The organism is Oceanobacillus sp. Castelsardo, from assembly GCF_001659985.1.
GTDB lineage: Bacteria > Bacillota > Bacilli > Bacillales > Amphibacillaceae > Oceanobacillus.
The window spans coordinates 230,686-346,028 of sequence record NZ_LYCS01000003.1; the positions used below are offsets into that span (position 1 = coordinate 230,686).

The window sequence follows — 115,343 nt, forward strand, 5'->3', positions numbered from 1 at the left end:
TCACTGATACCTGGAATTTCAACGATATTTTGCCAAATAAATGTTCGGGTAATCCACATAAATGCTGCAAAAACAAATACAACTGCAACTGCCTTTTCTTCATATGTAATTTTACCAAGGGAGTTTCTTTCTTTATTAATCTGTTCCTTTCCACCTGGTAGTTCACGAAAATTTATTTTATATACTACTTTAGTAAGAAAAAGCCATAATAGTGGAATTAAAATAACAACCATTGGTACCCCTATCATCATCCAACCAGCAAAAGATATCTCTGTATCAAACATAGTCCCTACTGTTGCTGCAAGAATACTGAGAGGTGGCGTTCCAATCAATGTCCCAAGTCCTCCGACGGTTGCTGCATAGCCGATACCAAATATAACAGATTTTTCGAATTTCGGAATATCACTTGCATATTTCCCTTTTTCTAAAGAACTGGATGCTTGATGAACGATGGCTAAGCCCATCGGAATCAGCATCATGGTAGCTGCCGTGTTCGAAACCCACATCGATAAAAAGGCCGTTGCAACCATGAATCCTAATACAATTCGTTGCGGGCTTGTACCAATTACAGAGATAATCGATAATGCCATTCGCTTATGAAGGTTCCATTTTTCCATCGCTGTTGCAATAAAAAATCCACCTAAGAATAAGAAAATAATATCATTTCCATACGATGAAACAACGGTACTTCCATCCAATGCTCCTGTCGTTGGTAGCAAAATAATAGGAATAAGCGAACTTACCGGAATTGGAATTGGCTCCGTAATCCACCAAGTAGCTACCCATAATGTCACAGCTAGAACAGATCTTGCCTCAGGACTTAACCCCTCTGGATGAAAAAACAATAACGTTAATAAGAATAATAGTGGTCCTAAAATCAATCCTACCTTTTGGGCTGGTTTATAAGCTGGTTTCTTATGATGTCCACTCTTATTTCCATTTCCAGAACTAGGTATATTTTTTTCTATTCGCTTCTTAGGGTTTTGTGAATCCTCGACATTTCTTAATTGAGAGAAAGTCAAAAAACGTTTTGTCTCCCCATGTAACTGCCAAAGCCATCCCCAAAGGGAAGCTATATTTTTTTGTACCATACTACATCCCCTTTCAATAAAAATGTTAGCGCTTGCATGTGAGTTTAAATTAAAATGAGGGAAATGTGTACCTTTTTAAATTATTCTAATAGTTTTTAAACTAAAAAAAGTAAATGGCAGAGGTTATTTTTCTTCCTCCACCATCAAAGTTTGAATCAGTTGGATTTTATCAGGTTTTAACTGATATTGATGTAACGGTCGCCCTGTTTCTTGATACCGTATCTCGACTTTCAAAATATCCTGTCCTGTCAAAAACTTTAAATACTTGCTAATCGACACACGAGAAATTCCTGTTTGATCGGATATTTCTGCGATAGTAAATAGATTACTTTCCCATTCGGAAATTTGCCTCACAATACGGGCCATCGTTGGTGCAGTCAGTCCTTTTGGTAGATTAATTGCACTTGATTCAGTATGATACTTATTTAAAAGGAAGACATCCAAATCTTCCTGTTGAACATGACGGCCATCTACCATTCTTTCAAATTTCTGTTGGTATTTCAGCAGTGCATCTTTAAATCGGTCAAAATCGTATGGCTTTATTAAATAGTCAAACGCACCGTATCGCAAAGCCCTTTGTATGGATTCATGATCATTTGCCGCTGTTATGACAATAACATCAACATTTAAACTAGCATTCCTTATCTTTGACAATAAATCAAGGCCATTACGATTAGCAATATAAATATCCAAAAGAACCAGATTCACATGGTGGTTATTTAAAAACTCCCACCCTGCCGAAATATCGTGAACGACACCAGTAGTTGTAAATCCTGTTACTTTTTCAACGTATATTTGATTGAACTTAGCAACCATCGGATCATCTTCAATAATTAATACATTTATCACACATTGTCACCCTCATATGGAATGATTAAATCAAATACCGTACCTTCGTCCTCTTCAGAGTAAATCTCAAGTGTACCGCCTAACTCATCCAAGGATTTTTTTACTAAATATAGTCCATATCCACGATTTCTCCCTTTAGTAGAAATTCCCTTTTTAAAAATAGTTTCCTTTTCAGATGGTGCTAAACCAGGTCCATTGTCTTGGATTGAAAAGTGAAAATTCCCGTCTATATAGTTAATCGTGATCTGAACATTTCGTTTAGATTGATATGCTACAGCTTCATTTGCATTATCAATCAGGTTTCCTATTATGGTTATGATCGCTTGGATTTTTTTGGTGTTTTTTAATACCGGCAATTGTCGGTACCCATTAAGTTCTACTTCAATCCCGCTTTCCCTGAATTGACTCAACTTATTATGTATATAACCAGCCAACACTGGATCTTTTACAAGACGGGAAACCTCTCCGATTTCCCTTTGAAAGCTAGTCGAAATTTGATCAATATATGTTTCTAGCTCTTTATATGATCTAGTATGAACCATTGCAGACATAACGTGTAGCCTGTTCATAAATTCATGCGTTTGCGCCCGAAGTGTATCTGCATAAGTTCTTGCCTCTGTTAATTGTTCTGCCAATAAGTCGAGCTCCGACCTTTCCCGGAATGTGGCAATGATGCCTACCATCATTTCCTGGACGTAAATTGGATTAGTATTAATAATGATATCAATATTATTCAAGCTTAACTCCTGATCATATTCAATATTTTGTTCCAACAATATTTTTGTCAAATCAGAATTAGGCAAGTAGGAATCCAATTGCTGACCGATAGGATTTCCCGTAAGTCCTGCACGATGAAATATATCCATAGCAGTATGGTTTGCAACAACAATTTCATTCTTTTCATTCATAGCGATTATACCTTCTCTGACAGAAGCAAGCATGGCATCTCTTTCTTTTAGTAGTTTTCCAATTTCCTGTGGTTCAAGCCCATGCAATGAACGACTTACCCGCCTCGACAAGAATACGGCTCCAATTGCACCGATTATTAGACCCGCTCCAGTCCCGACATAAATAATAATCTGGCTTCTAAAAACAGCTTCTTCCACGTTATCAAGTAAAATTCCAACCGCCACCACACCAACCTGCTCAGTCCCGTTGCTTATTGGAACAAACGCACGCATTGATTTCCCCAATGTTCCTTCTGCTGTCGATGTATAACGCTCACCCCGGAAGGCAGGCTCCTCATCATTACCGACAAAATATTCTCCAATTCTTTTTTCTACAGGATGTGACCGACGGATTCGATTACTATCCATAATTACGATATAATCTACATCCGTATCTTCCTGTACCGCCTTTGTATATGTTTGTATTTCTCTTGAATTGTCTAAATCCGTTAATGCATGAATAACAAGTTCAGTTTTACTAACAGCGATAGCGATATTCATCACTTTTTCTTTCTGACTTTCCCTAGCTCTATCAGCTGTTTCACTTGCAATCAGAAAACTAGTAACCGCTAAAGCAACGCATAAAACACCAATAATTAATAGTATAATCTTTGTCTGCAATCGAAACGTTTTTCTATTTCTAAGCCCCTTCATTAAATTCACCTTTGAATCTTTTTCGTATAACTTATATATAGTAGTATATCATGTATTCCACCAGTCACCGATAGGTATAAATTAATAACTTCGATTCTTATGTTATTAAAATGGCTTTGGTTGAATATGAAGAATGATATGATTTTTCCTTACCATGCGGCTGTATTTATTATAATGATTCCTTTATCTTCTTCATTGAGCCCGTTTACCGGGGTTCCCCAGGATTTGGAGTCCATAGAGCACTTCTATAAGACCATTTACCGGGATTCTCCACGATTCTGGGCTCATTAGACACTTCTATAAGACTTCTTACCTGAACTTTCACGATTTTGGGTCCATAGAACACTTCTATGAGACCTCCCACCTTTGTTCCCCTCCATTTTGGGCTCATTAAACACTTCTATGAGACCGTTTATCTGAATCCCCCCCGATTTTGGGCCCATAGAACACTTCTATAAGACCTCCCACCTTTGTTCCCCTCCATTTTGGGCTCATTAGAAGAACCACTCTGTGACCCTTCTATTAAACTTCTATTAAGAACGACAAGTCAGTTCTTGAAACTCACTATCTAAAAAACAAAAAACGCAGGGTCTTCATCAACCCTTACGTTTTTTCACAAAATCTATTTATTTCCTATTAAAATCAACCACTTCATTCTCGCCATTCAATGATAGCATCGTTTCACTTGGTTTTGTTTCAGCGATGATTTTACCATTACGTACCGAATAACGAACTTTTGCCTGCTTACGAATCGTATCATATTCGCTATTCGCATCTAGGACGATGAAGTTAGCTGGTTTACCCGCTTCTATACCATAGCTGTCTTGGATATTTAATGTCTTCGCACTATTTTTTGTAATTAGATCAATCGAATTTACTATTTGCTCATACCCCATTAATTGTGCTGCATGGATGCCCATATGAAGTACTTGTAGCATATTCCCTGTGCCAAGTGGGTACCACGGATCAAAAATATCATCATGGCCGAAGCATACATTCATTCCCGCTTCCAATAGTTCTTTTACTCTTGTTAATCCTCTTCGCTTCGGATACGTATCGAATCGTCCCTGAAGATGAATATTAACAAGTGGATTGGATACAAAGTTAATTTCGGACATTTTTAATATACGAAATAGCTTGGATGCATAGGCGCCATTGTAGGAGCCCATAGCTGTTGTATGACTTGCGGTAACACGAGAACCTAGTCCGCGTTCGTAGGCTTCTGTTGCTACTACTTCAACAAAACGAGATTGTTCATCATCAATTTCATCGCAATGAATATCCACTAATACATTGTATTTTTCTGCAAGATCAAAAGCTGTTTTCATCGACTGTACGCCATATTCACGCGTAAATTCATAATGAGGAATTCCGCCTACTACATCCGCCCCCATTTTTAGAGCTTCTTCCAATAACTCCGCTCCATTTGGAAAAGATGGGATACCTTCTTGAGGAAAGGCTACAAGTTGTAAATTAACATAATCCTTCAGTTCGTCTTTCACTTCAAGCATCGCTTCCAGTGCCGTTAACTTAGGGTCTGTCACATCAACGTGCGTACGTACATGTTGAATACCTTGTGCGATTTGCCATTTTATGGCTGTTGTTGCTCTTGTCTTAACATCCTCTTTCGTTAAAGACTGCTTTCTTTCTGACCATCTTTGAATTCCTTCAAATAACGTTCCACTAAGATTCCATTCTGGTTCCCCAGCTGTTAATGTTGTGTCTAAATGAATATGTGGCTCAATAAAAGGAGGAAGGGCCAATGATCCATTAACATCGATCACCTCTTGTTCCCCCACGTCCACTTGTGTAGAAACTTCTTCAATTTTTCTGTCTTTCACTACGATATGGTGTAGTTCATCTTTTCCTCTTAATTTCGCATTTTTTATAATCATGAATTAACCCACCTTTTCCACTTTCATTACTGTTTGTCTTTCAGCGACTAACATTGCAATCACATAGATCACCGCAGTTCCAACGATTCCGTTTATCGGAGGGATACCAGGTACTAAATTAGCTACAGCAACCCCACTAACCCAAGCAAGAATAGCGATCCAGTTGATTGATTTAAATTTCATAGTTTCATACTGTTCGTACTTTCCTTTTCTAACTAGGAAATAATCCGCTAAGATAATCGCACCTATTGATGGCAAAGTAGAACCTAATATTGTTAAGAATCCAATAAAGTTGTTGTATAGCCACATGGCAGCTATTGTACCAACTATTCCGTTAAAAATAACTAGTATATTTTTAGGGAGTTTTGTAATGTTTGAAAAACCTAATGAAGAAGCATATAACGCATTATCGTTTGTTGTCCATATATTCAGGCCTAATACAATAATTGCTGGGATAAGAAGCCCTTGTACATGCATCACTTCAGAGATATCGCCTAAACCAAATGCAAACGTGCCAATTGCTCCGAATAAGAACATGAGCGAATTACCGATAAAGAATGCGATCAACGTTGTACTTACTGCTGTACGTCCACTTTTTGCAAATCTTGTAAAGTCAGGAGTTAATGTCCCCGCACTAACGAAGGAACCGACACAAATAGTCAATGCCGCAGCAACTCCCAATGCATCAATCGGTTGATAATCCATTAATGCTTGAATTCCACCCGCTGTATTTGTTGCGCTTATAGCAGAATAGCCCCCTAGAATGGAGATTGCTGGGATTGCAATAATACTAATAATCGTTAAAGCCTTCATTCCCCAAAATGCTGTTCCTGTCATTAAAATTCCTGAAACAATAATCAACACGTACTCATTGATTCCAGTAAATAAGTGAACTGGTACAGCGAACATTGCTAAACCAACACCAAACCACCCAACTTGTGTGGCACCTAATAAAAATGATGGTAAGTAAGATCCCTTTTCTCCAAAAGCATAGCGAGCAAGTAAATGCGTGGATAGACCTGTTTTAGATGCAATAAAAGCTAAAGCTCCAGTATATAAGCCTAGGATTAAGTTTCCTGCTAGAACAATCCAAATAAACTCTTTAAACGTTAATCCTGCACCTAATTCTCCCCCAGATAACATACTAGCAGAGAAAAATGTTAAGCCCATCATCACTGCTAACATTCTCCAGAAGCCAGTTCTACTCCCTTGTGGAACAGCCTGTAATGAAAATTCCTTATCTACTTTTTGCATACCAATTCCTCCTTAAAGTGGACTGGCACCGAAGAATTGACTTTTGGAAGTAAAAAGAGGCTTCTCGCCATTTCTGACAAGAAGCCTCCATCAAAGGGCAGAGATGACATATATACGTCACCCCTACTCATTTCCGTTGTCCTTGTCAGCCTCTCTGGACTGATTTAAAGGTACCAGTATTAAATTAATTACATTATGACAAAGTATACATAAACTGTCAATGCTAAATATTGGAGTGACAACATAAACGTTAGGCTGTCTAGCTCCAGCGCAACTTGTTTATCCAAATCTACCCGATATATAGTCTTCCGTGCGTTTATCTGATGGATTGGCGAAAATTTTATTCGTGTCATCGAATTCTACAACCTCTCCATCCAAAAAGAAGGCTGTTCGATCGGAAATACGTGCTGCTTGTTGCATATTATGAGTAACCATAATAATAGAATAATCCTTTTTCAATTCTTGAGCTAACTCCTCTATTTTAAGCGTCGATTTAGGGTCAAGCGCCGAGGTTGGCTCATCCATTAAGATTACATCTGGTTGTATCGCTAATGCTCTAGCAATACATAATCGTTGCTGCTGACCACCTGATAATCCAAATGCATTTTCACTTAACCTATCTTTCAATTCATCCCAAATATAGGCTCCTCGTAAACTTGTTTCTACAATTTCATCTAGCAGTTTTTTATTACGGATGCCGTGTATTTTTGGACCATAGGCAATATTTTCATAGATAGATTTAGGAAATGGATTTGGTTTTTGAAATACCATTCCTACTTTTGTACGTAAATTTTCTACCTTCATCGTTCTATCTAAAATGTTAGTTCCCTTATAAGAAATCGTCCCCGTTGTACGTACACCTGGTACTAGTTCAACCATACGATTTAACGTTTTAATGTAGGTGGATTTTCCACAACCTGAAGGACCAATAATAGCTGTTACTTCCTTTTCATGTATTTCTAGATTAATATTTTTCAAGGCATGTGTCTGACCATACCAAAGGTTTAATTCCTTTGTGTCATAAACAATATCGTTTGTTTGTGTACTTGTTGTCATTTCTATACTTTCCTTTAGCTTTGTCTTTGGTTTCAATTGTATGCCCATTTTATTTGCAATAATGCTCATTTTCCCACTCCTTTATTAAGCCATCGTTCAGAATCTCTAAGCTATTAATATCATTAATATCTTTGCTGAAATTTATTTCGAATAAAGATTGCCACGGAATTTAGGAGAAATAATAAAGCAAGTAGAACAATAATGGTTGCGGCAGCTAAGTTTGCATATTCCGCAACTAACGATGAGTCTAAAGTCCAATAATAAATCTGCATTGGCAACGCTGTAAATGTGTCAAGCAGCCCTTCTGGAAATGGGATGAGTAACGCTGGAATTCCCAATACGGTTAGGGGGGCCGTCTCTCCAATTGCACGAGATAGGGATAAAATGGAGCCTGTCAAAATACTTGGTAAAGCAGCAGGCAATATGACTCTTCTAATCGTTTGCCATTTGGTAGCTCCCATCCCATACGATGCTTCCGATAAATGCCCCGGTACTGCTCTAAGTGCCTCCTGTGCGGATACAATTAAGATTGGTAGTACTAATAAGGATAAGGTTAAACCGCCGGCCAATACGACATTTCCAAAATCCATTAAACGAACAAAGACGGTTAAACCTAATAGCCCGTAAACAATCGATGGTACACCTGCTAGATTCGAAATATTCGTTTCGATAAATGACTTAAACTTTCCGTTCTTCGCATAAAGTTCTAAATAAATAGCTGTACCTACCCCAATGATTAAAGTGACCGGAATAACAACTAACATGACCCATACCGTTCCAAGCAGGGCCCCCATAATACCCGCTCGGTCTGGGTTTGTAGATAATCTACCTGTTAGGAAATCCATATTAAGGAAACCAAGCCCATCTATTGCTACTCTTATCATTAAAACGGCGAGGACAAATAAACCAAATAAAGTAGACAATAGAAAAATGAATTTCCAGATCCTATTATTTCTCACACGGGAGTTCATTCTATTTTTTAATTGGGTTTCGTCAAACTGCTTCATCATTAATATTCCTCCCTAAATTTACGAGAAATATATCTTGCAAGTAAATTCATCACTAGAGTAAATACGAATAAGGTGATTGCTACAGCATAAAGACTATAATATATCGTCGTACCAGCGGCAGCTTCACCGCCAGCGACTTCAACAATGTATGCAGTCATCGTCTGCATCGATTCGGTAATGTCAAAAGTAAAGTTTTTGGAACTCCCACTAGCAATCGTTACAATCATTGTTTCACCGATGGCCCGGGAAATCCCAAGAACGAATGATGCAATAATTCCAGAAAATGCAGCGGGAATGACTACCTTTATAGTCGTTTCCAATTTTGTTGCTCCCATCGCTAAGGAGCCTTCTCTCATTGCATTTGGAACAGACGTCATGGCATCCTCGGAAAGAGACGCAATCATAGGGATAATCATAACCCCCATGACTAAACCAGGACTAAGAATATTCGTAGCCCCTACCTCTGGAAAAATAGAACGAATAAGAGGTGTTACAAAGGTAAAAGCAAAAAATCCATAAACAATCGTAGGAATACCAGCTAAAATTTCTAATAACGGCTTTAATACCCTTCTAACTTTTTCAGACGCATACTCACTTAAATAAATAGCAGACATAAGGCCTATCGGACCTGCAACAAGCATTGCTATAATCGTGGAAATAAGTGTACCGTTTATAAGAGGCAATATACCAAATTCCGAATTCTGACTTAATGGTTTTAAGACAGTCCCAGTAAAGAACTCCCAGATTGGTACAGTTCTAAAAAATTGGATAGCTTGTGATAATAATGTGTATAGTATTCCTAAAGTTGTTAGGATGGTTATGGATGCAAGAAGGAATAAAATAGTAGGAATGACTTTTTCAAATAGGTTCGATACATTTTTCTTTTGTTTATTTTGAGCAATGATTTCACTAATACGAATAGCTTCATGCTTTACCTCGCTGCTTCTCTGCATTACATTGGGACTCCTTCCAAGAAACTGAGGCCGAGACAAAAGTATTTTAATCTAGTAAAATTCAAACAGGGCTGGAGCGAATAATCGCTCCGTATATTCCCTCCGCTTAGATAGCGAATTGTTCGTCTTTAAGGTTAATTACTTTAGTTATGTCCTAGCCTCATGAAGTTTTCAAGTTTACAAACGTTCATTTATTTAATAGCTTCTAGATCTTCAAGTTGAGCTTGCGCTTCTTCTTCCGGAATTGGTGCGAAACCAGTCTCTCCAGCAAAGTCATTCGTGCTTTCTAATACATAAGTTGCATAATCGAATACTTGTGCTTTTTCTTTCGCATGGTTTACATTTAAATAGGTGAATACTGGACGAGTATAGTTAGCATATGGGCCTTCTTCACCAATGGTATCTAGAGATGGAACGACAGCACCTTCACCAAAGTCAATTCCAACTGCACTTACTTTATCTTGGTTACTATCATAGTATCCAAACCCGAAGAACCCAATTGCATTAGCATCTTCAGCTACTAAAGTTACAAGGGTAGAATAATCTTGTTGAAGATTAATCGTTTCTACTAAATCTTGTTCTTCAAGAATATTTTCAAAGAAAAATTCGTACGTTCCATGGTTTTCATTTGGACCATATGTTTGAATTTCTTCTTCTGGCCATTCTGGATTGATTTCAGACCATTTTGTAACATTACCTAAGAAGATATCCTTCACCTGATCTTCTGTTAATTCAGTTGCAAAGTCATTTTCTGGGTTAACTACAATTGTTAAACCATCTAAAGCAACTTTTAATTCCATTACTTCAATGCCAAGCTCATCCGCTTTAGCTTGTTCTTCCTCTTTCATTTCTCGGGATGCATCGTTAAAGTCTGTTCCATCTTCAGCAAGGAACTTTTCAAAACCAGCACTCGTTCCAGCACGACTAACTTCAACAGATACATTAGGTTGTTCGTTAATCATATATTCTTCAGCTAATCTAGACATTAATGGGTAAACAGTACCAGATCCATCAATGACAACATTTCCTTCTAATTCATCAGTCGCTTCTTCACCGGAAGTATTTTCTTCTGATTCCGTTCCCTCTGCATTTGATTCTTCCTCTGCTGCTCCTCCGCAAGCTGCTAGAAATAGGACTAGTCCCGCAACAATAAGGAACATAAGATACTTCTTGAACTTCATTACTTTGTCCTCCCCGAATAAGTACTTTAAATTTTATTGGACGGGTTATTCCGCCTCTCAATTTCATAGTATAGTAGGTGAATGTAAAGAACGTATGATGTGAATGTAAATATTTTGTAAATTTGGGGAACTGGTTAGAGGAAATAAGATAGATTTTATGATTGTTCATAACCCATAACTTTTTCTTGTCTATTTTTTGATATACTAGTAGTTATTCTATTCGTATAGGAGTGGCTATTGTGGTTAAAGTCATGAAAATCACATTACATATCATTATCCTATGTCTACTATCGTCTTTAGGTAATTGGATACAACACACATTCCAGCTATTGATCCCAGGTAGTGTAATAGGAATGCTCATTCTCTTTGTTCTATTATTTTTTAACATAGTAAAACTCTCTTGGATTGATGAAGGCGCAAAGTTCATGGTTCGCCATTTAACTTTATTTTTTATTCCAGCAACAGTTGGAATTATCGACTATTTAGATTTATTTTTAGGAAAAGGTATACTATTATTTTTCATCGTGATTATTAGTACCATACTTGTCATGGTAAGTTCAGGATGGATTAGTCAGTGGCTAATGACGAGGAAGGAGCGAGGATGATGCAGTTATTCATTGGAATTACAGCTATCATAGGCACGATTATCATTTATTACGTAGCATTAAAAATTCATGATAAATATCATTATCCTTTTACTTTACCTATGTTAATAGCAACCATTATTATTGTTCTAATTCTACTTATCACCCCCATATCCTATGATTCATATATGATAGGTGGAGAATGGATTAATAAGTTACTTAGTCCAGCTGTTGTCGCATTGGCCTATCCGCTATACATGGAACGTAAGCTTTTGAAAAAATTAGTTGTTCCTATCCTTGTTGGAACGACTATAGGTGCATTGGTAGGAATTTCTACTGGGGTTCTTTTAGCAAAGTGGGCAGGATTCGGAGAGGAAATACTTCTTACGATTAGCTCCAAGTCTGTTACAACGCCCATTTCAATGGCCATCACAGAATCATTAGATGGGATTACTTCACTTGCAGCTGTCTTTGTTGTGATTGCCGGAGTAAGTGGGGCCGTATTACATTCGTATATTTATAAATTTACAAAGATCCATCATTATTTAGGAAAAGGAATTGGGTTGGGAAGCGCCTCGCATGGCATCGGAACAGCCGCTGCACTCGAAAACAGTCAATTAGAAGGATCTATTAGCTCTATCGCTATGTCCATCAGTGCCGTCATCGTTTCTGTTATTACTCCATGGATGATGGTGTTGTTGTTATGAGGGAAAGCTGTGCAGAAGTACAGGTAAGCAAAAAGGTGAACGGGACCCATTCGACTACTTATAAACGGATGAGTGACGCTAGAAGATAGAAATCTGGGAGAATGGGCACTCATTAGGCCGATGAGTGACGCTAGAAGATAGAAATCTAGGAGAACGGGCACTCATTAGACCGATGAGTGACACTATGTGATAGAAATCTGGGAGAACGGACACTCATTAGGCCGATGAGTGACACTATGTGATAGAAATCTGGGAGAACGGACACTCATTAGGCCGATGAGTGACACTATAAGATAGAAATCTGGGAGAACGGGCACTCATTAGGCCGATGAGTGACGCTAGAAGATAGAAGTCTAGGAGAACGGGCACTCATTAGGCCGATGAGTGACGGTATTTTAATTGTATTCAGCAACACATCGCCTTAGTTCCCTTCATTCCCTTGAAAGTGTTTAACTTAACAGAAGAACAATGTACGATGTAACGCTGACGTAGCGTTCTTGTCTCGCAGGAAGCTCAACAAGATAGACACTGCGAGACCTTTCCAAGCAAGAGAGGCCCCTATATTTGAAGTAAAAGGCTGCGGATACAAGTTTCTATAAAAAAAAATCAGTGCGATACTTATCGCACTGATCTTTTATTCCAACACTTCATTCCTATTGCTACTAGAATCATTTGTATCTTCTTTCGTCTCATCAACTTGATGCTCTTTCTTCCATATCACATCTGCCAATTCATCCTCTAACGTCGCATCCGTCATCTTCACACCGGATCTATATGCCGCTCGTGTTATTAAATGACCGGAAACAGGAGAGGTCAAAAAGACAAATACAATACCCATAATCAAGCGGACACTAAAAAATGATTCGGTCACCAAAAAGTAAATAAATACTCCAGATAAAGTAAGGGAAACTGCCAAGGTAGAGGACTTTGTGGCGGCGTGGGAGCGAGAATAAACATCTTGAAAACGAATAATACCAATTGCGCTAATTACCGCCATGATAGAACCTACCAAAATTAAGAGCGCAGCAATAAACTCAATCATCTCGTTTACGCTCAATGATAACGCCGCCCTTCTCAATAAATTTGGAGAAAGCGATTGTACTAATAAACGCCAAAACTCCTAAAATAAGGATAACTTCAAGGAAGGCCTTTGTGTTTAAAATCACGGATACAATCGCTATCGCTGTAATGAGATTAACCCCAATCATATCTAAAGCAATCACTCGATCAGGTAAACTTGGCCCAAAAACAATTCGGTACAATGCTATGACAATGGCTACACCAAATAATGTAAGGGATACCTGTAACATCGTTTCGACCATTATCTGGTCACCTCCATAATTGCCTCTTCAAATTTATCTAAAGATCTTATTAAATTTTCCTTGGATTCTTGAACATCAATTGCGTGAATATAAAACGCATCTCCTTCTGGTGTTACCTCAACTACAACAGAACCAGGAGTCGTAATTAAAAGTAGTGCTAGAAGTGGGACTTCCCATTCACCCCTTAATCTAGTCTCATATTTAAATATTCCCGGCCTTACCTTTATTTTCGGGCTAAGGATTTGCTTTAATACTTGATAGCTTGACTTTGTTAGTTCTGACAAATAAATAAAGATTAATTTTATAAAGGCAAAAAATCTACTTAAGTAAAAACGTTTCCCAAAAAAGCGATGCATTAAATATAGAATTCCAACACCGACTAAGTAGCCTGTAACAAATGTAGTAAGATAAAATTGATCCTCATCTTGGAAAAACATCCATAGGAATGCAATTGACAGATTCATAATAAACTGGGCGGGCATGGTAAATACCTCCTAATAACGTACATTAAGTGTGTGTTCAAAAAGAAGGATAAAAAGAGACGTAACTGGACCTAGTCGAAAATCCCTTGTATCGGTCTGTCATTTTTACCGTACTTTTTGAACATCCTCTTTCCATTTAAATCAATCTTGTGTTAATACCGCATCAATATAATCACTTGGGTTTAATAATGTATTTGCTGCATCACTAACATAAGGGAAAATAATTTCCGCTCCTAATCCAAGAACAATCGTAGCTATGGTTAGAATGGCACATGGAATAATCCAGCCTTTTTTCATTGGTACTTCATCTTCTGAACTGATAATCGTTTCTCCCCAAAAGCATTGAAGAAAAACACGAAGAAGCGAATATAAAACAAAGATACTTGAGATAAAAGCTAAGGCAAGTAGAATATAAGACTCTGCTTCAATTGCCCCTTGTCCTACCAGTACTTTCCCAATGAAACCACTAAGCGGTGGGATTCCAGCTAATGATAACATGACGATAAAGAACATCCATCCTAGAAGCGGATAATTTCGAATAAGTCCACTCATCTCATCAATTCTAGTCGTCCCTGTCACCGCAATCATCGTACCAGCTATTAAGAATAATAGTGCTTTTACAATCATATCGTGCATTAAATAATAGATCGAACCTTCTAATGCCTCAGGTGTCGCTACAGCCAGACCTACAAGAATAAACCCTACTGCTATTACGACATTGTAAGTGACAATTAAGCGGATATCTTTATACGCAACTGCCCCAATACTACCACCAATCAATGTTAAAGCTGCTAAAACGGTAATAAAGGTATGTGTGATAGAATGATCATGATAAAAGAATAGTGTAAACACACGAAACATTGCATAGATCCCAACCTTTGTTAACAACGCTCCAAACAATGCTGCTACTGCAGTTGGGGCAATACTATAGGAACCCGGGAGCCAGAAATAGAGCAATAATCCTGCTTTTAACGCAAAGACAGTTAAAAACACAATACTAATCACCGTCAATAAAGGCGTTTGACCTACTTCAGCTATACGCTCTGATATATGAGCCATACTTAATGTTCCGACAGAACCATAAAGGTATGCAATCGCAACAAGGAAAAACCAGGAAGACAAGACATTTATTAATACATACTTAATGGATTCTCTTAATTGTGCTTTCTCTCCGCCTAAAGCAATAAGAACATAGGATGCAAGCAACATGATTTCAAAACAAACGTATAAGTTAAACAAATCGCCCGTTAAAAACGAGCCATTCACACCTGCTACTAAAAAGTTCACAAATGAATAGAAATACATTTTTTCACGTTCTTCTCCAATGGAAGAAAACGCGTATACTAAGCAAATTGCTGCAACTAAACTTGTAATAAGAACCAGAATTAAAGAAAATGAATCCGCAACAAATGAAATACCAAATGGGGGCTTCCAACCACTGAAGTCAATACGTTGTATACCCTCTATTTGATTAAGATATAATAAATAAGCAGCAATTCCTATATTACCAACCATTACAATGAAACTAATCCATCTTTGTAACGTGATTTGGTAACGGAAGAAAACGAATAAAATACCTGCCAAAACAGGAATGACCATTGGTAAGACAACCAAATTATTCATCTTTAAAACCTCTCAATTCAAACAGATTATCTGTTCCCGTTTCACGGTACGTACGATAAGCTAACACTAACAGTATTGCTGTTACTGCAAAACTGATTACGATAGAAGTTAAAATAAGTGCTTGTGGCAGAGGATCAACGTATGATGATGCCCCATCCCTTAAAATAGGAACTTCACCGTTTTTAAGTCCCTTTCCCATCGACATAATCAATAAATGTGCCGCATGCGAAAGTACAGCTGTTCCCAATATTACTCTTAGCACACTTCTTGAAAGAATTAAATAGGTTGCTACCGATACCAAAACACCTGTTAGGATGGTGGTTAAAGTTTCCATAAATTACACATCCTCAACTATACTTAAAATAATGGTTACGACAACTCCGACAACAACTAACGCAACACCAGCTTCAAAAATGGTAACCGTCGTTAGTTCTGTTTTACCAAAAAAGGGGAGATCAAAATAAGCAAACGTTTGTGACAGAAATGGTTGGCCAAAAAGGAGCGAGCCAAAGCCTGTCATAACCGAAGTAAACGCTCCTAAAGCAGCAACCTTTTTAAAATCGAAGGGAATTGCGCTCCGTACCGTTTCAATATCAAAGGAAACAAATAGCAATACCAAAGCCGCAGCCAATACTAGACCGCCAATAAACCCTCCACCAGGACTATGATGTCCAGCTAAAAACAAATAAACAGCTAAAGTTAATATGATATATACAACAAGCTTTACAACTGCTCGTAAAATAACATTATTTGTCTTCAAGGGGATTATCCCCCTTTCTTGCTTTAAGTTTAATGAATGTATAAACCCCTAGTCCTGCGATAAGAAGAACTACTACTTCTAGCATCGTATCGAAGGCCCTAAAGTCCCCAAGAATCGCATTGACAATATTATTTGCCCCAGCGAGTTCATAGGCATTTTCATAAAAACTAGAGACAGATTCAAATAGCTTTCCGCTTTGAACAGCTAAAGCAATCGTAGTAAATAGCACACCTACTGTAACAGAAATAATAGCATTGACAACCTTGGATCGCCTTTTACTATCCTCTTTCTTCCATTCCGGTAGAAAATAATACGCAGCAAGGAATAGAACAGTCGTTACTGTTTCAATAACTGTTTGGGTTAATGCTAAATCCGGCGCACGAAATATAACAAAGAAAATGGCAATTCCATATCCTAATACACTATTTAAAAGAATGGCGGTTAAACGGGATTTCGCTAATAACATAGCAATTGCTGCAATAATCATGCCAATCGTTATTAACCACTCAAATTCACTAATAGATGAATATTGTTCCAAATCAAATAAAAACGCTTTTGTATTTAGTAACGTTCCACCGACAGCAATGATAAAAAAGATGTAAATATAAACCATGTAATCTCTTAAATGACCCGTCATATATGAATTAGTAACAAACTTAGATAGATCCTCTACTTTTTCCAAGCTATTTCCATACAGCGAATTAAAAGATAACTTCTCTGGAAGAATCCAATTGTATATCCCCTTCCAATGTCGTAGGGATATAAATAGTAATGTTCCCAATACAATAACGCCAATCGTCATCTTTAATTCCGTATTAAAGCCATGCCATGCAGAAATATGCTGTCCTAAATCTTCAGCACCTAGCTGAGGGAAAATACTATACATAGCAGGTTTGATTACATAGTCTCCCAATACATTCGGGAAGAAGAATATGACTATTACAAGGAAACCAAGCACTACTGGAGAAAACAACATTCCAAACGGGGCCTCATGTCCAGGATGCTCCAATTTCTCTTCTTTATATTCTCCAAGAAAGGTTTTGATAACGAAAATCATACAATAGACAAATGTAAGGGTGCTTGCCACCCAGGCAATGACAGGTATCAAGCTCATCCATACTTCAGATGTGAACTGTAATTCACGAACACTTAATACAGCCGTAAAGAACATTTCTTTACTAAGAAATCCATTAAAAGGTGGTAATCCAGCCATGGAGAAACTTCCTATAATAGCAATCGTAAAGGTAATTGGCATTAATGTAGCTAGCCCACCAAGTCTCCGGATATCACGTGTACCTAATTCATGGTCGATGATACCTACAACCATAAATAGGGCCCCTTTAAATGTGGAGTGATTAATTAGGTGGAAAATGGCTGCAAATGCAGCTTGTGTATAAATGACAGTATTAACGGAATACCCTTGTCTAAGAGCGACGGAGCTTATTCCAATCATACTCATAATCATCCCGAGTTGACTAATAGTGGAATAAGCCAAAAGGGCTTTAAGATCCGTTTGTCTAATCGCGTTAAACGATCCCCAAAATAACGTGACTATCCCTACTATCGTAACAACCCAAAACCAGGTTAATTCTCCACCGAAAACAGGTGTAAACCGAGCAACTAAATAAATTCCCGCCTTTACCATCGTTGCCGAATGTAAATAAGCACTGACTGGGGTTGGTGCTTCCATCGCTGTTGGTAACCAAATGTGAAACGGATACTGAGCAGATTTAGTAAACGCACCTAGTAAAATTAATAACATGGCTGGGATAAATAGGGCATGATCATGAAAACTGGAAATCGTTGTAATAATTTCGCGGACACTCATCGATCCTGTCATAACATAAAGCATAATAAAACCGACAAGCATTCCAAAACCACCACTTACCGTAATAAGTAGTGATTTTTGAGCCCCATCCCTTGAACTTTTCCGATGATACCAGAACGCAATTAATAAGAAGGAGGAAATACTTGTTAATTCCCAAAAGACATATAAAACCATGATATTGTCAGAGAATACAACACCAAGCATCGCGCCCATGAAAAGCAATAAATAAGTATAAAAATGCGATAAATTCTCTTCACTTGATAAATAGTAAATAGAATAAATGGTTACAAGAGCACCTATGCCAGTAATTAATAAAGCAAAAATTAAACTTAAGCCATCTAAATATGTGGTGAAATTTATATTATAGGAAGGGATCCATTCCAATGTATATAAATACGTCTCTCCATTTGCAATATGTGGTATAAAACTAACAAGAAAGAGAAATAATGCGGTTGGAACAAGGAAAACAAACCAACCTATGTGAATCTTCTGTATCCTTTTATAGATAATCGGTACAATTATCGCAGCTAAAAAGGGAATCATAATAGCTAAATTAACAGTGTACAAATTGGAACCTCCATTTCAAAAATGTCTGATTTCTCTTTTCGCATAAAGTATAAAACTTATTCCCAGGGCTCCAAATGCTCTCCCCAACAAGAGGATGGACATAAGTGCAACTAAAGCATTTCCCAAAGGCCAAGTGAATGCCCATTTTCTTAAAAAAATTCGTCCATAACATCTGTGGACATCATGCATATATAATTATTAACGCTCATTAACATTATGATTTCTTTAATAAAGTGATTGTAAGTAAGGGGATCTTTTTAGTATCTATCGTGGAATTAATATGTGCGTGTGTACAAATTAATAATGATAGAAATAATAAGGAATTATTTGATAAATGACGATAATCTTATTTAAACCAATAATATTAATTATAACTTATCGAGCTAAACAATGCACTTCTGTTGTTTTGTCAATTTGATATTGTTTTTATGTTACAAATCACTTATGCTATATGAAACACTTATAGATATTATTTTCTCCTAATTTTTTTTATTTAATATGGAGGGTTCACGACAACTAAATATCATGTTAAAATATTATGGTTTTAGAGGTTGAACACAGAGTTTTAGTAAGAATATAATGGATTGAAATATAAGAGGTGAATTTGCCGTCATGAAAAAAATCAAAGGTCGGATGGACGAAAGTATTCTAGTTTGTGTGTACTACGGTCCTAATGGTGAGAGGTTAATAAGACGAGGACATAAATTGGCCAACATTATGGATTGTCCATTATATGTTCTAACGGTAGATCAAAAGCCATATGATGAATTCGATGCCGATAAGTCCGGGTATATTGACAATTGGAAAGAACTGTGTGACGAATTGGATGTAGACGAATTTATTATTCGTGATAATGAAAGTCGTCCTCTAGTAAAAGCTATAAAAGAAGTTGCCCATAACTATAACATAACGCAAATTATTATTGGCCAAAGCCCTCAAAATCGTTGGGAAGAAATTACAAAGGGATCTTTTGTAAATGTTCTTTTACGCCAACTAACATTTATCGATCTTCATATTGTATCTATTGATCGTACACTTAAAAGCGAAGAAGATACCATGTTTGAAAAAGGCGTCCGTGCGTTCTTAGAACAAGACGGGGAAACTTACCGATTACGATTTACAAGGTCTAAAGACAATCTTTATGAAGGAATTTTTTATAAAGAAATTGGAACGGATTTTAATAATGGAATATTTAAGTTTGTTAATAAACAAGGGAAAACATGCCAGGTACATGTCACAGAAGATATTTGTACTGGGAAAATGAGTGAACCTCCCAATCTAAAATAAAAAAACAGTGTAGCGCCAAAAGCTACACTGTTTATTCATGTTATAACTCTTTCCTACTTAAATATTCATTTGGTGTTTCCCCACCATGTGGATTAGAATTTTTAAATTGACTCTTTCTTCCATTTCTTGTCTCTCCACTGTTGCCTCTTTCTTTAAACTGTCTATTTCCACCTGCTTTATTGCTTCCCATAAAAATTCCTCCTATTGCTTTTAGAAAGCCTGTCATTAGCCAAGCTTTTTCAGCAAATGCATTATTGTACGGATGCATGCGTCAGGGCGAGTAATCAGCCCCAGGATAAGAAAGTTTATATTTCTTATCTGCCATTTAGTTTTCGAAGTAAATAAGAATTTATACAGGAACTGATTATACGTTAGGAAAATGCAAAAAAAAACGAACACATTCGCTAAAAGGTGAGCAAATGTGTTCGTTTTTTCTAAGATACTTGTGCTGCTTTTAATTCGTTAATGCGTACCATTCTTTCTAATTTGTCCAGTTCATCAAATAATTCAATTAAGCTATTCGCAATGGGAAATACGTAGGACCACTTTGTAAACTCAGACCCTTGGAGTTCGTCAATTAAGTTATTAATCGTAACATGCATTGCGGCCTTTGTTTCCCTTTGTAAATCCGAATCTAATTTCACCTTTTCTTCATACATAAGGAATATATTTTCACTGTAACCATTTAGTTCACTTATTAATTTCTTTATCAGATAACTTCTTGTACTCGAGTCTTCTATTTCCACTAAGTTTTTTTCCAAGTGAATAATCAATGTATACTGTCTTTCCAACACTCGAATCATATGTTTATAAATAATAATACTTCTTAAAAATTCCATTTTATTTTTTATAAATAAACGACTTCGTTCATCAGAGATAATCTCATAATAATCCTTCGCCTTTGAAATTAACTTCTCAATTTCACGGTCTTCTTCTTTTTGTTTTGGGATACTTAGTGTTTTATTTGGAATGACTCGTAATAGAAAATGTATCTTTTCACTAGTCTTTTTCACAAGGCTATATAAGTTCTTCTTGTGATCTGGAGGAAAAATAAAAGCATTCACTAAGAAAGCTGCAATAACACCGATTGCAATCAGTGATATTCGTTCAACAATATAGATAAAATTGATACTATCATTACTTGCGAGCATCATCGCCATGATGGTCAATGCAGTTAAACTTACTGTTTTATTTAATCCAAGCTTGATATTAACTGCTATAGATATAATGACAACAGCCCCAACGGATAGTGGATGAGTGCCAAGTAAAAAAGTTCCCAGCAATGAGAAAATGACAGCAACACCATTCCCAACCAGCACTTCCTTAATATACGCAACGGAGCGCATGATGGATTGTTGCATCGCTAGTACCGCTGCAATCGCCGCAATAATATCAAATTTTAAATTTAACATCCCAGTAACCAATAATGTTAGTGTCACAGCAAGCCCTGTTTTAAGCATCCTTGGACCAATATTAAATTCCATATTACGTCTTACACCTCTAATTTAATGATATTGTCATCTGCCATTTATATGTTTAAACTTCGAATCTTATTATATGCAATAACTAGAGGTCTGTCACTTGCTATTCGTTACCATTTTTTAAACCTTACTAACAGACAAAAAAATAGCTGGGGGTAATATCCCTCCAGCATTTTGTAAGACATGGGTACTATATATGTACCCTTTTCCATTACTTTTAAACACTTTTTCTGCCTTTAATTTCCCAGATGGTATATACATTCCTGTTTTATCCACTTGAACATCATCCTTCTTGAGGAATTTAGCATATTTCCCCTTTTAACTTGTGCTATTCTCCCATTTTGTACTCCGATTGCGATTATAGAAGTGAAAGATAATAGATAGGAGGAAGACAAGTGAAAAGAATATTTTTAGATCCAGGGCATGGCGGCTCAGATCCCGGTGCAGTAGGACATGGTCTGAAAGAAAAAGATGTTGTATTAGATATTGCGCTTCAAATTCGTTCCATATTGGAAAAAGGCTATGAAAATGTAAAAATTAAAATGAGTAGAACAACCGATAGTTCAAAAAGTTTACGCCAGCGAACAAATGAAGCAAATGCATGGGGTGCGCATTACTACATTTCTATCCACTGTAATGCTTTTAACGGGAAAGCAAATGGGTATGAGGATTTTATTTATAGTGGATTAAATGATGCTAGCCAAAGTGCCAAATATAGAAACTTCATGCATCGTGAAATAGCCAATGGAATCGCCTTAAATAATCGGGGAAAGAAAAAGGCAAACTTCCACGTCTTACGGGAAACAAGGATGCCAGCCTTTTTATCCGAAAACGGCTTTATTGACAATCATTCAGATGCAACACTTATGAAACAAGCTACATGGAGGAAGAAAATAGCCCAAGGTCATGCAAACGGAATTGCAAAGGCACTTCAACTAAAGAAAAAGACAAACGTTAACCAAAAGGGGGACTCTTTGTACAAAGTAATTGCTGGGTCCTTTCAATCAAAGAAAAAGGCAATTGACCGAGTATCTTTTCTAAAAGAACTTGGTATCGATGCATTTATAGAAACAATTACCTTATCTGGAGTGAAGTGGTATAGGGTTCAATCTGGTGCATTCTCTAACCGAAAAAACGCTGAAGATCAACTGAAAAGAATAGAAAAAAAAGGGATCGATGCTTTTATCCTTCATTAAACGGTTCCTTTCGTATAGAAAAAGGCCAGCTTTTACACATCAAAGTTGGCCTTTTTCTATTATCTTATACTCGCTATACCTCGAATAACTTCTGTCGTTTTCTCAGGGTTCTCCGCTACTAATAAATGGGTACAGTTCTCAAAAGGAATAATTTTTGCATTTGGAACCCCTGAAGCTAAAAATTTTGCAGTTTCCTTACTATATAATGTACTGTTTTCTCCGTAGACAATTTGGGTTAGCACAGTCATTTGAGGAAGAACATCCCGATAATCATTTACTCCCATCGCTATATAAAGAAGACTTGGTTTAGGTGGATTTTTAACTCCGCCTGAACCTTAGTCGCCCTTATTTTGAAGCTTGGCGGCACTTATCTCCCGCCTGTAAGGGGTGGGAGTTTTAGTAACGCCGCGTAGTTAAAATATATGATACTCTCTCTTCCAGAATAACTAGTCAACTTTTCTTATTGGGCAGTATAGCCCCCATCAAGTACAACAGCTTGGCCAGTTACACCTTTGGCTTTGTCACTAGCTAAGAATAGAGCATAATCTGCAACTTCTTGTACATCGATTAACCTTTTTTGCGGAACAAGAGGATATAGCACTTCCTCTTTCACCTTTTCAACAGGTACGTTACGAGTTTTTGCTAAATCTTCAAATTGTCCACGAACTAACGGTGTATCGATATATCCTGGACAAATGGCATTTACCGTAATCCCATTCTCAGCCGTTTCCAATGCCGCAACTTTTGTTAGTCCTATTAATCCATGCTTTGCACTATTATATGCAGCTTTACCAGCAAATCCAATTAACCCATTAATAGATGCCATATTTAAAATACGGCCAAATCCTTGCTTTTTCATAATAGGAAAGGCATGTTTCATAGCTATAAATGGAGCGATTTGCATGACCTTAATCATAAATTCAAATTTTTCTGTTGGGAATTCTTCAATTGGGGCAACATGCTGAAGCCCAGCATTATTAATTAAAATATCCAGTCTTCCATACCTTTCAACTGTTTGATGAATAGCGTTTTCTATATCTTCCTCTTTTGTCACATCTACCTTTACACCAATGCAATCAAAACCCTCATTTTGTAAATCCTTCGTTACCTCTTTCAGCTTTTCATCATTAATATCGGTTAAAACAACCTTTGCCCCATTTTTTAGAAATTCTACACCAACTTGGTACCCGATACCACTCGCTGCCCCAGTGATAAAAACTACTTTATTGTTAACCAATTTTCATTCCTCCCAAAGTCATGTACGTACGTTAGTTTTCCATTTCTACGATGCTGCTAATACCCATGCCACCGCCAACACAAAGGGTTGCTAAGCCATAGCGGCTATCTCTTCTTTTCATTTCATAAAGTAACGTAACTAGTATTCTTGCTCCACTTGCACCAATTGGGTGACCCAACGCAATAGCACCGCCATTTACATTAAGCTTTTCTTTAGGAATGTCTAAATCCCTTCCTACAGCTAATGATTGTGCTGCAAAGGCTTCATTTGCTTCAATTAAGTCGATATCGCTCAACGAAATCCCTGCCTTCTGAAGGGCTTTTTTCGTTGCCGGTACGGGACCAATACCCATCATTTTGGGGTCAACTCCGGCAGATGCATTACCACGTAACACAGCTAAAGGTTTTACTCCCAATTCTTCAGCTTTTTCCCGGCTCATTAATACGAATGCAGCTGCACCATCATTTATTCCAGATGCACTCCCAGCTGTAACCGTTCCGTCTTTTTTAAATGCAGGTCTTAATTTTGACAACTTCTCAGCCGTTACCCCTTCACGCGGGAATTCATCTTGAGCAAATGTGATCGGCTCGCCTTTTCGTCTAGGAATCACAACAGGTACTATTTCCTCTTCAAACTTACCATTCTTAATTGCTGCTTCCGTTTTTTGTTGACTCCAAGCGGCAAATTCATCCTGTTCTTCTCGTGTTAAACTATATTTTTCAGCGATATTTTCTGCTGTTACACCCATATGGTATTCATTAATCGCACATTGTAAACCATCGTTGATCATACTATCAACAACTTTGCCGTCCCCCATTCGGAAGCCTTCTCTTCCTTTAGGTAAAAGATATGGAGCTAAACTCATATTTTCCATACCACCAGCAACCACAATCTCTGCATCCCCTAGTTGAATCGATTGAGCAGCTAGGTGAACCGATTTCAGCCCCGAACCACATAGTTTATTAATGGTAGTTGCTGGTACTTCTTCAGGTATCCCTGCTTTTAGTGCGGATTGACGTGCTGGACCTTGCCCTAATCCTGCTTGAAGGACATTTCCCATGATGACTTCATCTACTTGATTTCCCTTAAGTCCCGCGCGAAGTAGTGCTTCTTTTATTACAATCGCACCTAATTCGGTTGCTGGCGTGTTGCTTAACGTCCCCATAAAACTCCCAATCGCTGTACGTACCGCGCTAACTATAACAACTTCTCTCATTTTTAATCCTCCAGTTTTCTTTTCCTCTATTCTAAAATAATAAAACAATTCTTTGTGAATAAAATATAATAATAGATATACTTATTATTTTACCTAAATACAAAATAGAATCCCAGCTTCTATGCTACATAATTTTTGGTTAATGATGGATATGGATTACATCGAAGGGAGTAATATGGCTTAAAAGTCTTCATAACGCGGTAAAAATGATACAATAAACGTAAGAACATTTAGGAGGATGTTGATGTGAAGTTAACAAAAAGGGAATGGTTGACCGTCCCAAACATTTTATCTTGCATCAGGATCTTGCTTATTCCTGTCTTTATCTATATCTACTTAAATGCAACGGAAACAAATGATTATTATATTGCAGCATTTATTATCTTTTTATCCGGATTAACCGATTTGTTAGACGGCTTTATAGCAAGGACATTCAATCAAATAACAGAGCTCGGAAAAACATTGGATCCTATTGCTGACAAACTTACCCAAGCTGCTATTGTCATTTGCCTTGTATTTCGTTACCCATATATGTGGATTTTAGTGTTGTTAGTCGTTCTCAAAGAGTTATTTATGGGTATCAATGGTCTTATTTTATTAAAAAGAGGAAAAAAGCTAGATGGTTCAAAATGGTTTGGAAAAGTATCAACCACGGTATTTTATATTGCTATGGGGCTTTTTATTGCCTTCCCAGAATTAGATCTACAAGTGGCAGCTATTTTAGCAATAACAACTGGGATTTTTCTTACTATTTCATTTGTTATGTACGCGCTTGAGTTTATTAATTTATACAGAGCGTAAATCGGGGAAAGCAGTTGTTGTGACCTGAAAGATGTCTGTTTTAAGGTGATTTTAGTTAAGATGGCTGAGACAAAAGTATTTTAACCACATGAAATCCGAAATTTGTTATTAAAATCAAAGGGATACACTCCAATCAAAGATGTAATTTAATCAAATTTTATCATTAATTCAATAGTCCTGTAAGTTAGTTTAAAGGTACTTCACAATATTTTTCAAAGGTACTTCACAATATTTTTCAAAGGTTAAATTTAACTAGTATCATTATAACAAAAACTCGTCTAAAATTAGACGAGTTTTTTGTCTGTCCATTAATTCCGTTGTCGTTTTAGGAGCACTCCAAAAGGAACCTTTTATTGTTATGCAATCTGCTTTTTTATCCATTCATACTACATCTGTATGTTTTATTTTGCTGTGGAAAAAATAATAATAATTACCTGAAGAATAGGATGGTTATGAAATGGATAAGAAAAGGGCAATAGAAATCATGAAATCCAATGAAATAATCCCTGTTAACTATAATGGTAGGTCTGTTGTTATGAATCAATATGATGAAGATCGTAACCTCGTTAAAGTATTTCCTCTTGATAACTTAAATAGTGAATTTAGTGTAGAGTTGAACGAATTGAACGAGTTCTTCAAATAAATGTCAAGGTGATTAAGATACAATTAATCTCATTCTTTCATATGAGTGACCTTGCTGTTGCGGTTAATTCTTATATCGGCGCTCAAACGTCTTATGAGTGCTGATTCTACCGCATTTTAATCTTGCGCCTAGTCTCATCACCTATATGAGTGACGGTATAAGGCGGAAATCTCTTGGTTCAGGCACTCATCACCTGTATGAGTGACGGTATGAGATGGAATTCTCTTGGTTCGGGCACTCATCACCTGTATGAGTGACGGAATGAAGATGAAATCTCTCGGTTCGGGCACTCATCACCTGTATGAGTGACAGTAGGAAGAGGAAATCTCTTGGTTCAGGCACTCATCATGCATATCAATCACCCTTCCTCTTATATTTCTTAAAAAGAATACAGAAGGAAGATTATAACAACAAAAAATAGAGTGCTAAAATCAGTGATTTAGCACTCTATTTAAATTAGCCTCTAACTGTTTGAAGAGCTTTACTCCAAGCGATTACTTGGTTAAACATTTCAGTTGCGTTTGCTTCATGGTAATCAGCTGGCTTGAACACGCTGAAGTTTTCAAAGTCAGCTAATAGTGAGAATGTTACTGCAGTACGAACGTCTGCTACTTGAAGTTCACCTAGGATTAGACGTAGGTTCTCATGAGCACGTGTTCCACCTAAACTTCCGTATCCAACGAAACCTGCAGCTTTGTTGTTTACTTCTGGGTTTAAGTAATCTAATGCGTTCTTCAACGCTCCACCAATTGCATGGTTGTATTCAGGAGCAATAATGATATATCCGTCAAAAGAAGCAATTTTTTCTGACCATGCTTTAATTGTTTGTTCAGCTTCAGCTTGCTGAGCTTCTGGAACCTCAGCACCTAAAAATGGAAGTTTGTAATCAGCAAGATCCACTAATTCGTATTCTACATCAGCATCGTTGCGTTTGTTAGCAAAATCAAGTGTCCAGTTTGCAACTGCTTCTCCATTACGTCCTTGGCGTACACTACCTAAAATGATTCCTATTTTTAACATAAACTTATATTCCTCCTGTATTTAAACTGTATACTTAATTACTTTTAATTAAACATACCTTAATTGATTATAATATACCATCATTTTTAACTTATTGCAAGATATTTAATTCCTTTTTATTATATGGTTACGAAAAGTAACAAATGATTTATTTAATCTACTTTTCTTACACTTGAATAGTTGTTGGTCTATTTTATATAAATCTGTAGCCTTTACCTATTCAGCTACTTTAAATATACATACGTTATAAGTATGGAAAGGAGGGTATTATATGGCTTACAGAAGAAGAAGAGCGAATAGAAAACACAATAACAATAACAATAACGTAAATGAAATTAACATTCGTGCTGATAGAGTTGTCGTGAGGGCAAATAAGGTTATTGTAGAAAATGATAATAACAATGATTGTGGTTGCGGACGTGAAGGTGGAGACTTCGACCGTAACAAACACCAACATGATGACGTAGGCGGAGACTTCGACCGTAACAAACACCAGCATGATGACGTAGGCGGAGACTTCGACCGTAACAAGCACCACCACGATGATGTAGGCGGAGACTTCAACCGTAAGAGAAATCAACATAATGATGTAGCTGGAGATTCCGACCGTAGAGATCCATGGTCAAAATTTCTCTTTTAAGAATTAAAATAAGATTCCCAATGGATTTTCCTATAGAAGAAAATGGATGATAGCAATTCGAATATTTCCTTTCCTCCTACAAAAAATATAAAACAAATGGGGGGTTCTTTCATCCTCCAAATATATTTCTACTGATCACTTACGCATTACAATATTAAGGAGGACATCATGGATAGTAAAACAGCACATGATATTTTGGAATCCATTGAGATGATTAATGTAAACTACCATGGCATTCCTGTATATATTCAAGCAGTAAATGAACAGGAAGGAACCGCAACTATTTTTCCTCTTGATGATATGAACCATGTACAAACAGTCGATTTAAGCGGCTTAAATCACGTAAATTTAATACAGTGAAACTTAACAAGCACCCATTAAATAAGATTAATGAGTGCTTGTTATTATTATATTCTATTCACATGATGCACTTTATCCTTTTCAATATAGACTCGTGGTACCCGTTTCCCAATTAAACAAACAATTTCATAATGGATGGTTTGTAACTGTTCAGCAACTTCATCCAATGGAATGAAACCTTCACTTGGTTCACCAAAAATAGTGACGATATCTTCCTTGCTAACATGAGGAATCTCCGTTATATCTATCATCGATTGGTCCATACAAATTCTTCCAACGATTGGGGCTCTTTTTCCCTTAACCGTCACATTGCCTTTATTCGATAGTGCCCTTGTAAACCCATCTGCATAACCGACTGGAATTGTAGCAATTTTCGAAAGCCTTTGTGGTGAAAATGTACAGCCATAACTAATCGGTTCGCCGGTATCCACATTTTTAATGAGAACCGGTTTCGTCTTAAAGCTCATAACTTGTATCAGTTTAATTTTTTCCTTTAAATGTTCACTCGGATATAACCCGTATAAACTTATACCAACCCGCACCATGTCCAGATGCATATTCGGATAAGCAATAGTTGCTGCACTATTGCAGCAATGTTTGATCGGTATGTGAATACCATTTTCCCCCAGGTAATTAATTACGGACATAAAATGATTAAATTGTTTATCTGTATATGTGGAATCTATATTATCCGCGTCAGCAAAGTGTGTAAAAATACCCTCTATTTGTACATGATCTGATTTTAGTAATGAAGCAAATTCCAATGCTTCTTCTTTTTTCCTAATTCCAATTCGATTCATACCGCTATCTATTTTAATATGAACTTTAGCAAGTTTTTTTAGTTGTTCAGCTGTTTTCACTATTTCTTCTGCCATTTCTTTCGTAAAAACAGTTAACGTTATATTTGAATTTATAGCATCTTTTATGGCCGCTTCTGTACTTATTCCTGTATAACCTAATACTAAGATAGGAGCGTTGATCTGGGCTTTTCGGATTTGGATTGCTTCATCTAAAAGGGCAACAGCTAAATAATCTGCCCCTTCCTTCAATGCTGCTTGTGCCACTTCCACTGCCCCATGACCATAGCCGTCCGCTTTTACTACAGCCATTAATTTTGTTTTTTGGCTTATATAATCCTTAAATGCCTTTACATTACTCTTTAAAGCATCTAATGATATTTCTACCCATGTATCTCGATAACTTCCTGCTGCCATGATTAACTTCCTCCAATTTTAAGCAAACTAATCGTAAATGATTTTATTCAGTGATATATTATAATTATTTCATTTTATAACAAATAAGCAAAGTAGCAAGATGTTTTATTTTGGAGGACGTCATGAAGAAGATTTTGAAATTAGCTAGTGCTTTTATTGGAATTATTGTTGGAGCAGGTTTTGCCTCCGGTCAGGAAATTCTGCAGTATTATACAAGCTTCGGCCTATTAGGTATTATTGGTGGAATTATAGCTACTGCTTTATTTACCTTTCTCGGAATGTTACTTATGTTAATTGGTAGTAAGACGAAAACGACCTCACATAAGGATGCGATTTATACCATCAGTGGTCCCTATCTCGGTGTAGTAATTGATATTATTCTGATACTTACTTTATTTGGTGTTGGAGTTGTGATGGTTGCTGGAGCTGGTTCAAACTTAAGCCAACAGTTTGGATTACCTTACTTTGTTGGGACAACTTTAATGGGGATTTTAATTCTGATTACTGGTATGTTAAATATTAACAAAGTTGTTTCCGTAATCGGGAGTATTACTCCATTCTTAATTTTATTCATTATCATTATTTGTATTTATTCCTTGGTTACATTAGATACATCCTTTACTAATCTAGATCCAATAGCAAGGGAAGTTTATACGCCACTACCTAACTGGTTTATTTCTACCATCAATTATGTATCCTTTAATATTGCGGTAGGTGCCTCGATGACATTAGTTATGGGGGGAGCGGAAAAAAATGTTAAGACAGCTACACTCGGTGGTCTTATCGGAGGATTAGGGCTTGGAATATTAATCATTTTAAGTAATTTAGCTATTTTCTCTAAAATTGATTCTGTAGCTGCAGACGATATGCCTATGCTTTCCATCGTGAATAGCATATCCCCTATACTTGGTAGTATGATGTCTATTATCCTTTTTGGGATGATATTTAATACTGCCATTAGTATGTTTTTCTCGTTTACCGCACGTTTTGCAGAAATTGGTACAAGGAAATTTAAAGTACTTCTTATCATTTTCCTCATTTTAGGATATATTTTAAGTTTTATTGGATTTACGGATTTAGTAAGCAAATTCTATCCATTCATTGGTTACTTAGGTCTAGTATTGATTGGTACATTGATTGTTGCATTTTTTCGGATCCAGTCTAAAAATAGAAGCCATGAATAAAAGACTGCCTCAAAGGACCTTTTCTTTGGGGCAGCTATTTAATGGAAAACGTTATTTATGTGATTTTTCCTTTTTCTGTGTCATAAAATTGGAATGAAGGGAACCCTTGGAGACTGCATTGACAACATACGTAGAGACTTTTTCCATTTTCTCTGCTAAATAATTTGTTCTTTCATACAAGATAGACCTGAAATGATCAAGTTGCCTTGTAATTTTCTCTGTTAGCGCCTCTTGATTATCTAGTCTTTTTTCTATATGTTCTCGATTCTTTTCATTCGTTATCACCGTATCATTCATTTGCTTTTGTAAATCCATCTGTTGTTCTATTTTTCCCTTCAACTCCATGTTTACTTTGTTGAATTCTTCTATTTTATGATTGAATCCTTGTTGCGTTGTGACAATATGTTTTAACTTATTCTGCATCTCCTGTTCCGATAATTTTCCTTCTCCTACTGTTATGTTTAATTTCTCATGTTCTGCCTCTAATGCTTTTAACTTCTCTATTACTTCCCGTTCCAAGACTTCATGCTGTTCGTTAACAATTTTTAAATCTTGAAGCTGTTTTCCCAATTCAGTCCATTTACTCGACTGCTCATCGTTTTGCCGTTCATATAATACTTTCAAGCTAGTAAAAGACTTGCTTAGTAATTCATTTACTTTTTTCTGTTCTTCTATCATTTCTACTGTATGATTTTTTATAAAGATTTTTTGATTTGGTTCCATAGGGTTTGAATTTGTTTGGTAAATATTACTTCGGTAGTTTGGGTTAATATATAATCCCATTCGTCTTCACCCCTTCTCCCTCTGTTGCTGTAATATTCTATGCGTTTATCCATGAACTGGAACAACAAAAGGGTGGAAGTATAGTTGATTATACTTCCACCCTTTAAGAATGAGGATAACTTGCAATATGCTTTTTACATGCTTGAACAAAATCTTCCGGCGATGACTTTACGTTGTAGGAATACACTCCACGAGATGTATGTAGATAGAGAAGGCCCCCATCCCCAATGAAGCGATAGGAGATATCCAGAACATCCTTTATTGGAAATTCGCGATGTTCCGTCACAATTCGATTATCATAGAGGTATATAGTGCGTCGATGTTCAATCCGTATCAGCTCAACACTTTTTATTTGCCTCTCAACCTTTACATAAGGTTGTTTAGCTATTACTTTCAATATGATCCCTCCAAACGGGTTTAACTAGTGAACATTACGCACTTTCGTAGTAGTTTTACCCTTCTGCAAATTGAACGTTATTCATTCGCCACTTCAACCATTGGTATTCTCTCGTTTTCCGTGGTAAAAATTGACGAATATCATCTTCATGATACCCTACTTGAAGTCGCTTTTCATCCATTATTATCGGACTTCGAAGTAACCTTGGATATTGGTGAATTAATTCAAGTAACTCTTGTAGCGGAATTGCATCCATATCTAGATTTAAGTCTTTATAAACTTTTGAACGAGTAGAAATAATCTCGTCTGTTCCATCTACTGTCATTCGTAAGATTCCTTGAAGCTCATTTACAGTTAATGGGTTCTTTAAAATATTCCTTTCTACAAATGAAATGTCCTGATCTTTAAACCATTGTCTCGCTTTCCTCGTCGATGAACAAGATGCACCAAATATTTTCACTGTCATGTATCATACCTCGTTTTCCAATATTTTTTATTATAGTGTTCAAAAAGGAGGATAAAGACTCCTTTTATAGTGTTCGTTGAATATGTTAGTTTTTATATAGTCCATTCTTTAATAAGTTCATTTCAATTGTAAAATGTTCAATTGCTTCATCATCAGATAACTCTTTTGAAAATTTCTCCACAAAATTTCGAAATACAACTGCTATGACAATCTGTAACATATGATAAATTTCCGTATCGTTTTCAGTATTTAAACGGTCTTTATTTATCATTTCAATTACTTCATTGAAAAATCCAGTGTCACGTTTCCCCTTAAAAGTAGCTGTAAAAGCATCCTCAATCTTATGTGTGACATTGAGCAGAGCATTTTTTAGGAAATCAAATTCTTTATCATCTGGGAGTTCAACTAAAAACTCATAATAAAATTCCGTCACAGCGTTTATAATATCGCCATCATGTCTCTCCAGCATTTGGAAAAATTTAACTCTATTATTATCTGTCTCCTCTTTAAGTAGATAAAAGTAAATATCCTCTTTGTCTTCAAAATATTGATAAAAGCTTCCTCGAGGAATACCGGCGGATTTTACTATATTAGCAATAGATGCTTCATGCAAAGGAACCCTTGCAAACTCTTCTTCTGCGGCATTAATTAAATTTTGCCTTTTTTTCTCGGGTAAATTAAAAAACGTTTGTTTCGGCAATGATCTTCCTCCAAATTCCCCATATGACGATGTGTCACTTTGTCTATAATTTTATTTTAAGTGACACATTGTCATTTGTCAACAATTGGATGTGACAACTTGTCATCAAATTCATATTACCCGGTAACTATAACGTATCATGTAATTGTGGCAGAATAGCGGAATAAAATATTAAAATATCCTCATAAATCTATACCCTATCTATTCAAAAGTATGTCCTTTTCTCTTAAAAAATATACCTTTGCTAGATTAATAGATAAATACGTAATGGCAGTAAGGTAGGGCGTATAAGAAGAAAAGCCCCTACTAAAAAAAGTAGAGGCTTGGCATTTATTTAACCATCACTTTACAAATGTCATTTGTAAAGTCTACTGGGTCTTGAATAGGTAGCCCTTCAATGAGAAGTGCTTGATTATATAATAGATTCGTGTATAGATTTAATTTGTCCTTATCGTGATCATACGCTTCTTTCAAGGATTCAAAAACATCATGATTGACGTTTATCTCTAACACTTTATCTGCCTGTATTTGTTGATTATCAGGCATAGCATTGATCACCTTTTCCATTTCGATGGAAATTTCTCCTTGAGCTGTTAAGCAAACAGGATGAGATTTTAGGCGATTGGACGCTTTCACTTCTTTTACCTTATCTGCTAAAATTTCCTTCATTGCGTTGAATAATTCTTTGTTTTCCTCTTCTAACTCTTTTGTTTCTTTATTATCTTCTTCAATTCCCAAATCACCGCTTGAGACAGAACGGAATTCTTTTTCATCATAATTCATGATCATTTTAATCGCGAACTCATCTATCTCATCTGTGAAGTATAAAATTTCATAGCCTTTTTCAGCTAGTCTTTCAGTTTGTGGAAGCTTTTCAATTCGCTCATTTGAATCACCTGTAGCATAATAAATATATTTTTGCTCTTCAGGCATTCTAGATACATATTCTTTTAATGTAACTAATTTCTTCTCTTTGGATGAGTAGAACAGTAATAAATCCTGTAATTCATCTTTATTCATGCCATAGTCACTATAAACGCCGAACTTCAACTGTTGACCAAAGGATGCAAAGAATTTCTCATATTGTTCACGGTCATCTCTTAGGATGCTCAATAATTGGTTCTTAATCTTCTTGTTAATATTTTTTGCAATAATTTTTAGTTGACGATCATGTTGAAGCATTTCTCTAGAAATATTTAAGGAAAGGTCTTCTGAGTCAACCATCCCTTTTACAAAACTAAAGTAATCAGGCAATAGGTCTGCACATTTTTCCATAATTAGTACACCATTTGAATACAACTCAAGGCCTTTTTCATATTCTTTGGAATAGTAGTTAAATGGCGCACTTTCCGGAATATATAGAATCGCGTGATAACGAACGGTTCCATCGATGTTCAGATGAATATGCTTTAATGGCTTATCAAAACCATAGTGCTTTTCTGCATAGAAGTTCTCGTAATCCTCATCGGTAAGTTCGCTTTTATTTTTCTTCCAGATTGGGACCATAGAATTAATCGTTTGTTCCTCTATCACATCTTCATACTCATCTTCGGTACCTTCTTTAAGTTTACTTTCCGTTACATCCATTTTAATTGGATAGCGAATAAAATCTGAGTATTTCTTTACGATTTGTTTAATCCGATATTCTTCTAAGTACTCATCATAATTTTCATCTTCTGTATTTTCTTTAATAGATAGGATTATTTCCGTACCGACATCTTTTCTGTCTGTAGCCTCAATAGTGTAGCCATCTGCTCCTTCAGATTCCCAAATGTATGCTTGGTCACTATCTAATGCCCTACTAATGACAGAAACTTTGTCAGCTACCATAAACGCAGCATAAAAGCCAACGCCAAATTGACCGATGATGTCATACCCATCTTTTAATTCATTTTCACTTTTAAAATTAAAAGAACCACTTCGAGCAATGGTTCCCAAATTCGACTCCAGCTCTTCCTTCGTCATTCCAATACCAGTATCTATTATTTTTAACGTACGATCGTCTTTGTTCGCGTCAATTTTTATAAAGTAATCACTTTGATTAAACGTGATATTTTCATCCGTTAGTGCGCGATAATAAATTTTATCAATCGCATCACTTGCATTGGATATAAGTTCTCTTAAAAATACCTCACGTTTAGAGTATATGGAATTAATCACCATATCCAATAATTTTTTGGACTCTGCCTTAAACTCTTGTTTTGCCATGGTTACATCTCCTTCATCATCTATTAGCACTCACTTACCTTGAGTGATAATCCCTATAAAGATGTAATAACACATTCATTATTTCATGTCAACGGAATTAATTGTTATAATAGAAATATCGAATGGTAATGGAGGGAATCATTTGCTTAGTAATTGGATTCAACAGGCAAAGAATATGGTTGTATTTACAGGAGCTGGTATGTCAACAGAAAGTGGCCTTCCAGATTTCCGCTCCTCTAATAACGGGCTTTGGCGCAAGAAAGACCCGAATAAAATCGCAAGCACTGAAGCCCTGAACAATAATGTGGATGAGTTCATTGAATTTTACAGAGAACGCGTATTAAAAGTAAAGGAATTCGGGCCACATAAGGGACATGATATTCTCGCAGATTGGGAGAAAAAGGGAAAGATCCAATCCATTATTACGCAAAATGTGGATGGTTTTCATCAACAGGCAGGCAGTAAACGTGTTGCTGAACTCCATGGGTCTTTACAAAAATTACGTTGCCAGTCCTGTGGGAAAGAATACGATAGTGAAGAATATATAAACAAAGAATATCACTGTAGCTGTGGTGGAATCTTACGCCCTAACATTGTACTTTTTGGTGAAATGTTACCACAAGATGCTTTCCAATTTGCTCAAGAAGAGGCTGTAAAGTCTGACTTATTTATCGTTTTAGGATCATCATTAAGCGTCACACCAGCCAATCAATTTCCTCTTATTGCAAAGGAACATGGGGCAAAACTAGTCATCGTTAACCAAGAAAAAACAGAAATGGACCGTTATGCAGATCAAGTGATACCAAATAAAAAAATTGGAGAATTACTTCGTGAGTTGGATATGGAGTTATTTTCTTAAAATGAAAAGGGCTATCCTCTAAATCTGAGGAATAGCCCTTGTTTATTATTGTACATCGCCTTCCCATGCCAACATACCGCCAGCCATGTTAGTCACATCAAACCCTTGTTCTTTAAGAAATTCCGTTGCTCGTCCGCTACGTCCACCAGATCTACAAATCATATAATAATGTTTATCCTTGTCTAGTTCGTCCGCCCGCTCTGGGATTTCACTTAGGCGAATATGTATAGCCCCAGGTATGATTCCTTGTGCTACTTCATCATCTTCACGAACATCTATTAAATTCAGGTTTTCACCCTTTTCCAATTTTTCCTGTAACTCTTTAGCAGATATTTCTTTCATTATAATCACTCCAATCTTATTTCATTCTATTTTAACCTATCTACTGTTTAAATTAAAATTAGCGAACCGCACATTCGCTCTAATGCTTAATCAATTGGCTAAGCTGCACAACATCTTGTGGTAATGCACCATATAGTTTTAGAAACCTTCCTTCTATTTATTTACTCTAACAAAAGAGAATGAAGCAAGTTTTTTTACTTAAGGTCTCCTTTAACTGTTCCAATTTATTTTAAAGATAAAGTAATCTGTATCAATAAAAAACACTCTCTAGAGTAGTCCAGAGAGTTGTTATACTTAATCAACTATTTATAAATATCTCCACGGTTTCCAACTGCTTGAATAAAGACCATATGCTCTTGGTGGTCAATATTAAAAATCACACGGAAACTTCCAATTCTTAACCTATACAAACCCTCATGTCCTTTAAGTCTTTTAATATCTCCTTCTGGTGGTATTGATAAAAATCCTTTTAACCCAGTTGCAATTCTTTCTTGAGAGGTTTTATCTAACTTAGCGATGAACTTAACTGCGGATTTATGGTAAATCAACTTGTAGTCCGAATTCACGCTTTGCATCCTCCCCTGAAATATATCCTTCTTCGCTTTCTAACTGCTTAATTTCTTCGTTGGTCAACGGCTCATTATCGCTTTCTAATTCATCAATCTTTTGCCACAAATTGGGCTTTTGTTTCTTTGAGCGTTCAATTAAAAACTCCATAAAGTCAAAGGCTGCTTTCTTATCCTCATTGCTTAAAGATTCCACCATTCTATATAAATCTTCCTTACGAATAGCCATTTCTTCCACCACCTTTGTCTCAAGCATACTTATATATATATTATAAACCATTTTCAATTAAAATTTAATAGTAAGACGTTTAGATAGGTTTTATTAACTAACCCGATCAAAGGTCCGTAATCCTGTGATGCAAAAGTTCCCGTTAGCTCAGGTAACTTATATGTAGTAACATTCCAATGCTTAGAATTTGTTCTTCACTTACCTATCATCCCCATTTTTTGTAATTCCTTCGCTACGAACATATTAAAAAAACCGTGACCTACCAATACTACATTTTTATGCTCTCTTGCGTATCCCACCAATATTTCGGCTGCCTTCTTAGCTCTAATCCTTGCATCACTTATAGACTCACAATCACTTGAATACCCCATAAACCACAAGCATCTTAATATTACAGTCCAAATACTCGGATTTAATTTTAATACTCCTAATTTCGGTAAGGAACTAGGTAATTCGGTTTCTCTAAACAGGGGGTCTGAAGTAAATTTTAAATTAGTATTTAACAACATTGCTGATTCAATCGACCTCTTCAAAAACGCCAACATTGTCATATTCTAAAACCCAATTATTAAACTCCTTACAGTTCATTTTATCGTTGTTAGTAAGCTCAGTTCGTCACTATACCTTCACTATTATCAAAAATGGCCCTGTTCTTGCACACATTGGATTGACGTACCATTTTATTGAATTAGTTAAAAACTGTTTTCTCACGTTCTAAAGACCATATGTATTAAAAATTTCAGGAAACGAAATGATTAACAACCATCCTATAATTACAGTTGCAAAAAAACAAATCCAGCTTATTATTTTTACCTTTTTATCAATTTCAGCTTTTTTCTCTAATTTTACTAATGTAATTTATTATTAACATGAAACAAACCCAGGGAATAACTCCTATATAGTTGAATCCTAAAAGAATAGATTTATCTACTGAAAACAAAACTACAACTAATAGAATCACTGCAATTGACATTTTATTTATTATGGTTTGAATAGAAATCCACTCCCAACATTTTTTCTTTAGCATTTCTTCCCATAACTTAATATAAGTTTGTTTCGGATATAAAATCATATTGCGGAATAGCATCCGATTCTGTGTTGCATTACAATAAATAAGCCGACTTTCTTATGAAAGAAATCGACTAGTATTGGTACTTTTATCAACCTGTTATCAATTTGTTTATGCTTCAATCTAGTCCGATTGCTGAACAAAGAGCAATCAGGAATCTTCCACAAAACTGCCCGTTACTTTAAGTACATCGTTTTTCAGAAAAGGTTGTTGATCCTCATAATCTCTCATTGTCAATAAATCGTAGCATTCCTTTTCCAACAGATATAACATCTTCCTGATTAAAAATAATACAAGCTGTTCCTCCAACATACTTTTCACATTCAAACTCACCAAGAACTGTCACATACCCCTTTTCAAAAAAATAAATGAGTTCCCCGTCATGTTCTTCAACAGCACTCAAGTCGTTATGCAAATATGCTTTAACCGGTTTATCGTATAGTCTCATGTAGATTATTGCACTCCCTTTACAATTAACAAAACATTAAAAGTAAATTGGTAAGAAAACTAAGAGTTTAATATATAAATCATTTTTTCATTTTGATCAACTTCAAAATAACTCTGTATGTTCCAACTCTTAGTCTTAATTATCCTTTTCTACCCTTTAACAGTTTTATATCACCTATAGGTGGTTGTATAGTCAGTCCTTTTAAAGCTGTACTTATTCTCAACTGTACAGATTTCTCTTGTTTTTTTAGAAATTTAATTGACTCACGACTTAGTGTCAGTAGGTATATTAAGCTCACTTATAACTTCCTCGCAAGAGACAAACTCAGAGTTACTCTTTAGTTGTTGTTCTTCCTCATCACTCAAAGGGGTTTCATCTGGTTCTAATTCCATAATTTCATCCCAGTTTGGACGGGTATGACTGATAGTTAAATATTTTAAATAATCATATGCTGGTTTTTTAGCAGATTGTGGTAGCCTTTTTACCATTTCAACTAATTCTTCATTACTTATAGCCATTATTCAACCTCCTTTATTTGATTTATCAACTAGTTTCATCTATTTATTACTGTATCATATACTCCTTAATTGTAGCATTAGTTTGTATAAGTTTATTTCCTCACAAACAGGTCATTAAAAGGCGAACCAATCCCTCTTAAAATTTATGTCTGTTATTTATTATCTTTAAGAAAAATACAAACCTTGGTTATTTAACTATCTACGTCCCTTCTACACCACTTCGAAACAATTCATAATAGAAACCTTTCCCGGCCATCAAGAAATTTAATGTTAAGTTATAATGTTCAGTGTCTTCATACGAAATCTCCTGAATTAAAGAATCATTTTGACAAAAACTAATTAAAATGGATTCTTTCTTCATTCATCAAGACGTTTATTTAAAGGTTGGCTATTTTTGTATTCTGTTCCTATACTAAAGTTCCCGTTAGCTTAATAATGAACCCAAAATAAATGGTGCAATAATTAGTATTATAGAAATGGAAATGAATAGAATGGAAACATTTTTCGGCAACTTCTTTCTACCCTTCCCCTTATACCAACCAGAGAATTGCAATTTGTTTCTGTATAACACAAAAAGTAAAACTAATATTGATAATGCACTGAGCCACGAATAAGTTTCAGTTACTCCGTTGATTGTATAAATGTTACCTATAATTGCCCAAGCTAAGCCCCCAAGTAGTACAAAAATAATTATTATGCGTAGTAGTTCTAATACAGTCCTCATTTCTAATCTCCCACCTCTTTTATAAAAGAACCTATTAGCTTAATAAGGATGTTTTATAACTAAAATAAGAATATTACTATTTGCTAAAACCTCTATTTAATTTTTGAATACCTACGTGTACTATTAAACCCAACATACTCCATATGTTTAATACAGCACTAACTATCAATAAAAATACTTCTATAAACTGTGGCAAAGAAGTAGTTAAAGCAATCGTTAACGTACTGCAACCAACCACTAAAATAATCAATAGAAACGGTAAATTTTTGACCATTTAATTCTCTCCTCATTCATTCCATTTAATTATTTCTATTTTATTCTTAAACAAATACCAACTAGTCTTCATACTGAAACAACTCTTCAACAGAAACCTTTAAAACTTTCGCAATGTCGAGGGCTAATTTTAAAGAAGGATTATATTTTCCATTCTCAATGTTTCCAATCGTTTCCCGTCTAACTCCTACTGCTTTGCAGATGAAGAGATTTGCCCCTAAATGTTAGTTCCATGTCTGCAAGCAATAAATCATTATCTATCTTCAGTTTTTTCACTATCTCCTGACACCTACCCATTTTTTCTCAATGATATTGGGCTTCTTACGACTTGTGTGAAGAACATATAATTCTCTATTAGGATCTTCCCGATGAATTTCTTGATACGCCCTCATCGCCTCTGGAGAATTGGAAAACTTTTTCAAAGGGGCAGTCTCTTCTAAGATACGCTCACTTTGCCCATTTGTATGCGCTTGAGTTGCTTCTATCAAAACCCACTGTTTAGGAAATGCTTGGCGTACATCTTCCCAGTTCATTTAAATAACCTCCAGAATATTTAGTTATATTATATCATGATATCCTACCATATTGTGATTGCACTCAATAAACAACTTAATACAATAACTATCGCTCCATACTTTTCTCTCCACTTTGCTAATTTTGAGGAACTATCATTACTCAAATTATCTTCTCCCCTTTTCTTACGCTAAGGCACCAGTTACTTTAAGTGTAACATTTCACATAACCTAATTTTATCTTACATGGCAAAATAAAAATCCCCTTTACCAGAGGACTTAGTTTATGGATATATTTAATTGTTGCAAGTCGATTGTTAGACCTACTTCCTTCATGAAATCATATCCAAGAATACCGTCAATCTCTAGACCATAATCCATTGACCCTAATTCAACATGGAAGTTTTGAACTTCTATTTCATCGTTAATAGAGATTTGATCTATATCTTTAGTATATACAAACTCAAGCCCACCGACTCCTTGAATTGTTTGAGTTACATCATTTGGTTCTGGTTTCACCTTTATTTCTTCGAGTTTATTAACATTAAAGATTGTTCCAGCAGATCCGGTATCAATTAAAACATTCTCTAATTTTAAGCTGCGACCTTGAAAAGTTACTATAACCTCTATAAATGGTAATTCCGACAATTCCTTTATCTTAATCATATTTTTCTAAGTCCTGTCCATTTTTTCTCATATATATTGAGATCCTCTCTAGATGTATGAAAGAAGTATAGTTCCCGATTAGGCTTTTGCTTGTGTAATTCATTATGGCGACGGAATGCGTCCATTGAATCATCAAAAGAATCTATTACAGCTATGTCGTCTACTATGCGATAATTACTATCTGAGTGAGCTTCAATTGCTTCAAATACAACCCACTTATCAGAATATGCTTTTCGAACTTCTTCCCATAACATACATACTCCCCCTTTGTGAAATAGAAATGTCTTATTATCATTTTATCAAAAATTTTATTAATTTTCCTCAAGTTTCATTATTAAAGATATGCCCCTATTTGTTTAAGAAGAGTGTTCTTTTAATTCCTCATAATGCTTTGTAGGGTTATCGATATTGTTTTCAATGAAATATTTTGCTTGGTGTTTAAACATATCAACGTAAGGGTCTTTGTCCATAGATAAATCTCCTAATTCATCAACACTTCCCTCAATTTGAAAAGTATCGTATTTTACATCTACAACCACAGTCATATATGTTTGCCCTTTATATGAGACCGTACCAATCACTTGTTTGCGTTCTAAATCTACAAGTGGAAACTTGTGTCTGAATCCCGTCGGCTTAAAGATTGTGTACCCAACATTAGATTTAACTGAGTATTTCTTTATTAGGTACGAACCAACAAGTGTTAAAAAAAGCACTAAAAATAAGTAAACTTTATTCCTCAATCATTTCACCTTCACTAATCAATTTTTTCTTTCTGATTATTATTTCATATTGTTGATTATTGTGCTAATCCTGTTTCAATAGCAAATAGGAGCTATCATTTTGACAACTCCTTTTTCAGCTATTGCACCAGTTACTTTAATAACTATAACGGTTTCCAATTAGGGTCTTTCACATCATTCTTATTTGGTTTCCTTACAAACTCAATACACCTTTCTTCACAAGCACCAAATAACATATAGTTTTTCTGTGCTTGTCTTAAAGAAGGGATATTCGCACCACCACCATAATCTGGGTCATCATATTGAACTCCATCATCTTCCCAAAAGCAGATGCTACATACGTCATATGTTCCAGGTGGTTCTTCATCTAAGGTTTTATAGCCACAACATGGACAAGTAAATTTCATCTAAATTACACCTCGTAATAACATTTTGCTTCTTTCACTATCCTGCCCTTTAGTTTAAGATCATTCCTTCACATACTTATAAAAACTTTTTAACATAAAATCTCAATACACATCGAAAAACCAGAAATGATAATTTGATATATATAAAATAAGGGCTGCAAAACGTTACGCGATTTGCAAACCCTTATTTTGTTTATTATTTAATGTTTTCTCGCCTATCACTGTACCCATACAAGGATCCGGTTATTATGCCATCCATTTGGGCGGGATGTTTTTATCCCAATACAAATCTCCTATTTCATGATGTTCATTAAACCCATCTTTACTTAAGTGGTAATGGAAATTAAAAAAGTAACCTTCTAATGGCCGATTATCCCTTCGAACATCGAATCTAGCAACATCTTGTCCTTTTCTATGATCATAGACATGAAAGATTTTTTCGCCGTAACCTTTGGATGGGGATTCTGTTATTTCATAATGAATATAATCATCTCCCGCGTCCTCTACTAAAGTTGCGAGAACGGACTCCATTGCTGGTAGTATTTGGTCTGTAAATTCATCTTCTACTTTATTGACCATTCTTGGGCCAAATTTAGCCATCGTTTGGTCTTTCGCTTGATTGATCATATCGTTTATAAAATATTCTTTATCATGTATTTTTTGATTACTTTGTATATCTATAGGTTCTTCTTGTTGAATGGAAACTGCTACGTTAGTGGAGTTTTCACTTAGGTTTTCCTTTGGGAGACTATCTTTCGGTTCATCTGCTTGAACTTCTAGTAATGCTGTTGGTGTGTACATTCCTAAGGTTGCAATCGTTGTCAGAACTACTAGTATTTTTTTAAACATTACCTTCACTATGTTTCACCTTCTCCAAAACCATTATATTAATTATTTTAACATGTGGAGGAATATTTGTATGTTTCAAAAATGTTAATAATAATATAAATTCAGCTCCATCATAAAAAAGTAGAAACGAATGGTGGGAAGACACCACCTCATTTCTACTTTTCCTATTATTCGTCGAACTTCTTAAATATAATTGTTGCATTATGCCCACCGAAACCTAGTGAATTAGATAGGACTACATCGAGATCCTTTTCTTTTGCAACGTTTGGTACATAGTCTAAATCCAGTCCTTCATCGGGGGTTTCGTAGTTAATCGTTGGTGGCATGATAGAGTCGCGAATGGCTAGAATAGAGAATATAGCCTCTACTCCTCCCGCTCCTCCTAATAGATGTCCTGTCATTGACTTCGTTGAGCTGACAGATAAATCGTAGGCATGCTCGCCAAATAATTGTTTGATTGCGATTGTTTCATATAAATCATTATAAGTAGTGGAAGTCCCATGAGCATTGATATAATCCACTTGATTAGGCGAGATTCCAGCATCTTTTATCGCTTCTTCCATCGCCCGCTTAGCACCTTCACCTTCAGGGGCTGGTGAGGTAATGTGGTAAGCATCCCCTGTTGCACCATATCCAACTAACTCAGCATAAATGTTTGCTCCACGAGATAAAGCATGTTCCAATTCCTCTAGCACGACAATTCCACATCCCTCAGCAATAACAAATCCATCTCTATTTTTGTCAAATGGACGACTAGCTGTGTTGGGATCAGGATTTTTACTAAGGGCAGTCATATTGGAAAAACCAGCAACCGTCATGTCCGTAATCGATGCTTCTGATCCCCCAGAAACCATGACATCTGCTTGGCCGTTTTGAATAACACGGAAGGCATCACCAATCGAGTTTGTCCCGGAGGCGCATGCCGTTACGGAACAGTTCACCATACCTTTTGTACCGAGCTCGATAGAAACTCTTCCAGCAGCCATATCCGGTATGAACATAGGGATAGTGAATGGACTTACTCGTCGCTGGCCTTTTTCCATGAACTTTTTGAAATTATCCTCAAATTCACCTAAACCACCTATCCCAGAGCCAATCCATACCCCAATTCTTTCCGGGCTAATGTCTTTCCCAACTATCATCCCAGCATCTTTCATCGCCATTTTACTTGAAGCAACAGCAAACTGACTAAAACGCCCCATTCTTCTTGCTTCTCTTTTATCCATATAGTCACTGGGGTTAAAATCCTTCACTTCTCCAGCAATCTTAACATCCACTTTCTCCTTATCTAATAAGGTAGATTCCGCGATTCCTGATTTGCCTGCCTTTATATTATCCCAAGTTGTAAAAGCATCATTTCCAAGTGGAGTCACCGCTCCAATTCCTGTAATTACGACTCTTTTCTTCACAAGGTTCTCTCCCATTTCCATTTAATCTTATTCTTATTTATATTATATCGACTGAACATTGAATTTAAAATCTTTAAGTTCGGATACTATAAACTGCCAAATGTTGCTAAAATAGGAATAAGAATAAAAACGAGGTGATATATATGGCAACATTTGATGATTTCCAAAAGTTAGATTTGCGAATTGGCACAATTGTTGAAGCTGAACCTTTCCCAGAGGCACGTAAGCCGGCTATTAAGTTAAAGATTGATTTTGGCGAAGAAATTGGTTTAAAAAACTCATCGGCACAAATAACCAAACGATATGAGGCAGAAAACTTAATCGGAAGACAGGTCGTTGGTGTAGTAAACTTTCCCCCGATGCGAATTGCAGGATTCAAATCCGAAGTTTTAGTTTTGGGTGGCGTTCCAGATGAAGGAGATGTTATACTTTTAAAACCGGACGAAACAGTTAAAAACGGAACACCAATTGCTTAAATGATGGAACACCTCTTACAGCAAAGGGGTGTTCCTTTTACCTTTACCATTTCAATCAGTTTAAAAAGGAAGGCCCTGATACATAATAAAATAAAGTAAAACTCATTCAATAGGGGGCTAATTGTAAAGCATACCGCAATGAGTAAGAGGAGATAGGATTTATGAAATATTTTATTGTTATCATTAGTTCATTTATTATTAGTTTTGCGTTTAACTTTTTTTTAGTTCCTCATGAAATATTAAGTAGTGGAATTAGCGGGGTTGCTATTTTAATTGGATTAATTACTCCGTTTGATATTGGATTATTAAACTTTCTACTAAACTTACCTATCCTAATTCTTGGTTATTACAAACTTGGCAAGGAAATTACTCTTAATACGCTTCTATGTGTTATTTCACTTTCCATCTTTTTGTATGTATTACCCGTTCACGCTTTAGCAGAGAACACCTTACTATCCGCTATTTTCGGTGGAGTCCTTGGTGGGGCTGGTGTAGGCCTCATTTTAAAATACTCTGGTACATCCGGTGGTTTAGATATTATTGCTATTATTATATCCAGAACTAGTAACGTAAGTGTTGGACTGTTATTAACCGCAATGAATGGCGTTATTGTTTTATTCTCTGGATTTATCTTCGGTTGGGATCTTGCGTTATATACATTAATCTCTATCTTTATAACAGGTAAAATAATTGACGCCGTTCACACGAATCATATTAAACTTACGATGCAAATTGTTACGACAAACGGGGAACAAATACGACAGGAACTATTACAATCCATTTATCGTGGGATTACAATCTCAGATGGTTATGGTGGATATACATTAGAAAAAAAACAAATCTTAATGATGATTGTTACCCGCTATGAAACCATCAAGGTAAAGGAAATTGTAAGGAAACACGATGCAAAGGCATTTATTAATATTTTCGAAACTGTAGAAGTAGACGGGGAATTTGCTAAAAACTAAAAATTAGATACGAAAAGTTAAAATCGATTAAGAAACAAAAAACAAAAGCACTCTTATAACGCAATGAAATAGGAAATATTCGGGTATTGGGCGCATTGAAGCACCCGATATAAACAGGATATACTTGAAAATCAACCAATATAAACAAATAGAAACACTTAGAAAACTTGGCATTCGCCAGGCTTTTGGGCGAGTGCCTTAGTTGCACTTATGCAGACAGGAAGGATTTTATACTTTCCTACCTGCCAAAAATAGTTCCGGCTAGCTAATAGCTAACCGGAACTATTTTTACTCTTGGCTAGTGTTCTGTCCTATACGATGATTATATAACGCGAACCGTAACCATACCGTCAATTTTTTCAACAGCTTCTAACAGGCTAGGAATAATATCTCCATTAACTTCTTCATCGATATCAATCATCGTATAGGCATAATCTCCACGGCTTCTGTTAACCATGTCAGCAATATTTAAGTCATGTTCAGAAATAACAGAAGTAATTCGGCCAACCATATTTTTCACGTTATGGTGGAATGCCGCAACACGACGTCTACCTGTATAAGGAAGCGTTGCGTTCGGGAAGTTAACAGAGTTCACAATATTACCTGTTTCTAAAAAGTCCTTCACTTGATGTGCTGCCATTACGGCACAGTTTTCTTCAGACTCACCAGTTGAAGCACCAAGGTGTGGGATAGAAATAACATTATTCATTTTCAGTACTGTTTCATTAGGAAAGTCCGTAATATATTTTCCTACTTTTCCGCTTTCTAGAGCAACTGCCATGTCTACCTCATTAACCAATTCTCCACGAGAGAAGTTTAAAATATGAACGCCATCCTTCATAATCTTAAATGTTTCTTTATTGAACATTCCTTTTGTATCATCGGTTAAAGGTACGTGAACGGTAATATAATCAGCATTCGCATATACTTCCTCTAAAGACATTGCACGTTGGACGTTGCGAGATAAATTCCATGCTGTATTAACAGAAATAAATGGGTCATATCCAATTACATCCATACCTAAATGTAGAACATCATTAGCTACAAGGGAACCAACAGAACCTAATCCAATAACCCCTAATGTTTTCCCTTTAATTTCATTACCAACAAATTGTTTCTTACCTGCTTCTACTAGTTTAGGTATCTGCTCACCTTCATTTTCTATCGTTTGTGCCCAAGCGATACCTTCAAATAGATTACGGGAAGATGCCATTAAAGAAGTAATAACAAGTTCTTTTACAGCATTCGCATTCGCACCTGGTGTGTTAAATACAACAATTCCTTTATCCGTACATGTATCGATTGGAATATTATTAACCCCAGCACCTGCACGTGCGATAGCTTTTAAATTATGATCAAATTCCATATCATGCATATTAAAACTACGAACTAAAATTGCATCTGGACTTTCGACATCATTGTTAACCGTATACTTTTCTTGTTCAAATTCTTTTAGACCTATTTCGGCAATTTGATTTAATGTTTTAATCGTTTTTTCTTTACTCATAGTTACAGTAGCCATTTATATTCCCGCCCTTTATTGATGTTTTTGTTCAAATTCTTTCATAAATTCTACTAACGCTTGAACCCCTTCAACCGGCATTGCATTATAAATACTAGCTCTCATGCCACCAACAGAACGATGACCTTTTAACGTTTCTAATCCTGCTTCTTTCGCTTCTTTCACGAATAAAGCATCTAATTCCTTTGAAGGTGTAACAAAAGGAATGTTCATAATAGATCTTGAACCTTTTTCAACAGGAGAAGTAAACAGGTTAGACTCTTCAATACAACGGTATAAAATGTCCGCTTTTTCACGGTTCATCTTTTCCATTTCTTTTAACCCGCCAAGTTCTTTGATCCACTCAAAAACTAATTTTGCCATGTAGATAGCAAAAGTTGGAGGTGTGTTGTACATAGAACCACTTTCACTATGTGTCGCAAAGTTTAACATGGTTGGACAGTTATCTTCCGCTTTGCCAATTAAGTCTTCACGGATAATGACAACCGTTAACCCTGCTGGACCGATATTCTTTTGTGCCCCAGCATAGATTAAACCAAATTTCGTAACGTCGATTTCTTCAGATAGGATATTAGAAGACATATCAGCTACTAACGGAACGCTTCCTGTATCCGGAATTTCGTGGAAGGCCGTACCTTCTATTGTATTGTTTGTAGTAATGTGAACGTAAGCTGCCTCAGGATCCACAATTTCTTTGTTTATAGCTGGTATATAGGTGAAATTTTTATCATCTGAAGAAGCAATGACACGGATGTCTCCAAATTTCTCCGCTTCTTTTATAGCCTTTTTCGACCATGAACCAGTATGAACGAAATCTGCCTTTTTGTTTTCACCAAATAAATTCATAGGAATAGCCGCAAACTGTTGAGACGCTCCTCCTTGTAGGAAAAGTACTTTATAGTTATCAGGAATCCCCATTAACTCTCTTAAAAGTTGTTCTGCTTCCGTGATAATATCCGTAAACCAACCTGAACGATGGCTTAACTCCATTACAGACATTCCAGAATTATTGTAATTGACTAGTTCTTTTTGAGCCTTTTCTAATACTTGTAATGGAAGCATAGAAGGACCTGCTGAGAAATTGTAGACTCTATTCATCGTTACCTTCACACCTTTATGTTTGATATAAATCTATTAAATGATATTTAATATTCAATTTGAATAATTTAGGTTTAAAATAAAACACTCTCTTATTTTACAATATTCTGTGCATTCTTTGTAGGCCAAATTTCCCTTCCTTGGAATTTCCCATTAAAAACATAAAGAGGCAAGGGTCTATCGTGAACGATTGATTCCCTTACCTCTGCCCAGGCGAACGGCTTATAAACTATGTGCTCCCTCGCGGTGATCCGCGTTCGCCAGTTACACATAGCTCTGTAAATTTAATTTCATCTTACCAAAACTTCTAATCTCATTCAACCCTTTTTTACTGGTAATGTAGGGACTCTTTGTACTTGTTATAGATTCATATGAAAAATCGGAAGAGCAAAAACAGTATGGTTTCAATACAGATTCTGGCTTTTCCTGTCTGTTTTTCTTATCAACTTTATGAGATTGATACAGGAAATTCCGAGCATATGTGATATATACCGAATATAAGCGATTATTATTATGTCTTAAGTAGTTCAATGTGACTTTTTTCAAAATTCACGTTATATACGCGATTTCTTGGCAATAAATCACGTTTGTTGATTCACAATGTTATTGTTACAATTAGTTGTAGCGCTGATTTTTTAAAAAGCAATGAAAAGCAGTCATTAAATTTTAATCTTATTACTATGTGAATAAATGAACAAGGGGGTTGTTTTATAATGGAAGCTTTTGATAAAAGTGAAAATGAAATCAGCACTAATAATGAAAAACAGTCAGGTGATGACTATTCATTAGGCCGCGTACCACGTAATGAAAGAAATATGGGGTGGCTTAGCATTACAAATATAACTTTCGGAATTGCTACCGCCATTTTTTATTTTCAAATGGGAAGCGTCATGGCCCTACAGTTTGGGGCAATTAATGCCATTATATCCGCCGTATATGCTATTATTGTCGCCGGAATTCTAGGGACATTCATCGCATATCTATCCGCAAAATCTGGAATGAATGTAAATTTACTATCTAGAGGTGGCGGTTTTGGATATATCGGTGCTTCTTTAACTTCATTTATTTATGCCACTAATTTCATCATGTATTGTGCACTCGAAGGAATGATCCTAGTCGCTGCAGTACACGAATTCTTACCCATCATTCCGCAGTGGGTGTTAATTGTTGTTTTTGGGACCATCGTTATTCCACTAAATTGGTTCGGAATTAAACAACTAGATAAACTTCAAAAGTGGTCACTACCTTTATTCTTCATATTCCTAATAGCAGCAATTATTATGGCCTTTCTGACACCATCGGTTTATGAAGGTAGCTTCTGGACTTACATGCCTGAAGGGGTTCAAGTCGGGGGTACAGCGTTATTATTATGTATCGGAATGCAACATGGAATTATGGGCTTAACACCACTACTCGCCTCAGACTATACACGATTTTTGAAGCCAAAGGACACGAAAATCGGAATCTTTGCCATTGGATTTATCCCGCAGATATTCTGTTTTGGTGTTATGGGTGGGTTAGGAATCTGGTTCGGTGTTAGATTAGGTGAAGCAAATCCTGGTGTTTATATCGTACTTCTACTCGGCTTCTGGGGAGCTTTATTCACCATGCTAACCCAAATTCGAATTAACATTACGAATATTTATAGTGGATCTCTATCTCTATCTTCTTTCTTTGAGAACATCTTTAAATTCACACCAGGCAGACGATTCTGGGTAGTTATTACAGGTATCTCCGCAATTGTTCTTATGCTTGGAGGTATCACAGACCACCTCGAATTAGCAATGACATTCCAAGGTGTTTTCCTATTGACTTGGGCAACCATTCTAGTGACCGATGCCATTATTGTTAAAAAAGTTATGAAAATCGGCCCAGGTTATTATGAAGCAAGACAGGAAAATCTGTATAGGTGGAATCCTGTTGGTGTGGTTTCCTTAATTATTGCGAGTGGTATAGGAACCATTGCTGCGCTAGGATTTATGGGGGAGTTCTTACAAAGTACTGCTGCATTCTTCGCATCTATACTAGCTGCTATCCTAACCGTTATTTTAGCAAAATATACAAATGGAAAATACTATGTTAAGAAAGAAGCAACTGACATTGAAAAAGAGGATTATATTCGTTAACGTTAACGTGCCCATTGATTGATGGAACCTCCAAAAGGTATTTTTGGAGGTTTTTTTGGCATTCGGGGGATAGAAACCTTGCTATTCGACACCGCACTTGCATTTCCTTCGCTTTCGGGAGCATAGAAACCTTCTATTCAACATCACGATTGGATTTCTCTTGCTTTCGGGAGCATAGGGCCTTGCTATTCGACACCGCACTTGCATTTCCTTCGCTTTCGGGAGCATAGAAACCTTCTATTCGACACCGCACTTGCATTTCCTTTGCTTTCAGGAGCATAGAAACCTTCTATTCGACACCGCACTTGCATTTCCTTCACTTTCGGGAGCATAGAAACCCTCTATTAGACCTCGAACTTGCATTTCCCTCGCTTTCGGGAGCATAGGGCCTTGCTATTCGACACCGCACTTGCATTTCCTTCGCTTTCGGGAGCATAGAAACCTTCTATTCGACACCGCACTTGCATTTCCTTTGCTTTCGGGAGCATAGAAACCTTCTATTCGACACCGCACTTGCATTTCCTTCGCTTTCAGGAGCATAGAACCTTGTTATTCGTTCTGATTCTCACTTTATTTATAAAAGACAACAAAAAATTTCAAATAATTAAATAAATATGTTACTATCATGCTAATAAACTAAAGGATGTGTATAAAAAAATGGAATATAAGTCCCGAAGTAAACCTAAGGAATTAATAGTCCTAGAGTATCTTAACAAAAGAATGAATTTATCTAATAATGATAAACAGCACTATTTCAATCTAAAAAGAGGATATGAGGGAGAGTTATTATTTGATTCATTTACCAAAAAACTACATTGTGATTGTTTGATATTAAATGACCTGCTACTAAAAGCGAATAATACTACCTTTCAAATTGACTCACTAATTATCACTCAAGAAAAAATCCTCCTTTATGAGATCAAAAACTTCACAGGCGACCACTACTATGAATTAGATAAACTCTATAAAATGCCTAAATTCGAACTAATTAATCCTTTGTACCAATTAGGAAGAACGGAATCTCTACTTCGTCAGTTACTACTTAGCCATGGGTTTGTAAATCCGATTGAAGCAGCAGTTGTTTTTATTAATCCAGAATTCACTTTATATCAGGCGCCTCTTCATAAGCCAATCATTTATGCTTCTCAATTACCTCGCTATTTTAGTAATTTAAACAGATTGCCTTCAAGATTAGCTGGAAAACATAGGATGTTAGCGGACAAACTGTTATCCCTTCATAGCCATGAATCTCCCTATAGCCAACTACCACCGTATTATTTCAATCAACTTCGTAAAGGAATCACCTGTTTAAGATGTGAATCATTTTCTGTTCATACAACCGGTAAAAAATACACTTGTAAAAAGTGTGAGCACGAAAATAACCTAAGTGAAGCAGTAATACGTAATATTAATGAATATACGCTTCTCTTTCCTTCCAAAAAACTAACGACAACAAACATTTATGAATGGAGCAATTTTATCTGTTCAAAGAAAGTTATACAAAGCATTCTTAGCAAAAACTATACAAAAGTTGGTGAATGGCGATGGACTTATTATAAGTAAAAAGAGCAGAAGCCCTGTATAGACCACTACTCTCTTACTTTTCTCTCCAACTCTGTTGCAACAAACTGCATATCCTCAAGAAATAATGGATATAAATTTGGCCTTCGTCGAACAGCGAGTGGATGATAGGCTGCTGTTGTTTGGTATCCTTCAACTTCATGCCAGTTTCCTCTTAACCCTTTTACATCCAACTCCAGATTACGGAAAAATGATTGTACTGCTACATTTCCTAAACATAGAATTAGGGATGGCTCTTGAATTTGAATTTGATTTTCTAAGTGATGAATGCAAATTGCCCTTGTTCTATCCTTCTCGTATGCACGAATCGGTTTTCTTTTCAGAATATAAGTAACATAGATCTCTTCTTTCGTTAATCCTGTTTCGAAAACAGCTTTTTGCAAGGTCTGTCTTGTTCCACATACAAAGGGACTTCCTTCACGGCTTTCTCTTGCTCCTGGATTATCTAATATAATCATAATAGGAGCCTTTGGATTTCCTTCACCCCAAATCATGCGTGAACCTTGCTCATACAACCCGCACTCTTTGCAATTCCTTTGTACTTCTGGAGTTCGGTCTTCTGGCCAAATCTCTGGGCAGAATGGTGACATATAACTCACTCCTTGTAAGTAATAAAAAAAACTATCCCAAAAATGTTTTTTCTTCCAAAGGCACTACTTTCCCCTTTTCATCTTTATAAACAACATGCTCCTCACTAAATTTTACCGGCGAGTCTAAGCCGGCAGCTGCGGCTATTCGAAACAGCCCTTTTCTCATCGAAATAACATAGTTTGCAGTTCGATGTTTCTTTTCATCAATTACAAGAGCCTTTTGTAAATCAGGGTCTGTTGTTGCAACACCTACTGGACAAGCATTAGATTGGCACCTTAGTGCTTGAATGCAACCGACTGTTATCATAAATCCTCTTGCAATATTAACTAAATCCGCTCCCATGGCAAGGGCAACAGCGATACGATCTGGAGAAATGAGTTTACCAGAGGCGATGATTTTCACCTTATCCCTTACACCATATTCCATTAATGCCTTGTGGACTAATGGTAATGCCGATTTAATAGGCAAACCAACACCGTCTGCTAATTCCTGGTAAGACGCACCTGTTCCGCCCTCGCCGCCATCAATCGTAATAAAGTCTGGGCCTTGTCCAGTTTCTTTTATTTGTTTTGCTAACTCCTCAGCTTCATGGAAACTACCAATAACAACCTTCATTCCGATAGGCTTTCCTGTCGCCTTTCGTACATTTTCCATGAAGGAAAATAAAGAGGATAAATCACTAAACTCTTTAAATCGATTTGGGCTATCAATCGACTTATAGGGTTCGACCATACGAATACTTGCTATTTCTTCCGTTACCTTTTCAGCATCAATATGGCCGCCCCGCGTTTTCGCCCCTTGTCCCAGTTTTAATTCAAATGCCTTAACTTGAGGGATTTTCGCCTTATCCTTCAATGCCTCCCAACTAAAGTTTCCTTCAGGGTCTCTTACACCGAAAAGGCCTGGGCCAATTTGCATTATAATATCGACATCACCTTTTAGATGATATTCTGAAATCCCACCTTCTCCTGTATTCATCCAACTCCCTTTTGCCATGCCTATCCCTTCAGAAAGTGCTGTAATGGCTCTTTTTCCTAATGAACCATAGCTCATTGCTGACATTCCAATTTGCCCTTTCACAACAAAAGGCTGCTCGCAATTCGTACCAATTACGATTGCATCTTCCTCTTTTAATAAATATGCAGGTGACTCATGGCTTTCTAGCTTTTCTTTTCTATGCATGAATAAAGGTTCATGAATTAGTAAGTATCTATTTGTTTTCACCTTTATACTGGTGTCCATATTAATTTCCTCTGTTAGTTTAGGAAACATCGAATTTCGAATATAGTAACCTGGCTTGTCAAAGTCTCTTAAAGACCCAAAGCCAACAACATCACGTTTGTATTTTGCTTTCTTCACAATATGCTGATACTCTACTCGGTTAAACGGCTTTCCTTCAAAGTCACTATTAAATAAATACTGTCTTAATTCAGGACCAATCTGCTCAAGAAAATACCTTGCACGTCCTAATACTGGATAATTTCGTAAAACTGGATGTTGTTTTTGATTCCGATCTACCAAAAATAAATATAACAATATAATAATCAAAGACGCCAAAAGGAAAGAAGTAAAGATGAATGCAATAATGGTCATCATATCTGCTATGTTCAAGTAAAATTCCTCCTTAACTAATAGCTAGTGTCCCCTATCATTTCATTTTTACAATTCCCTTTTATACTTAATTGTAGACTGCTAATTTTCCCACATGACAAAAAATCCACCTTGTTTTACAAGATGGATTTTATTCATATCTTCTAAAAATATTCCTAACCATACTAATAATTAAGCAAATAGAGCTTGTCTAAACTATATCCAATTTAGCCCTTCTTATCCAACAATCATAAGATAGATGAAGAATAGAACCATTATCACTAAACCAAAAGGTGCTCCGAACCTCGCCCATTCTTTACTTGTAATTCCTAATTTATTAGCCGAAATTATATTAGGGATATTTCCAGGTATTAGCATTCCACCACTAATAATAAGCCCTAATAATAAAAATCGAATCGTTCCCGTATCCATCGCAGGGCTAATTTCTGCAGCTGCTAGTGTAGCATTATCAAGAATAGCAGAGATCATATTGATCCAATACAATACTCCTGGCTGTAGATGAAGCAAGTACATATTTACAAGTGGTTCAAAACCAGCCCCAAGAAGGGTTAACCCCATAACAAATAGATAAATTTTAATGGAGCGAATGATAATCTCTGAATAACTCTCTGCCTCATTACTTCCATCTAAAGTACGGTCGCTTTTACTTGGCTTTAATGTAACAAATGCAATGATTCCAATGGCAACAACAGCAAAAATAACCTCAAAACCAATTAATTTAAATAAATAGAAAAACTCTTCATTTAATTTATTTGTAGCAATGGTTGATAACGGTTCACCAATTGGAGTTAATACCGCACCTAAACCAATAGAAAAACAAGCTAAAATAACGGCACGAATTTCTGTCTTCCTATCTAGCTTTAATGTACTTACAATAGAAACTAACACGATTGCAGCAATTATTGCCGTAATCACACTAGATAACAATCCTAAAATAATAATGATTAACGCCAAAAATAGTCGGATATTCATTTTCTGACTAATATTTAATATGGATTTTTCAATAGGACCCTTCATCCATTTAAATAGTAAACCAGCAATAAGAACAGCTAATGTAATGAATATTGGGTCCTCCATGGCCTCAAACCATAATTCCTTGTTAAGCACGCCACTTACAATTGCCGCTAGCAAACCCATAACAAATAAGAAAGGTTCTAAATTCTCCTCAACAGGTTTTACTAGAAATGGTAATAATAAAACTAATAATAATATGATTACCAGACCAATGACCATACTATATTCCCCCAATTTTAATGATATAAATTTTGCTAAAAACGGAACATCATTGGCAAAATCTAATTTGTGAAAAATTTCACATTAAGTGTTGATTAGGATATTTCTATGCTACTATTTTACCATAATTTTTTGGAAGTTTACTTTCCACTTTTAAAACTAGACAAAATTTTTCGCCAATACAGTGTTTCACCTAACAAATGAACGCACAGAAATTTATGAAACAATTACGCTCCCAACGCAGTAATCTATACAACTAGTTGGAACAAGCGGGAATGAATAGGAAAATCATAAATTATATTTTTCTATTTGTCGTAAATTATACATTATATCAAGCAGATAAAAACAAGCTGCTTCTCAAATCTATCAGGACTTTCATCGACAATTTCCATGGTTTTCCTTACTATTTTAAACTTACGACAAACTTCTCCAATTTATTTAAAGCATAAGATATTCCCTAGGAAATATCTTAACAATTAAGCTCGAATATTGTAAAAAGATGTCACTTTTACATGTCTATTTTACGTTTTATTGATGTTGTATGTAATGTTAGATTTTTATTTTCTTTCGTTAATAAAATGCTTGTTATCAAATAAATAACACTTAAACTAAACGGCAATATAGTATATACAAAATCCATAAAAATAAATCCAACAACCATTGCCATTAAAACTACTGCAATGGATTGAAATATATATCCCTTACTTTTATAAAGAACGCTAAATGGAAGAAAATGAGCACCAGTTAAGATAGCAATAAAAAATGGCAACCACTCTATTTTTTCTATATAAATCATAATTAAAATTGGAGCGAAAAGAATCTGCATCCCTCCAATAACGCCAGCAAAACCCGATAATTCATTACCTCTCGCAATAAAGTCAATCTTAAGTAGATTTGATACTAAAATACCTAATGGAAAAATCATTCCAATCCCTATTAAATAAATTAAGCCCAACAAGTTAATATGCATATCGAAAAAACCTAAAATCCCCATTAGAAACCAATAAATGGCCCCTACATAAAGCATTGCTACCCCTTTTTTTGTACGTTGCATTAAATCATTTTGTACTTCTCTCATATTCATAAAAAGTCCCCCAAATTATTATAACTTTGTCTTTAATAGTCTAACATAAGATTGCTAGGAATTATCATAATAATTAGTATTTAACTTCCCCCCTTTTCGATAAGTTCGACAAATTTGGCTGCTGCTGGTGAAAGTGAAACACTTTTTAAGTAGCATACCCCAATACTTCGCTTCGGTATTTCTTCTTTTAATTGCACTTCATATACTAAACCTCTATTTAAATAATCCAACGAAAACTCCCGGGTTACACAAGCTAGTCCTAGATTAATTTTTGCAAAGTCTAATAACAAATCATGAGACCCTAATTCAAATTCAGGTGACAATTTAAACCCTTTTGACAAAAGATAATCCTCCACATATTTCCTAGAATTAGAGCTAGGCTCAAGGAATATTAAAGGGAGCTTCTTTAAATCATCTAAATCTAAAGGTTTGGAAAGGATGCTCTTATACTTCTCGCCACAAACAAACGTATCATGAATATCAATATAAGGAATGACTTCAAACGATTGATCATCCACTGGGAGATTACAAACCGCAATATCTACTTCTCCAGACTTTAAAAACGATAATATTTCAAAGGTTGTTCCGTTTAGTATTTTAAATTTCACTTTAGGATAATTATTATGAAAGGTCTCTAAATAGGACAATAAAAAATGTCTGGAAATGGTATCGCCAACACCTATTTTCAATTCCCCTGCCCTTAAATTTTTTAGCTCTAAGATTTTCCGCTCACCTGTATCGATTAAATTAAGGGAGGAATGGACATACTCAAATAAAAGGCTCCCTTCATCGGTTAAAGAAACCCCTTTTGAAGTTCTATTAAATAAGCGTGTTCCTAATTCTCTTTCTAATTGCATGATAGACTGGCTTACAGCTGGTTGAGTAGCATATAGCCTTTTTGCTGCTTTGGAGAAGCTTTTTTCTTTTCCTACCGTCCAAAATACTTTATATAAATCTAATTTACTTACCATATAATTCCCCCTTATACCTACTATTACATATATTAATTTTACTTATACACATTAAAATTGTATAGTAGAAATAGACGTTATTAACTTAATTATTAAGGAGCGAGTCGTGTGGAAAGAGTAGTTGGAACTGTTGTTAGAGGTTTACGTTGCCCTATCATTAATGAAGGGGATCAAATAGAAGAGATTGTGGTAGAGAGTGTATTAAAAGCTTCTGAGGTAGAAGGTTTTTCTATTCAAGATAAAGATATCGTAACAATAACAGAATCCATTGTTGCCCGTTCTCAAGGTAACTACGCAACGATTGACCATATCGCTAAAGACGTGAAATCAAAATTTGGTGATGATACCATTGGGGTTATTTTCCCGATTTTAAGTCGTAACCGTTTTGCTACTAACCTTAGAGGAATTGCAAAAGGTGCGAAGAAAATCGTTATTATGTTGAGTTATCCATCTGATGAAGTGGGTAACCATTTAGTCGATATTGATCAACTTGATGAAAAGGGAGTAAATCCTTGGACAGATGTTTTAACAGAAAATCAATTCCGCGAGCTTTTTGGAGAAAACAAACACACTTTTACTGGTGTTGATTATATTGATTATTACAAATCCATTGTTGAAGAATATGGAATCGAATGTGAAGTCATTTTCTCTAATAATCCGAAATCTATATTGGAATATACGAAAAGCGTATTAGCATGTGACATTCATTCTAGATTAAGAACGAAAAGAATCCTGAAAGACAATGGTGCAGAAAAGATATATAGTCTTGATAATATTTTATCAGAGTCTGTCGATGGTAGTGGTTATAATGAGGAATATGGTTTACTTGGGTCTAATAAAGCGACGGAAGACCGTGTAAAACTTTTCCCACGTGATTGCCAACCGGTCGTTGATAAAATTCAACAACTCCTTCAAGAAAAAACGGGCAAAACGGTAGAAGTGATGGTTTACGGAGATGGAGCATTTAAAGATCCTGTCGGTAAAATATGGGAGTTGGCTGACCCGGTAGTTTCGCCAGCTTATACATCTGGACTTAACGGAACACCGAATGAAGTGAAACTAAAATATCTTGCTGACAATAACTTCTCTGACCTTAAAGGAGAAGAATTACAAAAGGCTATTTCTGAGTTTATTAATAATAAAGAGGAAGACCTTGTCGGTGCCATGGAATCACAAGGAACAACACCAAGAAAACTAACTGACCTAATCGGTTCCCTATCTGATTTAACTTCAGGAAGTGGAGATAAAGGCACACCTATTGTCTTTATCCAAGGATATTTTGATAATTATACGAAGTAAATATGGAAAGGGCTGTTAATTCTTCCAACAGTCCTTTCCACTATTCATTTCCTTCCCACCATATACTTCTTCAATTTCTTCATTTCTTACACTCAAGTCTTCATCCAATCCCCAATTATTTGACTACTATTAAAGACTAGTCTTCTATATCAAAAGAAAATACTGTCTGTTTTTCATAAGGTTCCCCTGGCTCTAAAATCACACTTGGAAAATCCTCCTCATGCAACGATGCAGGAGAACTTTGTGTTTCAAAACATACTCCTAAATATCTCTCCGATAGACCTTCTGCTAAACGAAGCCCTTCCGGTAGAGTCGTAGAAGTATACATGACAACTCCCGGTTGATTGGTTCGTACTGATAATATACGACCTGAATCAATATCTTTCATAACAATGTTGTTTTCTAATGCATTGTCAAAAAGAAAATAATGATCATATCCTTCATTTGCTATACTATTTTGTTTCGTATGCTCATTAAACCCTTCACCTAACCTACGACCATTCCTGAAATCAAATGATGTTCCTTCTACATTCACAAGTTTCCCAGTTGGAATAAGCGCTTCATCCAACTCTACAAACTTCCTACTATCTAAAACAACATGTTGTTGATGAACCGTATTTTTTAAATTTCCACTTAAATTAAAATAAGAATGGTTAGTCAAAGTTAGTGGTGTAGTTTTGTCGCTTTTTGCATAGTAATCAATAATGAATTGATTATAATTGGTTAACGTATAAGTAACCTCAATATCTACATTACCGGGAAATCCACCTTCTCCATCCATACTTCTGTAAATTAAATGAACCCCAATCTTATCTTCCGTTTGAAACGAAGTTGTTTCCCATAAAACATGATTGAAGCCAACTAAACCACCATGAAGGCAATTTTCCCCATCATTCGATTCCACTGAATAAGTATTCCCATTCAAATGAAAGGTGGCTCCCTTAATTCTCCCAGCAACTCTACCAATTAAAGCCCCAAGATAGAAAGGATTGGTTTTATAATCCTCTAAGTTTTCATAACCAAGGACAACATTTTCGATATTTCCTTTGTTATCAGGTACTAAAATCTTAGTTATGATTCCACCATAATCGAGAAATTCTGCTGTCACACCATTATCATTGGTTAATGTGAATTGTTTCCATGTCTCTCCACTCTCTACTTGTATTTTTTTAGTATCAATTTTCACTATAAAATCCCCCCAATTCATTCGCTACAAACAAGAGTTTGAATTATAAGTATTAGAAAAGCAGGATGCCATTATGATGCTCCTGCCTTTTATAAGACTTATATAGATTCTATTTTTCCATGATATACTTTGTTCGATCTTCTCCAACACGACCTTCATGTATTTCTTCTCTAATTTGCGGCATGAATTTTTCATAATTTAGTAGTAGTACTACAATAAACATAAGAACAATCATTACTAGTGGGAAGTAGATAAACATCGATTTAATCGCAAAGATAGCGCTATCAGGTTGAATAGCTGAATTGGCAACATATCCACCTAATTGTAGCGCCCAACCTACTAAAGCCGCTGTTAGACCTTGTCCAATTTTCATACCAGCACTAGTTAAGCTAAATACAGATCCTTGAACAGGAACACCTGACTCCCAATAAACGATATCTCCAACATCTGCTACAATCGCACTAAGCCCAGCTTGTAATAGAACTAGACCTAACGCATTAATAACTGTTGCAACAACCAATCCTGTTAAGTTTTCCGAAAAGAATATCATCATACCAGTTCCTAGTACAGAAACTAACAATCCAATATTTACACTCTTTCTTAAACCGTAAAGTCCGACAATCTGGGGTGCAAAGAACAGTCCAATGATTAGCGGCAATAAGGATGCTGTACTTAAAATCCCCATCACATTGGGATTATCAAAAATGTATGTTGCATAATAAATTCTTGCACCTGTTTCGGTTTGCCTTAAATACCAAAGAAGGTATAAAACAATGGCCAAATTAAAATATTTATTCGAAAATAACACTTTCATAATTGGAACAAAGGAAGTTTTTTGTTCTTTGTTTTTCTTTTCTGCTACGTTTCGTTCTTTTACAAACCATCCAGTAATCATTAATGGTACAGCACATAATAACCCGTATAGAGCAGCTGTCCATGTCCAACCTTGCTGTCCACCACCAAATGCATCTACTAACACAGTTGTAAATGTTGTAATAGATAGTACGGCAACATTAGCAAAGATAAAACGTATACTTCCTAGAGAAACACGGTCTTTTTCGTCCGTTGTCATAAAGGAAGTAAGGGAAGAATACGCTACATTGTTAGCAGTATAAAATATTACTGAAATGAGAAAGTATACAATAAATACATAAACAATCTTACCAGTCTGACCAAACATTCCTGGTACATTAAATAGCATGAACGTTAAAACACCCAAAATAGGAGCAGTCATGAACACCCATGGTTTTGCTTTCCCCCATCTTGTATTCGTATTATCAATGATGGTCCCCATAAATATATCACTAAAACCATCAAAAATACGAGCAAGTAAAATGATCGTACCAATAATACCTGCACTAATACCTACCGTGTCCGTCATATAAATAGTAATGAAGGAAGCGATAAAAGTCCAACTATAATTTGCTCCAAAATCCCCTAAACCGAATGTAAGCTTTTCAGTCATTTTTAATTTGGGAGCTTTACCTGGCCTTGTTGAATGCGGTTGATCTTGTTCCATTTCTTGAAAATCTTGTTTGGCGTTTTCCAAACCAAGCCCTCCTTACTTTTTAATCGCTTTCACAGTTAGGTGAAACGCTTACTATATATAGCCTTATTGTAGACCAGACAACCTAAGTTGCCTGATCTATCAGATCTGTTACATCCTAAAATTACCTAGCCGCAAATGTCGTTAATAGATATTGATTAATTATTGCTTTAATGCTTTCCAATTTACCAGATTCATTCTTAATTTCAGTTAAGCCTAACGCATATTCTTCTAACTTATGAAGGTCTGCTTTTCCTTCTACGATATCAAGACCGATTCCTTCTTTATAAGACTTGTAACGATCTTCTAACACATTCTCAAGTACTTTATCATCAATTAAACGTTGAGCTACTTTTAATCCTACTGCAAAGCTGTCCATTCCTGCAATATGGGCATGGAATAAATCTTCCGGTGTAAATGAACCACGGCGAACTTTTGCATCAAAGTTCAATCCTCCACGACCAAGTCCACCATTTTTCAGGATTTCATACATAGCTAATACAGTTGTATGAAGGTCTGTTGGGAATTCATCTGTATCCCATCCTAGTAATGGATGACCTTGGTTAGCATCCACAGATCCTAGCATGTTGTGAATACGTGCATAGTGTAATTCATGTTCAAACGTATGACCAGCAAGTGTTGCATGGTTTGCTTCGATGTTAAATTTGAGTACATCTTCAAGGCCATAGTGTTGTAAGAAAGCATAACCACTTGCTACATCAAAGTCATATTGATGAGAGGTTGGCTCTTTTGGTTTTGGCTCGATTAGGAATTGTGCGTCAAATCCAATTTCTTTTGCATAGTCATTTGCCATATGGAAGAAACGACCAAGGTTGTCCATTTCTAGTTTCATATCTGTATTTAGTAGTGTTTCATAACCTTCACGGCCACCCCAGAATACATAGTTTTCAGCACCTAATTCTTTTCCTACTTCTAATCCTTTTTTCACTTTAGCAGCTGCATAAGCAAAAACATCTGCATTACTTGATGAACCCGCACCATGAACAAAACGTGGATGGCTGAAATTATTAACAGTATTCCACAGTAATTTGGTCTTACTGTCTTTCATGTATTCTTTGATCATCGCAACAATCGTATCTAAATTCTTGTTGGATTCTGCCAATGTATCCCCTTCAGGTGCGATGTCCACATCATGAAATGCAAAGAAAGGAGCATTTATTTTTTCAAAGAACTCGAATGCTGCTTCGACACGTGCTTTGGCACAATCCATGCCTTGGTATTTATCCCAAGGGCGGATAGCGGTACCTGCACCAAATGGATCAGATAAATCTTCTGTAAATGTATGCCAGTATGCTACACCGAATCGAAGAATTTCTTCCATCGTTTTACCGCCGACTTTTTCTTCCGGATTATAAAATTTAAATGCCAATGGATTGTTTGATTTTGGTCCTTCATACTTGATATTGCTGATATTATTAAAATAAGTCATATTTATTCCTCCAAATAAGTCATGTAACTGTTTACAAATACATTATAACAACCCTATGTTAGTTTGTCCATCGAATGAACAAAGTTTTTATAAATTATTTTTTTAATTAAATAGAAAGGAAATAGAAAGGGTTCACTAAAAGTGAACCCTTTCATGTATTCCATCTATTATTTTAAATTAATCTGAACAGTATCTACTGTATAGTTGCCTACTTCTACACTAAGCTGGTATGTTCCCTTTTCCAGTGATTTCGTATTCCAATTGAACATATACTTACCCTTACCTAAAGAACGGAACAGGTTACCTTGATTTGCTTTTCCACTGGAAACGGCTTCTTCTTTAGGGCCTAATTTTCCATCAGCAGAAACCTCTGTTATATAAAGTTTCGCTTCTTCACCTGATACATCATTACCTTGCTCATCCACTAACTCCATTTTAACTGGAACTGTTCTTCCCTGTTTCATACTATTTAATTTACCTGACTTGATTGGTGAAAAGAAGGTACTAGATAAATCTCTTGGATCTACTAAGTCCATCATTGCATAATAAGCAGGTTTTACATTGTATTCGGAATCAAATACAAATGGTGCATCCTTACCCTTACCATCATCACTATGTTCTTGTGCACGATCATCTAACCAAGTGTGATTATCAGCAATTCCCCAAAATGTTACGTTGCTGATTTTATCATCCAATTCTTCATATAAATCAAATAGGTCCCTATATCGATCTGCTAGCTCTTCTAAAATACTATTCGGAATTTCATCTTCTGTATTATATTCACCGCTTGGTGGCCAACCATAAATACTAACATCCAATTCCGTAATCTGTACATCTAGCCCTAGATCCGCAAACATTTCAATGGATTCTCTAGTTTCCTCAATGGATGGCCAGCCCAGTTGAATATGTGATTGGAAGCCAACGCCATCAATTGGAACCCCTTCATCCACTAGTTCTTTTACTAGATCATAAAAGTCATCTCTTTTTACATCATCTACTTCGTTATTATAATCATTAATATAAAGCATTGCATCTTCACCGGCATATTCTCTTGCTGTCTCAAAAGCTACTTTAATAAAGTCTTTGCCAGTTATTTCATACCATGGAGATTCACGAAGTCCACCACCATCGTCAATAACTTCATTAACAACATCCCAAGCATCCACATCGTCTTTATAGCGTTCTACAATTGTTTTAATATGTGTCCTTTCTCGCTCTAATAGAAGCTGTTTATTCTTTTCACGTTTTTCTGGGTCTTGTTCATCCACCATTGGTTTTCCTTCTTCATCTAGAAAGAACCAATCCGGTACTTGACTATGCCAAACAAGGGTATGATAACGAAAATACATATCGTTCTCTTTAGCGAACTGAACAATTTTGTCGGCATCCTCCCAATAAAACTCTCCTTCTTTTGGTTGGATGTACATAGGCTTCATTGCATTCTCTGCCACAATACTATTATAATGGTGCTTCAGAACTTCAGCTGATTCACCCTCCAATTGATCAGGTTCAACCGCTGCACCAATTTTAAAAGAATCTTCATACCTTTGATCCATTGGAGCTACTTCAGTCGCATGGATTGCATCTGATTCTTCGGCAGAAACACTATTTACTCCCAATGGCAGCATTAATGTTAAAGCCATACCTGTAATCATCGGTTTCTTTAAAATTTTTAACATAATATATCTCCTTCTCCATTAATACTTTGTTCGTTTAATGATTGAACTAAGATGATTAAAAACTCGGATTCATATCACCTCATTTGTTAGTTTTTAGAATAGTTTAGATCTCACCCCTTTTTAAAACTAGTATTAATATCGTAAACTCTAAGATGAAAGCCCTATCATTTTTATTATACAGTAATAAACTTAGTATATCCATTAGTCGAATGAAGTTTCTGAAAATTAGTCCTCCATCCTAGTTAGATGCTTCCTTATCAACTAAAGATGGATTGCTTTCAATAATTCACTTACTGTTACCAACTCATAACCTTGTGATTTAAGTTCAGGAACTAGCACACTTACTGCTTCTATCGTTTGTGAACGATAGCCATATCCATCATGGAATATAAGGATGCTTCCATCTTTCACATGATTTCTTGATTTTGATAAAATAAAGTCAACTCCAGGCTGTTCCCAATCTAGGGCATCTGTATTCAGCGCACCAATCATTTGGTAACTCCTCTCCCTCAGCATTGAAATAGTTTTTTCATCATATGCAAGAAAAGGAGGGCGAAAGACAAGAGGCTTTGTTCCAGTAAATTTCTGGATTAAATTCTCATTACGTTTCACTTCATTCAAACACTCGAGTGGGCTTAATTCAGTTAAATTAACATGTGAATACGTATGATTTCCAATTTCATGTCCTTGTCTAACAACCTCCCTAGCGATATCGGGATAGTTATCTATTTGTTCACCAATCATAAAAAATGTTGCTTTTCCTTCCACTTTTGCAAAAATATCCAAAATCTTTGGTGTAAAAATAGGATTTGGTCCATCATCAAAGGTAATGGCTATCCTCTTTTGTGTATTCGGTACTTCATTAATCACTTTATTCAATCACTTCGCCCCCTTCATGATTCCTATCATTGTAAAAGGCAGGTTATCCCTGCCTTTTACACAACGACCATATCTTATTAATAAACACCACGAATATAATCTTTTACATTGTCATGATAGAAGGTTTTTAGTTGTTCCATTTCTTCTTGAGTATAATCTTTCACTTCAAGCGCACCCAAGTTATCTTCTACCTGTTTTACATTGCGGAAGCCGGGGATCACACTTGTTACTGCATCATGTTCTAAAATCCATTTCAACGCAGCTTTCGTCATATTTTCTCTTCCTTTTGCAATCCATTCTAGCTGTTTACTTAGCTCAACACCTTTTTTAAATTCAAGCCCGGCAAAAGTTTCTCCTACATTAAACGCTTCCCCATCTTGATTAAATCGACGATGGTCGTCTTCTTCAAATGTCGTATCCTTGCTAAATTTTCCTGTAAGTAATCCACTAGCTAATGGAACTCTTGCAAGAATTCCTATCCCATTTTTTACAGCTTGTGGGAACAATTCCTCCATTGGTTTTTGCCGGAATATATTAAAGATTACTTGTAAGGAACTCGCATTCGTATTCTCAATGCAATATAGCCCCTCGTCTACTGTTTCCACACTCACACCATAATAACGAATTTTTCCTTCTGCTTTTAATTTTTCAAGAACATCAAATACACTACCATCTTGTAAGATTTCTAATGGTGGACAATGAATTTGATACAAATCAATTGTTTCGCGGTTTAAACGCTTCAAGCTACTTTCACAATATGCCCTCACTCGTTCTTCTGAATAATTATTGGGATCATGAATATCACCAGCACGGCAAAACTTCGAGGCAATATGTATCTCTGATTCCTTTCCTTTTGTCGCTTTTGCCAGTAATTCTTCCGCATGTCCATCCCCATAAACATCTGCTGTATCAAAGAAGTTCACGCCTAAATCCATTGCACGCTGCAATCCTTTTAATGCCTCTGTATCATTTACCCTTCCCCATGAACCACCAACTGCCCAAGTTCCGAAGCTTAGCTCGCTAATTTTTAGATCTGTATTTCCAAGTTGTTTATAATTCAATTTTATCCTCCTATTCTTTACCATGACTTTTTAATGTTACTTTTGTCTACATAGATTTTCTATATCCTCACCCATTGTCTCGCCTCAGCTGACTTTTCAACAGCCAATAATATCTTTTAATTTTTTAAACCGTCTTCAAAATTTGGTGCTGGTTGGTAATCTTCAGCAATCCCATTTAAAAACTCATATAATAGATGAATAAATGTATGTTCATAACCAATAATATGTCCAGCTGGCCAATAAGCACCTGTATATGGATGAATTTCCTCCGTACAATTAATTAGACGAAACCCTTGTAATCCTGGTTCATCATCACCAAAATAAACCTCAAGATTATTCATATTTTCCATATCCCAACGAACGGAACCTTTTTCTCCATTAATTTCAAATTTATTTTTATTTCGGTTACCACCAGCGAATCGGGTTGCTTCAAAAGTCCCCATGGCTCCATTTTCAAATCTAGCTAAAAATGCTACCGCATCATCAACAGTTACTTCCCCCAATGAACTAGTATCATCAGATGTAGCACTAAGCCCACCAGACATTTCACCAATCGGTCTTTTTTTAACGAAAGTTTCCATCATGGAAACCACCTCTTTGAACTCACCAACTAAATAACGAGCTAAATCAATACTATGTGCACCAATATCACCTAGCGCTCCAGATCCAGAGACTTCCTTCTTTAAGCGCCAGACAAGTGGGAATTGTGGATCCATAATAAAATCTTGTAAATAATCGGCCCGAAAGTGATAGATCCTCCCTAATCTTCCTTCCTCAATCAGTTTTTTAGTAAACTGAACTGCAGGGGCAAAACGATAGTTATGACATATCATGTGGGTTACATTATTTTGTTGAACAGCGTCATACATTCGTTGTGCTTCTTCCAATGTTAGTGCTAGTGGTTTCTCCGTAATGATGTGTTTTCCCGCCTCAACAGCTGCGATTGCAATTTCAGCATGGGTATGATTTGGTGTCACAATATCTATAACGTCAATATCCTCACGTTCAATTAGACGACGCCAATCTATTTCATAAGATTCCCATCCCATTTTATCAGCCGCTTCCTTCACAGCCACTTCATTTCTACCAGAGATAGCTTTCAGTACTGGTTTTACTTTCATATCAAAATAAAACGGTAAATCACGATATGCATGGCTGTGCGCTTTCCCCATAAATTGGTAACCAACCATACCGATTCGAATTTCGTTTTGATTTATACCCAATACATTTCACCGACCCTTTCTATAATATTGTTAAAATTAGCTAAGTGGAATTGGGGTGGGTTGCTCACATGTACTAATTGGTTTATAATGTTTGTTTGTATCTGAGGCATCCTGGAAACCGTGCATGACATCTAATACATGAAAAGCAAGATACCCGTTTGCCCTTGGCTTTCTTCCTTCTATAATGGCTTGAGCCATGTCAGCAACACCAATACCTCTACTATTGTCTGTAAATCCATGTGTTAAAGGAATTTCAGACCAATCGGATTGATTGTGTCGTCTAACAAACACTGGTCCACCAAATGTATTTGGATCAGGCACAACTAAGCTTCCCTTTGTACCATATATCTCTATGTTTGGTAAATGGTGATGCCATGTATCAAAACTTGTAATAATAGATGCAATTGCTCCACTTTCAAAATCTAGTACACCATTGATTTGAGTTGGCGTATTTACTTGAATTTTCCCCCCATACTTTGGTTTGCTTGTTATGGTTCTTTCGGGGAAAGTTACTTTAGTTGATCCAGTTACTCGTTTTATAGGGCCCATTAACGAAATTAGTGCAGTAAGATAGTAAGGACCCATATCAAACATTGGTCCACCACCCTCTTGATAATAAAAGCTAGGGTTTGGATGCCAGTTTTCATGCCCACGATTCATCATGAATGCGGTTGCAGAAATAGGATCACCAATCCAACCATCATCAATTAACTTTCTACAAGTTTGAATACCACCTCCTAAAAACGTGTCAGGGGCACTTCCAACAAGTAGTCCCTTTGCTTTTGCAGTTTCTAATATTATCTTTCCCTCTTCACGGGTAACAGCTAACGGTTTTTCTCCGTAGACATGCTTCCCTGCTTCAAGCGTAGCTAAATCAATCTTAGCATGGGCTCGAGGTGTAGTAAGATTAATAACAAGATCAATTTCTTTGTCTGCTAACAACTCTTCTGTCGTATAGACTTTGTTAATTTCAAACACTTCTCCCCTTTGTTTTGCTAGATTACTATCCAAATCTGCACATGCTATAATATCAAAGGAATCAAACATCTTAGCATTTTTAAAGTAAACTTCACTTATATTACCGCAGCCTACTATACCCACTTTTACTTTTTCCATCAAATCATCCCATTCTATCTTGCTTCATTATTTAATATGACTTTCTATCTGCTTGCCCAAACGAATCCTTTCCGCACTAACTTGATAACTTCTGGCATTCTAACAATCTCTGCAATATGTCCTAATGAACAATAATAGACCTTTCCTTTTCCCCATTTTTTTGTCCAGACTACCGGCATATCTACCTCACCATTCACTTGATGTGGACCCTCCGCAATTGGAAATCTAGTTGTGGCATGCACCTTAACTGCAGGGTCTACATGCATATAATATTGTTCCGAAACAACAGTAAAATCTTCCATTCCTTCTGTGAGAGGGTGATCAGGGTCTAAAATATGCACTTGATAAGTCATACCATCATTACCTGGATGGGCAACCCACTGACCCCCAACCATAAATTGATATTCTGTTTCCATACGAAAAGAGTCTCCCATTCCCCCATGTAGTCCAGCTAAACCAGTACCCTTTGCTACAGCATCCATAAGTGCCTGTAATTGTTCTTTCATAATGGTACCTTGTGTCCAATTAGGAACTATTAGATCATAATTGCTTAAATCATCTTCTTCTAGCGTTATTAAAGTATCTGTGATTTTCACTTCGAAATTTTCCTTCCTTAAGATATCTGCTAATATTTTAGCTACATCTTTGGGTTCATGTCCTTCCCATCCCCCTTGGAAAATCAATGCCTTTTTCATAATAAAATATCTCCTTCATTATAGATTTCTTAAAAGTAAATCATATGAAAAAATAGGCTATCCCTATTTTTATGTTACTTACATTCTGAGATAGCCTTTTCTACTATTGCTTCCGATATTCCATTAATCTCTGGTTCAGTTCACTGGTTTCACTATAAACTGTTTTATAAATAGCAAATAATTCCTTATACTTTTCCACATTTTCTGGAATGGGTTGATATAATTTATCTTCTTTCAAAAATTCATCGGCACAATCTTTCAACGAATCAAACCATCCACAACCATATGCAGCTAGCATAGCTGCGCCCATTCCTGGTCCTTGCTCACTTTGCATTTTCACGATGTTAGCATTGAAAATATCTGCTTGCATTTGTAGCCAAGATTCATTTTTTGCTCCTCCACCGATAGAAATTACCGTATTAATGTTTTTACCATTCTCCCTGAAAATTTCTACTGATTCATTTAATGAAAAAGTGATCCCTTCTAACACCGCACGTGCAAAATGCTTTCTTTCATGAGAAGCATCCATTCCAATAAAGCTTCCACGAATATTAGCATCTACATGAGGAGTTCTTTCCCCAACAATATATGGTGTGAAGAGTAATCCATTTGATCCTACTGGAACAGTATCTACATCCGCTAGTAATTCATCGAAACTTATTTCCTTTGCAAATGTATCTTTAAACCAAGAAAGACTATATCCTGCAGCCAATGTTACTCCCATCGTATAAAATACATCAGATGCAGCATGATTAAAGTAGTGTACTTTTCCTCCAAAGTCCTTACCACCTTCTTCTTCATAAGATAAAACTACACCTGAAGTTCCAGTACTAGCTAATGTCTTTCCTTCTTCTAATATTCCAGATCCTATCGCACCACATGCGTTATCTGCACCACCGGCAAAAACACGTGTTGCCATACTTAAACCTGTTGACTCTGCAATCTCTGCAGTAATGGTTCCTACCTCATCATGAGAGTCAATAAGCGGTGGGCAAATTTCCGGATTGATGTCTAAAATATCACAGATTTCCTTACTCCACTCTTTCTCAGCTACATCCAATAATAATGTTCCAGCAGCGTCTGAGTATTCCATATGCAACTGACCCGTTAATCGATAACGTACATAATCCTTTGGTAGCACAAAGAACTGTGTTTTACGGAAGATTTCCGGTTCATTATTTTTTACCCAAAGAATTTTCGGTAAAGTAAATCCTTCTAAAGCAATATTTTTCGTAATATGAAGCAAGCGTTCTCTACCAACACGTTCATATATTTCTTCACATTCTTTTGTAGTACGTGTATCATTCCAAAGAATTGCATTGCGAAGTACTCCCTTGTTTTCATCAAGTAGAACCAATCCGTGCATTTGACCAGAAAAGCTCAATCCTTCAATATCTTCAGGATTTCCATCAAATGATGTTAATAGTTCAGAAATACCAACAATGGTCTGTTCCACCCAATCATTTGGATTCTGTTCACTATAACCTATTTTTTCTTGAAATAATGGATAAGGTTTAGAAATCTCGTTCGTTACTTCTCCATGTTGATTCACTAATAAAATCTTTACAGCACTTGTTCCTAAGTCTACTCCGATGACATATTTCATGTTAGTCACTCCTCAAGTTTTAAAGTGAAACACATACAGCAGGATTTCTACTGTATGTGAATTGTTTTATTAAAAATACCGATTATTCGCCAGCAAATGTTGTTAATAGATATTGATTAATCGTAGCTTTGATGCGTTCTAATTTACCAGATTCGTTTTTAATTTCAGTTAAGCCTAGGGCATGTTCTTCAAGTTTGTGGAAATCCGTGTTTCCTTCTACTATGTCAAGACCAACGCCTTCTTTGTAACTCGCATAACGATCTTCTATTACGTTCTCTAGTACTCTATCTTCTATTAAACGTTGGGCCACTTTTAATCCTACTGCGAAACTGTCCATTCCTGCGATGTGCGCATGGAATAAATCTTCTGGAGTAAAGGATCCACGGCGAACCTTCGCATCAAAATTCAAGCCACCACGTCCTAGTCCACCATTTTTCAAGATTTCATACATGGCTAGTGTTGTTGCATATAAATCAGTTGGGAATTCATCTGTATCCCATCCTAGTAATGGATGTCCTTGATTCGCATCTACTGAGCCTAACATATTATGAATACGTGCATAGTGTAATTCATGTTCAAATGTATGACCAGCTAGTGTCGCATGGTTTGCTTCAATATTAAATTTGAAGACATCTTCTAGGCCATAATTTTGTAGAAATGCGTAGCCACTCGCTACATCAAAATCATATTGATGCGATGTTGGTTCTTTTGGTTTTGGTTCGATTAGGAATTGCGCATCAAACCCAATTTCCTTCGCGTAATCATTTGCCATATGGAAGAGGCGGCCAAGATTATCCATTTCTAATTTCATATCCGTGTTTAATAAGGTTTCGTATCCTTCACGTCCACCCCAGAATACATAATTTTCTGCACCTAGTTCTTTCCCAACTTCTAAACCTTTTTTCACTTTCGCAGCTGCATAAGCGAAAACATCGGCATTACTGGATGAACCTGCCCCATGCACGAAACGTGGATGACTGAAATTATTTACTGTATTCCAAAGTAGTTTGGTTTTACTGTCTTGCATATAATCTTTCATCATAGCAACGATAACATCTAGATTTTCATTCGATTCTTTTAAACTATCCCCTTCTGGTGCGATGTCCACGTCATGGAAGCAGAAATACGGTACATTTAGTTTTTCAAAAAATTCAAATGCTGCTTCCACACGAGCTTTAGCTCGATCCATACCTTGATATTTATCCCATGGGCGGATGGCAGTACCTGTACCAAATGGATCTGATAAATCCTCTGTAAAGGTATGCCAGTATGCAACACCAAAACGAAGGATCTCTTCCATCGACTTTTCGCCTACTTTTTCTTCTGGATTATAAAATTTAAATGCAAATGGATTGGTTGATTTTGGTCCTTCATATTGAATTTTATTGATATAATTAAAGTAAGTCATTTTACATTACCTCCGATTCATTAATTATCTTACTACAAAGTTCATTCATTGAACAAACAAAGTTGTGTATACGTATTCAATTAAAGTATAATTGACATACTTATTAAATATTACTATTAGATAGACTTAGCATTATTACATGGAACTACATTAGGAGGAACTATTATGAATAGCACATACTCAGCGATTTATACCATATTAGAATGGATTACGAAATTTGCGTTTGTGAATCTATTATGGATTCTTTTCACCTTGGCTGGTGGGGTTATCTTTGGTTTTTACCCGTCTACCGTAGCCATGTTTGCCATTGTCAGAGATTGGCTGCGTGGCAATCCCGACTCCCCTGTATTCAATACATTCTGGAAATACTTTAAAAGGGACTTCACCAAGAGCAACATACTCGGAATATTGTTAGATTTAATTATTATATTAATTGGGTTAGATTTATTCTATATTAAATCTAACAATAATGATCTATTATCATATACCTACATTCCTTTATTTGCATTTATGCTTATTTTCTTATTATTTATCTTTTATTTGTTTCCAGCCTTTGTGCACTTTCAACTTAAGGTTCCAAAGTTAATAAAAAATTCCTTTTTAATTATGTTAATTAGTCCGCTCTACACCTTTTTAATGGTCATTTGCTTCGTTTCTATTTACTTTATCATGAGAGCAATTCCAGCCCTATTCTTCATTTTTGGGGGTATAACCTTTGCCTTTATTACAACATGGCTTTGTTTATATGCCTTTGATAGAATACAAGCAAAGCAAAAAAATTAGGAAGTAATCTGCACCTCATTACTTAAATGGTGAGGTGTTTTATTAACCTTTCACTGCACTCGCTGTAATACCTTCCATAATCTTATCACTAAAGAATAGGAAAGCAATGATGATAGGAAGTACACTGATAACTAAAGTTGCCCCGATGGCTCCCCAGTCAGTCATATACTGTCCGATAAAGTTTTGAATCCCCACTGTTAACGTTTTATATTTATCGGAGCTTATAAATGTATTAACAAATACGAACTCATTCCAGTTGTATATCATGTTAATGATAACTGTTGTAGACATAATTGGTGCCGATATTGGCAAAATAATTCGGAAAAACAGTCGATGAATCGAACTTCCGTCAATAATTGCAGCTTCTTCAATCTCACGTGGAATCGTAGTATAGAACCCAAGTAAGATCATGACAGTAATTGGTAAGTTATACGTAACATAGGTAATGACAATGGATAAAGGATTATCAATTAAATTTGCATTTAAAAACATGTTATATAATGGAATCAACGCAGAATGAATCGGAATCATGAGTCCAACCATAATTAACCCTAGCACTAAACCACTCAATTTCCATTTCATTCTAGTGATTGCGAATGTTGCCATACTTGCAACCAAAATCGTTAGGACTGTTGCAACAACGGTTATCCATATACTATTCCAGAAATATGTCCCAATACCTCCATCAAACACCTTTAGGTAATTCTCCCATTTTGGATCAGTAGGAAAGGCGAATGGATTACCCGCAAAGATTTCCTGATTTGTTTTTAAAGAGAACATGAATAACCATAAGATCGGAAATATTTGAAATAAAGCAACAAGACTCAAACAAACATAAAGTAAGATATATCCTATTCGACGCATAATCTAAACCACCTTTAATATTGAATTTCATCTTTGCTAGCAGTCAGTTTCTGAATAATCACTGTAACGATTAAAGTTATGATCAGTAATAAGAACCCTATTGCACTACCATAGCCAAAATTATAACTGGAGAATGCCAATTTATACATATAGGATGCCATTACTTCACTTGCACCATTTGGTCCGCCACTTGTCATAACATAAATTAGGTCAAAGTACTTCAAAGATCCAACTATAGATAAGACAATGGTCACTTTAAATACATTCATAATTAGAGGGACTTTAATTTTTAATGCGATTTGCAGTGGTGTTGCTCCATCAATTTTAGCTGCTTCAATTAATGATTCTGGAATATTCTTTAGTGCAGCATAGTAGATTAAGATATAAAATCCAGCATATTGCCAAATAATCGGAATAAAGATAGCATAAAGTACAATGCTTGGATCAGCTAACCATGCTGGAGGATTATCAATGCCAAACCACATTAAAATGCTATTCAGCATACCATTTGAAGGATTATAAATTTTAATCCATAGTTGCGCAATAGCAACAGAAGATAAAAGCATAGGTATCAAATATATTTTTCTCAAAAGGTTTGCGCCTTTAATTTTAGAAGCTAATATTAATGCAACTGCTAAATACCCTATTAAACTAATTGCAGAAAACAATGCTAACAAAAAGGAATGTAATGTACTTTCCCAAAACTTTGAATCCTGTAATGCAGCAATATAATTATTTAAACCAATAAATTCCATCGCTCCTATTCCATCCCAGTCCATTAATCCGAAATATCCGGATAGAATTAATGGAATAACAATAAGTACTACAATTAAAAGGAGGGCAGGAAAAGTATATAGAAAGATTATCCATTTATTGGACATTACTTTATTCATATCACACAACCCCATAACTTTATTAAGATTGGAAAAGGACTATCCATTATTTAATAAGGATACGTCCTTTTCTATTTCAATTAATTAAATGAATTACAAATCTAATCTATGAGTTTTATTACTCTGCTGCAAGTGCATCTTCTTGCGTCTTCGCAAATTCTTCTGGTGTTATTTCGCCACCAAATAGTGCTTGAATCATATCTAAGTGTACTTGGGCTACATCAGCACTCATTTGAACGTCAGCATATAAAGTAATATTCGTTGCTGAATTTAAATCATTCAAAACATCTACATACATTTGTGGAAGATCTAGAGAATCGACATTAACTTTTGTAGCAGGAATAATTCCTACATCTGTTACTGCTCTTTCTCCCCATTGTTGTACAAAGTAAGAAGTAAATGCTTTTGCTTCTTCTTTGACATCGGAATTTTCAGAAACAAATAATCCTACTCCAGGGCCACCTACATAGCTATTTGTATCTCCCATTCCATCCACAGATGGGAATTTGAAATAACCTACCGAGTCTCTAAATTCTTGTGGAATATCTTCGTTTGTTGTAAAGTTTGGAAGATCCCAAGTTGCGATTAAGTACATTGCTGCTTGTTCTCCCATAAACATACTTTTTGCTTCCTCATCAGCAAGACCATTAAATCCTTGGACAAAAGAATCTTCATTTACTAATTTTTGAACTTCATCAGCTGCTTGAACTAATGCCGGGTCCTCAAAAGATCCTTCACGCTCAATTGCTTTTGTCAATACATCTTCGTCTCCGCCAAGTCTATTAGCTAAATACATATACCACATGGAACCTGTCCATGCATCTCTATTACCAAGTGCAATTGGATTCACACCGTTTTCATTTAATGTAGTGACTATTTCTTTTAATTCATCTAATGTTTGTGGTTCTTCTAAACCATACTCATCAAATATTTTTTTGTTATAAAAAATGGTAGAAATATTTAGCTCTAATGGTAGCCCATAAGTTGTATCATCAACAGAAAATGCTTCTGTTGTTCCTGATACAAAGCTATCCGATAAATCGCTTTCAACTATGTCATCAAGTGGTGCATACATATTACCTTTTACATATGGTTCCATATATCCAGCTGCCCATGTCATACCAACGTCAGGTAATTCATCAGATGTAGAAAGAACTTTTATTTTATCTTTGTATTGCTCATTACTTAGGACTTCTAAGTCTATCTTAATATCCGGATTCTCTTTCTCGAAATCTGCTATGATTTCATTTACGACTTTATGGTGCTGAGCAGAACTACCTTCTGGCCATAAATGCATGAATTTCACAGTTTTAGCACCTGAAGCAGACTCACTTTCTTTATCTTCGTCGTCTCCACCACAAGCAGCTAGTATTACTACAGAAACTAGAAACACCACCATAATTGTAATCGCTTTCTTTAATTTCATAATAAACCCCCTCCAAGTTATTATTTTTCGCTTATGTTATATAAGCTTGTTTTTATAATAGCAAAATGAACATCGTTTGTCTAGTGGATGAACAAAGTTTGTTTTTATGTTATGATAGTGTCATGCTATACTATTTAAAAACTGGAGAAAGAGTTGAAAGTCAATGAAGCAGAAAAAAACGTGGAATCAACATGTTGTAAAAAAAGAAAACAAAGCATTAGTTCTAGAGAAAATAATAGAGAACTCCCCTATCTCAAGAGCAGATATAGCTAGCTCCACTGGCTTAAATAAAGGAACGGTCTCTTCTCTAGTAAATGAGTTACTAGAGGAACAATTAATATACGAATCAGGACCCGGTAAATCTAGTGGTGGTAGAAGACCAGTAATGTTACTTTTTAATCAAGTAGCTGGTTATTCCATTGGGATTGATTTAGGTGTTAATTATATTTTAGGCGTACTAACTGACTTAAAAGGTAATATATGTTCAGAGAAGAAAGTATCATTTAACAACTTAACGTATGAAGAAATACTTGATAAATTATTTAAAATCATTGACAGCCTTATCTCTTCTACCACATCTAGCCCATATGGAATTGTAGGAATTGGGATTGGTGTTCCTGGAGTTGTAGATAGTTACAAGAAAATCTTACTTGCTCCCAACCTAAATTGGAGAAATGTAGATTTAAAAGCAGTACTAGTAGAGAAGTATAATATCCCTGTCATAATAGAAAATGAAGCAAATGCTGGAGCGTATGGTGAGAAAAAATTTGGAGTTGGAAAAAACCATAATAATATTGTCTATGTAAGTGTTGGTATTGGGATTGGTGTTGGCCTTATTTTAAACGGAAACCTGTATAGTGGAAATAATGGCTTTTCTGGAGAATTGGGCCATATGACGATTGAAGTGAATGGAACAAAATGCAGCTGTGGAAATCAAGGTTGCTGGGAGTTATATGCTTCGGAAAAATCTTTATTACTAGATGCAAAACGGTCTGACTTACAAAATACAGAAGATTTCAGCCTAGAAACAATTATTGATCGTGCTAATTCTGGAGAATCTGACTCTATACACTTATTTGAAAAAACCGGAAAATATTTAGGTGTAGGTATTAACAATATAATTAATATATTTAACCCTGAACAGGTTATTATTGGTAATCGTATGGCAGAGGCCGAAAAATGGATAAGGAAACCATTAATTGATTGGATTAAAAATCAAACGTTATGGTTTAGCCAGAAAGATCTTAAAGTAGACTTTTCCAACCTATTAACTCACTCAACCGCATTAGGAGTTGCAGCCTTTTCTGCTGAGGACTTTTTATATCATAATATATACAATGATGACATTTCAGTAATTTAAATTGCTTCATAAATAGCATGATAGTATAGCATTGTAGTCTCTGGTCTATTTAAACCTAATAGACCTTCTATTTTTCACATTAAGTAAGGGTTTTCTTTAATACTAAAAAATTGACCGAGGTGAAGGTACATGTCAACAATACAAAATCCAATCTTAACAGGGTTTAACCCAGATCCTAGCATTTGTCGTGCAGGTGAAGATTATTATATTGCGGTATCCACATTTGAATGGTTCCCAGGAGTAGGAATCTACCATTCTAAAGATTTAAAAAACTGGCGTTTAGTTTCTAGACCATTAAACCGTTTAAGTCAATTAAATATGATGGGAAACCCAGATTCTGGTGGTATTTGGGCTCCAGCGCTTTCCTATAGTGATGGTAAGTTCTGGCTCATTTATACAGATGTTAAAGTAACGGAAGGACAGTGGAAAGATAGCCATAATTACCTTGTTACTTGCGATACAATTGATGGTGAATGGTCCGAACCAATTCACATAAATAGCTCTGGGTTTGACCCTTCTCTATTCCACAATGATGATGGAAGAAAATATTTCCTAAATATGCTTTGGGATCATCGCATCGGCAATCATAATTTTTATGGTATTGTACTGCAAGAATATGATGCAGAAAAGCAAAAGCTTGTTGGTAAAAAAGAAGTTATTTTCAAAGGTACTGACATAAAATTAACGGAAGCACCGCATCTGTACAAATTGAATGGCTATTATTACCTGTTAACAGCAGAAGGTGGCACCAAGTATGATCACCAAGCAACCATTGCACGTTCCAAAGACCTTTTAGGGCCATACGAAGTACATCCTGATAACCCATTAATCTCATCTTTTGCACATCCAAGAAATCCATTGCAAAAAGCAGGGCATGCGTCTATTGTACAAACACACACAGACGAATGGTTCTTGGTTCATTTAACAGGCCGTCCATTACCAAAAGAAGGACAACCTTTACTAGACCCACGCGGATTTTGCCCACTTGGCCGCGAAACTGCGATTCAACGGTTAGAGTGGAAAAATGCTTGGCCTTATATCGTTGGTGGAAACCAGCCTTCCCTAGAAATAGAAGGTCCAACTATTGACGAAGTAAAATGGGAACCCGATTACAATGAAAAAGATGATTTTGATTCGGATAAACTAAATTTAAATTTCCAAACCTTACGAATTCCTTTAGGAGAGAACATTGTTTCATTAAAAGATAATCCAGGCCACTTACGACTATATGGTAGGGAATCTTTAACTTCTAAATTTACACAAGCTCATGTAGCAAGACGTTGGCAGCACTTCAACTTCACAGCAGAAACAAAAGTAGCATTCAAACCAGAATCCTTCCAGCAAGCTGCTGGGATCGTCAATTACTATAATACAGAAAACTGGACTGCCCTTCAGATTACTTGGAATGAAGAAAAGGGAAGAGTACTTGATCTAACAACATGTGATAACTTTACCTTTAATCAACCTCTTCAAGGTAATGAAATTGTGATACCTAAGGACGTGGAATATGTTTACCTTCGCGTCGATGTGAAAACGAACATTTATCAATATTCGTATTCCTTTGACGGTGACAATTGGGAAAGGATCCCTGTAGAATTCTACTCCTACAAACTATCTGATGATTATATCCGTGGCGGTGGATTCTTCACCGGCGCATTTGTTGGGATGCAGTGTCAAGATACTTCTGGTGAAGGAAAGGCTGCAGACTTTGATTATTTTGTTTACAAGCCTGAAGAAAAATAGGTTAAAAATACCCTAAGCATATCGGTATGCTTAGGGATTTTTAATTAAAATAGATTTAAAACAAAACAGAATAGTCCACCTAAAATAGCTGAAATTGGGAGGGTAATAACCCAAGTAATGACCATCCGCTTCGCTACTCCCCAGTTAACTCCTTTAACACGATGCGATGATCCCACACCTAGAATTGCTGAGGAAATAACATGGGTAGTACTTACAGGTAAATGAATTAAAGTTGCCCCAAAGATTACAGCAGCACCCGTCAAATCAGCCGCTACCCCATTCACTGGGCGTATTTTCATAATCTTTCCACCAACCGTTTTAATAATTCTCCAACCACCAACTGACGTTCCGAGCGCCATTGCTGTAGCACAAGATAATTGAACCCAGAAAGGTACATCTGTCGTATCGTGTAAACCGCCGACAATCAATGCCATCGTAATAATCCCCATTGACTTTTGAGCATCATTTGTCCCATGGGCATAGGATTGAACAGCTGCAGTTAATATTTGTACTCTACGGAAGCGTTTGTTTGTCTTGGCAAGATTAGCATTTTTGAAAAGAACTTTAATAATGGCGTATAGTAAGTAACCGACAACAAATGCAATAATCGGTGAAAGAAGAAGTCCTTCTAAAATGGATAAAAAACCACCGAAATGAACAGCTTGAAGGCCGGCTGCAACAATGACAGCACCAGTTATTGCTCCAATAATCGCATGGGATGAACTACTCGGAATTCCAAAATACCAAGTGATTAAATTCCAAGCAATTGCAGCAAATAAAGCCCCCAGGATAACAGTTAGGCCATTTTCCAATTCAAATGGATCGGCAATTCCACTTGTAATCGTCTGTGCAACACCTGTAAATGTTAACGCACCAACAAAGTTCATGATTGCGGCAAGTATAATTGCCTTTCTTGGCGATAAGGCCCTTGTTGATACAGATGTTGCAATGGCGTTAGCAGTATCATGAAAACCATTGATGAAATCAAAGACTAATGCAAATATGACAATTAATATGATAACTAATTCCATTGGTTATCCCTCATCACGCGTTTTTCATCATAATACTTTGAAGTGTACTTGCAACATCCTGACAACAATCAGAAATATCCTCCAACGTATCATATATTTCTTTATATTGAATGACCTTAATTGGGTCCTTTTCATTTTGGAAAAGGTCCTTCAACGAGTCATGATACAAGCCGTCACATTTACTCTCATAATCCTTAATCTGAATCGCATGGCTTTCCAAATCCTTCAATCGTCCATTTGCTAATAATTCTAAGGAGGTTACTATTTCCTTCGAACACTTATGAATATAATCTGTGAATCGATTCATAAATTCATTAGAGGATAGGATCTGGAAAATTTCCATATAAGCGGTAAATTCCTCCATCCCATCAACAATATCATCCAAATTCATTGTTAATTGGAGAATATCTTCCCTCTCAATAGGTGTAATAAATGTGTCATTTAAATCCTTGATGATGGTATGTACCTTATCATCTGCAATGGATTCGTATTCTTTAATTTTTTCTGCAAACTCCTTCAGTGTTTCAGCGTCTTTTACCTTGTACTCCACAAAGTACTCTACTGTTTTGTCTAGATGTGTAGCAAAGTCTACTAAGTAAAGTAGAAATTTATCAGGTTCTCTTTTGAACATGCTGTATCCTCCAATGTCTACATCCCTAATTCATGTTTATTTATCTTCCCCAATCAATTGGGTATTATGAATAAAAAGGAATTGTAAAATATATCTGAATGAAATTACCTAACAATATTACCATTACCATATAAAAAAATAAAAGGAAGAAGACTCCTGTTTATTACAGAAATCATCTTCCTTTTACTTTGTAACCATTATATAGGGTCCATACTCTGGAAAATTCAATCCCTTATTCGTTTTCATTCCAAGGAATAACTTTTTCAACGGTTTGGTTATCGTTGTATTTATTCGTTTTGACTAAATCACCTACAAGTTTTTGACCTTTACTACCGTAGGCTTCTTCTATTTCATTCCATTGCCAAAGTGGATCGAATTCGATAACAAAGTCCTTATCTTCAAGGTATTCATACTCCATTTTCAACTCAAAAGAACCATCAGGCTTAATTTGCGCTGTATCTCTATTGCTTCCAAATGACCCTTTAATTTCGGCTCCCTCAAGTAAATTACTTCTACCTTGCAAATAATAAAATTCCTTGTCTTCGGTAATTTCATCTACCTCAATCCATACACGTGGGTCACCATAGTCCTCAGGAAGTTCATTCCACTCTGGTACTGCAAAGGTTAAATCCGATTTATTACTCGGATCATAATGAACACTTACTTCAGCTTTTTTCAGAATATCGCCAAAGACTTCATGTTTATATATAATGGGCCCTTCTAATTTCTGGCCTTTATCGCCATAGTGTCTAAGTACTGGGTCATCTTGAACATTATCAAAGTCAAAGCGTACAACAATTTCAGCTTCCCCATATTGATGATGCTCTAGCTCCATCGTAAAACTTCCATCATCTTGAACCAATTCTGTCGTATCCGCAAATACTTCATCTTCGGAAACATACAATTCTCCTACAAGTCTTGACCCTGGTATGAGGTTACTTTGCCCTTCAATAACAAATTTACCGTCCTGTTCTATTACTTTTCCACCCAATTCAATTACAAAATCCCCTAAATCTTGGGATTTCCCCTTCTTATCGTTCTTTTCTTCAGCAGATACCTCTTTACTATCCTTATTATCCGCATTACTACTCGATTTATTTTCACTTGTGCCACATGCACCTAACACTAATAAACAAAGGAATAAACTAATGATTCCATACCATTTCTTATTCAAATCGGATCCCCCCCTATTATCTTAAATTTATAATAATTTCTACTCTTCGATTTTTTGCTTGTCCTTTTTCATTTTCATTTGACGAAATTGGCTTCGTCTCTCCATGACCAACCGTTGTCATGTTTGCTTCCGATAACTCGCCTTGATCCATTAAGTACGCTTTAACTTCCTCTGCCCGCTTTTCAGATAACTCTTGGTTATATTTGCTATCCCCTACATTATCCGTGTGGCCACTTATCTCAATTTCTATGTCCTTATCAAAGGTTTGCAATGTTTTTCCTATTTCTGCTAACAGGTTTTTAGACTCTTCCTTTAACTCAAACTCATCAAAATCGAATAATAGATGATCTGGTACAAGCATCGTTACCTCAGGACCATCAATCTTTAATTCCACATTATCTGGAACACTTATTTCGGTAGATTCTAGTTTTTCTTCTATGACAATAGATTGATTATCATTGTACTTATTCTTCTCTACTAAATTTCCTACTAGTTTTTGGCCTTTAGCTCCATATGTTTCTTCTATAATATTCCACTGACTCCAATGAGCAGGGTCAAATTCAATGACAAAACTAGCATCTTCTTTATATTCATATTCAAACATCATATCAAAGGAACCATCTGGTTTAACACTTGCTTCAGCATTGCTCCCAGCATATTTCCCTCTTAACTTACTTCCTTCTAATAAGTTACTTTTTCCGTGTAAATAAAAATACGCTTCATCATTATTGATTTCAAGCACTTCCATCCAGACTCTTGGATCACCCATATCCTCTGGAGTCGGATGCCAGTCTGGCTCTTTGAACTGTCTTACTGCTAGTTCTTCACCTGGTACAAATGTAGTCTCTACTTTTGCCATTTGATAAATATTTTGTGGCGAACCTCCACCAACTTCTCCTTCGTGTTTATAAATATAAGGACCTGTTAGCTCCTGCCCACGGTCACCGTAATGCCTTATAATCGCATCATCTTGATGACCATCAAAATGGAATTTCACTTCTACTTTTGTTTCTTTCTTAAGATCATGGTGAGGGATTTCCAAATAAAAGCTTCCATCTTCTTGTACTAACTCGGTTGAATCCGCAAAATATTCTTCTTCACCCACAGAAACTTCACCAATTACTCTGGCACCAGGGATTAGATTACTTTTCCCATGAATTTGGATGGCATCTTCTGTTTCTACCATTTCCCCACCTAAAACAATATGATAATCCCCTATCGATTGATCTATATCATTTTCGTTATCCTCTGTTTCATTCTCGGATTCTTTATCCATTTCCTTTTCAGGTTCTTTTGTCACTTTTTCTAAATTCTCATCTACTTCTTCCTTCTCTTTTTCAGGAAGTTCTTCTGTAGCATTTGTTTCTTCAGCTTCCACACTTTCCTTTTCTACTTCTTTTGACTCACGATCCCCACTAGTTTCCGTACCTTCAGAATTACAGCCAGTTAGGAATATGATTAACATAGTCAAAAAAAGGGTGATAAACACTTTGCCTTTCATCACCAATCCCCATCCCCTTTTTTCAAACGATAGTAAATTTTAATTAGAACTATTGATTCAGTTAGGTCGTTTTTATCCTAACAAAAATACCGAATCTTCAAAAGGGCATTTAATCATGAGGATATTTAATTATAAATAGGAACAAGCCTACTTATATTGGTAAATTATACCTAAATTATTCCGTTCCATTTTTCTATTTGTTTCGCATAATTGTATATAAATAACAATAGAATTTCCTAATAAGACAAAGTAAAATAAGAATTAGGGAATTATTTACACAAAGGAGTGAGTCTATATTGATTATCGTTACGACTGAAAATATAGCAAACCATAAAGTTACAGAAGTAATAGGGCCGGTATTTGGTTTGACTGTAAGAGCAAGAGGACTTGGAAAGGATATTGTTGCTTCTTTTAAAGGACTTGTAGGCGGAGAAATAAATCAATATACCGAAATGCTTGAAGATGCAAGAAAGCAGGCCATTGACCGAATGGTAAAAAATGCCCAAGCCATGGGGGCAGATGCGATTATTATGATGCGCTTCGACTCAGGAGAAGTTGGTCAAAACATGAGTGAAATCATCGCATATGGAACAGCTGTCAAGGTGGAAAGGGTATAACCGATGGCGTGGATTTTTGGTTTTTACGGTATTCAGCTCATTATATTGATTGTCCTCGTTATTGGATCGTGGTTTATATGGGATCGGCGTTTCAAATCAAAGCACGGACAAAAGGTACCAAAAGGATTTATTCAAACGAATGAGGTGTCCATTGATCCGACCACCCATAAGCGGTTAGTTGTTTATTTTAACCCTGAAACAGGTGAACGCTTTTATAAAGAAGAAGAGAACAAGCATTAAAAGAGCCAGGGGGACAGGTCCATCGTCTCAAAATCACTAATGCCGACCGGGACGAGGTACCTGTCCCTATGGCTCTTTTTCAATGTTCGTTATGTTGATGTTCCGTGTCATCCTTGGGTAGTTCAGTTGGTACTTGTGATTCTGTCCCAGGTTCTACAAGTAGAAATTGACCCATCATTCCTTCATCTTCATGTTTTAATAAATGGCAATGATACATAAGAGGGTAATTAAGGTCAGTATGGTTACCGAACTCTACAGCAAGTCTAACCTTTGCTCCAGCAGGGACAAACACGGTATCCTTTCTTCCTCTTTCGTAATCATTTGGCTCTTTATCATTTATGTCTAGTACTCGAAACGCAGCATCATGGATATGGAAATTATGTTCCGGCCCGAAATTGTGAATTTCCCATATTTCCTTAGCACCAGCGGGAACCACTTCATCTATTCGATACATATCCATCAATTTGTCATTAATCTCGTTCTCCATCGTCAATTTAAATTGACGCACCTTCGCATCTTCCGGTACCTCTATTGGTGGTACGCTAGAAAGCTGCTCACTTATTGGAGATGATTCTGTTAATTCAGAAGCTGCAACCACTTTTAACAAGTCGAATTCACCACTTTGAATACCAGCTCCACCGCTATAACTACGAAGAACTGTCTCCTCGCCCGGCTCAAATTCAACGACAATTTCTGCGCGTTCTCCCGGACTTAGCATGAAACGATCTAATGTAACAGGTTCATTTAGAAGGCCGGCATCATTTGCTACAAGTTGGAATGACCGACCATCTGTAAAGCCGAAATTATAGGCTCTCGCATTGGAACCATTAAGCAATCGAAAACGAACTTGACTAGCTGTGACTTCAAGAAAAGGGTCGTATGTTCCATTTACAAGAATTTCATCACCAAGGGTACCATAGGGTGTATCATCATCCTCTGAAAACTGCCCATCACTTGTAAACAATTTATCCTGTACGATGAGTGGGATGTCATCTACACCATAATTAGAAGGTAGTTTCTCGGAATCCTCATCATCGATAATAAACATACCTGCAAGTCCGCGATACACATGCTGTGCTGTTTTACCATGCAGGTGAGGATGGTACCAAGTCGTAGCAGACGGCTGGTCAATGGTCCAATGAGGTGACCATGTCTCTCCATCTTCAATCATCTGATGCGGACCACCATCCATCGCTGGAGGTAACATCATTCCATGCCAATGCAACGTGGATGTTTCTCCCAACTGATTAGCTACATCAAAGGAAACTTTATCACCACGTGAAACTCGAATTGTAGGGCCAAGATAAGAACCATTGATTCCCCAAGTATCTGTCTCCTTCCCTGGTAAAAACTCTGTCGTTCCTGGTTTCATCGCTAAGGTAAAATGTTTCGTACCGTCCGATTCAATGGTAGGCTCTAAAAGCTCTGGTATTTTTAACGCTTGTTCAAACTCTAGCTTACCTACATTTGTTACAGTTTCTTCGCTACTACATCCAGCCACTCCGAAAATAAGTAATAAACCGAGTAAGAATATTAATCTATGATATGATTTCAATGTTTTGCTTAACTTCCTTTCTATTCCATTAACAAAGTTACTAAAACTATTATACTATTATAGTAACACTTATTACTTTGACGGAAAATAACTAAAGGTCACTGCCATTAAAGTGAAGTGAGTTTCGTTTAAAGGTATATCTTAGTACTTGACATCTTGAATGGCATACGAATTGATATTAACATAGTACTCAGATAATATTATTGAACTTTTGCATAAAAAAAGACGTTCATTTTGAGATCGCCTCATTGTATTATTGAACCAAATAGTTCACTAAATTATTATGGTCCCGTGAATGCTTGTAAAAGGTAAGCAAAAGCCAAAACAAATCCATTGCCTAATATACCAATAATTAAAAAGATAAGGCGTTTAGATAGTAACCAAGAAAATATAGCAAATAAAACACCCAGAATGGATAAAATCACAAAAATAGTAATAATAAAATAAACGTCGGCACCAGGTCCTCTTTCGATATAGAAAAATATGATACTTATTATCACTGTTAATGTAGATGTAACACCTAAAATGCTTCCTGTTTTTCTCTTATTCAAAAAAATACCCCCTCTTAATTCAATAACCACCTTTTTAAAATCCTTCCACCATTTACTATTAAACCAATAAGTAACCAAATAAAAACACTTAAAATAGGCATTAATTGAAGAATATATGTTCCAAATAAACCATTCCCATAAAAGATAACCAGACAGCACAGGGTATCACTAAACTTTTTATTGAATGTAACCAATTAAATTCATTGTTATTTTTTCGTAGTATTCTATCGGTAATAATAAACAAAATTGCTGCAACCAAACTATAATAGAGTAATATAAGACCAAAAAAGAAGTGTAAAATACCCGATATAATTACTTCAGTTTTTTCATTATTAGCTTTTCCCGATATAAATTCCCCTATTTTATCACTAATAATGGAAGTCAGTACACCATAGATTAAAATTACTGGAAAGCTGTACATTAAATAAACTGGTGTTGCTATTATAAATGCGAATAAATAATCTGTTACTGAACTTATATCTTCTCCAAACGGATTTGGAACAATTAAACCCAGTAATATTGCAAATAATGACCCAGAAACTGATGCTGAAATAACTTTTCTTGATATAACCGTATTCACTTAAAACCACATCCTTTACTCCTTCTTAAAGTAACGAACCAGTTAATTCAAAAAAATGATTGAATTGAGATAAATATAGCAATAGCTATATACAGATATCCAAATCCTTTTTTTCCCTTATTGAATTCATCTAATCCCATCACTAATATAAGTAACCCCAAGAAAAAAATCATAAGGGGTTGTAATACAAAATTATCAGCTAACAATCCATAACCTGCCAACAATAGAATTATTACACTTAAAATGATTCGTATAATTTTTAATCCCTTTATTTCTTTATTTTGTTTATATTCTTCTCTTCGTTGTCCTTTACTTGATAAAAGAGAAATAACTACAATAATTACTATGAAAAAAACTAGTTGGAAAATTATATCTTCTATGTTTATTCTATCAATTGCTGTTAACAAATAAATAATAAATTCCTCCCTCGTCCTCTTAATGTACCAAAGAATCCAATACCTTTCTTCTAGTAAACTGTCGGTTAACTAATATTTTGTTTCCATACTAACATAGTATTAAAATAATATTATTGTTATTTTTAAAAGAAAAAGCCGACCGCCTTCAGACCGCCCTGTTGTACTATTGCACCAGTTAGTATGAAGTTTCTATGTCATTTGAAGATATTTTCGAATTACACCCAATAACAGAACCCTTTTCAATAATAGGCAGTGAACTATTCTCCCAATGACAGCGCTTGCAAAATAAAAGAAAAAGGAGTATGCTAGATTCATAGGCTAATTTGTCGAAAGTTCGATAAACCTGGCACTAAACATAACAATTTTAACTACATGGGGGAATATATAAATGATCTATGCAAATCCAAACACTGAAGGTGCTTTAGTAAACTTCAAAGAGCAATATGAAAACTTTATTGGTGGAGAGTGGGTTGCACCAGTAAAAGGGCAATACTTGGATGTAATTTCTCCAGTAACAGGTAAAGTTTTCACCAAAGTACCTCGTTCTTCTGCAGAAGATGTTGATTTAGCACTTGATGCAGCACATGCAGCTAAAGATGCTTGGGGGAAATCAACTGTAGCTTACCGCGCGCAAATTTTAAATAAAATTGCTGATCGTATTGAAGAAAACCTGGAATTGATTGCTGTTGCAGAAACTTGGGACAATGGTAAAGCAGTACGTGAAACATTAAATGCAGATATTCCTTTATTAGTTGATCACTTCCGTTATTTTGCAGGTGCTATTCGTGCACAAGAAGGAGGAATTAGTGAAATTGATGGTGATACAGTAGCTTATCACTTCAATGAGCCACTGGGCGTAGTTGGTCAAATTATTCCTTGGAACTTCCCACTTCTTATGGCTGCATGGAAAATCGCACCAGCTTTAGCAGCAGGGAACTGTATCGTTCTAAAACCTGCTGAACAGACACCTGCTTCTATCAGTGTATTTTTGGAAATTATCCAAGATATTTTACCAAAAGGTGTATTAAACATCGTTCAGGGTACAGGTTTGGAAGTAGGTAAGCCACTTGCAACGAACACACGTATCGCCAAAATTGCGTTTACTGGTTCAACAGCAGTGGGTCGCTCTATTATGCAATATGCTACAGAAAACATCATTCCAGTTACATTAGAGCTTGGTGGTAAATCACCTAATATCTTCTTCCCAGACGTTATGGATAAGGATGATGAATTTTTAGATAAAGCAATTGAAGGTTTCGTATTATTCGCACTTAACTCAGGCGAAGTTTGTACTTGTCCTTCACGTGCGTTAGTTCATGAATCCATTTATGATAAATTCATGGAAAAAGTGATGGAACGCATTAAGGCAATTAAAATAGGTAATCCATTAGACACAGAAGTAATGATGGGGGCACAAGCTTCTCAACAACAATTAGATAAGATCCTTTCTTATATCGAAATCGGCAAAGATGAAGGCGCAGAATTATTAATTGGAGGTTACCAAAACAAATTAGAAGGTGACCTAGAGGAAGGTTACTATGTTGCTCCTACAGTATTCAAAGGTGATAACAAAATGCGTATCTTCCAAGAAGAAATCTTTGGTCCAGTATTATCTGTAACAACTTTCAAAGATTTCGATGAAGCAATTGAAATTGCTAACGATACGTTATACGGCTTAGGTGCTGGTGTATGGTCTCGTAGTGGAGAAACTGCTTACCGTGCAGGTCGTGCCATCGAAGCGGGTCGTGTATGGACTAACACATACCACCAATATCCGGCTCACGCGGCATTCGGCGGTTACAAACAATCCGGTGTTGGTCGTGAAAACCATCAAATGATGCTTAGCCACTATCAACAAACTAAGTGTATTTTAGTTGGCTATAATAAAGGATCTATGGGATTCTTCTAAAATGAAGAAGGTCATAGCAACAGAAGCAGCTCAAGGCTTAATCAAACAATTGCAGGAACAGCACGGAAAACTTATATTTATTCATTCAGAAGGTTGTTGTGATGGAACTTCACCAATCTGTATGACAGAAGAAGACTTCTATCTTGGTAGCCGAGATGAACAAATTGGGGAAATTTTGGACGTGCCGTATTATATGCACACTTCCAATCAATCATATTGGCAGCATATGCAAATTGTCATTGATGTTGTAAATACACTTGGAAATTCCTTTTCATTAGAAAGCCAACATGATAAATCCTTTATTATTCGTTCTAGGAAATTGGATGGTTAACTATAATAGTACAATCCCCCTAATCGCTTCAATGGAGATTAGGGGGATTTCTTTAGTTACAGGCGTTTATCTTAAGCTGATAATTTTATATCCTTTTCTCTTTTTCTCTTAAATGAATATAGAGTAAATAATACAATAAACCATACAGGTGTTAGTAATAAGGCCGGGCGAGTTTCCTTGGCAAATAGCATAATGATAAGTACCATAGCAAACAATGTTAGTACTGCATAATTAACAAAAGGAGTTAACGGTGCTTTAAATGTTGATTTTGCTTGTAATTCAGGGCGCTCTTTCTTGTATCTTATATGACAAATTAAAATGATACCCCAAACCCAAATAAAACAAATAGCACTAATGGTTGTCACGATTCCAAATGCTTGTTCCGGAATTAGCTTACTCAAAAGAGCACCTACAGATACGACAATCGTCGAAATCCATAACGCATTACTTGGTACATGATTTTTATTTAATTTCGCCATTTTGCTAGGTGCCTGTCCATTACTACTTAAACTAAAAAGAATTCGGCTCGTTGAAAACATTCCACTATTACAAGCTGAGGCAGCAGAAGTTAATACAACAAAGTTAATAATCCCAGCTGCAAGCGGAATCCCAATTAAACTAAACGTTTTAACAAAAGGACTTTCTGATGCATTAAGCTCCGTCCACGGGTTAATTGATAAAAGAATAATAAGTGCACCAACGTAGAAAAAGAGTATTCGAAAAGGAATTTTATTAATTGCTGACGGAATATTTTTTTCCGGATTAGCTGTTTCCGCTGCCGATACACCGACTAGTTCCACACCAACATAGGCAAAGACAACCATTTGGAATGAAAGTAAGAAACCCGAAACTCCATTCGGAAATAGTCCCCCATGCTCCCACAGATTATTAACGGTAACTATTCCAGCATCTGTCTTGGAGCCCATCACCAGCATGAACACGCCAATGCCAATCAATGCAAGAATCGTAACAACCTTGATTAAGGCAAACCAAAACTCTAATTCTCCAAAAAGCTTCACAGTTAGTAGGTTCAGTCCTAATAAAATGAGCAAACATATAACAGCAGGTACCCATTGTGGAATATCAAACCAATACCTTACGTATACACCAACCGCAATAATATCTGCCATAGCCGTCATAATCCAACAAAACCAATACGTCCAACCAGTTACGAACGCTACCCGAGGTCCTAGATAGTCCTGGGCAATATCTGTAAGGGATTGATACCCTGCCTTAGACAATAGAAGTTCTCCAAGCGCCCTCATCACAAAAAAGAGCGCAATTCCTACGATTAAATAAGCAAATACAATGGAAGGCCCCGCAAGTTGGATGGCTTTACCCGACCCTAAAAACAATCCTGTACCAATCGTGCCACCAATCGCAATTAATTGTACATGCCGACTTGCTAAATCCTTCTTTAATCCTTGTTGTGCCAATATTATCTCCTCCTAAAGTTTTGCTTAGCCAGTAACAAGGAGCAGAAAAAAAGAGATTGGATGTCCTCCAATCTCTTAGTCATAAGAATAGCAAATATCATTTGTTACGCCAATGATGATTAGCTTAACAAATACATATTCATTACTCTTCTGTCCTTTTGCCTGAGATTGTGAACCCTTCGGCGCCGCTGAATCCAGCGGTCTCTCCAGAAGCTGCTCCCGCTATAGTGTGACCCATAGCATTCATAGCTTGCTTAATATTAAATTATCTTAAATAATAGTTGCGCTTATGCGTTAGAGGAAAGTTTATACTTTCTTCACTACCTAAAAATTGTTTCTGAATAATAGTAAATTATAAAACTGCTAAAAACATTTGTCAACAATAAAATTCTACTCAAATTCCCTAGTCGAGAAGTGCATTTACCTATGAGTTGCGGATTGACGATTATTTCTCCTCATACCGCAACTCATACACCCTATGGGTTGCGGTAGGGCGTTTTTTCTTCGCATTCCGCTACTCATACACCTTATGAGTTGCGGTAGGGCGTTTTTTTCTTCGCATTCAGCTACTCATACACCTTATGAATTGCGGAAGGGTGTTTTTTTCTTCGCACTCCGCCACTCATACACCTTATGAGTTGCGGTAGCACGTTTTTTCTACACATTCCGCAACTCATACACCTTATGAATTGCGGAAGGGTGTTTTTTTCTTCGCACTCCGCTACTCATACACCTTATGAGTTGCGGTAGCACGTTTTTTTCTACACATTCCGCAACTCATCCACCTTATGAATTGCGGAAGGGCGTTTTTTTCTTCGCACTCAAGCACTCAACCGACTTATGACTGGCGAAGAAAAACAAATCTAAATTTGTATTTCTTCGGAATGCTTTATGCTATAATCCTTTGCAAAATCTTTAAACAAATGTACGACTGGGCTTACATATCTGTTCTTTATGGATGCCATATAAATGACACGTTCATACGGTGGGTTTATAATCGATAACACCTTTACATCGAAATGCTTCAGCATCCAAATATTTGGCATCAAAGCGATTCCGTAATCCATTGAAACCAAGCCAACAGCTGCACTATCTTCCTCGACTTCATAAGCAATTTTAGGATAGATACGCGCCTCTTTAAATAAAAGATCAACGATACCACGAAGACCACTTTTTTTGTTAAAAGATACAAAAGGATATGGTTCCGTTTCTTTTAGGTCAATACTTGTGTAATCTGCTAAAGGATGGTTAGAAGGGACAACAAGGACCAATTCTTGTTTAAACAATGGTATAAAATCAACTTCTTGTTCTTGTTCAACATACGAACAAAATGCCAGATCATATTTATCTGATTTAAGGCCTTCGATTAAACTCTGAGTGGTTCCCTGGCTGAATGAAAATGAAATATCTTGATGTTTTTCGTGACGGAGGAAGTTCTTGACCATGATAGGTACAAATTTTGAACCGAGGGTATAGATAAAGGACAAATCAATTTTCCCTTTATTTGGACTTATCAAGTCATCCAGTGTTCGTTTCCCCTCCTCAAGCGTCTTTAGGGACTGATCGACATATTCCAAAAATATATATCCATACTTTGTTAGACGAATGTTCCGACCATTCCGTTCAAAAAGATAGACCCCAAGCTCCTTCTCTAATTCTGAAATGGCGTAGGTTAAGCTTGGTTGAGCTATCGACAACTGTTCTGCAGCCAATGTATAATGCTTCACCTCCGCCAATAGACGAAAATACTCAAGGTGTTTTAAGTTCATAGATCTCCACTCCTCCCTCTCATAGAATTTTTCTATAAAAATCATAGAATTTATTAGATTTATTTATTATTATATAACTGTTATAATAATTATCAAAAGTTTAAATAGTTGGAATTTTGTTAAGGGAGGGAAACAATTGAGTAGTAACGAGTTAAGAGAAATGAAAACGCAACCAGAGATAGCGGAGAAACAAACAAGTATAACAGAAGTAAAAGGAAATACTAATCATAAGAAAAGGAATAAGGTTCGATGGTTTATACTCTTTTTAATTTGCCTTGTCACGGCTATTAATTATATTGATCGTGCAATCATATCACTTGCTGCTCCAGCGATACAAGGCGACTTACGTATAGATCCTGCTATGATGGGAATTATTTTTTCCGCATTTGGTTGGAGTTACACGTTTGCCATGCTTTTTAGTGGGTATTTTTTAGATAAGTTTGGACCGAGAAAAGTATATACCGTATCCGTCATCATATGGTCTGCTTGTACATTTTTAATTGGGACAGCAAAGAATGTAACTTCATTAATTATTTATCGTTTAGGTCTTGGTGCAGGTGAATCACCCTCCATCCCTACAAATGCATGGTGTGTGGCCGAGTGGTTTCCTAAGAAAGAACGAGCAACTGCTGTAGGTGTTTATACTGGTACACAATATATTGGATTAGCCTTTTTAACCCCTGTCCTTACATGGATTATCGTCACTTTTGGTTGGCAAACTCTTTTCTATGGAGCAGGGATTATCGGGTTTATCATTGCAATTGCATGGCATACATTTTATCGTAATCCGAAAGAACATAAGACCGTTACACAAGAGGAGTTAGACTATATTGCTGCCGGCGGAGGAATGCTTGGTTCTGAGGAAAAACAGCCATTTTCCTGGAGAAGAATTGGTCAACTTTTGAAGCATCGTCAAATTTGGGGAATGTTTATCGGTCAATTTTCCATTATGACAACATTATTTTTCTTTATGACCTGGTTTCCGACCTATCTTATTGAGGAAAAAGGGCTGTCCATGTTAAACACTGGTCTCTATGCTGCCATTCCATACATGGTCGCTATTGTAGGAACTCTGATTGGAGGAAGATGTTCCGATTGGATGGTCTCACGTGGATATTCAACAGGCCTTGCACGGAAACTACCTATTATCGCTGGTTTATTACTATCTTGCGCTGTCATCGGCGGAAACTTTACCAATTCCCCTAATTTAGTGATTACCTTTATGTCCATTGCATTCTTAGGCCAAGGAATAGCGTCAACCGTTACAGGTGCACTATTGTCTGATATCGCTCCAAGAGGGATGGTAGGGATAACAGGTTCTTCCCTATATTTTGTTGCCAATATCGGTGGAACGCTGTCACCATTAATTATCGGGTTTATCGTTAGTGCTACAGGTTCTTTTACACCAGCATTGGCCTTTGTTTCTGTTGTTGCACTAATTGGTACTTTGTCTTATATCTTTGTAATAGGAAAAGTAAAACGGATTGAACTCCCAGAAAGTTAGATTGATCTATAGGCAGATTTCGGGTTGCTTTTTGGATATTTTCGAATGGACTCCTATCATTTTAAAATGGATCGTTTATGATAACAAATTAAAAAAAGGTGGGATTTTTTATGAAACTAAGTTTATGTACAACAGGATTTAAAGAGTGGGATATTGAGGAAATTGTTAAATGGTTAAGCTCTACACAAACGTATGTACAGGGTCTTGAATTATGGAGTAAGCATATTGAACGATTTCAAGAAAAACACGGCCCGCTAGATAAGTTGGCGTCCTTACTCGCATCACATGGGTTTCAGATCCCTTCTATTAGTGCCTATACTACTTTTTCTAAACTATGGAATCGAGAACAACACCTTAAAGAAATGGAACAGGCAAAGAATTTATTAGATATCGCTCGTCAGTTAAACTGCCCAAGAATTCGAACCTTTGCTGGACATATTGCATCAAGAAACGCATCTCCTGAACAATGGTCTGAAACCGTTACGGAATTTAAGAGGTTTGCCCAAGTTGCAGACCTTTACGACGTGGATGTAGCTATTGAAATTCACTATGATTCCTTTGCTGATACAGCCGAATCCATCAAAAAACTAATAGAGGATATTAATCATCCGCGGATTAAGTTGATCTACGACGCCGCTAACTTATACGTAGATCAAGAGGATCCAATTAAGGTTCTTGATTCCGTCTATTCTCATATTAGTCACGTACATTTGAAAAATTATAAATACAATTTAAAGGAGCGTTATAAAAATAAACCAGCTGCTATTTTTGATGGCGATGTTGATAATCATGCCATCCTTGGGGAATTAAGAAAAAGAAATTATGAAGGGTTTGTTTCACTAGAATACTTTGGTCAAGAAGGGTTTCCTTCCTTGCGTACTTCTTTAAATCAATGGAATCAGACGATGGCCGTTATTTAATGTATGTATGATTATTTCTAATGTCAGTCCCCCACTTCTCTATTACTTTAGTCAGTGAGGGGATGACATAATTATGAACTAAAACAATAATAAATGGCTTATGACATATTTGCGTTTGGAGCTCAAGCACTAGTCAAATGACATTTAAGAAAATAACGCATTGTAAAATAACTAACATTGCTTCAAAGGACTAACAAGAACCATCTCGGTGATGACCTTCATGTCCGGGATAGCCGCCATGTCCGGGGTAACCTCCATGTCCGGGATAACCGCCATGTCCGGGGTAACCTCCATGTCCGGGATAGCCTACATATCCTAGATAACCACCAAAAAATTGTCTTTCCACTATATATCTCCTCCTTGAAATTGCCTCAAAAGTAGTCTATGCGACCATTTTCAAAGAGGAATAGTTATTCGCCTATTTCAATAAAATTCTATTTTGCCAAATTGATTTTTTTATTAACGACATAAATAATGAATCCACCGATAGTCATCGATAATAGTTCACCAAGCCCAACCGTTAAATACGTTACCCAAAACGGTAAATCAAAAACAATATGCAATGTCCAGCAACAGTAAACATGGATAATGCAAAAACAATCGCCGTAGTAGCCAGTTTTGCTTTTAAGTTTTTCATATTTTTTGTTAAGGCTCTTGAAAGAATCAGAACAAGAAAGGTTGCAATCCCACCGACTGGGACATCGAGAAACCACATCGGTGACATGAAGTTAACGATGACTACCCCTAATGTAATCGCTACGATATAGCGCTTATGAAAGAGTGCAAGGTAGTTAAACATTTCCGATAGTCTTAGCTGGATTGCTCCAAAGCTAATAACGGATAAGATGAGGGTTACTGCAACATACAGTGCAGCAACGAGACCTATTTTGGTTAGGTCACGAGTTGAGGTAAGTGACGTTTCCTGATACGCCTGAGTATTCATTTCCATTTCTCCTTTGTAAAATAGCTTATTGCTATTTTAGTAATAACTATGGCCAAAGGATGAGAGCATATTCGCCCTGGCTAAGTGCCATAGTGCAAGCAAAAAAGCTTACTAGAGTAGTATAACAGAGGATAGAGGAAATGAATAGGCCTATTTCATTGTCCACCCTCCATCAATAGGAATAACCGCTCCATGTATATAATCCGCTGCTTCGCTTGCAATAAACAGCGTGAGGTTTGCAACTTCCTCCGGCTTGGCCCATCTTCCCGCAGGAGTTTCCTCTGCTACCCATTTGGCCATCTCCCCATCTCCTTGAAAATCTGCTTGATTCATCGGAGTTTCAATCGCCCCGGGAGCTAATGCATTCGCACGGATTCCTTCTCGACAGTAATCATAATCAAGCTGTTTTGTGTAACCAATAATGGCATGCTTGGAGGCTGTATACGCCGCTCCGCCGCCCCCTGCGACAAAACCTGCAATCGAAGCTATGTTTATGATGACACCCTTTTTTTGTTTTAGCATATGGACTAAGGCCGCATTCGTCACGTGATACATCCCTTTTACATTCGTATCCATCACACGATCCCATAATGCCTCGTCTGTTTCCAACGTCTTTGCGTAGCCATCCAAAATCCCCGCTGTATTTAGAAGGATATCCACTCGTCCATATTGCTCCATTGCTTTCTGAACAGCCGCTTCGACGTCACGTTTCTCACGTACACTCCCAAGGATATAGTCAAATTGGTCGCCAAATGTATGTTTTAATTCGATTAATTGTCCTTCCTTTATGTCCATTGCAAACACAGTTGCACCTTGCTTCAAAAAGGCTTCAGCCTGTGCGTATCCTATTCCAGAATCGGCACCTGTTACAAACACAACTTTTTCGTTGAACTCATTAAAATTCACTTTTTTCACCACCAATTAGAAAAACCCATGTCAAACATGGGCAATCTCTTCTTATTCAACAACTTTCCAATCATCTGCTAGTAAATCACAAACCGTTGGGGTAAACATCGTGTAGCCTTCCCCTTCCACATTAATCAAAAAATATGGATTCAGCCTCTCGCCATCTATTGTAGTCTCACCAACTAATTTCACATACAATTCTGCACCCGGCCAGCCTTCTCGAATAATCTTCTCTCCAGCCTTCAAACGAGGTAAAATCTCTTCAAATGTCACGATAAATCATCCCTTTATCTATTGATATGAAAAAGTATAAGCCAATCATGAAGGAATTACAATCTTAAGCCAGAGGGACAATCCAACGTCCCAATTCTGTTTCTTAGCGAGGTTACAATCTCTATAGTTTTCATTTATTGGGACGGGGTACCTGTCCCTCCGGTTTTTTGTCCCTCCGGTTTTAAATTGTAATAACTTGTTCATCTTCCATTCATATAAAAATTATATTCTAGGGTTGTCAATAAGAGATTGGAGGAATGAATGATGAACCTTGCGTGGAAAGAAATTAAGAAAAGTAAGGTAAGATTTTTAATATTAGGTTCTATTGTTTTTCTTGTTAGTTTACTAACTTTTATTATTTCAGGTTTAGCAAATGGATTATCTCAGGATAATGCTGCATTAATTAAAGATTTACCAAACGGACAATTTTACATGGATGCAGATGCGGATGAAACGTATAATCTGTCGAGAATAGATAATAGTACGATGGAAAAGTTACTAAATAATGAAAAGGATGCTACGGCACTATCCATTCAAATGGGCTTTTTAAATGATGAGAGTGACAAACAACAAAGTGTTGCATTTGTTACCTCAACTGATTCTAAATTGTTCCCTCATGTGAAAAGCGGAGAGGTAATATTAGATCGCTCCATGGAAGATAAAGGTATCAAAGTTGGAGATACGTTAACAAATAATCAGTTTAGCGGAGAGTTTATCGTAAAGGGTTTTGTTGACCAGACGAAATTCAGCCACGCACCGGTCGCTTTTATTAATATAAAAAATTACAAAGAGATTTATAGAGTAAATGAAATGCAATTAGTCTTCCTTCTGGGAGGGGATTCTTCCCAAGAATTTGCCGGACTACAATCATTTTCCAAACAGGATTTTCTTAATACGATCCCAAGTTATAGTGCAGAACAGATGTCTTTAAATATGATTGTTTGGTTTTTAGTTGTCATTAGTGGTCTGTTATTTGCAATCTTTTTCTATATGATGAATGTCCAAAAAATTGGATTATACGGTATTTTAAAAGCAATTGGGTTAAAAACTAGTAGGTTATTCAGAATCATGTGGGCACAAATGATTTTTATTACAGTACCCGCGCTTGCTTTATCTATTGTCCTTTGTCAGGTCTTTAATAGGATAGCACCAGAAGGAATGCCATTTAGTTTAACGATGGAAACAACAGCAACCTTATCTCTCGTGTTTCTAATTATCGGATTCATTGGAGCTACACTTTCAGGTATTCAAATTAAGAAAGTAGAACCATTACAAGCAATACAACAAGGGGAGATGTAATGATGTCCATATTTACAATTGATAAAGTTAAAAAGACGTTTACTAATGGAGAGGTAAAAGAGGAAGTACTAAAAGGTATTAATCTTTCTTTAGCGGAAGGTGAGATAACAGCATTAGTTGGTGCATCAGGTTCTGGTAAAAGCACACTACTCACCATAGCAGCGGGACTTCAGCCTGCATCTGATGGCCAGGTATTGTTTGAGGGGAAAAATATAAACGCTATGAACCAAGAACAAATCCGCCAAATACGGGCAAGTGAATTTGGCTTTGTCTTTCAATTTGCACATCTTGTTCCTTTTCTAACAGTCGAAGAACAACTCATGCTCATGCTAGATGTTTCTGATTCAACATTAAAGAAAACAGAACAAAAAAGGGAAGTTAATCGTGTTCTACAATTAGTTGGCATGGACCATCGAAAAAATGCTTATCCCCCTTCCTTGTCGGGTGGGGAGAAACAAAGGGTTGCCATTGCTCGTGCCATCATTCACCAACCTAAAGTTCTTTTCGCCGATGAACCGACAGCAAGTCTAGATTCCAAAAGGTCTAAAGATGTGATGGCATTAATACGGGAATTAACGAAAACCCTAAACATTACTACCCTTATCGTCACGCATGATGAAGAAATGCTTTCCTATGCGGATCATATTATTAAAATGAGTGATGGTCTCATTTTACAGAATGAAAACCCTGAACTTGTAGGAAGAGCTTAACATCACTTTAAATATTTAAAATACAGCCTTGCCATATTGCGCTAGGCTGCTTTTTTCTATACAGTTTTAGTAATGAAGGTATTTAGTTAAATTTTTAATTATTATAGGAGCTAACATGATGACAAATATTCTAGTTGTTGATGATGATATTCATATCTTAAAGCTTGTATCTATCCACTTATCGGAGCAAGGTTATAACGTATTCCAAGCGAAAGACGGTGTTGAAGCTTTAGAAGTACTTCATAAGACAGCATGCCATTTAGCGGTTGTTGATGTGATGATGCCTTTTATGAACGGTTTTGAGTTAACAAAAGAAATTCGTAATCAATATAATATTCCAGTCATCCTTTTAACAGCCAAAGATCAGATTGAGGACAAGGAACAAGGATTCCAAGCTGGTACAGACGATTATCTAGTGAAACCATTTGAGCCAAAAGAATTAAGCTTTCGTATTAAAGCTCTATTGCGGCGCTATGATAATCAACCAGATGAATCTGTTGTACGTATAGGAAATACAACGATAAACAAGAAAAGCTATGAAGTTCAAATCGGGGACCGGACCATCCTTTTACCTTTAAAAGAGTTTGAGCTTTTGTATTTTCTTATGTCCAAACCGATGCAGGTTTTTTCCAGAGATCATTTAATTGAACAAATCTGGGGCTTCGATTATGAAGGGGATGAACGTACAGTAGATGTTCATATCAAAAGATTAAGAGAGCGATTCTCAAAATTGACGGTCGACTTCCAAATTAAAACCGTGCGTGGGGTTGGATATTCATTGGAGGCAAAGCGACCATGAAAACCCTTTACGTGAAATTTGTTGTCATTACGATTGGAATCATGATATTAAGCAGTATTCTTGCTTTCTTAATATCCAATACGTATTATCAACAAAAATTAAAACCCTATAACGATGAAAAAATAACAGACTTTGCCCAATCCATCACTGCATATACAGCCGAGAACCCTACTATCGATTTGAAGGAATACTTAGAAAACATCTCTTCCATTGGATATCAAATTTATCTGATTGATGATTCTGGAGAGGAAGCCTTTTATGGCGCACCATTTAGAGACAATAGTCTTCCTATTGCAACAAAGGAACGTGTACTAGACGGAGACATTTATCATGGTATTCTTCATTTTCCACAAGAGACATTTGTAACAGGCTTTTTTGCTAATGAATTAAAGAATACCATTGGCGTTCCATTAACCTATAACGGAAAAAATTATGCTCTTTTCCTTAGACCGGATATTAAACTTCTTTTTAATGAGATGCATTATTTATTTGGGTGGTTACTTGTGTTTACGATTATTCTGAGTATTGTCATGGTTGCTTTTAGTACCAAATATTTAGTAAAGCCCATTTCCAAATTAACAACAGCTACAAAATCACTCTCTAGTGGCGATTTCAATGTGGAACTCGATATTACTCGTCACGATGAGTTAGGAGAACTTTCTCATAGTTTTTTACGAATGGCAAAACAATTAGAACAAATGGACGACGTTAGGAAAGAGTTCATCTCAAACATTTCCCATGACATTCAGTCTCCATTATCCAATATAAAAGGGTATACAAGCCTATTGGAAAACGAATCGATCAGTATAGAAGAAAGGGGGCATTACGTTTCCATTATTAACGATGAAATTGGCAGGCTATCAAGCTTAACCAAACAATTATTACTTCTGGCCTCACTAGATCGTAGTGATGATTTGATGAAAAAAAGACCCTTCAACGTTGGACAACAAATGAAAGAATTGATACGAAATTATCAATGGCAAGTAAGCGAAAAAGATATTATGCTGAGCTATTCTTTGCCAGATATCGAAATCATTGGTGATCCATCTTTACTCCATACGGTTTGGGATAATTTATTAACAAATGCCATTAAATACAATAAACCAAACGGAAGTATTGAAATAACGCTGGAGGAAAAAGGGGAATCGATCTTAGCAACCTTTAGTGATACAGGAATCGGATTAAATGATGCAGAAATGGAAAGGATTTTTGACCGCTTTTACCGGGCAGATACCGCACGTACACGGACTATCGAGGGGACTGGCCTTGGTTTATCCATCGTTTGGACCATTATCCAATTGCATGATGGTCATATTCATGTGAATAGTAAAGTAAAAGAAGGAACTACATTTATTGTTGAGTTACCTGTTCATTCGTAATACCTTGATAGTGAGTGTTCAAAAAGGAGGATGAAAATGACCGAGCAGTTCGAGGCGGCATAGCTTTGAGCAGCGGAAAAGCAAGCCAACGAAGAAATGCGAAGTGTCATTTTCACCGGACTTTTTGAACAACCTCTGATAGGTCATTCTTTCTCGATTGAATTCCCAATCGGAAAGGAGTGACTCTTTTTTTGTTTTTTATTCATCTTCCGTTCATATTCATCGAGTAAATTATAGAGGAACACGGGAAAAGAACTAAATTATGAAAAGTCGAGGGGGATTTTATGACGAATAAACATAGTAAAATACTGTTACGATTTGCAGGTATTTTCGGTTTAATAGGAGCACTGTTAGGGGCACATATGGCTGGTGCGGGGTCGTATGCATTCCGTCCCATTCATGCACATAGCCTAGTCGTTGGTTGGTTAACCCTTTTTGCATGGGCGGTTTATTATAAAGTTTTCCAAACAAGAGAGACTGTATTGACAAAAATACACGTTTGGAGTGCCATTATAGGTTCTGTAGGCTTAACCGTAGGCATGTGGTTATATATGGTTAAACCATTTAATCTTCCAGAAGGATTAACACTAACCTTTTATATTGGCGGAGGAGTTGCATTACTGATAAGCTTCATTGCCTTTTTCCTCATCACACTCTTTTACAGAGAGCCATAGGGACAGGTCCATCGTCCCACCCACTATTGGGACGATGGACCTGTCCCCCCGGCTCTCTTGTTTTATGTTATGATAATGTAGTTGGGCACCAAGGGAGGTCTAATAAATGAAATTAAATAAAGGTATTTTATTTGTATTATTAGGTGCTGGATGTTTTGGCTTTACACCGATATTCGCTAAATTGGGGTTTAGCTACGGTTACTCACTTGGAGAAATTACTATCGTTCAAATGATTATTTCCTCATTCTTATTATGGTCTTTTACTCTATTAAAACGCTCTAGTTTCAAAGGGCTTAATAAGAAGAACATTCTTCAAATTATGATTACTGGTTGTTTTGTCGGATTAACCAGTATTTTTTATTATGGCTCGATGCAATATCTACCGGCTTCTTTAGCCATCGTTCTCATGTTCCAATTCGTTTGGATAGGGATTATTCTAGAATGGATTTTCACTAAAATAAAACCATCACCTACAACATTATTGTCCATCATCTTAATTTTAATAGGGGTCTTTTTCGCTTCCAATATTGCAAATGGAGACATACAAGGATTGCCTGTTAAAGGATTTGTATTCGGTATTTTATCAGCATTCACTTATGCGGGTTTTATCTTTTTCAGTGGAAAGATCGCTGTCCATGTCGATGCCTGGACGCGGAGCTCCTTTATGGTCACAGGGTCAACCATCTTAGTACTTATTCTATTCATGCGTGACATCCCAACTGTACTACCATTAGAGAAAAACTTATTGACAACTGCCGTTGGGGTTTCGTTATTTGGAGCAGTCCTTCCACCATTATTTTACGCAGTAGGCGCACCTCTCGTTTCAGGAGGAATCGCCAATATATTAACATCTATCGAATTACCTATTGCCATCCTATCAGCGAGTCTCATTTTGTCAGAAACTGTAACACCGCTTCAGTGGTTGGGAACGGCTATTATACTAGCAGCTATCGCATTAAATGAACTTGGCACGAATTATTTTAAGTCTAAAAGAATGGTTAGGGATGAAGAAGAAATGAAACGGGCGTAAAATGGGATAGTTTAACCAAGGTTCGCCTTCCAACTTCTCTGAACCGAAACAAGACATTAACCTCTGGGTACCAATGTTTATTGGGACGAGGTACCTGTCCCTCTGGCTCTTTTTGTCGTATAATGGGGCTATCAACAGGAGATTGGAGAATTGGAATTGTATAAATTAATCGCAATTGATATGGACGGGACTCTTTTAAATGACCGTCATGAAGTACCAGAAGATGTAAAAAGCACATTAGCCGAGGCAAAAAGACAGGGGATAAAAATTGTCCTATGCTCTGGACGCCCAATTGGTGGCTTGCGTGGCTACATTAAAGCACTAAACCTAGATGAAGAGGGTGATTATGCCATCGCTTATAATGGTGCACTCGTACAAGACTCTCACACAGAAGGGGTTGTAGCTGAATTATCGCTTAGTCATGATGATTTGGTGAAGCTTCATGACCTTAGTGTTGAATTGAAATCGCCAATGCACTTCTTTGATGCAAAAGGAGTATATTCACCGAACGCCGATATTAGTGAATATACCGTGTTGGAAGCATATTTATGTCAAATCCCATTAGCTTATCGCCAAGTAAGCGACATACCAACCAATATATCGATACCCAAAATCATGTTCATTGATAATCCAGACAACTTAAATCGAACCATTCAAGCACTTCCAGAGAACCTAAAAGAACAGTATACGATTGTTCAAAGTTCCCCGTATTTCCTTGAATTTGTTCATCCTAGCGCAAGCAAAGGAAACGCAGTGAAAAAGCTAGCAAAACAGCTCGACATTAAACAAGAAGAAATCATGAGCTTTGGGGATAACGGAAATGATTTATCCATGATCGAGTATGCTGGGTGTGGCGTAGCAATGGGGAATGCTATCCCTGAAGTCAAAGCAGCCGCCGATTTCCAAACCCGAAGCAATAATGAAAGCGGAGTGGCGTATGCAATTAAAAAGCTTGTTTTGGATACTTTATAAGCCACGGGGACAGGTTCATCGTCCCACCCACCTCTCTTATAAAAAATTGGGATACTGGATTAGTTTCCAGTATCCCCATCAAATCTACTTATCCTACTTTCACATCTGATTCCTCATAGTTTCCAGCTGTTTTATGCTTAACAAGTTGCCTCACAAACCAAGCAAGTACAGCCAACCAAACTACCATTCCTAGAACGAGAGAAATACCATAGTCTAGATTAAAGCCTTCTGGTGCGTAAAAGAAATACGTACTTACCACTGCAGTCATGAATAACGCTGGGATGCTACAGATCCAATGGAACTTGTTATTTTTCATAAGGTACATCGCCCCTGTCCATAGCATTACTGCAGCAACTACCTGATTTGTCCCGCCAACATAGCGCCATAGGAAACTATAATCAATCGTAGTCAGATATAGCGTGGCGCCTGCTACCGGTACCATAAGTAAAGTCAATTTTCCTTTTCCATTAAAGTCTTTCTTTGTCAATTGTGTTAATAATTCTGCAAGCATCATTCTGGAAGACCGTAATGCCGTATCACCAGTCGTAATCGGAAGAACGACAATCCCCAATATCGCTATCATACCGCCAAATGCTCCTAGTGTCGTTAGACTGATTTCATTAACGACCCCGGCAGGACCGCCCGCTTCCAGTGCTGCATTCAATGCACCTGTACTACCGAAAAAGGTCATCCCTTCCGCTGCCCAAATCATAGCAATGATTCCTTCACCAATCATCGCTCCATAGAACACCTTTCTACCTTCACTTTCTTTTTTCAATGTTCGGGCCAAGATAGGACTTTGTGTACTATGAAATCCAGAGATAGCTCCACAAGATATGGTTACCATTAATAATGGCCAGATTGGTAGCTCTCCAGGGTGTAAGTTACTTAACGTTAGATTTGGGATTGGATTGTCAAAAAAGAACATCCCAATTCCGATTGATACAGCCATAAAGATTAATATTGCTCCAAATATAGGATATACTCTACCAATTACTTTATTAATTGGTAGGATTGCCGCAAGTAATAGATAAACAAATATAATAACAAGCCACGTCGTAAAGTTAAGTGGTGTGATTTGAGTTAGTAACTGAGCAGGTGCTGCAGTAAATGCTGCTGCCACTAAAACCATTAAAATGATTGAAACAATCGTCGTAACGAATTTCATGGCCCCACCCAAATATTTTCCAACAATGGTCGGAAATTGTGCTCCATTATGTCTAAGCGATACCATACCTGAAAAGTAATCATGTACTGCTCCAGCAAAAATACTACCAACTACAATCCATATAAATGCAACTGGGCCATAAAGCGCGCCCATGATTGCGCCAAAGATTGGGCCGGTTCCAGCGATATTTAGAAGCTGAATTAAACTCGCTTTCCACCAACTCATTGGCATGTAATCAAGACCATCGTTGCTCGTATAGGCAGGCGTTGGATTCTGATCATTAATGCCAAAAATTCGCTCAACCACCTTCCCGTAAACGATATATCCAACAATTAACAACAAGATGGATGCTAAAAAAGTAACCATCGCTGAAACCCCCTTTTTTCTAAAAATTTAAATATAATAATATACCGAATAGAAAGAAAAATCAATGACTTTTTTGACATTTCCTGTAATTTTTTTCACTATTTAAAATAGGCTGCCTTTAGGTGCTTTTCCACCCCCTTTGTAAATCAGCCGAAGTAAAAAGCCCTACAAGGTGATGAGTCACCTTGTAGGGCTTAACTTTAAACTTAGTTTTCTTCTATTTCTTTACGGTTTTTCTTAAATAACTTCGATAATAATTCATAAACGATAGGAACAATAATCAACGTTAATATGGTTGAACTTGTTAAACCACCGATTACAGTTATCGCAAGGCCTTTTGAAATCAAACCGCCACCACCGGCTCCAAACGCTAATGGGATTAATGCACCAATAGTCGCAATAGCTGTCATTAAAATTGGACGTAGGCGCGTTGTCCCTGCTTCAAGAATCGCTTCACGCAGGGTCATGCCGGCATGTTCCATACGAATAATCCGGTCTACAAGCACGATAGCATTCGTAACCACGATACCGATTAACATTAATAGACCCATCATGACAGAAACTGAGATCGTTTCTTTGGCTATTAGCAGCCCTACAAGTGATCCAATCACCGTAAACGGTAATGAGAATAGGATTGCAAATGGCGCGAGGCCTTCACCGAACGTTACAACCAGGATAAAGTAAACAATCAGAATTGCCGCTAACATTGCCACACCAAGCTGTGTAAATGTTTCCGTCATATCAGCAGCAACACCACCAACACCAACGGATACACCTTTAGGCAACTCTAATTCCTCAATTGCACGATCTACTTCAGAAGTCGCTTTTGAAATATCATCTTCTATAATCGTACCTGAAACCGTCGCGTAGTATTCTCCTCCACTACGAGCAAGTGTATTTAACGTTGTACCTTCTTCCACGGATACAAGTTCAGAAAGTTGCATTGTTTTACCAAGTGCTGTCGGTACTTCCGTCGCTAATAGTTCATCAATTGATTTAGGTTGATCAGCTTCTTCCTGTTGGACAATGACATCTAGTGTGTCTCCGTCTTTTTCAACAGTTGTGATCACTTCTTGCGTTGTAGTTGGGCTTAGCATCATAACGATTTGTCCCGTTGTTAACCCATACTGTAGTAACTCTTCTTGCGATACATTAAATGTGTACTCTACATACGCATCCTCTGTACTTGATGAAACATCTTCTAAACCATCATTTTCCTTCATCACGTCTTCTACCATTATCACAGATTCATTTAGCTTATTTAAATCTTCACTGTAGAAGGTATACTCGAGTTCATTGGTAGACATAGCCATACTAGAGAAGTCTTGGCTTTTCCATTCACCGGATTGATCAATGTTTGTCACATATTCTAAAACTTCGTCACGTGCTTCTGGGAAATCTTCCATATCTGGATCAAAGATGAGGAACATTAATGCACCGTTTCCTCCTCCGCCCATCATCGATGCCATTGGGTCGCCACTATCAGTTACAGATAATTGAACGATGTCAATGTCTTCACGTTTTAGCAGTTCTTCTTCTACCACTTCAATGTTATCTAATGTCTCATCCATTAGTTCGCCTGTTTCCGGGGTGTACGTGAGATACATCATTTTTTCTTCTTCACTACCCATGAAACTAAAACCAATTAATGGTGTTAAAGCCAAACTACCCACTAATAATATAATAGCTGCTAGTGAAGTAATAATCTTGTGGTTAAGCGTCCAGTTAAGGATACCTTTATACCAATTCGCTAATTTACCAGCCTCTTTATGGTTGCTTTCTGTTTTTTCACTATAAAGCTTCTTCTTAAATAAGAAATGAGAGAGTGCCGGAACAATGGTAATCGCAACAATTAACGACGCTACAAGTGCAAATGTCATTGTTAATGCAAATGGCATGAATAATTCCCCTACCATACCACCAACAAAGATAAGTGGTGCGAATACCGCAACTGTTACGAGTGTTGATGACAGGATTGGTTTGAACATTTGTAGGGTCGCTTCACGTATGAGCGCACGACCTGTCAATTCTTCACCTTTCAGATGCATTCGTCGGTAAATATTTTCTACTACAACGATGGAGTCATCAATAACACGTCCGATTGCAACTGTAATAGCACCTAGAGTCATAATATTTAATGTTATATCCAACCAGTTTAATAGTAATAAAGCCATCAAAATAGAAACCGGAATAGATACAATGGATATGATGGTAGATTTGAAATCACGTAAGAATAAGAGAATGATTAGGATGGCGATTAATCCACCGAATAACGCCTTTTCGACCATTGTAAATACTGATTCTTCAATCGGTTCTCCCTGGTCAAGCGAAATATCAATGACAAGACCATCAATTCTTTCTTGTTCTTCTTTCACTAACTCTTTTACATCATTAACAACGTCAACCGTGTTTGCTTGTTGACCTTTGACAATTTGAATTGCAATGGCGTCTTCCCCATTTGTTCGTGAAACCGATTGGACTTTTCCGACCTCTTTAATCGTAGCGATATCACTAAGCTTCACAAATGGTGATGGATTAGTTTCTGAAGGGGTTACTGGAATAAGCATTTCCTTTAACTCATCAGTTGTCATGAACTTGCCGTCCACCGCTACAGCTTGTTCCCCTTCCTCAAATTCATATAACCCTAGGGAAACAGCTAAATCACTTGCCTGAATGATTTGCTTGACGTCATCTTCAGTTAAATCATATTCAGCCATTTTTGCTTCGTTATACGTAAGCTCGACTTCTTCAATATGTTGACCTGTAATAGTCGCCGATCCAACACCATCGATTTTCTCGATTTTTGGAAGGAGAACGTCCTCCACTGTCGATGTTAATTCAACAATATCTTCTTCCTCACTACTTACACTTAATGCAACAACTGGCATCATACTCATGCTAATTGCAGTAATGGTTGGCTCCTCAGCGTCTTCTGGCAAGGATACCGAATCCAGCGCCGCTTCCAATTCACGCTTGGCCTCGTCCATATCTATCCCATAGTCATACTCAACTTGAATATTAGCCATGTTAGAATAAGAATTAGAATAGACAGACTTTACATTATCTAAATCTTCTACGGCCTTTTCTAATGGTATCGAAACATCTTCCATTACCTGTTCAGGAGTTGCACCAGGATATACATCCATTACCATTAAAAACGGAACCGATACATCTGGTATTGTCTCCATTTTCATACGTGTTCCTGAATAAATACCAGAGACCGTAATAATTATGGTAAGCAGCCAGACTGCTAATTTATTTTTTATAACAAAGTTTACTAAACCCTTCACAATTTCACCTACCTAAATTGACTTATAAAACCTAATTATTTATACTAATGACTAACCGGTCATTTGTCAACAATAAAAGCGGGTGAAGATAAAATGAGTAAAAAACAATTAATTATGGATAGCGCTTTAGATCTTTTTGCTAAGCAAGGTTTTGAAGCTACTTCCGTTCAACAAATAACAGATTATTGCGGCATTTCTAAAGGTGCTTTTTATTTGTCATTCAAGTCAAAAGACGAACTGATTATCGCTTTAATCGATCACTTTATGGAGGCGTTCATTTCTGACATTGACTACATAGTCAAAACAACGAATAACGAGGAACTTTTGTATTCCTTTTATTACACAAACTTACAATCCTTCCATAAACATTCAGATTTCGGCAAAATTTTTATTAAAGAGCAAACACATTCTTTGAATCAAGACCTTCTTGGAAGGATACGATATTACAACGCACTAATGGATTCTACGATTTTATTAATGGTTGAGCGATTATATGGGGAAGAGATCACACACATAAAGTATGATCTTATGTATTGTATTAAAAGCTTTGTAACGATGTATTCCGAGTTGTTTTTATTTAATAATGTTGTTTCATTGGATTTAGATTTAGACCTACTAGCTCATTCACTCGTTGAAAAAACAAATCTACTAGCAAAACATACAAGCATCCCTTTTCTTACAAAAGAGATTATCCAAGTTGTTAGTCAAACGACGGATGATAAAGTAAAACGGGAACAGCTCCTAGAATTGCTGGAGCAAAATATAAAGGAAATGGACGAACCTATTATAAAAGAATCATTAATACTTCTAAAACAACAGCTGCTTAACCCGAATTTAAGCCCAGCTATTGTAGCAGGATTACTTGAAAACATTCAAAAAAATCCACATTGTAAATGGGTCTCTTATCTGCTTCGCCATTATTTTCAAATATAAATGGTCTTTAAATCCTGAATAAAGGGAGAGGGAAGAGCGGGGCCATTATTAAAGGATTCCGGCGAGACTAGTACGTCAATAAATGCGGAAAATATAGTGGCTCGTTCGTTTTCTTATTGAAATTGGGCGGTGAGGAGAGTTTTATGCGACCGGATTGGCACGGCACCTCGTGATTTGGGAGTATAGAGGGATTCTATACGACTAGAATGGTGCGGCACCTCGTGATTTGGGGGCGTAGGGGGATTCTTTTCGCAAAAACAAAAACACAATAAAAATAGGAATACGTTCGGGGTTCCTCTTCATTTTCAAACGTTTCCCATTTTCACTTAAATCCTTTAAATAAAATTTTAGTACAATTTCTATGTTAAGTAGCTGCAACTGAGGTAGTGGCTGCTTGGTCAGCCTTCACACAATCAATGGCAATCACGAGTGCCATAATGGTGACTTCCATCTCCTCGTTTAAAATTTGGACCTTATAGCTATCTCCCCAAGTGAACCACTCCTTGCTCACTTTCCCAACGACTTCACCATGTCGTAATACTTGAAAATCCATGTCCCACCAATTACCATGTACCTCAACGCCTGCCGCATCAATCGTGTAGCGTGCTTTAAAGAAAGAAAACTCCTTCTTAATTGTCAACACCTCTCGCCCATTCACCTCAACCAAAAACTTCGGTAAAAAACTAAACGCCTTTTTGGCAATGAGTGCAACCTCTTCTGTTGCTGTATTCAAAATGGAGAAGGTCTTTGGGATTTTCAAAAAACTCCCTTCAACGTAATAAACATCTTCTTCCTCTTGATCCTTGACCGTAAATTTCTCGCTTAAACTGAATACCTTCTGTTTAATATAAAGATGCTTCATATAAACCCTCCTATGTCCTTCCTTTATATAACGGATACTTTGCTTTTTATTCCCTCACGAAACCAATTTCACTTGGACCTTCAACTAATCCAATTATACCATTTAAACAGTTAAATGAAGTGGAACGTTCATTCATACTATTGATGAATTTCTTTTCTTTCAAAACAAAAATTGAAACCCCTTAAACTTTTAGAAGTTCAAAGGGGTTTGTAATTTATTCATTGTTTTTCATAATTTAAAATAAAGGTAGCGATGAGAATGCAAAACGGAACTAACATCTAAAGTGTGCTTTATCACCTTTCCATGCGGTAATTCCCAAATCCAATAGGTCAGTCTCTCACCGCTTCAACGCCTTGTTCAGTGAAAGAAGTAACCTTTTATCCCGACTATACAACTTGGTTTTACCCTTTCATTTTATACTAGCGCTAAATGTACTCTTCATTCCTTGATGACTCTACTTACTTCCAATAATTATTTGCAGCAGCCACCGTTTGAAAATGTATCGCGATGACTTGCGATGTCATAATTAGACTATCCGCATTCTTGGCATACTTTGGGCGTAACTTTTTCCTGATATCTGCTGAAGGTTGTGTATACGCTACACCCTTCCTTGCCAACTCAATCGCTAATTCAAACCCCTTTTGTGGTGTTTCCGTCTTCAAACTTGCAAGCCAATCGTTCATAAGATTTCCCCCTTTATACAATCTTATAAGAGATAGATTAGAAAAATTCATAAAGAAGACTTGTTCAGGTGGAGTTTTAACTCCACCTGAAACTTAGTCGCTCTTATTTCGAAGCTTGGCGGCACTTATCTCCCGCTGTAGAGGCGGGAGTTTTAGTAACGCCGCGCAGGTAAAAAGCCAGGGGGGACAGTCCACCAAATCTCTAAGCACTAATTTTTATTGGGACGAGGTACCTGTCCCTCTGGCTCTTCACTATAATGTAGTGTAATCGGCTTGTTTTTTTCCATTGTTGCTTCATAAATCGTGATATTTCCTACTGTTGATTCAGAGGCATCAGAATGAACTTCAAAGTTTTCATTTAGCGATATCGTCCAAACGGCTTCGTTATTTTTCTTTAAAACGACAGCAAGTGTACCAAATTGTTGAATATCACTCCATTCAAATAATTCCGTTTTACCATCTTTAGTGACAGAAATACCTTCCGTGTCGCTTACTACATGAATGTTTTCACCTTGCCAGCGACCATGTATCTCAGCTCCAACATAATAATAAGACCTGCCACTACCTCGGTCACCATAAGTGCCAATAAATTGTTGAACGGTATTGTCTTTTGCTTCGTATGTAACGGCAGCAATATCATTCGCTAACCACTTCACTTGAAATTCTCCTTTTGTCTCAAAAGGCAACCTTTCCTTTGCGCGAGCCAGAATGCCGTAGTAGTCCCGATAATACATGGCCTCTCCACTCTCTACATGTTCTTTAATTGACAAAACATGCTTCCAATCAGGGGATATACTTGTAATGTTTTTGACCGCTTGATTACTGGTAACAAGCATGAATAGATGAACCCCAATAAAAATAACTACTAAACTTGCACCAATTACTTTCATCTTTTTCGTAAGTTTTATTTGAAACACAATCGCTAAGGTTAGAAGGAAAATACATAAAATATTGATGATGTAAAATAACCGATTATCAATGTACTCCACTTGATACTTTTCAGATATGAATAAATACCCCATCTGAAAAGAGAATAAGCCAAAAGAAATAACAAATAAAATCCAACCAATTATATTCAAATGATTCCTATTCTTTTTCATTCGGTTTCACCTCCATCTGAAATTCCCATGTTTGTCCATTATCGATCGAAATAAACTTCCCCTTTACTTCTCCACCTTTATAATCACCATTCGGACCTTGATTTACCAATATGGACAAATGGTCTTGCTCTTTTACAGGAGTTTCAGCCTGTACAAAAATCAGATTATACTCAGCTGGAATATTTATTGTTGCCTCGTTCCAAGTATGACCACCATCCTGTGTCACATAAAGATCCGGTTCCTCTGGATTAATCGTTCCAAAGGATAAAAATCCTGTTGATTCATCGACAAAGCCACCATCAGAAATTAATCTTGTTACTCCAGAGTTAGTTGTTTCCTGCCAACTTGCTCCACCATTATGTGTTAAAAAAACATGTGAAGATTCCTGTGACATCGTTCGACCACCGGAAATAATGATATATCCAAAATTTTCATTTAGAAATTCTACTTTTCGAAAACGCATGACAGAGAAGGGTTCTGTAACTAATATTTCCTCCCATGTCTTACCTTGATCCGTTGAATAGAGCAACAAAATCCTTTGATTATCCCAGCTCTCTCCCTCAGAATATAAGAATGCAGCTCGGTTTTCTGTAAGGATATAGCTATTTTCAATCAGTTCTTGCTTGTTCCCATTGTATTCACCACTAAACAATTGATCTATCTCAACTGGAACCGTAGTCCAATCCTTTCCCTTATTAAACGTGATGTTCAACTCATCATTTTGTAATGTATAGGTAACTTTCTCATCTGGATTGGTTGCTTGAAACTCCTCTTGGGACTGAGATTGTTCAGCTATATTTGGTGATTCTTGATTATCACGAAATGCATCCGGCTGTGATAATGGCGAATATGGCATTTCCTTTTGATCTTGATAATGGAATATGGAAGTAATCATTAAAACAAGCATGATAAGGCTTGATACACTTAATAACAAGTTTTTCACTAGAAATCCCCCTTCTTTTTAAAGCTATGGCTCCTTTATTAAACTATCCTCAACTTATCATGGGGATAGTTTTTCATTAAAAACTTTATAAGTCAACCTTAAATTTAATTGTAGTCAATTAGTATGTGAAGTGTTGCACTTAAACTAACTGGTGCTTATACCT

At 36.5% G+C, this 115,343-nt stretch carries 118 protein-coding genes and 2 riboswitches (1 of these 120 running past the window's edge); of the genes, 32 read left to right on the forward strand and 86 right to left on the reverse strand.

Features of this window, described 5'->3' with window-relative positions; all coding sequences use genetic code 11:
• The 9 genes from A9178_RS07775 to A9178_RS07820 all read right to left on the reverse strand — a co-directional run.
• Positions 1–1,091 carry the 5' portion of an SLC13 family permease gene (locus A9178_RS07775; protein WP_068674050.1) on the reverse strand. It extends 577 nt beyond the left edge of the window, so the window shows 1,091 of its 1,668 coding nt (coding positions 1–1,091); it begins with the start codon at positions 1,089–1,091; its stop codon lies off the left edge, out of view.
• A 123-nt stretch (positions 1,092–1,214) separates the two neighbouring features.
• Complete coding sequence (locus A9178_RS07780; protein WP_068674052.1) at positions 1,215–1,940, reverse strand: response regulator; 726 nt, start codon at positions 1,938–1,940, stop codon at positions 1,215–1,217.
• Positions 1,937–3,541, reverse strand: a complete 1,605-nt coding sequence (gene dcuS, locus A9178_RS07785) for a DcuS/MalK family sensor histidine kinase (RefSeq protein ID WP_068674054.1) — start codon at positions 3,539–3,541, stop codon at positions 1,937–1,939. The genes A9178_RS07780 and dcuS overlap by 4 nt, the downstream gene beginning before the upstream one ends.
• 626 nt (positions 3,542–4,167) lie before the next feature.
• Positions 4,168–5,436 carry a cytosine deaminase gene (gene codA, locus A9178_RS07795; RefSeq protein WP_068674059.1) on the reverse strand — a complete coding sequence of 423 codons (1,269 nt, stop codon included), beginning with the start codon at positions 5,434–5,436 and terminating at the stop codon, positions 4,168–4,170.
• A 3-nt stretch (positions 5,437–5,439) separates the two neighbouring features.
• Positions 5,440–6,690, reverse strand: a complete 1,251-nt coding sequence (gene codB, locus A9178_RS07800) for a cytosine permease (RefSeq protein ID WP_068674061.1) — start codon at positions 6,688–6,690, stop codon at positions 5,440–5,442.
• A gap of 279 nt (positions 6,691–6,969) precedes the next feature.
• The gene (gene pstB, locus A9178_RS07805) at positions 6,970–7,746 is read right to left on the reverse strand and encodes a phosphate ABC transporter ATP-binding protein PstB (RefSeq protein ID WP_068674273.1); all 777 of its coding nucleotides are present in this window, start codon (positions 7,744–7,746) and stop codon (positions 6,970–6,972) included.
• 122 nt (positions 7,747–7,868) lie between these two features.
• A complete protein-coding gene (gene pstA, locus A9178_RS07810) occupies positions 7,869–8,753 on the reverse strand; it encodes a phosphate ABC transporter permease PstA (RefSeq protein ID WP_068674275.1) in 885 nt (294 codons plus the stop codon).
• A gap of 2 nt (positions 8,754–8,755) precedes the next feature.
• Entirely contained in the window at positions 8,756–9,709 is a 954-nt protein-coding gene (pstC, locus tag A9178_RS07815; protein WP_068674063.1) for a phosphate ABC transporter permease subunit PstC, read from the reverse strand.
• A gap of 191 nt (positions 9,710–9,900) precedes the next feature.
• On the reverse strand, positions 9,901–10,890 hold the full coding sequence (locus A9178_RS07820) for a PstS family phosphate ABC transporter substrate-binding protein (protein WP_068674065.1): 990 nt from the start codon (positions 10,888–10,890) through the stop codon (positions 9,901–9,903).
• 239 nt (positions 10,891–11,129) lie between these two features.
• Here A9178_RS07820 and A9178_RS07825 point away from each other — a divergent pair, with 239 nt between their 5' ends.
• Both A9178_RS07825 and A9178_RS07830 read left to right on the forward strand, forming a co-directional pair.
• On the forward strand, positions 11,130–11,495 hold the full coding sequence (locus A9178_RS07825) for a CidA/LrgA family protein (protein WP_231889805.1): 366 nt from the start codon (positions 11,130–11,132) through the stop codon (positions 11,493–11,495).
• Entirely contained in the window at positions 11,495–12,181 is a 687-nt protein-coding gene (locus A9178_RS07830) for an LrgB family protein (protein ID WP_369801962.1), read from the forward strand. Before A9178_RS07825 ends, A9178_RS07830 begins: the two co-directional genes overlap by 1 nt.
• A 634-nt stretch (positions 12,182–12,815) precedes the next feature.
• Here the strand turns inward: A9178_RS07830 and A9178_RS07835 are convergent.
• The 7 genes from A9178_RS07835 to A9178_RS07865 form a co-directional block, all read right to left on the reverse strand.
• Entirely contained in the window at positions 12,816–13,238 is a 423-nt protein-coding gene (locus A9178_RS07835) for a Na+/H+ antiporter subunit G (protein WP_068674069.1), read from the reverse strand.
• A complete protein-coding gene (locus A9178_RS07840) occupies positions 13,216–13,503 on the reverse strand; it encodes a Na(+)/H(+) antiporter subunit F1 (RefSeq protein WP_068674071.1) in 288 nt (95 codons plus the stop codon). Before A9178_RS07840 ends, A9178_RS07835 begins: the two co-directional genes overlap by 23 nt.
• The gene (locus A9178_RS07845; protein ID WP_068674073.1) at positions 13,503–13,985 is read right to left on the reverse strand and encodes a Na+/H+ antiporter subunit E; all 483 of its coding nucleotides are present in this window, start codon (positions 13,983–13,985) and stop codon (positions 13,503–13,505) included. Before A9178_RS07845 ends, A9178_RS07840 begins: the two co-directional genes overlap by 1 nt.
• A gap of 141 nt (positions 13,986–14,126) precedes the next feature.
• Positions 14,127–15,608, reverse strand: coding sequence for a Na+/H+ antiporter subunit D (locus tag A9178_RS07850; RefSeq protein WP_068674075.1), 1,482 nt, complete (start codon positions 15,606–15,608; stop codon positions 14,127–14,129).
• Complete coding sequence (locus A9178_RS07855; protein WP_068674077.1) at positions 15,601–15,942, reverse strand: Na(+)/H(+) antiporter subunit C; 342 nt, start codon at positions 15,940–15,942, stop codon at positions 15,601–15,603. Before A9178_RS07855 ends, A9178_RS07850 begins: the two co-directional genes overlap by 8 nt.
• 3 nt (positions 15,943–15,945) lie before the next feature.
• The gene (locus A9178_RS07860; protein WP_068674079.1) at positions 15,946–16,368 is read right to left on the reverse strand and encodes a Na(+)/H(+) antiporter subunit B; all 423 of its coding nucleotides are present in this window, start codon (positions 16,366–16,368) and stop codon (positions 15,946–15,948) included.
• On the reverse strand, positions 16,355–18,763 hold the full coding sequence (locus A9178_RS07865; protein ID WP_068674081.1) for a Na+/H+ antiporter subunit A: 2,409 nt from the start codon (positions 18,761–18,763) through the stop codon (positions 16,355–16,357). Before A9178_RS07865 ends, A9178_RS07860 begins: the two co-directional genes overlap by 14 nt.
• A 612-nt stretch (positions 18,764–19,375) precedes the next feature.
• On the opposite strand from A9178_RS07865, the gene A9178_RS07870 reads away from it, so the two are divergent.
• Positions 19,376–20,050 carry an adenine nucleotide alpha hydrolase family protein gene (locus A9178_RS07870; protein ID WP_068674083.1) on the forward strand — a complete coding sequence of 225 codons (675 nt, stop codon included), beginning with the start codon at positions 19,376–19,378 and terminating at the stop codon, positions 20,048–20,050.
• A 40-nt stretch (positions 20,051–20,090) separates the two neighbouring features.
• Here A9178_RS07870 and A9178_RS19135 read toward each other — a convergent pair whose 3' ends face one another.
• The 3 genes from A9178_RS19135 to A9178_RS18925 all read right to left on the reverse strand — a co-directional run bounded on the left by A9178_RS19135 (position 20,091) and on the right by A9178_RS18925 (position 21,807).
• Positions 20,091–20,240, reverse strand: coding sequence for a hypothetical protein (locus A9178_RS19135; RefSeq protein WP_197482163.1), 150 nt, complete (start codon positions 20,238–20,240; stop codon positions 20,091–20,093).
• A gap of 244 nt (positions 20,241–20,484) precedes the next feature.
• Entirely contained in the window at positions 20,485–21,534 is a 1,050-nt protein-coding gene (locus A9178_RS07875) for an FUSC family protein (protein ID WP_068674085.1), read from the reverse strand.
• Between the two features lie 117 nt (positions 21,535–21,651).
• Positions 21,652–21,807 (reverse strand): hypothetical protein, encoded by a 156-nt coding sequence (locus A9178_RS18925; protein ID WP_156520727.1) that lies wholly within the window; start codon positions 21,805–21,807, stop codon positions 21,652–21,654.
• A gap of 119 nt (positions 21,808–21,926) precedes the next feature.
• Between A9178_RS18925 and A9178_RS07880 the strand changes: the two genes are divergently transcribed.
• Positions 21,927–22,727 carry an N-acetylmuramoyl-L-alanine amidase gene (locus A9178_RS07880; protein ID WP_068674086.1) on the forward strand — a complete coding sequence of 267 codons (801 nt, stop codon included), beginning with the start codon at positions 21,927–21,929 and terminating at the stop codon, positions 22,725–22,727.
• 59 nt (positions 22,728–22,786) lie between these two features.
• On the opposite strand, the gene A9178_RS07885 is transcribed toward A9178_RS07880, so the two are convergent.
• From A9178_RS07885 to A9178_RS07895, 3 genes are all read right to left on the reverse strand, one after another.
• The gene (locus tag A9178_RS07885; protein ID WP_068674088.1) at positions 22,787–22,975 is read right to left on the reverse strand and encodes an alpha/beta fold hydrolase; all 189 of its coding nucleotides are present in this window, start codon (positions 22,973–22,975) and stop codon (positions 22,787–22,789) included.
• Between the two features lie 212 nt (positions 22,976–23,187).
• On the reverse strand, positions 23,188–23,964 hold the full coding sequence (locus A9178_RS07890) for a 3-hydroxybutyrate dehydrogenase (protein WP_068674090.1): 777 nt from the start codon (positions 23,962–23,964) through the stop codon (positions 23,188–23,190).
• A 31-nt stretch (positions 23,965–23,995) separates the two neighbouring features.
• On the reverse strand, positions 23,996–25,180 hold the full coding sequence (locus tag A9178_RS07895; RefSeq protein ID WP_068674092.1) for an acetyl-CoA C-acetyltransferase: 1,185 nt from the start codon (positions 25,178–25,180) through the stop codon (positions 23,996–23,998).
• 246 nt (positions 25,181–25,426) lie between these two features.
• On the opposite strand from A9178_RS07895, the gene A9178_RS07900 reads away from it, so the two are divergent.
• Positions 25,427–25,981 carry a CDP-alcohol phosphatidyltransferase family protein gene (locus A9178_RS07900; RefSeq protein WP_068674094.1) on the forward strand — a complete coding sequence of 185 codons (555 nt, stop codon included), beginning with the start codon at positions 25,427–25,429 and terminating at the stop codon, positions 25,979–25,981.
• Between the two features lie 457 nt (positions 25,982–26,438).
• Positions 26,439–26,624: an H-type small acid-soluble spore protein gene (locus tag A9178_RS07905; RefSeq protein WP_068674096.1), complete on the forward strand. Its 186-nt coding sequence runs from the start codon at positions 26,439–26,441 to the stop codon at positions 26,622–26,624.
• Between the two features lie 456 nt (positions 26,625–27,080).
• Here A9178_RS07905 and A9178_RS07910 read toward each other — a convergent pair whose 3' ends face one another.
• Complete coding sequence (locus A9178_RS07910) at positions 27,081–27,644, reverse strand: NADPH-dependent FMN reductase (protein WP_068674098.1); 564 nt, start codon at positions 27,642–27,644, stop codon at positions 27,081–27,083.
• A gap of 271 nt (positions 27,645–27,915) precedes the next feature.
• Here A9178_RS07910 and A9178_RS07915 point away from each other — a divergent pair, with 271 nt between their 5' ends.
• Positions 27,916–28,284: a hypothetical protein gene (locus tag A9178_RS07915; protein WP_068674100.1), complete on the forward strand. Its 369-nt coding sequence runs from the start codon at positions 27,916–27,918 to the stop codon at positions 28,282–28,284.
• A gap of 168 nt (positions 28,285–28,452) precedes the next feature.
• Positions 28,453–28,644: an H-type small acid-soluble spore protein gene (locus A9178_RS07920; protein WP_068674102.1), complete on the forward strand. Its 192-nt coding sequence runs from the start codon at positions 28,453–28,455 to the stop codon at positions 28,642–28,644.
• A 47-nt stretch (positions 28,645–28,691) separates the two neighbouring features.
• Here the strand turns inward: A9178_RS07920 and alr are convergent, their stop codons facing one another.
• The gene (alr, locus tag A9178_RS07925) at positions 28,692–29,858 is read right to left on the reverse strand and encodes an alanine racemase (RefSeq protein ID WP_068674104.1); all 1,167 of its coding nucleotides are present in this window, start codon (positions 29,856–29,858) and stop codon (positions 28,692–28,694) included.
• 122 nt (positions 29,859–29,980) lie between these two features.
• Between alr and A9178_RS07930 the strand changes: the two genes are divergently transcribed.
• Positions 29,981–31,042 (forward strand): YkvI family membrane protein, encoded by a 1,062-nt coding sequence (locus A9178_RS07930; RefSeq protein WP_068674106.1) that lies wholly within the window; start codon positions 29,981–29,983, stop codon positions 31,040–31,042.
• A 51-nt stretch (positions 31,043–31,093) separates the two neighbouring features.
• Here A9178_RS07930 and A9178_RS07935 read toward each other — a convergent pair whose 3' ends face one another.
• The 5 genes from A9178_RS07935 to htpG form a co-directional block, all read right to left on the reverse strand.
• Positions 31,094–31,825, reverse strand: a complete 732-nt coding sequence (locus A9178_RS07935) for a hypothetical protein (RefSeq protein ID WP_068674108.1) — start codon at positions 31,823–31,825, stop codon at positions 31,094–31,096.
• A gap of 103 nt (positions 31,826–31,928) precedes the next feature.
• Positions 31,929–32,222 carry a hypothetical protein gene (locus tag A9178_RS07940; RefSeq protein WP_068674110.1) on the reverse strand — a complete coding sequence of 98 codons (294 nt, stop codon included), beginning with the start codon at positions 32,220–32,222 and terminating at the stop codon, positions 31,929–31,931.
• A 55-nt stretch (positions 32,223–32,277) separates the two neighbouring features.
• Positions 32,278–32,688, reverse strand: coding sequence for a Spx/MgsR family RNA polymerase-binding regulatory protein (locus A9178_RS07945; protein WP_068674113.1), 411 nt, complete (start codon positions 32,686–32,688; stop codon positions 32,278–32,280).
• Between the two features lie 85 nt (positions 32,689–32,773).
• The gene (locus A9178_RS07950; RefSeq protein WP_068674115.1) at positions 32,774–33,388 is read right to left on the reverse strand and encodes a TetR/AcrR family transcriptional regulator; all 615 of its coding nucleotides are present in this window, start codon (positions 33,386–33,388) and stop codon (positions 32,774–32,776) included.
• Between the two features lie 330 nt (positions 33,389–33,718).
• On the reverse strand, positions 33,719–35,596 hold the full coding sequence (gene htpG / locus A9178_RS07955) for a molecular chaperone HtpG (protein ID WP_068674117.1): 1,878 nt from the start codon (positions 35,594–35,596) through the stop codon (positions 33,719–33,721).
• A 142-nt stretch (positions 35,597–35,738) separates the two neighbouring features.
• On the opposite strand from htpG, the gene A9178_RS07960 reads away from it, so the two are divergent.
• Positions 35,739–36,455, forward strand: a complete 717-nt coding sequence (locus A9178_RS07960; RefSeq protein ID WP_068674119.1) for an NAD-dependent protein deacylase — start codon at positions 35,739–35,741, stop codon at positions 36,453–36,455.
• Between the two features lie 45 nt (positions 36,456–36,500).
• On the opposite strand, the gene A9178_RS07965 is transcribed toward A9178_RS07960, so the two are convergent.
• The 16 genes from A9178_RS07965 to fabF all read right to left on the reverse strand — a co-directional run bounded on the left by A9178_RS07965 (position 36,501) and on the right by fabF (position 45,222).
• A complete protein-coding gene (locus A9178_RS07965; RefSeq protein WP_068674120.1) occupies positions 36,501–36,797 on the reverse strand; it encodes a rhodanese-like domain-containing protein in 297 nt (98 codons plus the stop codon).
• 302 nt (positions 36,798–37,099) lie between these two features.
• Positions 37,100–37,363, reverse strand: coding sequence for a type II toxin-antitoxin system RelE family toxin (locus A9178_RS07970; RefSeq protein WP_068674122.1), 264 nt, complete (start codon positions 37,361–37,363; stop codon positions 37,100–37,102).
• Positions 37,332–37,592 carry an XRE family transcriptional regulator gene (locus A9178_RS07975; RefSeq protein ID WP_068674124.1) on the reverse strand — a complete coding sequence of 87 codons (261 nt, stop codon included), beginning with the start codon at positions 37,590–37,592 and terminating at the stop codon, positions 37,332–37,334. The genes A9178_RS07970 and A9178_RS07975 overlap by 32 nt, the downstream gene beginning before the upstream one ends.
• A 194-nt stretch (positions 37,593–37,786) precedes the next feature.
• The gene (locus A9178_RS07980) at positions 37,787–38,143 is read right to left on the reverse strand and encodes a histidine phosphatase family protein (RefSeq protein ID WP_231889806.1); all 357 of its coding nucleotides are present in this window, start codon (positions 38,141–38,143) and stop codon (positions 37,787–37,789) included.
• A 735-nt stretch (positions 38,144–38,878) separates the two neighbouring features.
• Positions 38,879–39,109, reverse strand: coding sequence for a hypothetical protein (locus A9178_RS07990; RefSeq protein WP_068674128.1), 231 nt, complete (start codon positions 39,107–39,109; stop codon positions 38,879–38,881).
• Positions 39,110–39,372: 263 nt separating this feature from the next.
• The gene (locus A9178_RS07995; RefSeq protein WP_068674130.1) at positions 39,373–39,627 is read right to left on the reverse strand and encodes an XRE family transcriptional regulator; all 255 of its coding nucleotides are present in this window, start codon (positions 39,625–39,627) and stop codon (positions 39,373–39,375) included.
• A gap of 424 nt (positions 39,628–40,051) precedes the next feature.
• Positions 40,052–40,351 carry a hypothetical protein gene (locus A9178_RS08000; RefSeq protein WP_068674133.1) on the reverse strand — a complete coding sequence of 100 codons (300 nt, stop codon included), beginning with the start codon at positions 40,349–40,351 and terminating at the stop codon, positions 40,052–40,054.
• Positions 40,352–40,427: 76 nt separating this feature from the next.
• Entirely contained in the window at positions 40,428–40,625 is a 198-nt protein-coding gene (locus tag A9178_RS08005; RefSeq protein WP_068674135.1) for a hypothetical protein, read from the reverse strand.
• 61 nt (positions 40,626–40,686) lie between these two features.
• Positions 40,687–40,827, reverse strand: coding sequence for a helix-turn-helix transcriptional regulator (locus A9178_RS18610; protein ID WP_082918140.1), 141 nt, complete (start codon positions 40,825–40,827; stop codon positions 40,687–40,689).
• 72 nt (positions 40,828–40,899) lie between these two features.
• Positions 40,900–41,157, reverse strand: coding sequence for a hypothetical protein (locus A9178_RS08010; protein WP_068674138.1), 258 nt, complete (start codon positions 41,155–41,157; stop codon positions 40,900–40,902).
• A gap of 258 nt (positions 41,158–41,415) precedes the next feature.
• The gene (locus A9178_RS08015; RefSeq protein ID WP_068674140.1) at positions 41,416–41,802 is read right to left on the reverse strand and encodes a retropepsin-like aspartic protease; all 387 of its coding nucleotides are present in this window, start codon (positions 41,800–41,802) and stop codon (positions 41,416–41,418) included.
• On the reverse strand, positions 41,799–42,056 hold the full coding sequence (locus A9178_RS08020; RefSeq protein WP_068674142.1) for a hypothetical protein: 258 nt from the start codon (positions 42,054–42,056) through the stop codon (positions 41,799–41,801). The genes A9178_RS08015 and A9178_RS08020 overlap by 4 nt, the downstream gene beginning before the upstream one ends.
• A gap of 102 nt (positions 42,057–42,158) precedes the next feature.
• Complete coding sequence (locus A9178_RS08025; protein WP_231889807.1) at positions 42,159–42,542, reverse strand: hypothetical protein; 384 nt, start codon at positions 42,540–42,542, stop codon at positions 42,159–42,161.
• Positions 42,543–42,685: 143 nt separating this feature from the next.
• Complete coding sequence (locus A9178_RS08030; RefSeq protein ID WP_068674144.1) at positions 42,686–42,949, reverse strand: CPCC family cysteine-rich protein; 264 nt, start codon at positions 42,947–42,949, stop codon at positions 42,686–42,688.
• 246 nt (positions 42,950–43,195) lie between these two features.
• Positions 43,196–43,798 (reverse strand): YpjP family protein, encoded by a 603-nt coding sequence (locus A9178_RS08035; protein ID WP_231889812.1) that lies wholly within the window; start codon positions 43,796–43,798, stop codon positions 43,196–43,198.
• 167 nt (positions 43,799–43,965) lie between these two features.
• The gene (gene fabF, locus A9178_RS08045; RefSeq protein ID WP_068674281.1) at positions 43,966–45,222 is read right to left on the reverse strand and encodes a beta-ketoacyl-ACP synthase II; all 1,257 of its coding nucleotides are present in this window, start codon (positions 45,220–45,222) and stop codon (positions 43,966–43,968) included.
• A 128-nt stretch (positions 45,223–45,350) separates the two neighbouring features.
• Between fabF and csaA the strand changes: the two genes are divergently transcribed.
• Positions 45,351–45,683, forward strand: coding sequence for a chaperone CsaA (gene csaA / locus A9178_RS08050; RefSeq protein ID WP_068674150.1), 333 nt, complete (start codon positions 45,351–45,353; stop codon positions 45,681–45,683).
• 161 nt (positions 45,684–45,844) lie between these two features.
• Entirely contained in the window at positions 45,845–46,651 is an 807-nt protein-coding gene (locus A9178_RS08055) for a YitT family protein (RefSeq protein ID WP_068674152.1), read from the forward strand.
• A 322-nt stretch (positions 46,652–46,973) separates the two neighbouring features.
• Here A9178_RS08055 and A9178_RS08060 read toward each other — a convergent pair whose 3' ends face one another.
• Positions 46,974–48,173 (reverse strand): phosphoglycerate dehydrogenase, encoded by a 1,200-nt coding sequence (locus A9178_RS08060; protein ID WP_068674154.1) that lies wholly within the window; start codon positions 48,171–48,173, stop codon positions 46,974–46,976.
• A 15-nt stretch (positions 48,174–48,188) separates the two neighbouring features.
• Positions 48,189–49,271, reverse strand: coding sequence for a 3-phosphoserine/phosphohydroxythreonine transaminase (gene serC, locus A9178_RS08065; protein WP_068674156.1), 1,083 nt, complete (start codon positions 49,269–49,271; stop codon positions 48,189–48,191).
• A gap of 200 nt (positions 49,272–49,471) precedes the next feature.
• Positions 49,472–49,549: riboswitch (ZMP/ZTP riboswitch) on the reverse strand.
• Between the two features lie 435 nt (positions 49,550–49,984).
• On the opposite strand from serC, the gene A9178_RS08070 reads away from it, so the two are divergent.
• Together A9178_RS08070 and A9178_RS08075 are read left to right on the forward strand one after the other, a co-directional pair.
• Positions 49,985–51,397: a purine-cytosine permease family protein gene (locus tag A9178_RS08070; protein WP_082918133.1), complete on the forward strand. Its 1,413-nt coding sequence runs from the start codon at positions 49,985–49,987 to the stop codon at positions 51,395–51,397.
• Positions 51,398–52,054: 657 nt separating this feature from the next.
• Complete coding sequence (locus tag A9178_RS08075; protein WP_068674158.1) at positions 52,055–52,960, forward strand: nuclease-related domain-containing protein; 906 nt, start codon at positions 52,055–52,057, stop codon at positions 52,958–52,960.
• Positions 52,961–52,986: 26 nt separating this feature from the next.
• On the opposite strand, the gene A9178_RS08080 is transcribed toward A9178_RS08075, so the two are convergent.
• From A9178_RS08080 to A9178_RS08100, 5 genes are all read right to left on the reverse strand, one after another.
• The gene (locus A9178_RS08080; protein ID WP_068674160.1) at positions 52,987–53,568 is read right to left on the reverse strand and encodes a uracil-DNA glycosylase; all 582 of its coding nucleotides are present in this window, start codon (positions 53,566–53,568) and stop codon (positions 52,987–52,989) included.
• 31 nt (positions 53,569–53,599) lie between these two features.
• Positions 53,600–55,180 carry an FMN-binding glutamate synthase family protein gene (locus tag A9178_RS08085; RefSeq protein ID WP_068674162.1) on the reverse strand — a complete coding sequence of 527 codons (1,581 nt, stop codon included), beginning with the start codon at positions 55,178–55,180 and terminating at the stop codon, positions 53,600–53,602.
• 216 nt (positions 55,181–55,396) lie between these two features.
• Positions 55,397–56,413, reverse strand: coding sequence for a DUF1646 family protein (locus A9178_RS08090; RefSeq protein WP_068674164.1), 1,017 nt, complete (start codon positions 56,411–56,413; stop codon positions 55,397–55,399).
• A gap of 508 nt (positions 56,414–56,921) precedes the next feature.
• Positions 56,922–57,497, reverse strand: coding sequence for a DUF7010 family protein (locus tag A9178_RS08095; protein WP_068674166.1), 576 nt, complete (start codon positions 57,495–57,497; stop codon positions 56,922–56,924).
• Between the two features lie 80 nt (positions 57,498–57,577).
• Positions 57,578–58,468, reverse strand: coding sequence for a LysR family transcriptional regulator (locus A9178_RS08100; RefSeq protein WP_068674168.1), 891 nt, complete (start codon positions 58,466–58,468; stop codon positions 57,578–57,580).
• Positions 58,469–58,576: 108 nt separating this feature from the next.
• Here A9178_RS08100 and A9178_RS08105 point away from each other — a divergent pair, with 108 nt between their 5' ends.
• Positions 58,577–59,767, forward strand: coding sequence for a coenzyme F420-0:L-glutamate ligase (locus tag A9178_RS08105; RefSeq protein ID WP_068674169.1), 1,191 nt, complete (start codon positions 58,577–58,579; stop codon positions 59,765–59,767).
• 136 nt (positions 59,768–59,903) lie between these two features.
• Here the strand turns inward: A9178_RS08105 and A9178_RS08110 are convergent, their stop codons facing one another.
• The 11 genes from A9178_RS08110 to xylA (A9178_RS08160) all read right to left on the reverse strand — a co-directional run bounded on the left by A9178_RS08110 (position 59,904) and on the right by xylA (A9178_RS08160) (position 73,616).
• Positions 59,904–60,953 (reverse strand): aldose epimerase family protein, encoded by a 1,050-nt coding sequence (locus A9178_RS08110; RefSeq protein WP_068674171.1) that lies wholly within the window; start codon positions 60,951–60,953, stop codon positions 59,904–59,906.
• A 109-nt stretch (positions 60,954–61,062) separates the two neighbouring features.
• Entirely contained in the window at positions 61,063–62,502 is a 1,440-nt protein-coding gene (locus A9178_RS08115) for an MFS transporter (protein ID WP_231889808.1), read from the reverse strand.
• Between the two features lie 121 nt (positions 62,503–62,623).
• Entirely contained in the window at positions 62,624–63,949 is a 1,326-nt protein-coding gene (xylA, locus tag A9178_RS08120; RefSeq protein ID WP_068674174.1) for a xylose isomerase, read from the reverse strand.
• Between the two features lie 167 nt (positions 63,950–64,116).
• Positions 64,117–65,628: an endo-1,4-beta-xylanase gene (locus A9178_RS08125; protein WP_082918135.1), complete on the reverse strand. Its 1,512-nt coding sequence runs from the start codon at positions 65,626–65,628 to the stop codon at positions 64,117–64,119.
• A 261-nt stretch (positions 65,629–65,889) separates the two neighbouring features.
• Positions 65,890–66,498 carry a polysaccharide deacetylase family protein gene (locus A9178_RS08130; RefSeq protein ID WP_156520731.1) on the reverse strand — a complete coding sequence of 203 codons (609 nt, stop codon included), beginning with the start codon at positions 66,496–66,498 and terminating at the stop codon, positions 65,890–65,892.
• 86 nt (positions 66,499–66,584) lie between these two features.
• Positions 66,585–67,568, reverse strand: a complete 984-nt coding sequence (locus A9178_RS08135; RefSeq protein ID WP_068674177.1) for an aldo/keto reductase — start codon at positions 67,566–67,568, stop codon at positions 66,585–66,587.
• Positions 67,569–67,684: 116 nt separating this feature from the next.
• Positions 67,685–68,785, reverse strand: a complete 1,101-nt coding sequence (locus A9178_RS08140; RefSeq protein WP_082918141.1) for a Gfo/Idh/MocA family protein — start codon at positions 68,783–68,785, stop codon at positions 67,685–67,687.
• 42 nt (positions 68,786–68,827) lie between these two features.
• The gene (locus A9178_RS08145; protein ID WP_197482164.1) at positions 68,828–69,907 is read right to left on the reverse strand and encodes a Gfo/Idh/MocA family protein; all 1,080 of its coding nucleotides are present in this window, start codon (positions 69,905–69,907) and stop codon (positions 68,828–68,830) included.
• 44 nt (positions 69,908–69,951) lie between these two features.
• On the reverse strand, positions 69,952–70,602 hold the full coding sequence (locus A9178_RS08150) for a ThuA domain-containing protein (RefSeq protein ID WP_068674181.1): 651 nt from the start codon (positions 70,600–70,602) through the stop codon (positions 69,952–69,954).
• A 103-nt stretch (positions 70,603–70,705) separates the two neighbouring features.
• Positions 70,706–72,208, reverse strand: a complete 1,503-nt coding sequence (xylB, locus tag A9178_RS08155; protein WP_068674183.1) for a xylulokinase — start codon at positions 72,206–72,208, stop codon at positions 70,706–70,708.
• Between the two features lie 82 nt (positions 72,209–72,290).
• On the reverse strand, positions 72,291–73,616 hold the full coding sequence (gene xylA, locus A9178_RS08160; RefSeq protein ID WP_068674185.1) for a xylose isomerase: 1,326 nt from the start codon (positions 73,614–73,616) through the stop codon (positions 72,291–72,293).
• Between the two features lie 165 nt (positions 73,617–73,781).
• Here xylA (A9178_RS08160) and A9178_RS08165 point away from each other — a divergent pair, with 165 nt between their 5' ends.
• Positions 73,782–74,399 carry a YesL family protein gene (locus A9178_RS08165; RefSeq protein WP_068674187.1) on the forward strand — a complete coding sequence of 206 codons (618 nt, stop codon included), beginning with the start codon at positions 73,782–73,784 and terminating at the stop codon, positions 74,397–74,399.
• A 42-nt stretch (positions 74,400–74,441) separates the two neighbouring features.
• On the opposite strand, the gene A9178_RS08170 is transcribed toward A9178_RS08165, so the two are convergent.
• From A9178_RS08170 to A9178_RS08180, 3 genes are all read right to left on the reverse strand, one after another.
• Entirely contained in the window at positions 74,442–75,263 is an 822-nt protein-coding gene (locus A9178_RS08170; protein ID WP_068674189.1) for a carbohydrate ABC transporter permease, read from the reverse strand.
• Between the two features lie 14 nt (positions 75,264–75,277).
• The gene (locus tag A9178_RS08175) at positions 75,278–76,156 is read right to left on the reverse strand and encodes a carbohydrate ABC transporter permease (protein WP_068674191.1); all 879 of its coding nucleotides are present in this window, start codon (positions 76,154–76,156) and stop codon (positions 75,278–75,280) included.
• 118 nt (positions 76,157–76,274) lie between these two features.
• Positions 76,275–77,582, reverse strand: coding sequence for an extracellular solute-binding protein (locus A9178_RS08180; RefSeq protein ID WP_068674192.1), 1,308 nt, complete (start codon positions 77,580–77,582; stop codon positions 76,275–76,277).
• Between the two features lie 163 nt (positions 77,583–77,745).
• On the opposite strand from A9178_RS08180, the gene A9178_RS08185 reads away from it, so the two are divergent.
• Both A9178_RS08185 and A9178_RS08190 read left to right on the forward strand, forming a co-directional pair.
• A complete protein-coding gene (locus A9178_RS08185; RefSeq protein ID WP_068674194.1) occupies positions 77,746–78,942 on the forward strand; it encodes an ROK family transcriptional regulator in 1,197 nt (398 codons plus the stop codon).
• A gap of 129 nt (positions 78,943–79,071) precedes the next feature.
• Positions 79,072–80,685, forward strand: a complete 1,614-nt coding sequence (locus A9178_RS08190) for a glycoside hydrolase family 43 protein (protein WP_068674197.1) — start codon at positions 79,072–79,074, stop codon at positions 80,683–80,685.
• A gap of 44 nt (positions 80,686–80,729) precedes the next feature.
• On the opposite strand, the gene A9178_RS08195 is transcribed toward A9178_RS08190, so the two are convergent.
• The 4 genes from A9178_RS08195 to A9178_RS08210 form a co-directional block, all read right to left on the reverse strand.
• Positions 80,730–81,716 carry an inorganic phosphate transporter gene (locus A9178_RS08195; RefSeq protein ID WP_068674199.1) on the reverse strand — a complete coding sequence of 329 codons (987 nt, stop codon included), beginning with the start codon at positions 81,714–81,716 and terminating at the stop codon, positions 80,730–80,732.
• Between the two features lie 13 nt (positions 81,717–81,729).
• The gene (locus A9178_RS08200; protein WP_068674200.1) at positions 81,730–82,347 is read right to left on the reverse strand and encodes a DUF47 domain-containing protein; all 618 of its coding nucleotides are present in this window, start codon (positions 82,345–82,347) and stop codon (positions 81,730–81,732) included.
• Positions 82,348–82,579: 232 nt separating this feature from the next.
• Positions 82,580–83,521, reverse strand: a complete 942-nt coding sequence (locus A9178_RS08205) for a hypothetical protein (RefSeq protein WP_068674202.1) — start codon at positions 83,519–83,521, stop codon at positions 82,580–82,582.
• A gap of 16 nt (positions 83,522–83,537) precedes the next feature.
• Positions 83,538–85,022, reverse strand: a complete 1,485-nt coding sequence (locus A9178_RS08210) for an OmpA family protein (RefSeq protein WP_231889814.1) — start codon at positions 85,020–85,022, stop codon at positions 83,538–83,540.
• A 296-nt stretch (positions 85,023–85,318) separates the two neighbouring features.
• On the opposite strand from A9178_RS08210, the gene A9178_RS08215 reads away from it, so the two are divergent.
• Positions 85,319–85,639 carry a YbjQ family protein gene (locus tag A9178_RS08215; RefSeq protein WP_068674206.1) on the forward strand — a complete coding sequence of 107 codons (321 nt, stop codon included), beginning with the start codon at positions 85,319–85,321 and terminating at the stop codon, positions 85,637–85,639.
• A 3-nt stretch (positions 85,640–85,642) separates the two neighbouring features.
• Positions 85,643–85,879: a hypothetical protein gene (locus A9178_RS08220; protein WP_068674208.1), complete on the forward strand. Its 237-nt coding sequence runs from the start codon at positions 85,643–85,645 to the stop codon at positions 85,877–85,879.
• Positions 85,880–85,958: 79 nt separating this feature from the next.
• Here the strand turns inward: A9178_RS08220 and A9178_RS08225 are convergent, their stop codons facing one another.
• The 4 genes from A9178_RS08225 to A9178_RS19315 all read right to left on the reverse strand — a co-directional run bounded on the left by A9178_RS08225 (position 85,959) and on the right by A9178_RS19315 (position 88,972).
• On the reverse strand, positions 85,959–87,434 hold the full coding sequence (locus tag A9178_RS08225) for a multicopper oxidase family protein (RefSeq protein ID WP_082918136.1): 1,476 nt from the start codon (positions 87,432–87,434) through the stop codon (positions 85,959–85,961).
• A gap of 281 nt (positions 87,435–87,715) precedes the next feature.
• Entirely contained in the window at positions 87,716–87,985 is a 270-nt protein-coding gene (locus A9178_RS08230; protein WP_068674212.1) for a hypothetical protein, read from the reverse strand.
• Between the two features lie 100 nt (positions 87,986–88,085).
• Positions 88,086–88,565, reverse strand: coding sequence for a hypothetical protein (locus tag A9178_RS08235; protein WP_068674214.1), 480 nt, complete (start codon positions 88,563–88,565; stop codon positions 88,086–88,088).
• Between the two features lie 47 nt (positions 88,566–88,612).
• Complete coding sequence (locus tag A9178_RS19315; RefSeq protein WP_231889809.1) at positions 88,613–88,972, reverse strand: hypothetical protein; 360 nt, start codon at positions 88,970–88,972, stop codon at positions 88,613–88,615.
• Between the two features lie 397 nt (positions 88,973–89,369).
• Between A9178_RS19315 and exaC the strand changes: the two genes are divergently transcribed.
• Both exaC and A9178_RS08250 read left to right on the forward strand, forming a co-directional pair.
• Positions 89,370–90,890: an acetaldehyde dehydrogenase ExaC gene (gene exaC, locus A9178_RS08245; protein WP_068674217.1), complete on the forward strand. Its 1,521-nt coding sequence runs from the start codon at positions 89,370–89,372 to the stop codon at positions 90,888–90,890.
• Position 90,891: 1 nt separating this feature from the next.
• On the forward strand, positions 90,892–91,221 hold the full coding sequence (locus A9178_RS08250) for a DUF779 domain-containing protein (RefSeq protein ID WP_068674219.1): 330 nt from the start codon (positions 90,892–90,894) through the stop codon (positions 91,219–91,221).
• Positions 91,222–91,292: 71 nt separating this feature from the next.
• Here the strand turns inward: A9178_RS08250 and A9178_RS08255 are convergent, their stop codons facing one another.
• Both A9178_RS08255 and A9178_RS08260 read right to left on the reverse strand, forming a co-directional pair.
• Entirely contained in the window at positions 91,293–92,657 is a 1,365-nt protein-coding gene (locus tag A9178_RS08255; RefSeq protein WP_068674221.1) for an amino acid permease, read from the reverse strand.
• A gap of 140 nt (positions 92,658–92,797) precedes the next feature.
• Positions 92,798–92,877, reverse strand: a riboswitch (glycine riboswitch).
• A gap of 643 nt (positions 92,878–93,520) precedes the next feature.
• A complete protein-coding gene (locus A9178_RS08260; RefSeq protein WP_068674223.1) occupies positions 93,521–94,426 on the reverse strand; it encodes a LysR family transcriptional regulator in 906 nt (301 codons plus the stop codon).
• A gap of 136 nt (positions 94,427–94,562) precedes the next feature.
• Here A9178_RS08260 and A9178_RS08265 point away from each other — a divergent pair, with 136 nt between their 5' ends.
• Positions 94,563–95,930: an MFS transporter gene (locus A9178_RS08265; protein WP_197482165.1), complete on the forward strand. Its 1,368-nt coding sequence runs from the start codon at positions 94,563–94,565 to the stop codon at positions 95,928–95,930.
• A gap of 110 nt (positions 95,931–96,040) precedes the next feature.
• Positions 96,041–96,850: a sugar phosphate isomerase/epimerase family protein gene (locus A9178_RS08270; RefSeq protein ID WP_068674225.1), complete on the forward strand. Its 810-nt coding sequence runs from the start codon at positions 96,041–96,043 to the stop codon at positions 96,848–96,850.
• Between the two features lie 190 nt (positions 96,851–97,040).
• On the opposite strand, the gene A9178_RS19140 is transcribed toward A9178_RS08270, so the two are convergent.
• From A9178_RS19140 to A9178_RS08285, 4 genes are all read right to left on the reverse strand, one after another.
• The gene (locus A9178_RS19140) at positions 97,041–97,196 is read right to left on the reverse strand and encodes a hypothetical protein (RefSeq protein ID WP_197482166.1); all 156 of its coding nucleotides are present in this window, start codon (positions 97,194–97,196) and stop codon (positions 97,041–97,043) included.
• 183 nt (positions 97,197–97,379) lie between these two features.
• Entirely contained in the window at positions 97,380–97,793 is a 414-nt protein-coding gene (locus A9178_RS08275; RefSeq protein ID WP_304439145.1) for a QueT transporter family protein, read from the reverse strand.
• Between the two features lie 150 nt (positions 97,794–97,943).
• Positions 97,944–98,699, reverse strand: coding sequence for a 3-oxoacyl-ACP reductase (locus tag A9178_RS08280; RefSeq protein ID WP_068674227.1), 756 nt, complete (start codon positions 98,697–98,699; stop codon positions 97,944–97,946).
• A 51-nt stretch (positions 98,700–98,750) separates the two neighbouring features.
• Positions 98,751–98,972, reverse strand: coding sequence for a DUF2829 domain-containing protein (locus tag A9178_RS08285; protein ID WP_068674229.1), 222 nt, complete (start codon positions 98,970–98,972; stop codon positions 98,751–98,753).
• Between the two features lie 264 nt (positions 98,973–99,236).
• Between A9178_RS08285 and A9178_RS08290 the strand changes: the two genes are divergently transcribed.
• The 7 genes from A9178_RS08290 (at position 99,237) to yidA (ending at position 105,835) form a co-directional block, all read left to right on the forward strand.
• Positions 99,237–100,271, forward strand: coding sequence for an ABC transporter permease (locus A9178_RS08290; RefSeq protein ID WP_068674231.1), 1,035 nt, complete (start codon positions 99,237–99,239; stop codon positions 100,269–100,271).
• 2 nt (positions 100,272–100,273) lie between these two features.
• A complete protein-coding gene (locus tag A9178_RS08295; protein WP_068674291.1) occupies positions 100,274–100,981 on the forward strand; it encodes an ABC transporter ATP-binding protein in 708 nt (235 codons plus the stop codon).
• Positions 100,982–101,099: 118 nt separating this feature from the next.
• Positions 101,100–101,780 (forward strand): response regulator transcription factor, encoded by a 681-nt coding sequence (locus tag A9178_RS08300; protein WP_068674233.1) that lies wholly within the window; start codon positions 101,100–101,102, stop codon positions 101,778–101,780.
• Positions 101,777–103,159, forward strand: a complete 1,383-nt coding sequence (locus tag A9178_RS08305) for a sensor histidine kinase (protein ID WP_068674235.1) — start codon at positions 101,777–101,779, stop codon at positions 103,157–103,159. Before A9178_RS08300 ends, A9178_RS08305 begins: the two co-directional genes overlap by 4 nt.
• Before the next feature lie 284 nt (positions 103,160–103,443).
• Positions 103,444–103,833 carry a hypothetical protein gene (locus A9178_RS08310; RefSeq protein WP_068674237.1) on the forward strand — a complete coding sequence of 130 codons (390 nt, stop codon included), beginning with the start codon at positions 103,444–103,446 and terminating at the stop codon, positions 103,831–103,833.
• Between the two features lie 106 nt (positions 103,834–103,939).
• Positions 103,940–104,863, forward strand: coding sequence for an EamA family transporter (locus tag A9178_RS08315; protein WP_068674239.1), 924 nt, complete (start codon positions 103,940–103,942; stop codon positions 104,861–104,863).
• A gap of 156 nt (positions 104,864–105,019) precedes the next feature.
• A complete protein-coding gene (gene yidA / locus A9178_RS08320; RefSeq protein WP_068674293.1) occupies positions 105,020–105,835 on the forward strand; it encodes a sugar-phosphatase in 816 nt (271 codons plus the stop codon).
• 88 nt (positions 105,836–105,923) lie between these two features.
• Here the strand turns inward: yidA and A9178_RS08325 are convergent, their stop codons facing one another.
• The gene (locus A9178_RS08325) at positions 105,924–107,369 is read right to left on the reverse strand and encodes a carbon starvation CstA family protein (RefSeq protein WP_068674241.1); all 1,446 of its coding nucleotides are present in this window, start codon (positions 107,367–107,369) and stop codon (positions 105,924–105,926) included.
• 206 nt (positions 107,370–107,575) lie between these two features.
• Positions 107,576–110,659 (reverse strand): efflux RND transporter permease subunit, encoded by a 3,084-nt coding sequence (locus tag A9178_RS08330; protein ID WP_068674243.1) that lies wholly within the window; start codon positions 110,657–110,659, stop codon positions 107,576–107,578.
• Positions 110,660–110,752: 93 nt separating this feature from the next.
• On the opposite strand from A9178_RS08330, the gene A9178_RS08335 reads away from it, so the two are divergent.
• Entirely contained in the window at positions 110,753–111,592 is an 840-nt protein-coding gene (locus A9178_RS08335; RefSeq protein WP_068674245.1) for a TetR/AcrR family transcriptional regulator, read from the forward strand.
• A 364-nt stretch (positions 111,593–111,956) separates the two neighbouring features.
• On the opposite strand, the gene A9178_RS08340 is transcribed toward A9178_RS08335, so the two are convergent.
• From A9178_RS08340 to A9178_RS08355, 4 genes are all read right to left on the reverse strand, one after another.
• Positions 111,957–112,454: an LURP-one-related/scramblase family protein gene (locus A9178_RS08340; protein WP_068674247.1), complete on the reverse strand. Its 498-nt coding sequence runs from the start codon at positions 112,452–112,454 to the stop codon at positions 111,957–111,959.
• Between the two features lie 458 nt (positions 112,455–112,912).
• On the reverse strand, positions 112,913–113,137 hold the full coding sequence (locus A9178_RS08345) for a hexameric tyrosine-coordinated heme protein (protein ID WP_068674249.1): 225 nt from the start codon (positions 113,135–113,137) through the stop codon (positions 112,913–112,915).
• A 209-nt stretch (positions 113,138–113,346) separates the two neighbouring features.
• On the reverse strand, positions 113,347–114,237 hold the full coding sequence (locus A9178_RS08350; protein ID WP_068674251.1) for a hypothetical protein: 891 nt from the start codon (positions 114,235–114,237) through the stop codon (positions 113,347–113,349).
• Positions 114,224–115,180, reverse strand: coding sequence for a WD40/YVTN/BNR-like repeat-containing protein (locus A9178_RS08355; protein WP_068674253.1), 957 nt, complete (start codon positions 115,178–115,180; stop codon positions 114,224–114,226). The genes A9178_RS08350 and A9178_RS08355 overlap by 14 nt, the downstream gene beginning before the upstream one ends.
• Positions 115,181–115,343 lie beyond the last annotated feature (163 nt).

Bases quoted from the DNA above. Each gene is read 5' to 3' on its own strand.
- A9178_RS08055 (WP_068674152.1), top strand. From the start codon at position 45,845: ATGAAATATTTTATTGTTATCATTAGTTCATTTATTATTAGTTTTGCG.
- A9178_RS07915 (WP_068674100.1), top strand. From the start codon at position 27,916: ATGGCTTACAGAAGAAGAAGAGCGAATAGAAAACACAATAACAATAAC.
- A9178_RS08310 (WP_068674237.1), top strand. From the start codon at position 103,444: ATGACGAATAAACATAGTAAAATACTGTTACGATTTGCAGGTATTTTC.
- A9178_RS08345 (WP_068674249.1), bottom strand. From the start codon at position 113,137: ATGAACGATTGGCTTGCAAGTTTGAAGACGGAAACACCACAAAAGGGG.
- xylA (WP_068674185.1), bottom strand. From the start codon at position 73,616: ATGACTTACTTTAATTATATCAATAAAATTCAATATGAAGGACCAAAA.
- dcuS (WP_068674054.1), bottom strand. From the start codon at position 3,541: ATGAAGGGGCTTAGAAATAGAAAAACGTTTCGATTGCAGACAAAGATT.
- A9178_RS08210 (WP_231889814.1), bottom strand. From the start codon at position 85,022: ATGAAAGGCAAAGTGTTTATCACCCTTTTTTTGACTATGTTAATCATA.
- xylA (WP_068674174.1), bottom strand. From the start codon at position 63,949: ATGACTTATTTTAATAATATCAGCAATATCAAGTATGAAGGACCAAAA.
- A9178_RS07870 (WP_068674083.1), top strand. From the start codon at position 19,376: ATGAAAAAAATCAAAGGTCGGATGGACGAAAGTATTCTAGTTTGTGTG.
- A9178_RS07920 (WP_068674102.1), top strand. From the start codon at position 28,453: ATGGATAGTAAAACAGCACATGATATTTTGGAATCCATTGAGATGATT.
- A9178_RS08175 (WP_068674191.1), bottom strand. From the start codon at position 76,156: ATGAATAAAGTAATGTCCAATAAATGGATAATCTTTCTATATACTTTT.
- A9178_RS08335 (WP_068674245.1), top strand. From the start codon at position 110,753: ATGAGTAAAAAACAATTAATTATGGATAGCGCTTTAGATCTTTTTGCT.
- A9178_RS08305 (WP_068674235.1), top strand. From the start codon at position 101,777: ATGAAAACCCTTTACGTGAAATTTGTTGTCATTACGATTGGAATCATG.
- A9178_RS08270 (WP_068674225.1), top strand. From the start codon at position 96,041: ATGAAACTAAGTTTATGTACAACAGGATTTAAAGAGTGGGATATTGAG.
- A9178_RS08290 (WP_068674231.1), top strand. From the start codon at position 99,237: ATGAACCTTGCGTGGAAAGAAATTAAGAAAAGTAAGGTAAGATTTTTA.
- A9178_RS07935 (WP_068674108.1), bottom strand. From the start codon at position 31,825: ATGGGATTATATATTAACCCAAACTACCGAAGTAATATTTACCAAACA.
- A9178_RS07995 (WP_068674130.1), bottom strand. From the start codon at position 39,627: ATGGCTATAAGTAATGAAGAATTAGTTGAAATGGTAAAAAGGCTACCA.
- codB (WP_068674061.1), bottom strand. From the start codon at position 6,690: ATGCAAAAAGTAGATAAGGAATTTTCATTACAGGCTGTTCCACAAGGG.
- A9178_RS08010 (WP_068674138.1), bottom strand. From the start codon at position 41,157: ATGAACTGGGAAGATGTACGCCAAGCATTTCCTAAACAGTGGGTTTTG.
- A9178_RS07945 (WP_068674113.1), bottom strand. From the start codon at position 32,688: ATGACAGTGAAAATATTTGGTGCATCTTGTTCATCGACGAGGAAAGCG.
- A9178_RS08220 (WP_068674208.1), top strand. From the start codon at position 85,643: ATGGCGTGGATTTTTGGTTTTTACGGTATTCAGCTCATTATATTGATT.
- xylB (WP_068674183.1), bottom strand. From the start codon at position 72,208: ATGAAATATGTCATCGGAGTAGACTTAGGAACAAGTGCTGTAAAGATT.
- A9178_RS08165 (WP_068674187.1), top strand. From the start codon at position 73,782: ATGAATAGCACATACTCAGCGATTTATACCATATTAGAATGGATTACG.
- A9178_RS07965 (WP_068674120.1), bottom strand. From the start codon at position 36,797: ATGAAAGAAATATCTGCTAAAGAGTTACAGGAAAAATTGGAAAAGGGT.
- A9178_RS07905 (WP_068674096.1), top strand. From the start codon at position 26,439: ATGGATAAGAAAAGGGCAATAGAAATCATGAAATCCAATGAAATAATC.
- A9178_RS08195 (WP_068674199.1), bottom strand. From the start codon at position 81,716: ATGGAATTAGTTATCATATTAATTGTCATATTTGCATTAGTCTTTGAT.
- exaC (WP_068674217.1), top strand. From the start codon at position 89,370: ATGATCTATGCAAATCCAAACACTGAAGGTGCTTTAGTAAACTTCAAA.
- A9178_RS08315 (WP_068674239.1), top strand. From the start codon at position 103,940: ATGAAATTAAATAAAGGTATTTTATTTGTATTATTAGGTGCTGGATGT.
- A9178_RS08325 (WP_068674241.1), bottom strand. From the start codon at position 107,369: ATGGTTACTTTTTTAGCATCCATCTTGTTGTTAATTGTTGGATATATC.
- A9178_RS07875 (WP_068674085.1), bottom strand. From the start codon at position 21,534: ATGGAATTTAATATTGGTCCAAGGATGCTTAAAACAGGGCTTGCTGTG.
- A9178_RS07975 (WP_068674124.1), bottom strand. From the start codon at position 37,592: ATGGCTATTCGTAAGGAAGATTTATATAGAATGGTGGAATCTTTAAGC.
- A9178_RS08250 (WP_068674219.1), top strand. From the start codon at position 90,892: ATGAAGAAGGTCATAGCAACAGAAGCAGCTCAAGGCTTAATCAAACAA.
- A9178_RS08275 (WP_304439145.1), bottom strand. From the start codon at position 97,793: ATGAATACTCAGGCGTATCAGGAAACGTCACTTACCTCAACTCGTGAC.
- A9178_RS08015 (WP_068674140.1), bottom strand. From the start codon at position 41,802: ATGATTAAGATAAAGGAATTGTCGGAATTACCATTTATAGAGGTTATA.
- A9178_RS07850 (WP_068674075.1), bottom strand. From the start codon at position 15,608: ATGAATAATTTGGTTGTCTTACCAATGGTCATTCCTGTTTTGGCAGGT.
- A9178_RS08070 (WP_082918133.1), top strand. From the start codon at position 49,985: ATGGAAGCTTTTGATAAAAGTGAAAATGAAATCAGCACTAATAATGAA.
- pstA (WP_068674275.1), bottom strand. From the start codon at position 8,753: ATGAAGCAGTTTGACGAAACCCAATTAAAAAATAGAATGAACTCCCGT.
- A9178_RS08260 (WP_068674223.1), bottom strand. From the start codon at position 94,426: ATGAACTTAAAACACCTTGAGTATTTTCGTCTATTGGCGGAGGTGAAG.
- A9178_RS07990 (WP_068674128.1), bottom strand. From the start codon at position 39,109: ATGAGACTATACGATAAACCGGTTAAAGCATATTTGCATAACGACTTG.
- codA (WP_068674059.1), bottom strand. From the start codon at position 5,436: ATGATTATAAAAAATGCGAAATTAAGAGGAAAAGATGAACTACACCAT.
- pstB (WP_068674273.1), bottom strand. From the start codon at position 7,746: ATGACAACAAGTACACAAACAAACGATATTGTTTATGACACAAAGGAA.
- A9178_RS08350 (WP_068674251.1), bottom strand. From the start codon at position 114,237: ATGAAAAAGAATAGGAATCATTTGAATATAATTGGTTGGATTTTATTT.
- A9178_RS07895 (WP_068674092.1), bottom strand. From the start codon at position 25,180: ATGAGAGAAGTTGTTATAGTTAGCGCGGTACGTACAGCGATTGGGAGT.
- A9178_RS07885 (WP_068674088.1), bottom strand. From the start codon at position 22,975: ATGACTGTGCTAACCCAAATTGTCTACGGAGAAAACAGTACATTATAT.
- A9178_RS08170 (WP_068674189.1), bottom strand. From the start codon at position 75,263: ATGCGTCGAATAGGATATATCTTACTTTATGTTTGTTTGAGTCTTGTT.
- A9178_RS08100 (WP_068674168.1), bottom strand. From the start codon at position 58,468: ATGGTAAGTAAATTAGATTTATATAAAGTATTTTGGACGGTAGGAAAA.
- A9178_RS08060 (WP_068674154.1), bottom strand. From the start codon at position 48,173: ATGGCTACTGTAACTATGAGTAAAGAAAAAACGATTAAAACATTAAAT.
- A9178_RS07840 (WP_068674071.1), bottom strand. From the start codon at position 13,503: ATGGTCGAAACGATGTTACAGGTATCCCTTACATTATTTGGTGTAGCC.
- A9178_RS07980 (WP_231889806.1), bottom strand. From the start codon at position 38,143: ATGACAATGTTGGCGTTTTTGAAGAGGTCGATTGAATCAGCAATGTTG.
- A9178_RS07910 (WP_068674098.1), bottom strand. From the start codon at position 27,644: ATGTTAAAAATAGGAATCATTTTAGGTAGTGTACGCCAAGGACGTAAT.
- A9178_RS08095 (WP_068674166.1), bottom strand. From the start codon at position 57,497: ATGAATATGAGAGAAGTACAAAATGATTTAATGCAACGTACAAAAAAA.
- A9178_RS08000 (WP_068674133.1), bottom strand. From the start codon at position 40,351: ATGAGGACTGTATTAGAACTACTACGCATAATAATTATTTTTGTACTA.
- serC (WP_068674156.1), bottom strand. From the start codon at position 49,271: ATGAATAGAGTCTACAATTTCTCAGCAGGTCCTTCTATGCTTCCATTA.
- A9178_RS08145 (WP_197482164.1), bottom strand. From the start codon at position 69,907: ATGGAAAAAGTAAAAGTGGGTATAGTAGGCTGCGGTAATATAAGTGAA.
- A9178_RS07855 (WP_068674077.1), bottom strand. From the start codon at position 15,942: ATGGAAACTTTAACCACCATCCTAACAGGTGTTTTGGTATCGGTAGCA.
- A9178_RS08200 (WP_068674200.1), bottom strand. From the start codon at position 82,347: ATGTTCAAAAGAGAACCTGATAAATTTCTACTTTACTTAGTAGACTTT.
- A9178_RS08300 (WP_068674233.1), top strand. From the start codon at position 101,100: ATGACAAATATTCTAGTTGTTGATGATGATATTCATATCTTAAAGCTT.
- A9178_RS08340 (WP_068674247.1), bottom strand. From the start codon at position 112,454: ATGAAGCATCTTTATATTAAACAGAAGGTATTCAGTTTAAGCGAGAAA.
- htpG (WP_068674117.1), bottom strand. From the start codon at position 35,596: ATGGCAAAACAAGAGTTTAAGGCAGAGTCCAAAAAATTATTGGATATG.
- fabF (WP_068674281.1), bottom strand. From the start codon at position 45,222: ATGGGAGAGAACCTTGTGAAGAAAAGAGTCGTAATTACAGGAATTGGA.
- A9178_RS08005 (WP_068674135.1), bottom strand. From the start codon at position 40,625: ATGGTCAAAAATTTACCGTTTCTATTGATTATTTTAGTGGTTGGTTGC.
- A9178_RS08080 (WP_068674160.1), bottom strand. From the start codon at position 53,568: ATGTCACCATTCTGCCCAGAGATTTGGCCAGAAGACCGAACTCCAGAA.
- csaA (WP_068674150.1), top strand. From the start codon at position 45,351: ATGGCAACATTTGATGATTTCCAAAAGTTAGATTTGCGAATTGGCACA.
- A9178_RS08125 (WP_082918135.1), bottom strand. From the start codon at position 65,628: ATGTTAAAAATTTTAAAGAAACCGATGATTACAGGTATGGCTTTAACA.
- A9178_RS07830 (WP_369801962.1), top strand. From the start codon at position 11,495: ATGCAGTTATTCATTGGAATTACAGCTATCATAGGCACGATTATCATT.
- A9178_RS08190 (WP_068674197.1), top strand. From the start codon at position 79,072: ATGTCAACAATACAAAATCCAATCTTAACAGGGTTTAACCCAGATCCT.
- A9178_RS08295 (WP_068674291.1), top strand. From the start codon at position 100,274: ATGTCCATATTTACAATTGATAAAGTTAAAAAGACGTTTACTAATGGA.
- A9178_RS08035 (WP_231889812.1), bottom strand. From the start codon at position 43,798: ATGTTTAAAAAAATACTAGTAGTTCTGACAACGATTGCAACCTTAGGA.
- A9178_RS07820 (WP_068674065.1), bottom strand. From the start codon at position 10,890: ATGAAGTTCAAGAAGTATCTTATGTTCCTTATTGTTGCGGGACTAGTC.
- pstC (WP_068674063.1), bottom strand. From the start codon at position 9,709: ATGCAGAGAAGCAGCGAGGTAAAGCATGAAGCTATTCGTATTAGTGAA.
- alr (WP_068674104.1), bottom strand. From the start codon at position 29,858: ATGGCAGCAGGAAGTTATCGAGATACATGGGTAGAAATATCATTAGAT.
- A9178_RS07845 (WP_068674073.1), bottom strand. From the start codon at position 13,985: ATGCCCGCCCAGTTTATTATGAATCTGTCAATTGCATTCCTATGGATG.
- A9178_RS08075 (WP_068674158.1), top strand. From the start codon at position 52,055: ATGGAATATAAGTCCCGAAGTAAACCTAAGGAATTAATAGTCCTAGAG.
- A9178_RS08030 (WP_068674144.1), bottom strand. From the start codon at position 42,949: ATGAAATTTACTTGTCCATGTTGTGGCTATAAAACCTTAGATGAAGAA.
- A9178_RS08180 (WP_068674192.1), bottom strand. From the start codon at position 77,582: ATGAAATTAAAGAAAGCGATTACAATTATGGTGGTGTTTCTAGTTTCT.
- A9178_RS19135 (WP_197482163.1), bottom strand. From the start codon at position 20,240: ATGGGAAGCAATAAAGCAGGTGGAAATAGACAGTTTAAAGAAAGAGGC.
- A9178_RS08020 (WP_068674142.1), bottom strand. From the start codon at position 42,056: ATGTTATGGGAAGAAGTTCGAAAAGCATATTCTGATAAGTGGGTTGTA.
- A9178_RS08090 (WP_068674164.1), bottom strand. From the start codon at position 56,413: ATGGTCATTGGTCTGGTAATCATATTATTATTAGTTTTATTATTACCA.
- A9178_RS08150 (WP_068674181.1), bottom strand. From the start codon at position 70,602: ATGAAAAAGGCATTGATTTTCCAAGGGGGATGGGAAGGACATGAACCC.
- A9178_RS08185 (WP_068674194.1), top strand. From the start codon at position 77,746: ATGAAGCAGAAAAAAACGTGGAATCAACATGTTGTAAAAAAAGAAAAC.
- A9178_RS07930 (WP_068674106.1), top strand. From the start codon at position 29,981: ATGAAGAAGATTTTGAAATTAGCTAGTGCTTTTATTGGAATTATTGTT.